Annotated in this window: 104 protein-coding genes and 1 other RNA gene (1 of these 105 cut by a window edge); 49 read left to right on the forward strand and 56 right to left on the reverse strand. The window is 67.6% G+C overall.

Translation table 11 applies throughout. From position 1 onward, the window contains the following. Positions 1-83: 83 nt before the first annotated feature. Complete coding sequence (locus AB1I47_RS07515) at positions 84-1,148, reverse strand: CaiB/BaiF CoA transferase family protein (RefSeq protein ID WP_354683148.1); 1,065 nt, start codon at positions 1,146-1,148, stop codon at positions 84-86. Between the two features lie 401 nt (positions 1,149-1,549). Between AB1I47_RS07515 and AB1I47_RS07520 the strand changes: the two genes are divergently transcribed. Then, positions 1,550-1,987 (forward strand): universal stress protein, encoded by a 438-nt coding sequence (locus tag AB1I47_RS07520; RefSeq protein WP_354683149.1) that lies wholly within the window; start codon positions 1,550-1,552, stop codon positions 1,985-1,987. A gap of 145 nt (positions 1,988-2,132) precedes the next feature. Here AB1I47_RS07520 and AB1I47_RS07525 read toward each other — a convergent pair whose 3' ends face one another. Both AB1I47_RS07525 and AB1I47_RS07530 read right to left on the reverse strand, forming a co-directional pair. Further along, positions 2,133-3,179: a serine/threonine protein kinase gene (locus tag AB1I47_RS07525; RefSeq protein ID WP_354683150.1), complete on the reverse strand. Its 1,047-nt coding sequence runs from the start codon at positions 3,177-3,179 to the stop codon at positions 2,133-2,135. A gap of 17 nt (positions 3,180-3,196) precedes the next feature. After that, the gene (locus AB1I47_RS07530; RefSeq protein ID WP_354683151.1) at positions 3,197-4,807 is read right to left on the reverse strand and encodes a DEAD/DEAH box helicase; all 1,611 of its coding nucleotides are present in this window, start codon (positions 4,805-4,807) and stop codon (positions 3,197-3,199) included. A gap of 297 nt (positions 4,808-5,104) precedes the next feature. Here AB1I47_RS07530 and AB1I47_RS07535 point away from each other — a divergent pair, with 297 nt between their 5' ends. From AB1I47_RS07535 to AB1I47_RS07605, 15 genes are all read left to right on the forward strand, one after another. Then, complete coding sequence (locus tag AB1I47_RS07535; protein ID WP_354683152.1) at positions 5,105-6,790, forward strand: ClcB-like voltage-gated chloride channel protein; 1,686 nt, start codon at positions 5,105-5,107, stop codon at positions 6,788-6,790. Positions 6,791-6,917: 127 nt separating this feature from the next. After that, positions 6,918-7,325, forward strand: a complete 408-nt coding sequence (locus AB1I47_RS07540; RefSeq protein ID WP_354683153.1) for a hypothetical protein — start codon at positions 6,918-6,920, stop codon at positions 7,323-7,325. 85 nt (positions 7,326-7,410) lie between these two features. Next, on the forward strand, positions 7,411-8,763 hold the full coding sequence (miaB, locus tag AB1I47_RS07545) for a tRNA (N6-isopentenyl adenosine(37)-C2)-methylthiotransferase MiaB (protein WP_354683154.1): 1,353 nt from the start codon (positions 7,411-7,413) through the stop codon (positions 8,761-8,763). Between the two features lie 43 nt (positions 8,764-8,806). After that, entirely contained in the window at positions 8,807-9,808 is a 1,002-nt protein-coding gene (locus AB1I47_RS07550) for a PhoH family protein (RefSeq protein WP_354683155.1), read from the forward strand. Continuing rightward, positions 9,809-10,561 (forward strand): rRNA maturation RNase YbeY, encoded by a 753-nt coding sequence (gene ybeY, locus AB1I47_RS07555; protein WP_354683156.1) that lies wholly within the window; start codon positions 9,809-9,811, stop codon positions 10,559-10,561. It abuts the gene before it with no gap. A 134-nt stretch (positions 10,562-10,695) separates the two neighbouring features. Next, positions 10,696-11,583, forward strand: coding sequence for an HlyC/CorC family transporter (locus AB1I47_RS07560; RefSeq protein WP_354683157.1), 888 nt, complete (start codon positions 10,696-10,698; stop codon positions 11,581-11,583). After that, positions 11,580-13,190, forward strand: a complete 1,611-nt coding sequence (gene lnt / locus AB1I47_RS07565) for an apolipoprotein N-acyltransferase (RefSeq protein WP_354683158.1) — start codon at positions 11,580-11,582, stop codon at positions 13,188-13,190. The genes AB1I47_RS07560 and lnt overlap by 4 nt, the downstream gene beginning before the upstream one ends. A 500-nt stretch (positions 13,191-13,690) precedes the next feature. Continuing rightward, the gene (glyQ, locus tag AB1I47_RS07570; RefSeq protein ID WP_354683159.1) at positions 13,691-14,641 is read left to right on the forward strand and encodes a glycine--tRNA ligase subunit alpha; all 951 of its coding nucleotides are present in this window, start codon (positions 13,691-13,693) and stop codon (positions 14,639-14,641) included. Then, a complete protein-coding gene (locus AB1I47_RS07575; RefSeq protein WP_354683160.1) occupies positions 14,638-15,267 on the forward strand; it encodes a hypothetical protein in 630 nt (209 codons plus the stop codon). The genes glyQ and AB1I47_RS07575 overlap by 4 nt, the downstream gene beginning before the upstream one ends. Positions 15,268-15,304: 37 nt before the next feature. Next, positions 15,305-17,428: a glycine--tRNA ligase subunit beta gene (gene glyS, locus AB1I47_RS07580; RefSeq protein WP_354683161.1), complete on the forward strand. Its 2,124-nt coding sequence runs from the start codon at positions 15,305-15,307 to the stop codon at positions 17,426-17,428. Between the two features lie 34 nt (positions 17,429-17,462). Continuing rightward, entirely contained in the window at positions 17,463-18,050 is a 588-nt protein-coding gene (gmhB, locus tag AB1I47_RS07585; protein ID WP_354683162.1) for a D-glycero-beta-D-manno-heptose 1,7-bisphosphate 7-phosphatase, read from the forward strand. Positions 18,051-18,084: 34 nt separating this feature from the next. Continuing rightward, positions 18,085-18,849: a lysophospholipid acyltransferase family protein gene (locus AB1I47_RS07590; protein WP_354683163.1), complete on the forward strand. Its 765-nt coding sequence runs from the start codon at positions 18,085-18,087 to the stop codon at positions 18,847-18,849. Then, the gene (locus tag AB1I47_RS07595) at positions 18,846-19,706 is read left to right on the forward strand and encodes a M48 family metallopeptidase (RefSeq protein WP_354683164.1); all 861 of its coding nucleotides are present in this window, start codon (positions 18,846-18,848) and stop codon (positions 19,704-19,706) included. Before AB1I47_RS07590 ends, AB1I47_RS07595 begins: the two co-directional genes overlap by 4 nt. 81 nt (positions 19,707-19,787) lie before the next feature. After that, positions 19,788-20,195: a lactoylglutathione lyase gene (gloA, locus tag AB1I47_RS07600; protein WP_354683165.1), complete on the forward strand. Its 408-nt coding sequence runs from the start codon at positions 19,788-19,790 to the stop codon at positions 20,193-20,195. Between the two features lie 51 nt (positions 20,196-20,246). Next, the gene (locus AB1I47_RS07605; RefSeq protein WP_354683243.1) at positions 20,247-21,113 is read left to right on the forward strand and encodes a DMT family transporter; all 867 of its coding nucleotides are present in this window, start codon (positions 20,247-20,249) and stop codon (positions 21,111-21,113) included. 166 nt (positions 21,114-21,279) lie between these two features. Here the strand turns inward: AB1I47_RS07605 and trpS are convergent, their stop codons facing one another. The 5 genes from trpS to AB1I47_RS07630 form a co-directional block, all read right to left on the reverse strand. Beyond that, a complete protein-coding gene (gene trpS, locus AB1I47_RS07610; protein ID WP_354683166.1) occupies positions 21,280-22,314 on the reverse strand; it encodes a tryptophan--tRNA ligase in 1,035 nt (344 codons plus the stop codon). Positions 22,315-22,378: 64 nt separating this feature from the next. Beyond that, entirely contained in the window at positions 22,379-23,212 is an 834-nt protein-coding gene (gene rsmA / locus AB1I47_RS07615) for a 16S rRNA (adenine(1518)-N(6)/adenine(1519)-N(6))-dimethyltransferase RsmA (protein WP_354683167.1), read from the reverse strand. An 18-nt stretch (positions 23,213-23,230) separates the two neighbouring features. Beyond that, complete coding sequence (gene pdxA, locus AB1I47_RS07620) at positions 23,231-24,379, reverse strand: 4-hydroxythreonine-4-phosphate dehydrogenase PdxA (RefSeq protein WP_354683168.1); 1,149 nt, start codon at positions 24,377-24,379, stop codon at positions 23,231-23,233. Positions 24,380-24,400: 21 nt separating this feature from the next. Further along, entirely contained in the window at positions 24,401-25,888 is a 1,488-nt protein-coding gene (locus tag AB1I47_RS07625) for a peptidylprolyl isomerase (protein WP_354683169.1), read from the reverse strand. A gap of 9 nt (positions 25,889-25,897) precedes the next feature. After that, on the reverse strand, positions 25,898-28,339 hold the full coding sequence (locus AB1I47_RS07630; protein WP_354683170.1) for an LPS-assembly protein LptD: 2,442 nt from the start codon (positions 28,337-28,339) through the stop codon (positions 25,898-25,900). Between the two features lie 214 nt (positions 28,340-28,553). On the opposite strand from AB1I47_RS07630, the gene AB1I47_RS07635 reads away from it, so the two are divergent. The 17 genes from AB1I47_RS07635 (at position 28,554) to AB1I47_RS07715 (ending at position 44,034) form a co-directional block, all read left to right on the forward strand. Beyond that, a complete protein-coding gene (locus AB1I47_RS07635) occupies positions 28,554-29,588 on the forward strand; it encodes an aminoglycoside phosphotransferase family protein (RefSeq protein ID WP_354683171.1) in 1,035 nt (344 codons plus the stop codon). Between the two features lie 104 nt (positions 29,589-29,692). Beyond that, on the forward strand, positions 29,693-30,397 hold the full coding sequence (locus AB1I47_RS07640; RefSeq protein WP_354683244.1) for an AzlC family ABC transporter permease: 705 nt from the start codon (positions 29,693-29,695) through the stop codon (positions 30,395-30,397). Further along, positions 30,394-30,717: an AzlD domain-containing protein gene (locus AB1I47_RS07645; protein ID WP_354683172.1), complete on the forward strand. Its 324-nt coding sequence runs from the start codon at positions 30,394-30,396 to the stop codon at positions 30,715-30,717. Before AB1I47_RS07640 ends, AB1I47_RS07645 begins: the two co-directional genes overlap by 4 nt. A gap of 2 nt (positions 30,718-30,719) precedes the next feature. Next, positions 30,720-31,469: an N-acetylmuramate alpha-1-phosphate uridylyltransferase MurU gene (gene murU, locus AB1I47_RS07650; protein ID WP_354683245.1), complete on the forward strand. Its 750-nt coding sequence runs from the start codon at positions 30,720-30,722 to the stop codon at positions 31,467-31,469. 95 nt (positions 31,470-31,564) lie between these two features. Next, a complete protein-coding gene (locus AB1I47_RS07655; protein ID WP_354683173.1) occupies positions 31,565-32,968 on the forward strand; it encodes an aminopeptidase P N-terminal domain-containing protein in 1,404 nt (467 codons plus the stop codon). Next, complete coding sequence (locus AB1I47_RS07660) at positions 32,965-33,450, forward strand: hypothetical protein (RefSeq protein WP_354683174.1); 486 nt, start codon at positions 32,965-32,967, stop codon at positions 33,448-33,450. The genes AB1I47_RS07655 and AB1I47_RS07660 overlap by 4 nt, the downstream gene beginning before the upstream one ends. Next, positions 33,431-34,672: a UbiH/UbiF/VisC/COQ6 family ubiquinone biosynthesis hydroxylase gene (locus AB1I47_RS07665; RefSeq protein WP_354683175.1), complete on the forward strand. Its 1,242-nt coding sequence runs from the start codon at positions 33,431-33,433 to the stop codon at positions 34,670-34,672. Before AB1I47_RS07660 ends, AB1I47_RS07665 begins: the two co-directional genes overlap by 20 nt. A 358-nt stretch (positions 34,673-35,030) precedes the next feature. Continuing rightward, positions 35,031-36,101, forward strand: coding sequence for a tRNA dihydrouridine synthase DusB (gene dusB, locus AB1I47_RS07670; RefSeq protein WP_354683176.1), 1,071 nt, complete (start codon positions 35,031-35,033; stop codon positions 36,099-36,101). Next, a complete protein-coding gene (locus AB1I47_RS07675; RefSeq protein ID WP_022533577.1) occupies positions 36,098-36,331 on the forward strand; it encodes a Fis family transcriptional regulator in 234 nt (77 codons plus the stop codon). Before dusB ends, AB1I47_RS07675 begins: the two co-directional genes overlap by 4 nt. A 22-nt stretch (positions 36,332-36,353) precedes the next feature. Then, positions 36,354-37,928, forward strand: a complete 1,575-nt coding sequence (gene purH / locus AB1I47_RS07680) for a bifunctional phosphoribosylaminoimidazolecarboxamide formyltransferase/IMP cyclohydrolase (RefSeq protein WP_354683177.1) — start codon at positions 36,354-36,356, stop codon at positions 37,926-37,928. A gap of 188 nt (positions 37,929-38,116) precedes the next feature. Beyond that, positions 38,117-38,662: a crossover junction endodeoxyribonuclease RuvC gene (gene ruvC / locus AB1I47_RS07685; protein WP_354683178.1), complete on the forward strand. Its 546-nt coding sequence runs from the start codon at positions 38,117-38,119 to the stop codon at positions 38,660-38,662. Positions 38,663-38,745: 83 nt separating this feature from the next. Beyond that, positions 38,746-39,975: a glycerophosphodiester phosphodiesterase gene (locus AB1I47_RS07690; RefSeq protein WP_354683179.1), complete on the forward strand. Its 1,230-nt coding sequence runs from the start codon at positions 38,746-38,748 to the stop codon at positions 39,973-39,975. Between the two features lie 73 nt (positions 39,976-40,048). After that, complete coding sequence (gene ruvA / locus AB1I47_RS07695) at positions 40,049-40,630, forward strand: Holliday junction branch migration protein RuvA (protein WP_354683180.1); 582 nt, start codon at positions 40,049-40,051, stop codon at positions 40,628-40,630. A gap of 34 nt (positions 40,631-40,664) precedes the next feature. Beyond that, positions 40,665-41,723 carry a Holliday junction branch migration DNA helicase RuvB gene (ruvB, locus tag AB1I47_RS07700; protein WP_354683181.1) on the forward strand — a complete coding sequence of 353 codons (1,059 nt, stop codon included), beginning with the start codon at positions 40,665-40,667 and terminating at the stop codon, positions 41,721-41,723. 180 nt (positions 41,724-41,903) lie between these two features. Then, on the forward strand, positions 41,904-42,506 hold the full coding sequence (locus AB1I47_RS07705; protein WP_354683182.1) for a hypothetical protein: 603 nt from the start codon (positions 41,904-41,906) through the stop codon (positions 42,504-42,506). Positions 42,507-42,548: 42 nt separating this feature from the next. Next, the gene (locus tag AB1I47_RS07710) at positions 42,549-43,133 is read left to right on the forward strand and encodes a BPSL1445 family SYLF domain-containing lipoprotein (protein WP_354683183.1); all 585 of its coding nucleotides are present in this window, start codon (positions 42,549-42,551) and stop codon (positions 43,131-43,133) included. A 175-nt stretch (positions 43,134-43,308) separates the two neighbouring features. Beyond that, the gene (locus AB1I47_RS07715; RefSeq protein ID WP_354683184.1) at positions 43,309-44,034 is read left to right on the forward strand and encodes a queuosine precursor transporter; all 726 of its coding nucleotides are present in this window, start codon (positions 43,309-43,311) and stop codon (positions 44,032-44,034) included. Between the two features lie 253 nt (positions 44,035-44,287). Here the strand turns inward: AB1I47_RS07715 and AB1I47_RS07720 are convergent, their stop codons facing one another. The 4 genes from AB1I47_RS07720 to tyrS form a co-directional block, all read right to left on the reverse strand. Further along, the gene (locus AB1I47_RS07720; RefSeq protein WP_354683185.1) at positions 44,288-44,962 is read right to left on the reverse strand and encodes a histidine phosphatase family protein; all 675 of its coding nucleotides are present in this window, start codon (positions 44,960-44,962) and stop codon (positions 44,288-44,290) included. A 56-nt stretch (positions 44,963-45,018) separates the two neighbouring features. Continuing rightward, positions 45,019-45,666: a YbhB/YbcL family Raf kinase inhibitor-like protein gene (locus tag AB1I47_RS07725; protein WP_354683186.1), complete on the reverse strand. Its 648-nt coding sequence runs from the start codon at positions 45,664-45,666 to the stop codon at positions 45,019-45,021. Positions 45,667-45,733: 67 nt separating this feature from the next. After that, positions 45,734-46,195, reverse strand: a complete 462-nt coding sequence (dtd, locus tag AB1I47_RS07730) for a D-aminoacyl-tRNA deacylase (RefSeq protein WP_354683187.1) — start codon at positions 46,193-46,195, stop codon at positions 45,734-45,736. Next, the gene (gene tyrS / locus AB1I47_RS07735; protein ID WP_354683188.1) at positions 46,192-47,433 is read right to left on the reverse strand and encodes a tyrosine--tRNA ligase; all 1,242 of its coding nucleotides are present in this window, start codon (positions 47,431-47,433) and stop codon (positions 46,192-46,194) included. Before tyrS ends, dtd begins: the two co-directional genes overlap by 4 nt. Positions 47,434-47,702: 269 nt before the next feature. On the opposite strand from tyrS, the gene AB1I47_RS07740 reads away from it, so the two are divergent. Further along, a complete protein-coding gene (locus AB1I47_RS07740; RefSeq protein WP_354683189.1) occupies positions 47,703-49,094 on the forward strand; it encodes a M23 family metallopeptidase in 1,392 nt (463 codons plus the stop codon). An 11-nt stretch (positions 49,095-49,105) separates the two neighbouring features. Continuing rightward, the gene (locus tag AB1I47_RS07745; RefSeq protein ID WP_354683190.1) at positions 49,106-50,236 is read left to right on the forward strand and encodes an anhydro-N-acetylmuramic acid kinase; all 1,131 of its coding nucleotides are present in this window, start codon (positions 49,106-49,108) and stop codon (positions 50,234-50,236) included. 4 nt (positions 50,237-50,240) lie between these two features. On the opposite strand, the gene AB1I47_RS07750 is transcribed toward AB1I47_RS07745, so the two are convergent. Next, complete coding sequence (locus AB1I47_RS07750) at positions 50,241-51,146, reverse strand: LysR family transcriptional regulator (RefSeq protein WP_354683191.1); 906 nt, start codon at positions 51,144-51,146, stop codon at positions 50,241-50,243. 90 nt (positions 51,147-51,236) lie between these two features. On the opposite strand from AB1I47_RS07750, the gene AB1I47_RS07755 reads away from it, so the two are divergent. Continuing rightward, positions 51,237-52,034 (forward strand): phytanoyl-CoA dioxygenase family protein, encoded by a 798-nt coding sequence (locus AB1I47_RS07755; RefSeq protein ID WP_354683192.1) that lies wholly within the window; start codon positions 51,237-51,239, stop codon positions 52,032-52,034. A 60-nt stretch (positions 52,035-52,094) separates the two neighbouring features. On the opposite strand, the gene erpA is transcribed toward AB1I47_RS07755, so the two are convergent. The 4 genes from erpA to rplM all read right to left on the reverse strand — a co-directional run bounded on the left by erpA (position 52,095) and on the right by rplM (position 54,153). After that, complete coding sequence (erpA, locus tag AB1I47_RS07760; RefSeq protein ID WP_010813904.1) at positions 52,095-52,463, reverse strand: iron-sulfur cluster insertion protein ErpA; 369 nt, start codon at positions 52,461-52,463, stop codon at positions 52,095-52,097. Positions 52,464-52,565: 102 nt separating this feature from the next. Further along, on the reverse strand, positions 52,566-53,063 hold the full coding sequence (locus tag AB1I47_RS07765) for a bactofilin family protein (protein WP_354683193.1): 498 nt from the start codon (positions 53,061-53,063) through the stop codon (positions 52,566-52,568). A 256-nt stretch (positions 53,064-53,319) separates the two neighbouring features. Then, complete coding sequence (gene rpsI / locus AB1I47_RS07770) at positions 53,320-53,712, reverse strand: 30S ribosomal protein S9 (protein WP_019447061.1); 393 nt, start codon at positions 53,710-53,712, stop codon at positions 53,320-53,322. A gap of 12 nt (positions 53,713-53,724) precedes the next feature. After that, positions 53,725-54,153, reverse strand: coding sequence for a 50S ribosomal protein L13 (gene rplM / locus AB1I47_RS07775; protein WP_010813907.1), 429 nt, complete (start codon positions 54,151-54,153; stop codon positions 53,725-53,727). A 717-nt stretch (positions 54,154-54,870) separates the two neighbouring features. On the opposite strand from rplM, the gene AB1I47_RS07780 reads away from it, so the two are divergent. Further along, positions 54,871-55,293, forward strand: coding sequence for an OsmC family protein (locus AB1I47_RS07780; protein WP_354683194.1), 423 nt, complete (start codon positions 54,871-54,873; stop codon positions 55,291-55,293). Between the two features lie 54 nt (positions 55,294-55,347). Here AB1I47_RS07780 and rnpB read toward each other — a convergent pair. The 4 genes from rnpB to AB1I47_RS07800 all read right to left on the reverse strand — a co-directional run bounded on the left by rnpB (position 55,348) and on the right by AB1I47_RS07800 (position 58,959). Beyond that, an RNA gene (gene rnpB, locus AB1I47_RS07785) (RNase P RNA component class A) lies at positions 55,348-55,688 on the reverse strand. 44 nt (positions 55,689-55,732) lie between these two features. Further along, positions 55,733-56,569, reverse strand: coding sequence for a DUF3025 domain-containing protein (locus tag AB1I47_RS07790; RefSeq protein WP_354683195.1), 837 nt, complete (start codon positions 56,567-56,569; stop codon positions 55,733-55,735). A gap of 4 nt (positions 56,570-56,573) precedes the next feature. Then, positions 56,574-57,608 carry a dihydroorotase gene (gene pyrC / locus AB1I47_RS07795; protein ID WP_354683196.1) on the reverse strand — a complete coding sequence of 345 codons (1,035 nt, stop codon included), beginning with the start codon at positions 57,606-57,608 and terminating at the stop codon, positions 56,574-56,576. Between the two features lie 46 nt (positions 57,609-57,654). Continuing rightward, entirely contained in the window at positions 57,655-58,959 is a 1,305-nt protein-coding gene (locus AB1I47_RS07800; protein ID WP_354683197.1) for a glycerate kinase type-2 family protein, read from the reverse strand. A 223-nt stretch (positions 58,960-59,182) separates the two neighbouring features. Here AB1I47_RS07800 and AB1I47_RS07805 point away from each other — a divergent pair, with 223 nt between their 5' ends. Beyond that, entirely contained in the window at positions 59,183-60,013 is an 831-nt protein-coding gene (locus tag AB1I47_RS07805; RefSeq protein WP_354683198.1) for a class II glutamine amidotransferase, read from the forward strand. Positions 60,014-60,287: 274 nt separating this feature from the next. On the opposite strand, the gene AB1I47_RS07810 is transcribed toward AB1I47_RS07805, so the two are convergent. The 7 genes from AB1I47_RS07810 to AB1I47_RS07840 form a co-directional block, all read right to left on the reverse strand. Then, positions 60,288-61,022 carry an amino acid ABC transporter ATP-binding protein gene (locus tag AB1I47_RS07810; protein ID WP_354683199.1) on the reverse strand — a complete coding sequence of 245 codons (735 nt, stop codon included), beginning with the start codon at positions 61,020-61,022 and terminating at the stop codon, positions 60,288-60,290. Next, a complete protein-coding gene (gene gltK, locus AB1I47_RS07815) occupies positions 61,019-61,702 on the reverse strand; it encodes a glutamate/aspartate ABC transporter permease GltK (protein ID WP_354683200.1) in 684 nt (227 codons plus the stop codon). Before gltK ends, AB1I47_RS07810 begins: the two co-directional genes overlap by 4 nt. Before the next feature lie 9 nt (positions 61,703-61,711). Further along, positions 61,712-62,440: an amino acid ABC transporter permease gene (locus AB1I47_RS07820; RefSeq protein ID WP_354683201.1), complete on the reverse strand. Its 729-nt coding sequence runs from the start codon at positions 62,438-62,440 to the stop codon at positions 61,712-61,714. A gap of 63 nt (positions 62,441-62,503) precedes the next feature. Next, positions 62,504-63,403 carry a glutamate/aspartate ABC transporter substrate-binding protein gene (locus AB1I47_RS07825; RefSeq protein ID WP_354683202.1) on the reverse strand — a complete coding sequence of 300 codons (900 nt, stop codon included), beginning with the start codon at positions 63,401-63,403 and terminating at the stop codon, positions 62,504-62,506. A 285-nt stretch (positions 63,404-63,688) separates the two neighbouring features. After that, positions 63,689-64,996, reverse strand: coding sequence for a Glu/Leu/Phe/Val family dehydrogenase (locus AB1I47_RS07830; protein ID WP_354683203.1), 1,308 nt, complete (start codon positions 64,994-64,996; stop codon positions 63,689-63,691). A 199-nt stretch (positions 64,997-65,195) separates the two neighbouring features. Continuing rightward, the gene (locus AB1I47_RS07835) at positions 65,196-66,143 is read right to left on the reverse strand and encodes a LysR family transcriptional regulator (RefSeq protein WP_354683204.1); all 948 of its coding nucleotides are present in this window, start codon (positions 66,141-66,143) and stop codon (positions 65,196-65,198) included. A gap of 74 nt (positions 66,144-66,217) precedes the next feature. Beyond that, positions 66,218-68,116, reverse strand: a complete 1,899-nt coding sequence (locus tag AB1I47_RS07840) for an ABCB family ABC transporter ATP-binding protein/permease (RefSeq protein ID WP_354683205.1) — start codon at positions 68,114-68,116, stop codon at positions 66,218-66,220. Between the two features lie 115 nt (positions 68,117-68,231). Here AB1I47_RS07840 and AB1I47_RS07845 point away from each other — a divergent pair, with 115 nt between their 5' ends. Beyond that, entirely contained in the window at positions 68,232-68,636 is a 405-nt protein-coding gene (locus AB1I47_RS07845; RefSeq protein ID WP_354683206.1) for an acyl-CoA thioesterase, read from the forward strand. Between the two features lie 100 nt (positions 68,637-68,736). Here the strand turns inward: AB1I47_RS07845 and AB1I47_RS07850 are convergent, their stop codons facing one another. The 7 genes from AB1I47_RS07850 to clsB all read right to left on the reverse strand — a co-directional run bounded on the left by AB1I47_RS07850 (position 68,737) and on the right by clsB (position 78,643). Continuing rightward, complete coding sequence (locus AB1I47_RS07850) at positions 68,737-69,513, reverse strand: enoyl-CoA hydratase (protein ID WP_354683207.1); 777 nt, start codon at positions 69,511-69,513, stop codon at positions 68,737-68,739. 33 nt (positions 69,514-69,546) lie between these two features. Further along, positions 69,547-70,503, reverse strand: coding sequence for a DegV family protein (locus AB1I47_RS07855; protein ID WP_354683208.1), 957 nt, complete (start codon positions 70,501-70,503; stop codon positions 69,547-69,549). A gap of 116 nt (positions 70,504-70,619) precedes the next feature. Continuing rightward, positions 70,620-71,819, reverse strand: a complete 1,200-nt coding sequence (locus AB1I47_RS07860; protein ID WP_354683246.1) for an acetyl-CoA C-acyltransferase — start codon at positions 71,817-71,819, stop codon at positions 70,620-70,622. A 20-nt stretch (positions 71,820-71,839) separates the two neighbouring features. Then, positions 71,840-74,263, reverse strand: a complete 2,424-nt coding sequence (locus AB1I47_RS07865; RefSeq protein ID WP_354683209.1) for a 3-hydroxyacyl-CoA dehydrogenase/enoyl-CoA hydratase family protein — start codon at positions 74,261-74,263, stop codon at positions 71,840-71,842. A 221-nt stretch (positions 74,264-74,484) separates the two neighbouring features. Then, positions 74,485-76,272, reverse strand: coding sequence for an acyl-CoA dehydrogenase C-terminal domain-containing protein (locus AB1I47_RS07870; RefSeq protein ID WP_354683210.1), 1,788 nt, complete (start codon positions 76,270-76,272; stop codon positions 74,485-74,487). Positions 76,273-76,346: 74 nt separating this feature from the next. After that, positions 76,347-76,937, reverse strand: a complete 591-nt coding sequence (locus tag AB1I47_RS07875) for a TetR/AcrR family transcriptional regulator (protein WP_354683247.1) — start codon at positions 76,935-76,937, stop codon at positions 76,347-76,349. Positions 76,938-77,293: 356 nt separating this feature from the next. Next, positions 77,294-78,643, reverse strand: a complete 1,350-nt coding sequence (gene clsB, locus AB1I47_RS07880) for a cardiolipin synthase ClsB (RefSeq protein ID WP_354683248.1) — start codon at positions 78,641-78,643, stop codon at positions 77,294-77,296. A gap of 65 nt (positions 78,644-78,708) precedes the next feature. On the opposite strand from clsB, the gene mobB reads away from it, so the two are divergent. Then, on the forward strand, positions 78,709-79,224 hold the full coding sequence (mobB, locus tag AB1I47_RS07885) for a molybdopterin-guanine dinucleotide biosynthesis protein B (protein ID WP_354683211.1): 516 nt from the start codon (positions 78,709-78,711) through the stop codon (positions 79,222-79,224). 50 nt (positions 79,225-79,274) lie between these two features. Here mobB and AB1I47_RS07890 read toward each other — a convergent pair whose 3' ends face one another. From AB1I47_RS07890 to AB1I47_RS07970, 17 genes are all read right to left on the reverse strand, one after another. After that, positions 79,275-80,048: an endonuclease/exonuclease/phosphatase family protein gene (locus tag AB1I47_RS07890; protein ID WP_354683212.1), complete on the reverse strand. Its 774-nt coding sequence runs from the start codon at positions 80,046-80,048 to the stop codon at positions 79,275-79,277. Continuing rightward, on the reverse strand, positions 80,045-80,527 hold the full coding sequence (gene nudB / locus AB1I47_RS07895) for a dihydroneopterin triphosphate diphosphatase (RefSeq protein WP_354683213.1): 483 nt from the start codon (positions 80,525-80,527) through the stop codon (positions 80,045-80,047). The genes AB1I47_RS07890 and nudB overlap by 4 nt, the downstream gene beginning before the upstream one ends. An 88-nt stretch (positions 80,528-80,615) precedes the next feature. Beyond that, a complete protein-coding gene (locus AB1I47_RS07900) occupies positions 80,616-81,557 on the reverse strand; it encodes a hypothetical protein (RefSeq protein WP_354683214.1) in 942 nt (313 codons plus the stop codon). Between the two features lie 216 nt (positions 81,558-81,773). Beyond that, positions 81,774-83,582 (reverse strand): aspartate--tRNA ligase, encoded by a 1,809-nt coding sequence (aspS, locus tag AB1I47_RS07905; RefSeq protein WP_354683215.1) that lies wholly within the window; start codon positions 83,580-83,582, stop codon positions 81,774-81,776. Positions 83,583-83,656: 74 nt separating this feature from the next. Next, positions 83,657-84,376, reverse strand: a complete 720-nt coding sequence (locus tag AB1I47_RS07910) for a DUF502 domain-containing protein (protein ID WP_354683216.1) — start codon at positions 84,374-84,376, stop codon at positions 83,657-83,659. Positions 84,377-84,384: 8 nt separating this feature from the next. Further along, on the reverse strand, positions 84,385-84,726 hold the full coding sequence (locus AB1I47_RS07915) for an FmdB family zinc ribbon protein (RefSeq protein WP_354683217.1): 342 nt from the start codon (positions 84,724-84,726) through the stop codon (positions 84,385-84,387). A gap of 219 nt (positions 84,727-84,945) precedes the next feature. Beyond that, positions 84,946-86,382 carry a high affinity choline transporter 1 gene (locus AB1I47_RS07920; RefSeq protein WP_354683218.1) on the reverse strand — a complete coding sequence of 479 codons (1,437 nt, stop codon included), beginning with the start codon at positions 86,380-86,382 and terminating at the stop codon, positions 84,946-84,948. A 285-nt stretch (positions 86,383-86,667) separates the two neighbouring features. Then, positions 86,668-87,288, reverse strand: coding sequence for a methyltransferase domain-containing protein (locus AB1I47_RS07925; protein WP_354683219.1), 621 nt, complete (start codon positions 87,286-87,288; stop codon positions 86,668-86,670). A gap of 45 nt (positions 87,289-87,333) precedes the next feature. Next, positions 87,334-88,911, reverse strand: a complete 1,578-nt coding sequence (ubiB, locus tag AB1I47_RS07930) for a ubiquinone biosynthesis regulatory protein kinase UbiB (RefSeq protein ID WP_354683220.1) — start codon at positions 88,909-88,911, stop codon at positions 87,334-87,336. Positions 88,912-88,995: 84 nt separating this feature from the next. Continuing rightward, on the reverse strand, positions 88,996-89,697 hold the full coding sequence (locus tag AB1I47_RS07935) for a ubiquinone biosynthesis accessory factor UbiJ (RefSeq protein WP_354683221.1): 702 nt from the start codon (positions 89,695-89,697) through the stop codon (positions 88,996-88,998). Between the two features lie 130 nt (positions 89,698-89,827). After that, positions 89,828-90,817, reverse strand: coding sequence for a Tim44 domain-containing protein (locus tag AB1I47_RS07940; RefSeq protein WP_354683222.1), 990 nt, complete (start codon positions 90,815-90,817; stop codon positions 89,828-89,830). Between the two features lie 63 nt (positions 90,818-90,880). Beyond that, positions 90,881-91,612, reverse strand: a complete 732-nt coding sequence (gene ubiE, locus AB1I47_RS07945; RefSeq protein WP_354683223.1) for a bifunctional demethylmenaquinone methyltransferase/2-methoxy-6-polyprenyl-1,4-benzoquinol methylase UbiE — start codon at positions 91,610-91,612, stop codon at positions 90,881-90,883. 31 nt (positions 91,613-91,643) lie between these two features. Then, positions 91,644-92,063 carry a gamma-butyrobetaine hydroxylase family protein gene (locus tag AB1I47_RS07950; protein WP_354683224.1) on the reverse strand — a complete coding sequence of 140 codons (420 nt, stop codon included), beginning with the start codon at positions 92,061-92,063 and terminating at the stop codon, positions 91,644-91,646. 109 nt (positions 92,064-92,172) lie between these two features. Further along, positions 92,173-94,038 carry an ABC transporter ATP-binding protein/permease gene (locus AB1I47_RS07955; protein WP_354683225.1) on the reverse strand — a complete coding sequence of 622 codons (1,866 nt, stop codon included), beginning with the start codon at positions 94,036-94,038 and terminating at the stop codon, positions 92,173-92,175. A gap of 124 nt (positions 94,039-94,162) precedes the next feature. Continuing rightward, positions 94,163-94,600 (reverse strand): HIT family protein, encoded by a 438-nt coding sequence (locus AB1I47_RS07960; RefSeq protein ID WP_354683226.1) that lies wholly within the window; start codon positions 94,598-94,600, stop codon positions 94,163-94,165. A gap of 9 nt (positions 94,601-94,609) precedes the next feature. After that, positions 94,610-98,584, reverse strand: coding sequence for an FAD/FMN-binding oxidoreductase (locus tag AB1I47_RS07965; RefSeq protein WP_354683227.1), 3,975 nt, complete (start codon positions 98,582-98,584; stop codon positions 94,610-94,612). A 179-nt stretch (positions 98,585-98,763) separates the two neighbouring features. Continuing rightward, positions 98,764-99,342, reverse strand: coding sequence for a YqaA family protein (locus AB1I47_RS07970; RefSeq protein ID WP_354683228.1), 579 nt, complete (start codon positions 99,340-99,342; stop codon positions 98,764-98,766). 318 nt (positions 99,343-99,660) lie between these two features. Between AB1I47_RS07970 and AB1I47_RS07975 the strand changes: the two genes are divergently transcribed. From AB1I47_RS07975 to AB1I47_RS08010, 8 genes are all read left to right on the forward strand, one after another. Further along, positions 99,661-100,149 (forward strand): (2Fe-2S)-binding protein, encoded by a 489-nt coding sequence (locus AB1I47_RS07975; protein ID WP_354683229.1) that lies wholly within the window; start codon positions 99,661-99,663, stop codon positions 100,147-100,149. A gap of 12 nt (positions 100,150-100,161) precedes the next feature. Beyond that, a complete protein-coding gene (locus AB1I47_RS07980; RefSeq protein ID WP_354683230.1) occupies positions 100,162-102,537 on the forward strand; it encodes a xanthine dehydrogenase family protein molybdopterin-binding subunit in 2,376 nt (791 codons plus the stop codon). 35 nt (positions 102,538-102,572) lie between these two features. Beyond that, positions 102,573-103,373, forward strand: coding sequence for an FAD binding domain-containing protein (locus AB1I47_RS07985; protein WP_354683231.1), 801 nt, complete (start codon positions 102,573-102,575; stop codon positions 103,371-103,373). A gap of 97 nt (positions 103,374-103,470) precedes the next feature. Beyond that, complete coding sequence (locus tag AB1I47_RS07990) at positions 103,471-104,367, forward strand: AAA family ATPase (RefSeq protein ID WP_354683232.1); 897 nt, start codon at positions 103,471-103,473, stop codon at positions 104,365-104,367. Between the two features lie 3 nt (positions 104,368-104,370). After that, on the forward strand, positions 104,371-105,603 hold the full coding sequence (locus AB1I47_RS07995) for a vWA domain-containing protein (RefSeq protein ID WP_354683233.1): 1,233 nt from the start codon (positions 104,371-104,373) through the stop codon (positions 105,601-105,603). Further along, positions 105,594-106,151 (forward strand): SRPBCC family protein, encoded by a 558-nt coding sequence (locus AB1I47_RS08000; protein ID WP_354683234.1) that lies wholly within the window; start codon positions 105,594-105,596, stop codon positions 106,149-106,151. Before AB1I47_RS07995 ends, AB1I47_RS08000 begins: the two co-directional genes overlap by 10 nt. Next, positions 106,124-107,164, forward strand: a complete 1,041-nt coding sequence (locus AB1I47_RS08005) for an XdhC family protein (RefSeq protein WP_354683235.1) — start codon at positions 106,124-106,126, stop codon at positions 107,162-107,164. The genes AB1I47_RS08000 and AB1I47_RS08005 overlap by 28 nt, the downstream gene beginning before the upstream one ends. A 13-nt stretch (positions 107,165-107,177) precedes the next feature. Next, a complete protein-coding gene (locus AB1I47_RS08010) occupies positions 107,178-107,783 on the forward strand; it encodes a nucleotidyltransferase family protein (protein WP_354683236.1) in 606 nt (201 codons plus the stop codon). Positions 107,784-107,922: 139 nt separating this feature from the next. On the opposite strand, the gene AB1I47_RS08015 is transcribed toward AB1I47_RS08010, so the two are convergent. The 4 genes from AB1I47_RS08015 to otsB form a co-directional block, all read right to left on the reverse strand. Beyond that, the gene (locus tag AB1I47_RS08015; protein WP_354683237.1) at positions 107,923-108,279 is read right to left on the reverse strand and encodes a 4a-hydroxytetrahydrobiopterin dehydratase; all 357 of its coding nucleotides are present in this window, start codon (positions 108,277-108,279) and stop codon (positions 107,923-107,925) included. 23 nt (positions 108,280-108,302) lie between these two features. Continuing rightward, positions 108,303-109,694, reverse strand: coding sequence for an alpha,alpha-trehalose-phosphate synthase (UDP-forming) (gene otsA / locus AB1I47_RS08020; RefSeq protein ID WP_354683238.1), 1,392 nt, complete (start codon positions 109,692-109,694; stop codon positions 108,303-108,305). A gap of 64 nt (positions 109,695-109,758) precedes the next feature. Beyond that, complete coding sequence (locus AB1I47_RS08025) at positions 109,759-111,624, reverse strand: glycoside hydrolase family 15 protein (RefSeq protein WP_354683249.1); 1,866 nt, start codon at positions 111,622-111,624, stop codon at positions 109,759-109,761. 25 nt (positions 111,625-111,649) lie between these two features. Then, the gene (gene otsB, locus AB1I47_RS08030) at positions 111,650-112,480 is read right to left on the reverse strand and encodes a trehalose-phosphatase (protein WP_354683239.1); all 831 of its coding nucleotides are present in this window, start codon (positions 112,478-112,480) and stop codon (positions 111,650-111,652) included. Positions 112,481-112,810: 330 nt separating this feature from the next. On the opposite strand from otsB, the gene ilvA reads away from it, so the two are divergent. Continuing rightward, positions 112,811-113,383 carry the 5' portion of a threonine ammonia-lyase, biosynthetic gene (ilvA, locus tag AB1I47_RS08035; protein ID WP_354683240.1) on the forward strand. It continues 975 nt past the right edge of the window, so only the first 573 of its 1,548 coding nucleotides appear in the window; the start codon lies at positions 112,811-112,813; its stop codon lies beyond the right edge, outside the window.

Here is a 113,383-nt window from a genome sequence, read left to right on the forward strand (position 1 = left end):
GGGTGGGTTCGGCCATGGCTTGCGTCTCCGGTGTGTTGGGATGACCCATGGTAGCCGAACCCGGCGCTGGCGCTGGCGCGCGCTTATTCCGTGCCGGCGGGCAGGAAGCGCGGCGCTGGCGCCGAGCGCGGCACCTCACGCTCGCCCTGCGGGTGCAGCCGGTAGGTGCCGCGCGCCTGGTTGTGCGGGTGGCGGGCCGCTTCGTCCAGTGTCAGCACGCGCGCGAAGCAGACGTCGGTTCCGCCCAGCACCTTCTCCCAGTGCGTGCTCGGCTGCGCCGCGATGCAGGCGGCAATGCGCGCCTTCACCGCCGGCCACTGCGCACGGTCGTACTGCGCGGCGGGATCGATATCGGTCAGGCCCAGCCGCCCGAGCAGCTCGCGGTAGAACTGCGGCTCGAGCGCGCCGAGCGTAATGGCGCGGCCGTCGGCGCAACGGAACACGTCGTAGAACGGCGAATCGTGGAACGGGCTGGGCTGGGGCCCCCCCAGCGTGCCCGAAGCGCGCGACACCTGCACCAGCGAGCCCAGCATGGCGACGATATCGGTGATGGCGGCATCCACCACGCAGCCCTCGCCGCTGGCACGCGCGCTCAGGATCGCGCTGGTGATGCCGAACGCCAGGCCGAGCGCGCCGGTGGCATCGCCCATCACCGTCGGCGGTACCATCGGCAGCGCATCGTCGCGGGCAGCCATCGACAGCAAGCCGGTCAGCGCGATGTAGTTCAGGTCATGGCCGGCGCTCTGCGCGAGCGGCCCGGTCTGGCCCCAGCCGGTCATGCGGCCGTAGACCAGGCGCGGATTGCGCGCATGGCAGGCCTTGGGGCCCAGGCCCAGCCGCTCCATCGTGCCGGGGCGCAGGCCTTCGATCAGCGCATCGGCGCCGGCCACCAGGTCCAGCGCCGCGGCCACGCCCTCGGGCGATTTCAGGTCAAGTTGCACCAAGCGCTTGCCGTGCTCGAGCTCCATCTCCGGCGGCACCGGCACGCCGCGCAGGATGCGGCGCGCGTCTGGCGCCACCGGGCGGCTCACCAGCGTGACCTCGGCGCCCAGGCCGGCCAGCATCGCACCGCACAAGGGGCCCGGCCCGATGCCTTCGAACTCCACCACCTTGATGCCGCGCAGGGGCAGCAGGCCTCGCTCACTCATGATCGTTGTCTCCGGAATCGCCTTCCGCCAGGGGCGCCGTGGGCGTGGGGCGGCGGCTGTATGTTGGATGGCCGTGTGCGCCGCGACCAATAAAACAAGCGGGCACGCGGCGTGCTGTAAGCATGCTACGCGCCGCCCCGCCGGGGCGGCAATGGCCAAAAGTGTCACGCGGCTTGACGTATCTGGCGAGTCCCGATGGGTGTCCGGCTATCGCACAGCGGCATCACCGATTTCCGAACCGACTTGATCTAAGTCGGGCCCGGGCAGCAAACTACCTGCCATGATGGTTCCAGATGGCGGCGGCGCCGCCCCGCCGCGCCGCCCGATTTCACCGATCCCCGCCAGCCGGCGGTGTTCCTCAACCTGGCTCGTCCACAGCCCCCATCCAGGAGATTCCCGTCATGACCAATATCGTGCTCGCCACCGACGGCTCGGCCTTCAGCGACGCCGCGGCGCGCTTTATCGCCGAAGGCAAGCTGCTGCAGAACGGTTTTACCGTGCATGTGGTGCATGTGGCGCCGGAAGTCAGCGGCCAGGTGCGCGCCTTCGTCAGCAAGGAAACCATCGATGACTGGCACAAGGAAGCCAGCGAGAAGGCAATGGTCGGGGTGTGCGACATCCTGTCCGCGGCCAATGTGCCGTTTGAGCGGCACGCGCTGCACGGCTTCGCACCGGAGCGCATCGTTGCCTATGCGCGCTCGGTCAACGCCGAGCTCATCGTGATGGGCACGCACGGCCGGGGGTCGTTCTTTGACGCGGTGCTGGGGTCGGTGGCCGGGCGGGTGCTGGCGCAGGCGCCTTGTCCGGTGCTGCTGGTGAAGGCGCCAGAGAAGAAATAGGCCAGGAAGGAGCGACATCCAGCGAAGCCAACGTCTTTGGGTGCTCCAAAGCCATGGGCGGTGTTCATTCCATCTCTCCCGCAAGCGGGAGAGGGGAGCCCTGCTGCAGGGGGCAAGCAGCTACTCAATCGTTACCGCCACTGCCTCACCCACCCCACAACGGCATTTCCTCCATCAACGCCACCTGTTCCCGCAATTCCAGGATCCGATCCTGCCAGTACCGCGCCGTACCAAACCACGGGAACGCCGCGGGAAACGCCGGATCCGCCCAGCGGCTGGCCAGCCAGGCGCTGTAGTGCAGCAGCCGCAGCGTGCGCAGCGCTTCCACCAGCCACAGCTCGCGCGTCCGGAACTCGGCAAAGTCTTCATAGCCGGCCACGATATCGGCGAGCTGGTCCTGCATCGCGGCGCGGTCGCCTTCGAGCAGCATCCAGATGTCCTGGATCGCCGGCGCCATGCGGCTGTCGTCGAAATCCACGAAATGCGGGCCGGGCGCGCCATGGGTGCCGCCCCGGGCGTCGTCCTCGTCGATCCACAGCACATTGCCGCGGTGGCAGTCGCCATGCGTGCGGATCATGCGCACGTCGCCGGCGCGTTCATAGCAGCGGCGCACGCCGTCCAGCGCCAGGTCCGCCACTGATTGCCACGCGGGCAGCAGGTCGGCGGGGATGCAGCCGCTCGCCAGCAGCCAGTCGCGCGGCGCCACGCCGAACGTATCGATATCGAGCGCCGGGCGCGCCTGGTAGGGCTGCGTTGCACCCAGCGCATGGCTGCGGCCGATAAAGCGGCCGAGCCAGGTCAGCGTGTCGGAGCGGTCGAGCGCGGGTTCGCGGCCGCCGCAGCGGGGGAATACGGCGAAGCGGAAGCCGCCGTGGTGCAGCAGCGTGCCGGTCTCGCCCGGCGCCAGCGCCAGGGCCGGCACTGCCGGGATCTCGGCATCGGCGAGCTGCCGCACGAAGGCGTGCTCTTCGAGGATGGCCGCGTCGGTCCAGCGGCCGGGGCGGTAGAACTTGGCGACCACCGGCGCGGCATCCTCGATGCCGATCTGCCAGACGCGGTTCTCATAGCTGTTGAGCGCCAGCAGGCGCCCGTCGGGACGCAGGCCGGCGCCTTCGAGCGCGTCCAGCATCAGCTCCGGCGTCAGGCCGGCGTACGGGACGCCGGGGTCGGAAGGAGCGTTGGACGCGTGCATGGCTCAGCCTGGCCGGCTCAGCGCGCCGGCTTGCGGTTGCCGCCGAGCAGCGCGGCTTGCGGCGCGGGGCGGCGGTTGCGCGCGGGGGCCGGTGCGGCGTCGTGCGGCTGGCCGGTTGCCTGGCGCGGCGTTTGGGCGGCGCGCTGCTGGCGTACCGGTTCCTGTCCGTCGCGGCGCGGTGCCGGGTTGCGCGCGCCGGCGGGCTGGCCGCCGCGGTTGCCGTTGACCGGACCGTTGCCGCGTTGGCTGCCTTCGGCGGCACGCGTACGTTGCTGGCCTTGCGGCTGGCCGCCCTGCCCCTGCCGTGGCGCGCCTTGCGGTTCGCGCGCGGCACGCTGCTGGCGCGGGGCGCCTTCGCCTTCGTTGCCGGCGGGACGTGCCTGGGCGCGTCCGCGGCCCTGGCTTTGGCCCTGGCCGCCGCCGCCACGCTGCTGGCGGCCCTTCTGGATCGGCTCGGGCGCGATGCTCGGGTCGACCTCGAAGCCCGGCAGCACCGTCTGTTCGATCTTGCGCTTGATCAGGCGCTCGATATCGCGCAGCAGCGCATGCTCATCGACGCAGACCAGCGAGATCGCCTCGCCCTCGGCGCCGGCGCGGCCGGTGCGGCCGATGCGGTGCACGTAGTCTTCCGGCACATTGGGCAGGTCGAAGTTGACCACATGCGGAAGCTGGTCGATATCGATGCCGCGCGCGGCGATATCCGTTGCCACCAGCAGGCGCAGCGTGCCGGCCTTGAACTCGGACAGCGCGCGCGTGCGCGCCGACTGGCTCTTGTTGCCGTGGATCGCCAGCGCCGACAGGCCGTCCCTGGCGAGCTGTTCGGCCAGCCGGTTGGCGCCATGCTTGGTTCGCGTAAACACCAGCACCTGGTGCCAGTCGTGCTGGCGCACCAGATGGGCCAGCAGCTCGCGCTTGCGCTCGCGGTCCACCGGGTAGACACGCTGGTCCACGGTTTCGGCGGTGGTGTTGCGGCGCGCCACCTCGATCGAGGCCGGGTTGTTCAGCAAGCGGTCGGCCAGCGCGCGGATGTCGTCCGAGAACGTCGCCGAGAACAGCAGGTTCTGGCGCTTGGGCGGCAGCACGTTGAGGATCTTGCGGATGTCGTGGATGAAGCCCATGTCGAGCATGCGGTCGGCTTCATCGAGCACCAGCAGTTCCACCTGCGACAGGTCGATGGTGCGCTGGGACACGTGGTCCAGCAGGCGGCCAGGCGTGGCCACCACGATCTCGACGCCGCGCTTCAGTTGCTCGATCTGCGGGTTGATGCCGACGCCGCCGAACATCACCATGGAGCGCAGGCGCAGGTACTTGCCGTAGTTGCGCACGCTCTCCTCGACCTGGGCGGCCAGTTCGCGCGTCGGCGTCAGCACCAGCGCGCGCACCGGCAGCCGGGCCTGACGCGGCGCGCCATTGGCGGCGCGGGCCGCGGCGGACTCGGACAGCAGCTGCAGCATCGGCAGCGTAAAGCCGGCGGTCTTGCCGGTGCCGGTCTGGGCGCCGGCGAGCAGGTCGCCTCCCTTGAGGATGGCGGGGATCGCCTGCGCCTGGATGGGGGTCGGTGTGGTGTAGCCCTGTTCGGCCACCGCACGCACAATCTTTTCGGACAAGCCGAGTTCGGAGAAAGACATGAATTGCTGCTTCGGCCATCGCTGCGCACGCGGTGCGCCAGACGCCGGATGGCTCGTGTAATCGATAGCGGTATCGAATTCAGAAAAAAGCGGCCGGGGGGCCGGGCCTGGCGAGGCCATTGGCCCGGCCACGCAAGAAAGGTCGCTAGTGTACCAGTCCGGGGCGAGCCGGTTCTGCACTTGCGCGGCGCCCGTATGCGCGCCAGCGCACAGCGGTTTTGCCCGGGTGGCGCTGCGCTATCATGACAGCCTCCGCCCTGCCCGCCCTCCGGGCCCGGCCCGCCCCGGAAAGCCGCCATGCGCTTGCGATTCCTCGAAGACCAGGAAGTCACCCTGTTCGCGGCCATCCCGGTCGGGATCCTGGCGGCCATTGCTACCACGCTGTTCAAGGAAGCGCTGGAAGGCGCCGGCGTGGTGGTGTTTTCCAGCCATGCCGACGTGGTCGTGGTCTTTGCCACGCTGGCGCTGGCGTGGCGCGTGGTGGTGCCCGCCATTGGTGGCGCGCTGGCGGGCGCGCTGCTGGTGCTGTCCAACCGCCTGGCCGGCAGCCACGGCGGCGCCACCGACTACATGGAGGCGGTCGCCAACGGCAGCGGCCGGCTGCCGGTGCGCGTCACGCTGCTGCGCGCGCTGTCGTCGTTCTTCTCCATCGTCAGCGGCAGCTCGGTCGGCAAGGAAGGCGCGATGATCCAGCTCGCGGCGCTGTGCGGCTCGCTGTTCCCGTCAACGCGGCTCGAGCGCGGCGGCGGGTCCAATATGCGGCGCATGCTGACCGCCTGTGGCGCCGCGGCCGGGCTCGCCACCGTCTACCACACCCCTTTGTCCGCCGCCGTCTTTGTCGCCGAAGTGGTGTTCGGGGCGCTGGCGGTGCAGCGGCTGATGCCGCTGTTCCTGGCCTCCGTGGCCGGCGCGATGGTCAGCCAGTGGCACGGCGGGCTGCAGCCGCTGTACCCCGGCCTCGATATCGCGCCCGACCTGCGGCCGCAGATCCTGCTCGCCGCCGCCGGCCTGGGCATCGCCGCCGGTATCGCCGGCGCGCTGTTCCTGCGCGCGGCGGGCTTTGCGCGCAGCCGCTTTGCCGGCATGCCGGGCGGGCCGGTGGCGCGGCTGGCGCTGGGCGGCGCGCTGGTCGGGGTGCTGGCGATGGCGGTGCCGGAGGTGGTCGGCAACGGCTATTCCACCATCCAGACCATCCTGCAGGAGCAGCCGCTGAGTGTGCCGGTGGCCGGCGTGCTGCTGGCCAAGCTGGCCGCCACGGTGATCAGCATGGGCTCTGGCGCGGTTGGCGGAGTGTTCACGCCGTCCCTGTTTATCGGCGCGGCGCTGGGGCAACTGCTGGCGCTGTCCATGCATGGCGTGGCAGATGGCGGCTCGCCGCTGCTGCCGCTGGTGGGCATGAGCGCGTTCCTGGCCGCCACCAGCCAGGCGCCGCTGATGTCGGTGCTGATGGTGTTCGAGATGACGCTGGCGCCGGCCCTGCTGCTGCCGTCGATGATCGGCGCGGTGGCGGCGTACTACACCGCGTCGCGCTGCCAGACGCTGTCGCTGTACGGCGTGATCGCCGAGCGTGCGCAGGCGTCGGCCGCCGCCGAACATGCGCGCACGCTGACGCTGGCCGGCCTGTGCGACCCGACCGACACCGTGCTCGACCCCAATGCCACGCTGGCCGCAGCGGCGGACAAGTTTGCCGAAACCGGCACGCGCTACCTTTATCTGGTGCAGTTCGACGGGCGCCTGCTGGGCGCCTTGTCGATCCACGCGGTGCAGCGCGCCCAGCGCGAAGGATCGCAGCAAGGCGTGCTGGAACTGGCCGAGCGCGACTTCCCGGCGCTGACGCCGGATTCGCGGCTGCGCGATGCGCTGGCGGTGTTTGCCGAACACGGCATCAACCGGATCCCGCTGGTGCGCGACACCGCGGACCGTGAACTGATCGGCACGGTGTCCAAGCAGCGTGTGCTGCAAGAGGCATCTTGCCTGTTCTGACCCATGTTCTGCGCATTAACCCGAGGGTCGCACCGCCAACCCCCTGAGCGGGTAAAATGGCGGGTTGCGCCGAATACCGGCGCTCAGCATTCAAGAATGGCTTCGTCCTAATTGTCGGAGTTCCCCCATGCCAGCAGGTCGTGATGCGCGCCGCCGGGCGCCGGAGCCGGTCAAACCCTCGCGCCCGCTGTGGCGCCCGCTGTGGCGTTCGCTGGCCTGCGCCGGCGCGCTGCTGCTCGGTGCGGCCAGCGCGGTGGGCCAGCCGGTACGGGTGATCCCGGACGATGCCCAGTCCGCAAAACTTGTCATCGCCGCGCCTGCCGCCGGCGCGCCGCAGACCGCGACGCTCGACGGCAAGACCGTCGGCGTGGCGCCCGGCCTGCGCCTGTTTGGCACCGACAACCAGTTGCTGCCCACTTCCGCGGTGGCCGGCCAGAAGCTGCCGGTGCGGTACAAGCTGGACCTGTATGGCCAGTTGCTGACCGCCTGGGTGCTGAGCGAGACGGAACAGAAGGCGCTGAAAGCAAAATCGTAGTCCCCGGAAGAGCGCGGCATGCCCCACATGCCTGCGCGTTGTTGCAACACCCTGATGCCCCCAGGTCAACCACTGAGATCGGCATATGAAGAAAGTTTTCGTCAAGACGTACGGCTGCCAGATGAACGAGTACGACTCGGACAAGATGGTCGACGTCCTCAACGCCAGCCAGGGGCTGGAACCCACCGACAACGTCGAAGACGCCGACGTGATCCTGTTCAACACCTGCTCGGTGCGCGAAAAAGCGCAGGAGAAGGTGTTCTCGGAACTGGGCCGGATGAAGGCGCTCAAGGCGGTCAAGCCTGACCTGGTGATCGGCGTGGGCGGCTGCGTGGCCAGCCAGGAAGGCGCCAGCATCGTCTCGCGCGCGCCGTATGTCGACGTGGTGTTCGGCCCGCAGACGCTGCACCGCCTGCCCGACCTGATTGCGCGGCGCCAGCGCACCGGCCAGTCGCAGGTAGATATCTCCTTCCCCGAGATCGAGAAGTTCGACCACCTGCCGCCGGCACGCGTCGAAGGCCCGAGCGCCTTTGTCTCGATCATGGAAGGCTGCTCCAAGTACTGCAGCTACTGCGTGGTGCCCTACACCCGCGGCGAGGAAGTGTCGCGCCCGTTCGAGGACGTGCTGGCCGAAGTCGCCGGCCTGGCCGAACAGGGCGTGCGTGAAGTCACGCTGCTGGGCCAGAACGTCAACGCCTATCGCGGCAAGATGGGCGACACCACCGAGATCGCCGACTTTGCGCTGCTGATCGAGTATGTGGCCGAGATCCCCGGCATCGAGCGCATCCGCTACACCACCAGCCATCCGAAGGAATTCACTTCGCGCCTGGTCGAGCTGTACGGCCGCTGCGACAAGCTGGTCAACCATTTGCACCTGCCGGTGCAGCATGCGTCCGACCGCATCCTGATGGCGATGAAGCGCGGCTACAGCGTGCTGGAGTACAAGAGCATCATCCGCAAGCTGCGCGTGCTGCGCCCGGACATGTCGATGTCGTCGGACTTTATCGTCGGCTTCCCCGGCGAGACCGATGCCGACTTCGAGAAGCTGATGGCGATGATCGAGGAGATCGGCTACGACACCTCGTTCTCGTTTATCTTCAGCCCGCGCCCGGGCACGCCCGCGGCCAACCTGCACGACGACACCCCGCACGAGGTCAAGCTGCGCCGCCTGCAGCGGCTGCAGGCCACCATCGAGGAAAACGTGCAGCGCATCAGCCAGAACATGGTGGGCACGGTGCAGCGCATCCTGGTGGAAGGCCCCGCGCGCAAGGACCCGACCGAGCTGCACGGCCGCACAGAAAACAACCGCGTGGTCAACTTCGCGCTGCCGGGCGTGCCCCAGGACAGCCGCGACCGGCTCATCGGCCAGATGGTCGATGTCAGCATCACGCAGGCGTTCCCCCACTCGCTGCGCGGCGAGATCGTGGTGCGCCAGTAATCTTGAGCATCCAGCCAGCATCCAGCGAGGCCAACGCCAACCGATGAAGATCCCTTCCGCAGAATTCGTCGCACCCAAGGACGACAACACCCGGCTGCAGAACCTGTGCGGGCCGCTCGACGAGAACCTGCGCCAGATCGAGCAGGCGCTGGATGTGACCATCCAGCGTCGCGGCCACCGCATGACGATTCGCGGCAACAACGCGCAGGACGCCGCGCTGGCGCTGGAGCGCTTCTACAACAACGCGCGCACGCCGCTGTCGATCGACGACGTGCAGCTCGGCCTGGTCGAGACGCGGCAGCTGAGCGCCCACGGCAGCTATCTGCCGGGCAACGGCGAGGCTGACGAGGCTGAGCGCGAGGAAGGCGACGAATCGCCGGTGCTGCAAACGCGCCGCATCGGGCTGCAGGGCCGCACCGTGGCGCAGCGCGACTACCTGCGCAATATTCTGTCGCACGACCTGACGCTGGGTGTCGGCCCGGCGGGCACCGGCAAGACCTACCTGGCGGTGGCGTGCGCGGTCGATGCACTGGAGCGCGACTCGGTCAAGCGCATTGTGCTGACGCGCCCGGCGGTGGAAGCCGGCGAGCGCCTGGGCTTCCTGCCCGGTGACCTGGCGCAGAAGGTCGATCCCTACCTGCGCCCGCTGTATGACGCGCTGTACGACCTGCTCGGCTTCGACCGCACGCAGAAGATGTTCGAGCGCCAGATGATCGAGATCGCGCCGCTCGCGTACATGCGCGGGCGCACGCTGAACCATGCCTTCATCATCCTGGACGAGGCGCAGAACACCACGCCCGAGCAGATGAAGATGTTCCTCACGCGCATCGGCTTCGGCTCCAAGGCGGTGATCACCGGCGACACTACCCAGATCGACCTGCCCAAGGGGCAGAAGAGCGGGCTGGTGGAAGCCCAGCATGTGCTGCGCGACGTGCGCGGCATCGCCTGCACCCGCTTTACCAGCATCGACGTGGTGCGCCATCCGCTGGTGGCGCGCATCGTCGATGCCTATGACGAATACCACGCCCAGCACAAGGACGCGTAATTGAAATCCCAGAAAGCCAAGACTCCCGGCGTCAGCCTGACCCTGTTCGATAACGAAGGCCGCGCGCGCAAGAGCGCCGCGCATGCGCTGCGCGTGCAGCTGCCCGACGGCCGCAGCCTGACGCTGGACCTGTCGCAGGCGGCCGACGGCGTGGTGACGCTGCTCGCCGAGCATACCGACACCAGGCAGCAGGCCGGCCTGCTGGTGCGCCCGGACAACCACAACGCGCTGTCGGTGGCGGTGACCGCCACGCCGGTGGTCACCACCACCGGCACCCCGGCCACGCCGCCGGAGCTCGAGCTGGACGTGCAGCACGGCGACGGCATCGGCAAGCGCGACGGCCTGCCCGCGCGCCGCAAGATCGAAACCTGGGTGAGGTCAGCGCTGTATGCCGATGCCGCGCTGACGATCCGCTTCGTCGACGAAGCAGAAGGCCGCACGCTGAACCGCACCTATCGCGGCAAGGACTACGCCACCAATGTGCTGACCTTTGCCTATGCCGAGAACGAGGCAGACCCGGTCAGCGGCGATATCGTGCTGTGCTGCCCGGTGGTCGAAGCCGAGGCGCGCGATCAGGGCAAGCCGCTTGAAGCGCACTATGCGCACCTGATCGTGCATGGCGTGCTGCATGCGCAGGGCTATGAGCACGAGGAAGACGGGGAGGCCGAGGAAATGGAGGCGATCGAGACCGAGACGCTGCAGGCGCTGGGGTATGCCGATCCTTACCTTGCGGAGCGCGCCGGCACCGCGTGATGCCATGCGCACGGGCGGCGCATTGCGAAGCGCCGCTCGCTTCACATCGCCACCCAGCCAACCGCCCCCCGTCGCGGACCGGTCAGGCTTTTAGTGTATCCTTCAGACGATCTCCACCACGCGCTTGCCGCGAAATGAACGACCCCTATCCCAGTTCGAAGCCCGCTTACCTGAAGCAGGCCGATCGCCCCAGATCGCTTCTCGAACGCCTGTCAGACCTGATTTCTCCTGAGCCGGACTCCCGCGCGGAGCTGCTCGAAGTGTTGCAGGAAGCGCATGAGCGCAACCTGATCGACGCCGATTCGCTCTCGATGATCGAGGGCGTGTTCCAGGTCTCCGAACTGACCGCACGCGACATCATGGTGCCGCGGGCGCAGATGGATATGGTCAATATCGCCGACGCGCCGGAGACCTTCATCCCGTTCATGCAGCAGACCGCGCACTCGCGCTTCCCGGTCTACGAAGGCAGCCGCGACAACATCATCGGCATCCTGCTGGCCAAGGACCTGCTGCGCTACTACACCGACCCCGCGTTCGACCTGCGCGAGACGCTGCGCCCGGCGGTGTTCATCCCCGAATCCAAGCGCCTGAACATCCTGCTGCGCGACTTCCGCATCAACCGCAACCATATCGCCATCGTCGTCGACGAATACGGCGGCGTGGCCGGCCTGGTGACGATCGAGGACGTGCTCGAGCAGATCGTCGGCGACATCGAGGATGAGTTCGACCTGGACGAAGACCAGGACAATATCCTGCCGATGCCCGACGGCAGCTGGCGCGTGCATGGCCTGACCGAGATCGCCCAGTTCAACGAGGCTTTCGGCACGGCCTTCTCCGACCACGATGTCGATACCGTGGGCGGGCTGCTGTCCAACCATGTGGGCCATGTGCCCCACCGCGGCGAGATCATCACGCTGCCGCCGATCCGCTTTGAAGTGCTGCGCGCCGATGCCCGGCAGGTGCACCTGCTGCAGGTGCGGCGCGAGTCCGAATCCGACAGCCTGAGCGTGGCCGGCGCATGAAGCGTCCCGCCCCGACCCTCAACGGCGCCGCCGCTGCCGACGCCGGCACTGCCGGCGTGCCCGGCACGCAGGCGCGCTCGCGCACCGCGGCCATGGCGCGCCTGATGGTGGCGGGCGTGCTCGGCATCGCCCATACGCAAGCCTTTGCCCCGCACGACTGGTGGTGGCTGCAGATCCTGTCGCTGGCCGGCCTGGCCGCGCTGATGGCCGACGCGCCGCGCGCGCGCGTGGCCGCGGCCACCGGCTTTGCCTTCGGGCTGGGCTGGTTCCTGTCCGGGATCTGGTGGCTCTATATCAGCATGCACGTCTACGGCGAGATGCCGGCGTGGATGGCCGCGCTGGCGGTGCTGCTGTTCTCCGGCTACCTGTCGCTGTGGCCTGCACTGGCCGGCGCGCTGTGGCACCGGCTGACGGCGCGGCTGCCCCAGGCGGGATTGTTGGCCGCACTGGCCTTCGGCGCCGCATGGGGCCTGACCGAATGGCTGCGCGGCGTCGTCTTTACCGGATTCCCGTGGCTGTCGGGCGGCTATGCCCATACCGACGGCCCGCTGGCGGGCTTTGCGCCGCTGGCCGGCGTCTACGGCATCGGCGCGCTGGCGGCCGCGGTGGCGGCGCTGCTGGCCGCCGCCGTGCGCAGCCTGGGCCAGGGCGCGCGCGGCCGCGCCGCGACGGCGCTGGGCATCGCAGTGGTCCTGCCTGCCGCCGGCGCGGCGCTGGCGCCGCTGGGGTGGACCACGCCGGCCGGCAAGCCGCTGACGGTGCGGCTGCTGCAGGGCAACGTCCCACAGGACATCAAGTTCGAGCCCGCCGGCATCCAGCGCTCGATCGAGCTGTACCGCGACATGATCACCGCGGCGCCGGCCGACCTGGTGGTGACGCCCGAGACCGCCTTCCCGGTGATCCTGCAGGACCTGCCGGTCGAAGTGGCGGTGGCGGTGCGCGACTACGCGCTCGGCAGCGGCACCACGGTGCTGTTCGGCGCGGCCGGTGCCGATTCGCCGGTGGACTTCACCAACAGCGTATTCGGCCTGGGCCCGCAGACCGAGCGGCTGTACCGCTACAACAAGCACCACCTGGTGCCGTTCGGCGAGTTCATCCCGCTGGGGTTCCGCTGGTTCGTCGACATGATGAAAATGCCGCTGGGCGACTTCCGCCGCGGCGGGCTCGACCAGGCTTCGCTGCCGGTACGCGGCGTGCGCGTGGCGCCCAATATCTGCTACGAGGATTTGTTCGGCGAGGAGATTGCCAAGACGCTGCGCCAGCAGCCGGCGCCGGCCAATATCCTGGCCAACCTGACCAACCTGGCCTGGTTCGGCGACACCATCGCGCTGGACCAGCACCTGCAGATCTCGCGCATGCGCGCGCTGGAGACGCGCCGGCCGATGTTGCGCTCGACCAATACCGGCATGACCGCGGTGGTGCGTCCGGACGGCGCGGTGCAGGCGCGCCTGGCGACCTTCACGGTCGGCACGCTGACTGCCGAGGTGCAGGGCATGCAAGGCCTGACGCCCTATATCCGCTGGGGTAACGCGCCGGTACTGGCGCTGTTTGCGCTGGTGCTGGGGATGGCGGGCTGGCAGGTGCGGCGCATCCGCCGCGCACGCTGAGACAGCCCGGAGGCGGCGGCATCGCCGCCTCCGGGCCTGACATCACGCTATTCGCGCGGGCCGCTTCAGCCCATCAGGCCAGTCGCCACGGACACGGCGGCCGCGGCGATCATGACCGCGATTGCGACCAGGTAAGGTTTGCGAGAAAGAAGTGCCATGATCTCAAGTCCCCATCAAAAACCAGCCACCGACAGACTGTTTTTCGCAACGCTCTGAAACGGGTTGCTTACTCATACTGTATCCAAAAACATTATTGGCAAGCGCCCGAACAACTTGAAAATCGGATCGGTATTTTCCCGAGGCGTTGCGTAAGACCGACATCGGCCGCACTGCGCCAGATCGGCGCGCCCCCTGCCCGGCCCCGCCAAACGGGGCGCCCGGCCAAAAAGCCGATAGAATTCAGGGTTTGGCAAAATCCGCATGCGGCAGCCCCGGCACGCGCTGCGCGCCTCCATGCCGGCCGGGCACAAACCCGCCGAGCGGCTCTACCTAGTCTTCATATGCTGACCTTCCAACAAATGATTCTGACCCTGCAGGCCTACTGGGACCGGCAGGGCTGCGCGCTGTTGCAACCCATCGATCTGGAGGTCGGCGCCGGAACTTCGCACGTGCACACCTTCCTGCGCGCGATCGGCCCCGAGCCGTGGCGCGCCGCGTACGTGCAGCCGTCGCGCCGCCCCAAGGACGGCCGCTACGGGGAGAACCCCAACCGGCTGCAGCACTACTACCAGTACCAGGTGGTGCTCAAGCCCGCGCCGGAGAACATCCTGGAGCTGTACCTGGGCTCGCTCGAGGCGCTGGGACTGGACCTGAAGCAGAACGACATCCGCTTCGTCGAGGACGACTGGGAGAACCCCACGCTGGGCGCCTGGGGTCTGGGCTGGGAGGTCTGGCTCAACGGCATGGAGGTGACCCAGTTCACCTACTTCCAGCAGGTCGGCGGCATCGACTGCAAGCCCATCACCGGCGAGATCACCTATGGCATCGAACGCCTGGCGATGTACCTGCAGAAGGTCGAGAACGTCTTCGACCTGGTCTGGACCGAATGGGTCGAGAACGGCGAGACCCGCCGCCTGACCTACGGCGACGTGTACCACCAGAACGAGGTCGAGCAGTCGACCTACAACTTCGAGCACAGCAATACCGACATCCTGTTCCGCCATTTCGCCGAGCATGAGGGCGAAGCCAAGCGGCTGATGGGCAATGGCGAAGGCGCGGAAGACGGCCAGGCCGGCACGCGCCTGGCGCTGCCCGCCTATGAGCAGGTGCTGAAGGCCGCGCACACCTTCAACCTGCTGGATGCGCGCGGCGCGATCTCGGTGACCGAGCGCGCGGCGTATATCGGCCGCATCCGCAACCTGTCGCGCCAGGTGGCGCAGGCCTACTACGACTCGCGCGAGGCCCTGGGCTTCCCGATGTGTGGCGGCAACAGCGCCGGAGCCCGGACATGACGCGACTGGCGCGCAGCGCGCTGGGCTGGGCCCTGGCAATCGCGGCGCTCGCCGCCGGGGGCAATGCCGCCGGCGCGCGCGCGGTGGCCGCGCCGGCGCCCGAGGCGCTGCTGCTGCCGGCCGAGCTGAGCAATGTCTGCGAGGCCGACCCGCAGGCGCTGCAGCTCGCCCTGGCGCGCCACTGGCGTCCGTCGCTGAACTCGCTCGACCAGTGGGCGCAACTGGTGCGCTCGTTCTCGTGCGACCTGTCCGGCCAGCGCGACCTGGGCTGGCACCGCGTGCCGCTGCGCGCCTATGAGAGCGCGATCCGCTACCCGCTGACCTGGGTCGAGGTGGAAACGCGCAACGGCCGCACCCGGCGCAAGGTCAAGACCTACTACTCGGCCGCGCAGCTGCCGCCCAAGATCGATTTCTGGGTGGGCGGGCGCATCGACGAGATCCGCTACGACAAGCGCCAGCGCCGCATCGACGCGCGCTTCCCGGCCGCGGGCAGCCGCGGCGGCAGCAACGGCGCGGCCAGCGCCGCGGCGGCCGCGCAATGCGCCTACACCACGCTGCAATTCCGGCAACAGAACGGCCTGTGGCTGCTGTCCGGAGTGGAACCTAATCTTTCGCCGCGCTGCTGATCGGGCGGCGCGCGCTACAACCTGTTGGATACGATTCATGTCGCAACCCATGACCGACTCGCTGCTGATCGAACTGTTCACCGAAGAGCTGCCCCCCAAGGCGCTGGCGCGCCTGGGCGACGCCTTCGCGCAGGGCCTGTTCGCGGGTCTCGGCGAGCGCGACCTGCTTGAGCCGGGCGCCACCGTGACGCCGTTCGCCACGCCGCGCCGGCTGGCCGCGCTGGTGTCGGGCGTGCGCCGCAGCGCGCCGGACCGCGAGCAGCGCGAGAAGGTCCTGCCGCTGTCAGTGGCGCTGGGCGCCAACGGCGAGCCCACCGCGCCGCTGGCCAAGAAGCTGGCCGCGCTGGCCAAGTCCGTCGGCGTGGCCGAGATCGACTGGCAGTCGCTGGAGCGCGCCTCCGACGGCAAGGCCGAGGTCTTCTTCTACCGCTACACCGCGCGCGGCGCCGAGCTGGCAGCGGGCCTGCAGGCGGCGCTGGAAGACACCATTGCCAGACTGCCGATCCCCAAGGTGATGAGCTACCAGCGCCCGGACGGCAACACCGTGAATTTCGTGCGTCCGGCGCACAGCCTGATCGCGCTGTTCGGCAGCGAGATCCTGCCGGTGACGGTGCTGGGCCTGCAGGCGAGCAACCTGACCCAGGGCCACCGCTTCCTGTCGCATGGCGCGATCGAGATCACGCACGCCAATGATTATGCGAAGCAGCTGGAATCGGCTGGCCGCGTCGTCGCCAGCTATGCCGAGCGCCGCGAACGCATGCGCACCGCGCTGCTGGCCGAGGCCGGCGCCGACCAGGTGATCATGCCCGATTCGCTGCTGGACGAAGTCAATTCGCTGGTGGAATGGCCGGTGGTCTACGCCTGCCATTTCGAGGAAGCCTTCCTGGCGGTGCCGCAGGAATGCCTGATCCTGACCATGCAGACCAACCAGAAGTACTTTGCGCTGACCGACGCCGACGGGCACCTGCGCAACCGCTTCCTGATCGTCTCGAACCTCGCCACCGAGACGCCGCAGTCGATCATCACCGGCAACGAGCGCGTGGTGCGCCCGCGCCTGGCTGACGCCAAGTTCTTCTTCGACCAGGACCGCAAGAAGACGCTGGCCTCGCGCGTGCCGCAACTGGCGAGCGTGGTCTACCACAACAAGATCGGCACGCAGCTTGACCGCGTGCAGCGCCTGCAGCAGATCGCCGGCCATATCGCGGATGCGCTCAACGACAGCGGCGTGCCGACCGACAAGGCCGCCGCGATGCGCGGCGCCGAGCTGGCCAAGGCCGACCTGCTGACCGACATGGTCGGCGAGTTTCCCGAGCTGCAGGGCACCATGGGCACCTATTACGCCCGCCACGACGACGAAGCCGGGGACGTGGCGCTGGCCTGCTCGGAACACTACCGCCCGCGCTTTGCCGGCGATGCGCTGCCCGCGGGCGCGGTCAGCACCGCGGTGGCGCTGGCCGACAAGCTTGAGACGCTGGTCGGGATCTGGGGCATCGGCCTGCAGCCCACCGGCGAGAAGGACCCGTTCGCGCTGCGCCGCCACGCGCTGGGCATCCTGCGCATGCTGATCGAGAAGCCGCTGGCGCTGTCGATCGCCTCGCTGCTGGCGCTGACGCAGCAGTCCTTTGCCGGCGTCGCCGCGGTCAGGCCGGCGCCCGAGGACATCACCGACTTCCTGTATGACCGCGTGCGCGGCTACCTGAAGGACAAGGGCTACACCACCAACGAGGTCGAGGCCGTGGTCAGCCTGCGCCCGGACACGCTGCACGACGTCCTCGGCCGCATGGAAGCGGTGCGCACCTTTGCCGCACTGCCCGAAGCCGAGGCACTGGCCGCCGCCAACAAGCGCATCACCAATATCCTGCGCAAGAACACCGAGCCGGTCGGCACGGTGAACCCGGCGCTGTTCCAGGAAGAAGCCGAAGGCGCGCTGCACGCCGCCATCGAGCGCGTGCGCCCGGCCGTGGAAGCGGCCTTCGCCAGCGGCGACTTCACCGCCGCGCTGCGCGACCTCGCACAACTGCGTGATGCCGTCGACCGCTTCTTCAACGACGTGATGGTGATGGCCGAGGACGCGCAGCTGCGCGCCAACCGCCTGGCGCTGCTGGCCTCGCTGCATGCGCTGGCCAACCGCGTGGCCGACATCTCCAAGCTGGCCGCCTGAGCGCCGCCAGCCCAAGCAACACCGGAGCCAGCACATGCCGCAGACCCCGCCCAAATTCATCATCCTGGACCGCGACGGGGTGGTGAACCTCGATAGCGACCAGTTCGTCAAGTCGCCCGATGAATGGGTGCCCATCGACGGCAGCCTGGAAGCGATTGCCGCGCTGAACCAGGCCGGCTATCGCGTGGTGATCGCCAGCAACCAGTCCGGCATCGGCCGCGGGCTGTTCGAGATGAGCGCGCTCAATGCCATGCACGAGAAGATGCACACCGCGCTGGCGCGCCTGGGCGGGCGTGTCGATGCGGTGTTCTTCTGCCCGCATACCGCCGCCGAGGGCTGCGACTGCCGCAAGCCCAAGCCCGGCATGCTCGAGCAGATCAGCGAACGCTTCGGCATCGAACTGAAGGGCGTGCCGATCGTGGGCGATTCGCTGCGCGACCTGGAGGCCGGTGTCGCGGTCGGCTGCGCGCCGCACCTGGTGCTGAGCGGCAAGGGCCGCAAGACCCTGGACAAGGGCGGCCTGCCGCCCGGCACGCGGGTGCACGACGACCTGCGCGCGTTCGCACGCTGGCTGACCGGCAGCGATGGTGCCCAGCGCCCGCCCGCACAGAGCGCCGGCTGAACGCCCGCACCGATTCCATCTTCGCGCCCCCCGCATGACGTTTCTTCGTTCCCTGTTATTCGCGCTGTACCTGCTGGTACTGACGCCGCCCTACGCCTGCGCCTGTTTCCTGGTGTTCCCCTTCATGAATGCGGACCAGCGCTTCCGCTTCGTGCGCGGCTGGCCGCGGCTGGTGATCCGGGCCGCGCGCGGCATCTGCGGCATCGACTACCGCATCGAAGGGCATGAGCATCTGGACCGCATGCTCGACAAGCCGGTGGTGCTGCTGTCCAAGCACCAGTCAGCCTGGGAGACCGTGGCCTACGTGGCGCTGATGCCCAAGCCGCTGTGCTTCGTATTCAAGCGCGAGCTGCTGATGGTGCCGTTCTTCGGCTGGGCGCTGGGCATGCTGAAGATGGTCCATATCAACCGCAAGGAAGGCACCCGCGCCTTTGCCTCGGCCGTGCGGCAGGGCCGCGACCGGCTCGCCGAGGGCGCCTGGATCATCATGTTCCCGGAAGGCACGCGCACGCGTTCGGGCCTGGACAATCCGCGCTACAAGAGCGGCGGTGCGCGCCTGGCGGTGGAGACCGGCGCCTGGGTGCTGCCGATGGCGGTCAACTCGGGCCGGGTGTGGCCGCGCAACTCGTTCCTGAAGTACCCCGGCACGGTGACGATCTCGGTCGGCCCGCCGATCGCCTCCGCCAACAAGACCGCCGACCAGCTCAACCAGGAAGTGGCCGACTGGATCGAGCGCGACATGCGCCGCATCGACGCTCCCAGCTACCAGAGCGAATACCGGGGCGAGCCGGCCGCATGAAGCTGCTGCGCCCCGCCACCGACGCCGACGGCGCGCAGCTCGAGCTGCCGCTGGCCGAAGCCGCCCCCGCGCCGCAGCCCGCGGCCCCGCTGGCGCACGACCATTTGGAACCGGTCGTCTGGCCGGTTCCTCAGCCCAATGCGCGGCTGCTGCATATCGGCGAGCGGCCGGTGCACTACACGCTCAAGCGCTCGGCGCGCCGCACCATCGGCTTCACTATCGACGACCGGGGCCTGTCGATCACCGCGCCGCGCTGGGTCACGCTGGCCGATATCGAATCGGCCATCCTGGAAAAGCAGCGCTGGATCTTCAACAAGCTCGGCGAATGGCGCCACCGCGAAGCACGCCGCATCCTGCCCACGGTGCAGTGGCGCGACGGCGCCAGCCTGCCCTTTCTGGGTAAGCCGCTGACGCTGGCACTGGAATCGCCGATCGGCGCGCTGCTGTTCGATGCCGATCTCCGCATGCTGCACCTGGCGCTGCCCGCGCATGCCGACGAGCAGCAGATCAAGGACCGCGTGCAGGGCTGGCTGCAGCAGCAGGCGCGCCGGCTGCTGGCCGAGCGGCTGGACATTTATGCCGCCAGGCTGGGCGTGCGCCACACCGGCTTTGCGCTGACCTCGGCCGCTACGCGCTGGGGTAGCTGCACCGCCGACGGCAAGATCCGGCTGAACTGGCGGCTGATGCATTTCCCGCTGTCGATGATCGACTATGTCGCCGCGCACGAATTGGCGCATCTGAAGGAGATGAACCACGGGCCGCGTTTCTGGGAGACCGTGGAATCGATCTTCCCGGAGTTCCGTGATGCGCGGGCGCAGTTGCGTGCGCATCCGCCTGAGTTGTTGCCGACGTTCTGATACCGCCCGCTCGCGGGTGCGTTTCCCGCAAACGCACTAAAATGGCGCCTTCCGATACCTAAAACAGTTGAAGGCCCTCAAATGCGACTCCTCCACACCATGCTGCGCGTCGGCGACCTGCAGCGCTCGATCGATTTCTACACCCGCATTCTCGGCATGCAGCTGCTGCGCGAGAGCGACAACCCCGAATACAAGTACCGCCTCGCCTTCGTCGGTTACGGCCCCGAGAGCGAGACCGCGGTGCTAGAGCTGACCTACAACTACGGCGTCGACAAATACGACCTGGGCACCGCCTACGGCCATATCGCGCTGGAAACTGACGACGCCGCCGCAGCCTGCGAGCGCATCCGCGCCGCCGGCGGCAAGGTCACGCGCGAGGCCGGCCCGGTCAAGGGCGGCACCACCGTGATCGCCTTTGTCGAAGACCCGGACGGCTACAAGATCGAGCTGATCGAGCGCCACTCCACCCGCGACGCCAGCCGTCCGTAAGCGGCGTTCCCGGTGACCACGCAAACCCTGACCCGCCGCCCGCTCGACGGCATGGCGGTGGGCCTGATGGTGGTGCTGTGCGCCGGCTGGGGCCTGCAGCAGGTGGTGATCAAGGTCACCGCGCCGCTGATGGGCGCGGTACTGCAGGCCGGCGTGCGTTCGGCAGTCGCGGCGCTGCTGGTGTTCGGCTTTGCCGCGTGGCGCGGCACGCCGATGTGGCGGCGCGACGGCACGCTCCACGCGGGCCTGCTGGCCGGGCTGCTGTTCGGCGCCGAGTTCTTCTGCATCTTCGTCGGGCTGGGGCATACCACGGCCTCGCGCATGGCGGTGTTCCTGTACACCGCGCCGATCTTTACCGCACTGGGGCTGCATGTCGTGGTGCCGGGCGAGCAGCTGCAGACCGGGCAGTGGCTGGGCGTGGCGCTGGCGTTCGTGGGGATGGCGCTGGCCTTTGCCGATGGCATCGCCGCACCGTCGGCGCAGGGCAGTACGCTGCTGGGCGATGCGCTGGGCATCCTTGCTGGCGCGCTGTGGGCGGCCACCACCGTGGTGGTACGAGCGAGCCCGCTTGCCAGCGCTCCCGCAAGCAAAACGCTGCTGTACCAGCTGGCGGTTTCGGCGGTGATGCTGCTGGCGATGGCGGTGGCTGCTGGCCAGGCCACGACGGTGCAGATCGACGGCGTGGTGCTGGCGAGCCTGTTCTACCAGTCGGTGCTGATTGCGTTTGCCAGCTACCTGACCTGGTTCTGGCTATTGCGGCGCTACCTGGCGTCGCGGCTGTCGGTGTTTTCCTTTCTGACGCCGCTGTTCGGCGTGGCCTTCGGCGTGGTGCTGATGCATGACGCCGTGGGGGCGCGGTTTGCGGTGGCGGCGGTGTTGGTGATGGCGGGGATTGTGCTGGTGAATCGGCGGGGGTGAGATCGGCGTTCGCCAATCGTACAGCGCTGGATCAAACCGACACCCCTGGCGAACGCTCCCCTCTCCCCCTGAGGGCCCTGAGGGGAGAGGGAGAACACCTTGCTTAGGCTAGCTCGAGCGGCTTGGGAGCACCCAAAACCGCTCTCCTCTTCCGCGCAGCGGGGATTTACCGCCGCGCCTCAAACGAAAACATCCCCAACGCATCCCGCACCTCATCCAGCGTCTGCTGCGTCAGCGCGCGCGCCTTCTCGGTGCCCTTGCGCAGGATGTCGAACACATAGTCCGGATCCTTGGCCAACTCCTCGCGCCGCGCGCGGATCGGGGCCAGCATGTCCTGCAGGATGCCTTCGACGCGGCGCTTGAGTACCATGTCGCCCAGGCCGCCGCGCTGGTAGTGCTCCTTCAGCGCCTTGACTTCCTCGGTGCTGGGATCGAATGCATCCAGGTAGGTGAACACCACGTTGCCCTCGACCTGGCCCGGGTCCGACACGCGCAGGTGGTTGGGGTCGGTGTACATGCTGTGCACCGCGGCCTTGATCTGCTCGGGCGAGGCGCCCAGCGCGATCGCGTTGCCCATCGACTTGCTCATCTTGGCCTTGCCGTCGACGCCGGGCAGCCGGCCGAACTCGGGGATCAGCGCCTTGCACTCGGGCAGCACGTCGCGGCCGACCTGGTGGTTGATGCGGCGCACGATCTCGTTGGTCTGCTCGATCAGCGGCGCCTGGTCTTCGCCCACCGGCACCACCTGGGCCTTGAAGGCGGTGATGTCCGCCGCCTGCGAGGCCGGGTAGCACAGGAAGCCGGCCGGGATATCGCGGCCGAAGCCGCGCGCCTGGATTTCTTCCTTGATGGTCGGGTTGCGCTCCAGCCGCGCCACCGTGACGAAGTTCAGGTACATCAGCGTCAGCTCGGCCAGCGCGGGCAGGTGCGACTGCACGGTGATGGTGGTCTTTTCCGGGTCGATGCCGACGGCCAGGTAGTCCAGCGCCACTTCCAGCACATTGCGGCGCACCTTGTCGGGATCGTGCGCGTTGTCGGTCATGGCCTGGGTGTCGGCCAGCAGCAGGTACTGCTCATGCGAGTCCTGCAGCGCCACGCGGCTCTTCAGCGAGCCGACGTAGTGGCCGAGGTGCAGCGGGCCGGTGGGTCGGTCGCCGGTCAGGATCACGGGACGCCGGTTGGTTTGGGTCTGGGCTGTCATGGGACGGTCTTGCACGGAATAGTCGCGGAGAAATTCAGGGTTCGGGAGACTTCGGCGGGATGCGTCAGGCGGCTTTGCCTGCCTGGCCGCCGCTCACGCGCCGCGCCAGCTCGACATACTCGCCGACTGGCACTTCCTCGGCACGGCGGCCGAGGTCGAAGCCCATCGCGTCGAAGTCCACCTGGTCACGCAGGAACGACAGCGTATTGCGCAGCACCTTGCGCCGCTGCGAGAACGCCGCGGTCACCACGTCGCCCAGCACGGTGATGTCGCAATCGGCATGCGGCGAGCGCAGCCGGCCATCGTTGTGGCGCGGCCACGGGATCATGCGGACCACGGCGGAATCGACCTTGGGCGGCGGGTTGAACGAGCCCGGCGGCACATCCAGCACATGCTCCATGTAGTAGCGGACCTGCAGCATGATCGACAGCCGCCCGAAGGCCTTGCTGCCCGGCTCGGCCACCATGCGCTCGACCACTTCCTTCTGCAACATGAAGTGCTGGTCGCGCACCTTGTCGGCGAACTGCATCAGGTGGAACAAAAGCGGGCTGGAAATGTTGTACGGCAGGTTGCCGACGATGCGCAGCGGCCGCCCCGGCACTTCCAGCTTGCCGAAGTCGAAGTCCAGTGCGTCGCCGGCGTGGACCTGCAGGCGCTCGCCGTAGCGGCGGCGCAGGCGCTCGACCAGGTCGCGGTCGAGCTCCACCACCTGCATCTGCGGGATCCGTTCGAGCAGCGGGTTGGTCAGCGCGCCCAGGCCGGGCCCGATCTCGACCAGCACGTCGTCGGCCTGCGGGCTGATGGCATTGACGATGCCGTGGATGATGGTGTCGTCGACCAGGAAGTTCTGCCCGAATCGTTTGCGGGCCACATGGCCCTGGTGCACGTTTGAACGCATGGGTTTATTCGTCCGGCTTCAGCATGGCGGCTGCGTGCCGGAAATGGTATGGCCAGGATGGCCCGGGGCGCCATGGTTGCCATTGGCGCCGGCAAGCCGGCCATTGGCGTGGCCGGCCATGGTGACCGCGCTGCGGATGGCCTCGATCATGCTGCCGTGCTCGGCCTGGCCGGTGCCAGCCAGGTCCAGCGCGGTGCCGTGGTCCACCGAGGTGCGGATAAAGGGCAGTCCCAGCGTGATGTTCACGCCGTGGCCGAAGGTGCCGTATTTCAGCGGCGCCAGCCCCTGGTCATGGTACATCGCCAGCACGCAGTCGGCATCGCGCAGGTGGCGCGGCTGGAACAGCGTGTCGGCGGGGTAGGGCCCGCGCGCGTCGATGCCGGCGTCGCACGCCTGCGCCAGCGCGGGCTCGATGATATCGATCTCTTCGCGGCCCATATGGCCGCTTTCGCCGGCGTGGGGGTTCAGGCCCGTCACCAGGATGCGCGGCCGCGCGATGCCGAAGTAGCGGCGCAGGTCGGCATCGATGATCTGCAGCGTGTGCACCAGCAGCGGGATCGACAGCGCATCGGGCACCGCGCGCAATGGCAGGTGGGTGGTGGCCAGCGCCACGCGCAGCATGGCGCCGCCGTGGGCGGGCTGCGGGCCGGCCAGCATCATCACGACGCGCGGCACGCGGGCGCTGTCGGCCAGGTATTCGGTATGGCCGGTGAAGGGAATGCCGGCGTCGTTGATGGTGCTCTTCTGCACCGGCGCCGTGACCATCGCGGCATACCGGGGCGCGGTCCTGCCATGCGCGCGGCAGCCGGCGATGGCGGCATCCAGCAGCGCCAGCACATAGCGGCCGTTGCGCGCGTCGAGCCGGCCGGCCTCGCACGGCACCGCCAGCGGGATATCCTCGATCACCACGTCGCCGTCGGCGATGCGCCGCTCCCAGGCATGCGTGACGCTCAGCGCCGCGGCGCGTTCGGCCAGCAGGCGGGCATCGCCCAGCACATGGAAGCGGTAGTGAGCGCCGCCGTTGCCCCCATGGCCGCCATGGCCGCCATGGCCGCCATGCCCGCCGTTGTTCGCACCAGCGAGCTGCAGCAACGCCCCGATGGTGATATCGGGGCCGATGCCGGCAGGTTCGCCGGTGGAGATGGCCAGGGCTAGAGGGTCGGGCATGTCAGGCAGGTGGGGCAGGCGTCAGCGCTGCCGGTTGATGCGGTACTCCACGTACGCCTGCGAGCGGAGCTGGCGCACCCAGTCATCATAGGCCGCGCGCAGCTTCTGTTCGCGGACTTCGGCACGGGCGAAATCGCGCTGCTTCTCGGGCGACAGCTCGCTCTCGCGGCGGTTCAGCACCTGAATCAGGTGCACGCCGAACTGCGTGACCACCGGCTCGGAGATCTCGCCCGGGCGCAGCCGGCTCATGGCCTGCTCGAACTCGGGCACCAGCTCGCCCGGCGATATCCAGCCGAGCTCGCCGCCCTTCTGCGCCGAGCCGTCCTGCGAGAAGCGCTTGGCCGCATCCGCAAAATCGCCGCCGTGGGTAATGCGGTCGCGCAGCGTACTGAGCTGGCGGCGCGCCTCTGCCTCGGGCATGTTGGGGCCGGTGCGGATCAGGATGTGGCGCACCTGGGTCTGGGTGATCTTGCCGGCCGCGACCGGGCTGGATGCCGGCGCCGCGCGCTTGGCCACCAGCTTGACCACATGGAAGCCCGCGGCGCTCTCCACCACCTGCGGCGCCAGGCCGCCAACCTGCAGGTCGACCACGGCATTGGCGAACAGCGCCGGCAGGCGGCCGATCTCGCGGAAGCCCATCGCCCCGCCCTGCGCGGCCTCGGGGCCTTCGGAGTTCGATTGCGCGAGCTGGGCGAAGTCGGCGCCGCCCTGGGCCTGCTTGAGCAGCCCCTCGGCCTTGGCGCGCAGCGCCTGCTTCTGCGCGTCCGATGCGTTCTCGGGCACGCGCACGAGAATCTGCGCCACGTTGTACTCGGTCGGGCCGGTAGCCGCGCCCTGGCCGCCGCGGGCCGCCAGGTAGTTGTCGATCTCGCCGTCGTAGACCTGCACCTTGGAATCGACCTCGCGCTCGCGCAGGCGGATCACCTGCACCTGCTTGCGCAGTTCGTCGCGGTACTTGGTCCAGGTCATGCCGCTGCCTTCCACGCGGCGGCGCAGCTCGGTGGCGTTCATGCGGTTCTGCTGCGCCACCGATTCGATGGCGCGGTCGATTTCCTGGTCGGTCACGCGGATGCCGGCGTCCTGCGCGGCCTGGGTCTGCACACGCTCCATCACCAGGCGCTCCAGCACCTCGCCCAGCAGGTCGGCCCGCGCCGGCACCGGACGGCCGGCGGCGCGCAGTTGGCCTTCGATCTCGTCGGCGCGGTCGAGCAGCTCGCGCCGCGTGATCACGCCGTTGTTGACCACCGCAACCACTTCGTCGACCAGCTGCGAACGCTTCTGTCCGGTGCCGGCCGGCGGCGGCACGCCCAGCTTGGGCTGACTCGACGGCGCCGTGACGTCAGACGGCTGCGGCACGAAGATGCCGCTGGGGCGCGACCCGCCGGGCGCCTTGAGCTGCGCGGCAGCGGGCGCGGCCAGCGTGGCCATGCCGACCATCGCGGCCGGCAGCAGCAGGCGGTGCCACGACGTCAGGAGAATGGAAAGCACAGCGAATTCTTGACGTTTCATCGTAATCCGTCATTCATAGTGATCGAACTGGGTCGTCGACACCGGCTTGGCGGTCACGGGCTCGTAGCCCGGCACGTTCAGGCGGAGGATATCCAGCGGGTTGGAACCGATCTTGGAAAGGCCACGGAACTCCACCTGCAGGAAGACCCGCCCGGTGTAGCCCTGCGTGGTGTTGCGGAAGCGCTGGTAGACCACGCGGCCGACCCAGCAGTCCGCCGCGTATTCGATGCCGGCCAGCGTGTCGACCATCTGGCTGGCGCTCAGGTCGAAGGCGAAGCGCGCGATGCCGTAGGCGCGGCGCGTGATCGGCCATTGGCCCGACAGCTCGAACTGGTCGATCGCGGTGTTGTCGGTCACCGAGGTCGGGCGGCGGTAGCGGTAGCCGGCGTTGAACAGCTTGCGCGGCTCGGGGCGGTACGAGAACGCGACGTTGCCGTAGTTGATGCGGTCGGTGTCCAGGTTGTACTGGATGCCGGTGTCCAGGTAATAGCCGCGGAAGAGCTGGATGGTGGTGGCCGCCAGCAGGTCCGAGGCGCCCGGCTTGGGATCGGCCACGGTGCCGTTGAGCTGCACGCGCTGGCCGGTGAAGTCATAGCGCTGCGCGATGGTGCCGCGGAAGCGCTCGATGCCGGTACTGGACTCGATCAGGCGCGTGGTCAGGCCGCCGGTCAGCTTGTTGTTGTCGGCGATGCGGTCATAGCCGGTGAACGGGTTCTCGCTGAAGATCTGCCCGTAGCCGAAGTCCGACTGCACCGTATCGAACAGCGGGAACAGGCTCTGGTCGCGGAACGGCGTGTAGACATAGAACAGGCGCGGCTCCAGCGTCTGCACGTAGTTCACCCCGAACAGGCGGCTGAGCGACGGCGCATCACGCTCGAAGGTCATGCCCGAATCCAGGCTGACGGTGGGCAGCACGCGCGAGAAATTGGTCTGCGCGGTCGGCGTGTTGCTCTGCGACTCCATCTGGTACTGCGTCGCGTTGAAGGTGACCTTCGGCGTCACGTACCATCCGGCCCGGACGATCGGGTAGCTGATGCTCGGCTGGATGAACATGCGCTCGCCCTGCGGCTGCTGGAAGCCGGTGGACGTCAGCGGGATGCGGAAGCGCGTGTAGTCGGCTTCCACCTGCACGTCGAAGCCGCCCAGGTCATAGCGCGTGTATTTGCCGTTCAACTGCGGCACGCGCTCGTACGACGGCTCGCTCGGGCGCAGCGTCTGGAACTTCTGCACCCGCGCCATCAGCGCGAAATCCTGCCAGTTGTAGGTGACGCCGCCTTCCTGCACGTACTGGCGCAGCGTCGATTGCGACACGCTGCGGTTGAAGTCGTCCGGGTAGCGGTCGTCCGAGACCCGGTTCACGTTCAGGTAGGCATTGAGCCCCGGCGCCAGGTTCTGGTTGTGCTGGATCGAGTAGGCCCAGCGGTTCGAGTTGGTCTTCCTGTCGTCGGGCAGGAATTCGGCGCGCAGACGCCCCGAATAGCCCTGGCCCAGGTAGCGGTACTCGCCGCCGAGCTGCAGGCCGCGCTCGGTCATCAGCCGCGGGAAGATCGTGAGGTCGCGGTTCGGCGCGATGTTGAAGTAGTACGGCATCGTCAGGTCGAAGCCTGAGCGCGAGCCGTAACCCATCAGCGGCGGCAGGAAGCCGCTGCGGCGCTCGTCGTTGAGCGGGAAGCTGAACGCCGGCGCCGCCGCGATCGGCACGCCGAAGAAGTTCAGCACGCCGCCGTAGGCCACGCCCACCTGGCGGTCGCTGTCCAGGTCGATCTGGTTCGCGCTGAAGTACCAGTCGGCGTTGTCCGGCGAGCAGGTGGTGTACGACGCGCGCTTGATGGTGCTGCGGTCCTTGTCCAGGAAATCGATGCGCTCGGCCTTGCCCGAGCCGCCGGTCTGCTGGAAGTAATAGTCCGGCGACAGCATGTAGCCTTCGTTGGCCTCGACCTTCATGCGGGCCTCGGGGCCGACCGCCAGCGTGCCGCTGCGCGACAGGCGCACGTTGCCCTGGGCGAAGGCCTCGTCGGTGTCCTGGTCGTAGCTCAGCTTGTCGCCCTTGACCACGCTGCCGTCGCGGCGCAGCTCGGCATGGCCCTCCAGCTCGACTCCGCGCTCGCTGTAGCCGGTCATGCGGTCGGCCTCGATAAAGGTCGGGGCGTCGGAGTCGGGCTCGCTCTGTTTGGCGGGTTCCGCAAGGCGCGGCACCATTTCGCCTGACACAGTGGGCGACTCGGGCACTTTCGGGGCGGCCTCGAACACCGGCTCGACCTGGTCCAGGTCCGGAATCGCCGAGCCCGACATCTGCGCCTGGGCGCCGGCCGACAGGCCGGCCATGGCCAGCACCAGCGGCCGCAGCGTGGCCGCGTTCAGGCCGCCGGCGCGCCTGGCGCGGGGGGCGGCGCCAATGGGGGCAGGCGAAGACAGGGCCCTGTTGTTCGGTGTTCGTCGTTGTTCGGTCATTCGCACGGGTGGTCAGTCTCGGCGTCGGCTGCGGCCGCCTGCAAGCCGCCAGCCCCCGCCGGGAGCAGGCTGCGGGGCGACGAAGGGCCCCTCCCGGAGGCCACCCGGCGCCCGGGTCTGGTCGGGTATTATACGGGGCAACCAAAGCTCCCCTTCCGGCTTACTTTCGGTTTCATTTCCGATTTCATTTCGCGCCCCTCCTCGCCCCTCCTATATGGCAGCACTTCCCCACGACCCGCGCCTGGACCAGCTCAAGACCTGGGTGTCCGGACTCGGACCGGCATGGTCCGCCGACCCCGACTCCTGCGCCCCCGCCTCGGCCGACGCCAGCTTCCGGCGCTATTTCCGCGTCAGCACCGGCAATCCGGCGCATCCGAGCGCCATCGTGATGGACGCACCGCCGGCGCACGAGGACTGCCGCCCGTTCATCCATGTGTGCAAGCTGTTCGGCGACGCCGGCGTGACCGTGCCGACCGTGCTGGCGCAGGACCTGGAGCAGGGCTTCCTGCTGCTGGCCGACCTGGGCAGCCAGACTTACCTGTCGCGGCTGGACGATTCCACCGCCCACGGCATGTATGCCGACGCCGCAGCCGCGCTGGTGCGCATCCAGGCCGCCACGCGCCCGGGCGAGCTGCCGGCCTACGACCGCGCGCTGCTGCAGCGCGAGCTCGACCTGTTCCCGCAGTGGTATGTCGGAAAACACCTGGGCGCCACGCTGAGCGATTCCCAGCAGGCCGACCTGCGCGAAGTGATGGAAGCGTTGCTTTCCAACAACCTGGGCCAGCCGCAGGTCTACGTGCACCGCGATTTCCACTCGCGCAACCTGATGGTGCTGGATGGCGGCGACAATCCGGGCGTGCTGGACTTCCAGGACGCGGTGATCGGCCCGATCACCTATGACGCGGTCTCGCTGTGGCGCGACGCCTATATCGAATGGGACGAGGAGCAGCAGCTCGACTGGCTGATCCGCTACTGGGAGCGCGCGCGCAAGGCCGGCCTGCCGGTCAGCGCCGATTTCGGCGAGTTCTACCGCGATTTCGAGTGGATGGGCCTGCAGCGCCATCTGAAAGTGCTGGGCATCTTCGCGCGGCTGTACCATCGCGACGGCAAGGACGGCTACCTGGCCAACCTGCCGCTGGTGATGAAGTACACCCGCCACGTGGCCGGCCGCTACACCGAATTGCGCAAGCTGGTCCGCCTGCTGGACGCGCTTGAAGGCGTGGCCAGCCCGGCCGGCTACACCTTCTGACGCCCGTGCCAGACGTGCCTGAAGCCCGCGACCCCGGCGCCAGCGACGCCCCCGCCATCACCGCCGTCGGCGAATGGCTGGCCGGCGCGCGCGCCCTCGCGCCCATGCTGCTTGGCGTAGTGCCGTTCGGGCTGATCTACGGCGTGCTGGCGGTCGGCGCCGGGATGCCCGCGTGGCTGGCCTGCGCGATGAGCGTGATCGTGTTCGGCGGCGCCTCGCAGATGATCCTGACCCAGCTCTGGACGGCCGGCACGCCGGCGGTCGTGATCACGCTGACGGTGGCGATGGTCAACCTGCGCCACGCGCTGTATTCGGCCACCATCGCGCCGTCGCTGGCGCACCTGCCGCGGCGCTGGAAGGCGCTGATCGCCTACCTGCTGACCGACGAGGCCTTTGCCGCGATGACGCACCGGCTGGGCGATACCGGCCCGCGCGCGCAATATCGCCACTGGTATTACTTTGGCGGCGGTTTCGCGCTGTGGGCAAGCTGGCAGCTGTCGACGCTGGCCGGGGTGCTGGTCGGCGCCCAGGTGCCGCGCGACTGGCCGCTCGATTTCTTCTTGCCGCTGACCTTCATCGGCATCATCGTGCCGGGGCTGAAGCACCGCTCGCATGTGGCCGCGGCACTGGCCGCCAGCGTGCTGGCGGTGGCCTGCTTCGGGCTGCCGCACAAGCTGGGCCTGATGGTGGCCGCGCTCGGCGGCATTGCGGCCGGCATGCTGGTGCTGGGCCGCGGCAACCGCCCCGGGCCGCGCGCTGCCGCCAAGGCCCCCGGCGCCGCCGGTTCGGCAGGCGAGGAGGCCGCATGAATTCGTTGACCCTGCTGTGGGTATTTCTCGCCGCGGGCCTGGCCACCTTCCTGATCCGGCTGTCGTTTATCGCCGTGGAAGGCCGCGTGCGGCTGCCGCCGTGGTTCCGCACCGCGCTGCAGTTCGTGCCGGCCGCGATGCTGTCGGCGCTGATCGCGCCCGACCTGCTGATGCAGCACGGCGAGCTCGCCCTGACCCCGACCAACGCCCGCCTGGTGGCTGGCGTGGTCGCCATCCTGATTGCCGCGCGTACCCGCAGCGTAGGCTGGACCATTGCCGGCGGCATGGCCACGCTGCTCGCGCTGGAGGCTTTGTCTTGACAATAAAAACCATGATCTTCGCCGCCGGTCGCGGCGACCGCATGCGCCCGCTGACCGACAGCCGCCCCAAGCCTTTGCTGGAAGTGGGCGGCAAGCCGCTGATCGTCTGGAAGATCGAGGCGCTGGCGCGCGCCGGCCTGCGCGACATCGTCATCAACCATGCGTGGCTGGGCGAGCAGATCGAGGCCGCGCTGGGCGACGGCAGCCGCTTCGGCGTGCGCATTGCGTATTCGGCCGAAGGCCAGGCGCTGGAAACCGCGGGCGGCATCGCCAAGGCCCTGCCGCTGTTGTCGCATGCCCCGGAGCGGGGCGAGATCTTCCTGGCCGTGTCCGGCGATATCTTCTGCGACTACGACTTCCGCGCGCTGCTGCCGCGCGCCGCGGCGCTGGCGGGCGCGGCCGAACCGCGCATGCACCTGGTGATGGTGCCCAACCCGTCGTTCCATCCGCGGGGGGATTTCGCGATGGATGCGCAGGGGCGGCTGTCGCTGGACGAGCATCCGGCGGGTGGCGAACGGCTCACCTTCGGCAATATCGGGCTGTACGACACGCGCTTCTTCACCGGTATCGCGCCCGGCACCCGGGTGCCGATGACGCCGACCTATCACGCTGCCATCGCCGCCGGCACCGCCAGCGCCGAGCGCTTTGACGGGCGCTGGGAGAATGTGGGGACGCCGGGGCAACTGGCGGAGCTGGATGCCGCGGTGAGTGCGGCGCTGGCGCCGACGCGTGCGGCCGCGCACGGACGCTAGCGCGCTCGCGTCGCCACGCGACTTTCGGTCCACCGGCGCAGCGGGGCGCCCAGCGGCGTTAGAATCGGCCTGATCCTCCCCATCCAGGCCCTGACATGTCCGCACCCGACAATGCCCTCCTCGCCGCTTGCCGCGACCGCCGCGCCCGTGTGCTGCAGCACCTGCGCGCCGGCGGCGGTGGCGTGGCGATCCTGCCCACGGCGCCGGAAGCCATGCGCAACCGCGACAGCGACTACCCGTACCGGCACGACAGCTACTTCTATTACCTGACCGGCTTTCCCGAGCCCGAAGCCGTACTGGTGCTGGTGGCGGGCGCGCCCGGCGATCCGGCCGAGGCCGACCGCAGCATCCTGTTCTGCCGCCCCAAGCACGAAGAGCGCGAGATCTGGGACGGCTTCCGCTTCGGTCCCGAAGGCGCGCGCGCCGCGTTCGGCTTCGATGAAGCGCACTCGGTCGAGGAGATCGATGCCACGCTGCCGTCGCTGCTGGCCAACCGCGCGCAGCTTGCCTACCCGCTCGCCGACTCGACCCGCACCGACATGCAGCTGCGCCGCTGGCTGGACGCCGTGCGCATGCAGGGCCGCGCCGGCGTCACCGCGCCCTCGGTCGCGCTCGATATCCGCACACTGCTCGACGAGATGCGCCTGTTCAAGGACGCGGGCGAGCTGGCCACCATGCGCCGCGCCGCCGAGATCTCGGCGCGTGCTCATGTGCGCGCGATGCAGGCCACCCGCGCCGGTCTGCGCGAATATCACCTGGAAGCCGAGCTGCTCTATGCATTCCGCCGCCACGGCGCGCAGAGCGTGGCCTACAACTCGATCGTCGCCGCCGGCCCCAACGCCTGTGTGCTGCACTATCGCGCCGGCCCGGCCGAGCTGAAGGACGGCGACCTGTGCCTGATCGACGCAGGCTGCGAGCTGGACGGCTACGCCTCGGACATCACCCGCACCTTCCCGGTCTCGGGGCGCTTCTCGCCGGCGCAGCGCGAGCTGTACGACCTGGTGGTGGCCGCGCAGGAAGCCGCCATCGCCGAAACCCGCGCGGGCGTGCCCTACAACGTGCCGCACGACGCCGCCGTGCGTGTGCTGGCGCAGGGCATGCTCGATACCGGCCTGCTCGACCGCAACAAGGAAGGTACGCTCGACGACGTGCTCGCCAACGGCAGCTACCGCCGGTTCTACATGCACCGCACCGGCCACTGGCTCGGCATGGATGTGCATGACGTGGGCGAATACCGGGTCTCAAGCCACAACGGCGAAGGCGAGCGCCCGTGGCGCCCGCTGCAGCCCGGCATGGTGCTGACCATCGAGCCGGGCATCTACGTGCGCCCGGCCGAGGACGTACCCGAGCGCTACTGGCATATCGGCATCCGCATCGAGGACGACGCCATCGTCACCGACGGCGACTGCGAGCTGATCACGCGCGGCGTGCCGGTGCGCGCCGACGAGATCGAGGCGCTGATGCGCGACCAACAACCTGCTACCGGAGAGCTGCGATGATCGGCTGGCTGCGCAGGATCCTTCCCGGCCAGGACCGCAGCGGCAACAATGCGGGAGCCACGCGCCGGCTGGATCCGTCCGATCCCTTCATCATCAACCTGTATGACGACCGCGTGGTGGTTCACCGCCCCGACGGCCAGCGCGAGGAAGTCGCCTGGGACGTGCTCGAGCGCGTGGTGGTGCGCGTGTCGGACCGCGCGCCGTGGGCCGGCACCGCCTGGCTGATCCTGATCGGCGCGGAGGACAGCGGCCAGGGCTGCGTGGTGCCGTTCGATGCCGCCAACCATGCCGCATTGCTCGAGCGGCTGCGCGCGCTGCCGGGCTTCAATCACCAGAAGCTCGACAATGCGATGCGCGACGCCGCGGCCGGCAAGTCGCGCTCGGATGCGATCTGCTGGAAGCGGGGCGCCGATGCCGGCAGTGAAGGCGCACACCAGGGAGGCAATGCAGGAGGCAGCGACGATGCCCGCCGCGCAAGCTGATTCCCGCGATATCGCCATCGTCGGCGGCGGCCCGGTCGGGCTGGCGCTGGCGTGCCAGCTGCTGCGCACCGCCGACTGGCGCATCACGCTGATCGACGCCGCCACGCCGGCGCGCGCCGCGCGCGACCCGCGCGCGATCGCGCTGTCGCACGGCAGCCGCCAGTTGCTGGAGCAGATTGGCGCGTGGCCAGTGCCCGGCAGCCCGATCGAACATATCCATGTGTCGCAGCGCGGCCGCTTCGGCCATGTGCGGCTGCACCATGACGACTACGGCGTGCCGGCCCTCGGCTACGTGGTGCGCTACGGCGAGCTGTGCGACGTGCTGGAACGCGCCCTCGCCCGCGCCGCGCAGGGCGCCGGCGAAGACCGGCTGCAGCGCGTATTCGAGACCCGTATCGACCAGATCGAGCAGGACCCGGTGCCGCGCGGGCTGGAGGAGGTCGCGGACGTTGTCGATACCGGCCACGTGCACCTGACCGGCACCGCCCACGACGGCCAGGTCGCGCGCTTTACCGCGCGCCTGGCGGTGCAGGCCGAGGGCGGGCTGTTCCACGAGCAGGCCGCGCACCGCGGCCATGGCGCGCGCACGCGCGACTATCGCCAGACCGCGGTGATCGCCCATGTCACCTGCTCGCGCCCGCAGCCGGGCTGGGCCTGGGAGCGCTTTACCGAGGAAGGGCCGCTGGCGCTGCTGCCGTACGACGAGCATGGTGTGCAGGGCTACGCGCTGGTGTGGTGCTGCCCGCCGGAGCAGGCCGCGCGCCGGCTGGCGCTGCCCGAAGCCGCGTTCGCCGCGGAGCTGGGCCAGGTCTTTGGCGACCGCATGGGCGCTTTCACGCTGGCGGGCAAGCGCCACGCCTTTCCGCTGGGACTGAACGCGGCACCGGTGACGGTCAACGGCCGCGTCGCGGCGGTCGGCAATGCCGCGCAGACGCTGCACCCGGTGGCCGGCCAGGGGCTCAACCTGGGCCTGCGCGATGCCTTTGCGCTGGCCGACTCGCTGCGCAGCGCCTGCACGCCGCAGGCGCTGCAGTCCTTTGCCAGCCGCCACCGGCTGGACCGCGCGGTCACGATCGGCGTCACCGACCTGCTGCCGCGGCTCTTCGGCGTGCCCTATCCGCTGGCGGCGCACGCCCGCGGCGCGTCGCTGGCGGCGCTGGCCTGCATGCCGCCGCTGCGGCATGCGCTGGCGCGCCATATGATGTTCGGCATGCGGCGCTGATCCTCCTGCGTGGCGCGGGCGCCACGCGCGGCAGCGGCCAGGTGGATTGGCCCGCCGCGCGCAACGGTCCGCTTGCCGGCTCCTCCATCATTGCCGGGCTGCCACCGACCGGCGGCATTTGCGCCACGTGCTGTCGCGCCGATGCGCCGCAGATGCTCAAATCTTGGGCAGCGGCGACCGTTTGGCGGTAGAATCCTGCCCTCGCACATGTCCCGATCCACCGCCGGCCGCAGTTTCGGCAGGGGGCATGTTTTACCGTCTCGTCTGTTTTGTCCTCCGTTTCAGGGCCGGCCGTCCTGGTGCCCACCGCGCCCCAGCCACGGCCCGCCCAGCAGAACCGCCACACCACCGCCCAATCGTGCAGATCGGACCGCATCCACTCCGCAACAACCTGTTCGTCGCCCCGATGGCGGGCGTCACGGACCGGCCGTTCCGCCAGCTCTGCAAGCAGCTCGGCGCGGGCTATGCGGTGTCGGAGATGGTGGCGTCCAACGCACAGTTGTGGAAGAGCGAGAAAACCATGCGCCGCGCCAACCATGCCGGCGAGGTCGAGCCCATCGCCGTGCAGATCGCCGGCGCCGAACCGTCGATGATGGCCGAGGCCGCACGCTACAACGTGGACCGCGGCGCGCAGATCATCGACATCAACATGGGCTGCCCGGCCAAGAAGGTGTGCAACGTGGCCGCCGGCTCGGCGCTGCTGCAGAACGAGCCGCTGGTGGTGCGCATCGTCGAGGCGGTGGTCGCCGCCGTCGGCGACCGCGTGCCGGTCACGCTGAAGATCCGCACCGGCTGGAACCGCGAAAACCGCAACGCGCTGCGCATCGCGCGCATGGTGCAGGACGCGGGCATCAGCATGCTCACCATCCATGGCCGCACCCGCGCCGACCTGTACCACGGCGAGGCCGAGTACGAGACCATTGCCGCGGTCAAGGCAGCGCTCTCGATCCCGGTCGTCGCCAATGGCGACATCACTACGCCGCACAAGGCCAGGGAAGTGCTGGCGCTGACCGGCGCGGACGCGATCATGATCGGCCGCGCGGCGCAGGGCCGGCCGTGGCTCTTCCGTGAGATCGAACACTTCCTGAAGACCGGCGCGCTGCTGCCGTCGCCGGAGGTGGCCGAGATCCGCGCCATCATGAACGCGCACCTGGAAGACCACTACGCCTTCTACGGCGAGTTCACCGGCGTGCGCACCGCGCGCAAGCATATCGCCTGGTACACGCGCGGCCTGCGCGGCGCCAACCTGTTCCGCCACCGGATGAACACGCTGGAGAGCACCACCGAGCAACTGGCGGCGGTCAACGCGTTCTTCGACGAGCAGGCGCAGTTCTCGGACCGGCTGGTGTACGTCGACGACGCCGCAGCGAACACCAACGAAGCAGACGAAGCGAACAACAACAAAAACGGGGAGTTGCTTGCCGCATGAGCCGCAACGCTATCGACCAGTGCATCCGGGAAAGCCTGGATACGTACTTTCGCGACCTGGACGGGGAAGAACCGTCCAATATGTACAACATGGTGCTCGAGGCCGTCGAACGGCCCCTGCTCGAGGCCGTGATGCTGCGCGCCGAGCGCAACCAGTCACTGGCCGCTGCCTACCTGGGCATCAATCGCAATACGCTGCGCAAGAAACTGCAGCAGCACGGTTTACTCTGAATTTGAAGCGTCTCCCACAGCCATGATCAAGCAAGCCCTACTCTCTGTTTCCGACAAGACCGGCATCGTCGACTTCGCGCGCGAACTGAACGCGCTCGGCGTCACGCTGCTTTCCACCGGCGGCACCGCCAAGCTGCTGGCCGACAGCGGCCTGCCCGTGACGGAGGTGGCCGACTACACCGGCTTCCCGGAAATGCTCGACGGCCGCGTGAAGACGCTGCACCCCAAGGTCCACGGCGGCATCCTGGCGCGCCGCGACCTGCCGGAGCACATGGCCGCGCTGGCCGAACACAACATCCCGACGATCGACCTGCTGGTGGTGAACCTGTACCCGTTCCAGCAGACCGTGGCCAAGGATGACTGCACGCTGCCGGACGCGATCGAGAATATCGATATCGGCGGCCCGACCATGCTGCGCTCGGCGGCCAAGAACCACCGCGACGTGACGGTGATCGTCGATCCGGCCGACTACGCCGTGGTGCTCGACGAAATGCGTGCCAACGGCAACAGCGTCGGCTATGACACCAACTTCCGGCTGGCGACCAAGGTATTCGCGCACACCGCGCAGTACGACGGCGCCATCACCAACTACCTGACCAGCCTCGGTGCCGACAAGTCGCACCAGGCCCGCAGCGCCTACCCGCAGACGCTGAACCTGGCCTTCGACAAGGTGCAGGAGATGCGCTACGGCGAGAACCCGCACCAGTCGGCCGCGTTCTACCGCGACCTGAAGGCCGTGGACGGCGCGCTGGCCAACTACGTGCAGCTGCAGGGCAAGGAACTGTCGTACAACAACATTGCCGACGCCGACGCCGCCTGGGAATGCGTCAAGTCGTTCGACGCCGCCGCCGGCGCCGCCTGCGTCATCATCAAGCACGCCAACCCGTGCGGCGTGGCGCTGGGCGCCAATGCGCTGGAAGCGTATGACAAGGCCTTCAAGACCGACTCGACCTCGGCCTTCGGCGGCATCATCGCCTTCAACGTCGAGCTGGATGAGACCGCCGCGCAAGCCGTCGCCAAGCAGTTCGTTGAAGTACTGATCGCCCCGGCGTTCAGCGCCGGCGCGCGTGCCGTGTTCGCGGCCAAGCAGAACGTGCGCCTGCTGGAAATCCCGCTGGGCAAGGGCGTCAACCAGTATGACTTCAAGCGCGTCGGCGGCGGCCTGCTGGTGCAGAGCCCGGACGCTAGGAACGTGCAGCCGTCCGAGCTGCGCGTGGTGACGCGCCGCCACCCCACACCGAAGGAAATGGACGACCTGATGTTCGCCTGGCGCGTGGCCAAGTTCGTCAAGTCCAACGCCATCGTGTTCTGCGGCGGCGGCATGACGCTGGGCGTCGGCGCCGGCCAGATGAGCCGCGTGGACTCGGCCCGCATCGCCAGCATCAAGGCGCAGAACGCCGGCCTGACGCTGGCCGGGTCGGCGGTGGCGTCGGATGCGTTCTTCCCGTTCCGTGACGGGCTGGATGTGGTGGTCGATGCGGGTGCTACCTGCGTGATCCAGCCGGGTGGTTCGGTGCGTGACGATGAGGTGATTGCCGCGGCCGACGAGCGCGGTATTGCCATGGTGCTGACGGGTACGCGGCATTTCCGGCATTAAGCACACCGGGTTCCCGCCGGTTTGCTCCCCTCTCCCGCCTGCGGTAAAGGCAAGCGCCTGCGGGAGAGGGAGCACCCAAATGGTTGCTCAAACATCTTCTGGCTTTTGCCACTCTCTCAGGGCCATGCCAGCGCGAACGCCCGCGCAAAACGCAATACACTAGCACCGGCATTCACCCGACCCACCCCATGCGAATCCTAGGCATCGACCCCGGCCTGCGCACCACCGGCTTTGGCGTGATCGAGAAGCACGGCAACAAGCTTGCCTACGTGGCCTCGGGCACGATCAAGAGCGACGGCAATTCGGCGCTGCCAGAGCGGCTGAAGACGCTGTACGACGGCATCAGCGAAGTGTCCCGCACCTATGCGCCCGACTGCGCGGCGATCGAGAAGGTGTTCGTCAACGTCAACCCGCAATCGACGCTGCTGCTCGGCCAGGCCCGCGGCGCGGCGATCTGCGGGCTGGTGGGCTACGGGTTGCCGGTGTTCGAATACACCGCGCTGCAGCTCAAGGTGGCGGTGGTCGGCTATGGCCGCGCCAACAAGGCCCAGGTGCAGGAGATGGTGACGCGGCTGCTGATGCTGCCCGGTCAGCCCGGCAGCGATGCGGCCGATGCGCTGGGCGTGGCGATCTGCCATGCCAACGGCGGCGATACACTGGGCACGCTGGCGGGGCTGGCGCCCGAGCTGGTGCGCAAGGGCATGCGGGTGCGGCGCGGCCGGCTGGTAGGCTGAGTTGGTCGGTGGAGCGCCGGCCGCGGGCACGCGCGGTCCCCGTCTCTTACAATCGGGCATTCGTCTTCCCACAGGAACGCCGCATGCCAAGCCAGTCCCGACTGAGCGCGCCGCGCTCGCGCGCCGCCGGCCTCTTCTTCCCTGCTTGCCGACGATGGCTGTTGCCGGCCGCTGCCGTGGCCGCCTGCGCCGTGCTGCTCGCCGGCTGCGCCACCGCGCCGCGCCACAAGCGCGTGGCGCCGGCCCCGGCGCCCGCGCCAGGCGCGCCACCATCACCCGCGGCGGAGAAACCCAGGGCGCTGGTGATCGCGCACCGCGGCGCCAGCGCGCTGCGCCCCGAACACACGCTCGCCGCCTACGCCAAGGCGATCGAGGACGGCGCCGACGCGATCGAGCCGGACCTTGTCATGACGCGCGACGGCGTGCTGGTGGCGCGCCACGAGAACGACATCACCGGCACCACCAATGTCGCCGAGCTGCCGCAGTTTGCCGAGCGCAAGCGCACCAAGGTCATCGATGGCGAGCGCCTGACCGGCTGGTTCACCGAAGACTTCACGCTGGCCGAGCTCAAGACGCTGCGCGCACGCGAGCGCATCCCGCGCCTGCGTCCGGCCAATGCGCGGCTCAACGACCAGTTCGAAGTGCCGACCTTCGACGAGATCGTGCGCCTGGCCGAGCAGGCCTCGGTGCGCACCGGCAAACCCATCGGCATCTATGCCGAACTGAAGCACCCGAGCTACTTCCGCGGCATCGGCCTGCCGCTTGAAGAAAAGCTGGCCGCTGCCGTGCGCGCGCAGGCCTACCTGCGCCAGGCGCCGGTGTTTATCCAGTGCTTCGAGAGCGGCAGCCTGCGCGCGCTGCGCCGCGTGCTCGGCCGCGGCCAGTCCAACGTCAGGCTGGTGCAGCTCGTCGGCAGCCCGCACAAGGGTCCGGCCGACTGGAAGCTGGCGGGCGACACCCGCACCTATGGCGACATGCTGAGCACGACCGGCCTGCGCGAAGTGGCCGGCTATGCCGACGGCATCGGCCCCGAAAAGAGCAACGTGGTGCCACGCGACGCGCAGGGCGCGCTGGCCGCGCCAACCGCGGTGGTGCACAACGCGCATGCGGCCGGCCTGTTCGTCCACCCCTACACCTTCCGCCCGGAAAACAGCTTCCTGCCGAAGGCGCTGCAGAGCGGCGGTGACGACGCCACGCGCAGCCCGGCGGGCATGGTGCGCGAGGTGCAGGCGTTTATCGCCGCCGGCGTCGACGGCTTCTTCACCGACGACCCGGCACTGGGCCGGCGCGCGGTCGATACGCCGGCGCGCTGAGGCCGGCTGGGTCTGCAGAGCGGCCGCGCGGTACACTTGCGGCCGCTTCATCCCCTACCTGACACACCACACCATGATCGGACGCATCGCCGGCACCCTTGTCGAGAAGAATCCCCCACACCTGCTGGTCGACTGCCACGGCGTCGGCTATGAGGTCGACGTGCCGATGAGCACCTTCTATAACCTGCCCGCGGTGGGCCAGCCGGTGACGCTGCTGACGCAGCTGATCGTGCGCGAGGACGCGCACCTGCTGTACGGCTTCGGCACCGCCGCCGAGCGCAACACCTTCCGCGAGCTGATCAAGATCACCGGCATTGGCGCGCGCATGGCGCTGGCGGTGCTGTCGGGCATGTCCGTGTCGGAACTGGCGCAGGCGATCACGCTGCAGGAAGCCGGGCGGCTCACGCGCGTGCCCGGCATCGGCAAGAAGACCGCCGAGCGGCTGCTGCTCGAGCTCAAAGGCAAGCTGGGGGCGGAACTGGGCTATGCGCCGGGCACGCCGGCGGTGCCTGACAGCGCCGTCGACGTGCTCAATGCGCTGCTGGCGCTGGGCTACTCGGATAAGGAAGCCGCGCTGGCGATCAAGCAGGTGCCGGCGGGCACCGGCGTGTCCGAGGGCATCAAGCTGGCGCTGAAGGCGCTGTCCAAGGGCTGAGGCGTAGAATGACAGGGTATTTCCGCTGACCGCCATGATCGAAACCGACAAGCTAGCCGCCCCCGCCCGCGTGATCTCCGCCAGCCCCGCCTCGTCGCAGGAGGAGGCGTACGAGCGCGCGCTGCGGCCCAAGCTGCTGGACGAGTATGTCGGCCAGGAGAAAGTGCGCGGCCAGCTCGATATCTTCATGCATGCGGCGCGCAACCGGCGCGAGGCGCTCGACCACGTGCTGCTGTTCGGCCCGCCGGGGCTGGGCAAGACCACGCTGGCGCATATCATCGCGCGCGAGATGGGCGTCAGCCTGCGCCAGACCTCCGGCCCGGTGCTGGAGCGCCCCGGTGACCTGGCGGCGCTGCTGACCAACCTGGAAGCCAACGACGTGCTGTTTATCGACGAGATCCACCGGCTCTCGCCGATCGTCGAGGAAATCCTGTACCCGGCGCTCGAGGACTACCAGATCGACATTATGATCGGCGAAGGCCCGGCGGCCCGCTCGGTCAAGCTCGACCTGCAGCCGTTCACGCTGGTGGGCGCCACCACCCGCGCCGGCATGCTGACCAACCCGCTGCGCGACCGCTTCGGCATCGTGGCGCGGCTGGAGTTCTATACCGCGGAGGAGCTGGCGCGCATCGTCACGCGCTCGGCGCAGCTGCTGCATGCCCGCATCGACCCGCACGGCGCGCTGGAAATCGCCCGGCGCGCGCGCGGCACGCCCCGGATCGCCAACCGGCTGCTGCGCCGGGTGCGCGACTATGCCGAGGTCAAGGGCGACGGCACCATCACCCGCGAGATGGCCGATGCCGCGCTGGCCATGCTGGACGTGGACCGGGTCGGCTTCGACCTGATGGACCGCAAGCTGCTGGAAGCCGTGCTGCACAAGTTCGGCGGGGGCCCGGTGGGCGTGGACAACCTGGCCGCGGCCATTGGCGAGGAGCGCGACACCATCGAGGATGTGCTCGAGCCCTACCTGATCCAGCAAGGCTACCTGCAGCGCACTCCGCGCGGGCGCGTCGCCACGGCGGCGGCCTACCGGCACTTCGGGCTGGCCTCGCCGCAAGCCGGCGGCGCCGGCGAGCTGTTCGACGGCCAGTAGGCACGGCGCGCCGCCAGTTAAATGTTTTAATTTCTCCTCTGAAATTTTTTCGAAGTGGATTGCTGGCCCGTGGCCGATTGTCCACAATGGTTTTATCGGCACCGGATGGTGCCCCTCGATGACCGCGCTGGGCCGGTAAGCAGTGCGGTTGTGACCTGGTTCCCAAACCCGAGGAAAGCCATGAGCCGCATCCGCCGTCCATCCGCGTTCCTTGCCGCCGCTGTGCTTGGCACCGCCGTGACGGGCCTTGCCAATGACGTCTGCGCCCAGCCTGCGTCCGCGCCGGTCGTCATGGTGGAAGAAAGCGTGATCAGCGGCAAGATCATCGACATCGATCCCAATACCAACGCCGTGCTGGTGCAGGGCCCGCGCGGCAACGTGGTGGAGCTGATCGGCGGTGACGAAGTCCGCAATTTCGGCCAGATCCGCAAGGGCGACATCCTGACCGTGGCGCGCGGCGCCGCCGTGGTCGCGGCGCTGGAGCCGCTCGACAGCAAGGCCGTCGCGCTGGCCGAGTCGTCCGAGCGCACCTCGCGCGCGGCCGAAGGCGGCAAGCCCGGCATCCTGCGCGAGGTCACCACCACGGTGACCGCCGAAATCACCCAGGTCGATCCGGCCAGCAAGCTCATCACCTTCCGCGGCCCGCGCGAGACGTTGCGCACCGTCAAGGTCGAGAACCCGGCGATCGACCTCAATAAGATCAAGCGCGGCCAGATGGCCAGGGTCGTCTACCGCGAAGTCGTGGCCATCACGGTCAGTTCGCCAGCGGCGGCCCCCAACTGAGCCGCCGCGCCGGCGCGGTAGTTTTCCACCAGGAGGTTACCCATGAATCGTCGCCATTTTGTTACCCGTGTTGCCGGATCGGGCCTGCTCGTCGCCACCGTGATGGCCGCGGGCTGCACCACCACCGGCACCCGCGCCTCGAGCGACCCGGCCGCCAAGAAGAAGGAGATCGACGCGGGGGTCGACGGCGCGCTGAACCGGCTCTACGCCTCGGTCAACGGCTCGCGCGACCTGGCCCAGCGGGCGCAGGGCGTGCTGGTATTCCCGCGCGTGATCGCGGCGGGGCTGGTGGTCGGCGGCGAGTACGGCGAGGGCGCGCTGCGCTCGCGCGGCTCGACCGTGGGCTACTACAGCACCGCCCAGGCTTCGGTGGGCCTGACCGCCGGCGGCCAGTCCAAGTCCGTGGTGATCATGTTCATGACGCCGGAGGCGTACAACAAATTCCTGCAAAGCAGCGGCTGGACCGCGGGTGTCGATGCCAACGTGGCGGTGGCCAAGGTTGGCGCCAACGCCGAGCTTGACACGCTGACCACGCAGCAACCGGTGGTGGGTTTCGTGCAGACCAACGCGGGCCTGATGTTCGACGTGTCGCTCAACGGCTCCAAGATCAGCAAGCTGAATATCTGACGATTGCGAGGGGCGCCCGGCGGGCGCCTGGCCTCACCTGACTTCTCCAGGGACGACTTACCCGGCTGCGGCCGGGATTTTTTTTGGTCAGGGCCTGGCGGGCAGCAAGCGGCCCTCGCTGGCATAATCGCGCGCAAAACACCCTGCGCACCAGCGCACCCGACCGGGAGCCCCCATGTCCGCCATACCCGCCAGCACGGCCAGCGCCGGGCGCGTCTACCGCTACTATGACCTTGTCATGGTGGCGTTCGTCACCGTGCTGCTGTGCTCGAACCTGATCGGCGCGGCCAAGGCGGCGCAGGTGACGCTGCCGGTGATCGGCACGGTGACCTTCGGCGCCGGGGTGCTGTTCTTCCCGATCTCGTACATCTTTGGCGACGTGCTGACCGAGGTCTACGGCTACGGCCGCGACCGGCGCGTGGTCTGGGCCGGCTTTGCCGCGCTGGCGTTCGCCACCTTCATGAGCCTGGTGGTGCTGAACATGCCGGTGGCACCGTTCATGGCGGACTACCAGAAGAGCCTGCAGGACGTATTCGGCAACACCTGGCGCATCGCCTCTGGCTCCCTGATCGCGTTCTGCTGCGGCAGCTTCGCCAACAGCTACGTGCTGGCCAAGATGAAGCTGTGGACCGGCGGGCGCTGGCTGTGGACCCGCACCATCGGCTCCACGCTGGCGGGGGAGCTGGTGGATTCGTCGCTGTTTTATGTGATTGCCTTCTATGGGATCTGGCCGCTGGAGAAGGTGGTCCAGGTGGCGGTGGCGCAGTATGTGCTGAAGACCGGCTGGGAGGTGGTGATGACGCCGGTGACGTACAAGGTGGTGGGGTTTTTGAAGCGGGCGGAGAACGAAGATTATTTCGATCGCAATACCGACTTCACGCCGTTCAGGGTGAGGGTGTAAAGCTATAGCCTCGAGGAGGAGAGCGGTTTTGGGTGCGCCAACGCCGCCCGAACTGGCCTAAGCAAGGTGTTTTCCCTCTCCCCTCAGGGGGAGAGGGCTGGGGAGAGGGGTGGGCTAGCTAGGAGCCACATCAAGCGCGGCCAACGGTTTTAACCCACTGACCTCAGCCTTTGACACGCTCGCCCTCTCCCCCGGCCCCTCTCCCGCGCGCGGGAGAGGGGAGCAAACCCGCGGTGCTCGGGACACAGCCGCCCTACGGCACCCGCCGATCCACCTCATCCAGCGCCAGATTCTCCAGGTGGCTGACATCCCCCCACTGCGCCAGCGTGAGGTGCGAACTGTCGCTGCGCAACCGGTTCACGCTCGCATTGAGCAACTCATGCTGTCGCGGCGCCTCCAGCGTCATGCCGGTCGCCTCGCGATACAGGCAATCCAGCACCCCGCCATGCGCCACCAGCGCGATGCGCTCGCCCGGATGCCGGCGCGACAGTGCCAGCACCACATCGACCGCGCGTTCGTGAAAGCCCAGCAGCGACTCGCCCTCGGGCGGCGCGTAGTCCGGCACCCTCGCCTGCCAGCGCGCGAAATCCTCCGGCAAATGCTCGGCCACCTCGGCATAGGTCTTGCCTTGCAGCGTGCCATAGCTGCGCTCGCGCAGCCGTGCATCGGGGCGGACCTGCAGCCCCAGCGCCTTGGCCAGCGGCGCCGCGGTCTGCATCGCGCGCGACAGGTCGCTCGAATACACCGCGTCGATCGGCTCGCCCGCCAGCGCACTGGCCAGCGCGCGCGCCTGGGCGCGGCCGGTGTCGTTCAGCGGAATGTCCAGCTGGCCCTGCAGCCGGCGCTCGCGGTTCCAGGCCGTTTCGCCATGGCGGATCACGATCAGATGGGTATAGGCCAGCGAATGCAGCCCGGGGCTTTGCGACATGCCGTTTCCTTCGATTCCTTGGTGGCGCCGCGGGTTGGCGCGGCGCCGGCCCGGCTTTATTTCGCCAGCTTCGGGTTCAGCGTATAGGTGCCGGTGAGGCTGGCCTGCGCCAGCACATGGCCCTGGATCGCGTCACGCACCTGCACCCCGGTGAAGGTGCCTTCCAGCGGCAGGCGGTCGAGGTCCAGCGCATACAGCGTGAACACGTAGTGATGCAGCAGCGTGTCGTTCCACGGGGGGCATGGGCCATCGTAGCCGTAGTAATCGCCCTTCATGTCGGCGTCGCTGGCGAACCAGCCGGTGTAGTCGTTGATGCCGTGGCGCAGGCCGCCCGCGGCGGCGGTGCCGCCGGTGGCCTCGGGGCCGGGCTTGCCGCGCGCGATCACGCCGTCGCTGTGCGAGCCGGCGGCGATCGAGGTCAGGCCGGGCGGGATATCGACCAGCACCCAGTGGAAGAAGTCCACGCGCGGCAGGGAGGCCGGCACTTCGCGGCCTTCCTGGTTGACGTCGTCGCCCTTGCTCGGCACGTCGGGGTCATGGCAGATCAGCACGAACGAGCGCGTCTCGATCGGCGCATCTTCCCAGTGCAGGTCGGGATTGCGGTTGGTCGACAGGGCCACGTGGCTCGCCGCATCCGGCACGCAGAAAGCAAACTCGCCGGGGATCGGCGCGTTGTCGTTGAAGGACTTGCTCCAGAGTTTCATTTGTCTCTCCTGTCTTGATGCCGCGCGGTGGCGCGGGCTTCGAATTTCTATCAGGCCCTGGCCCCGCTCACGCCGGCGGCACGCGCAGCCAGAACGTGACCGGGCCGTCGTTGACCAGGCTGACCTGCATCATCGCGCCGAACTCGCCGGTCTGCACCTCGGGGTGCGCGGTGCGCGCCTGCGCGACGAAATGCTCGTACAGCCGCCGGCCGTCCTCCGGGGAGGCCGCCGGCGTGAAGCTCGGGCGCGTGCCGCTGTTGGTATCGGCCGCCAGCGTGAACTGCGACACCACCAGCAGCCCGCCGTGCGTGCCGTTGCCGTCGATGTTCTGCACCGGCAGGTTCATCTTGCCGGCCGCGTCGGAAAACACCCGATACGACAGCATCTTGGCCAGCAGCCGCTCGGCCTGCGCCTCGGTGTCGCCGCGCTCGGCGCACACCAGCGCCAGCAGGCCGGCGCCGATCTCGCCGGTGGTGCGGCCCTCGACTGTCACGCGGGCCTGCGCCACGCGCTGGATCAGAGCGATCATGCCAGCGTCACGCGCGCGAAGCGGCGCTTGCCGACCTGCACGACGTAGGTGCCGGCCGCCACCCTGGTTGCCTTGTCGCTGACGATGGCGCCGTCGATCTTCACCCCGCCCTGCTCGATATTGCGGTTGGCTTCCGAGGTCGATGGCACCAGGTTGGCCTGCTTGAGCAGCTGCGCGATGCCCAGCGGCGCGCCGGTCAGGCTGACCGCCGGGATATCGTCCGGCACGCCGCCGCGCGCGCGGTGGTTGAAGTCTTCCAGCGCCTTCTCGGCATCGGCCTGGGTGTGGAAGCGCGCCACGATCTCCTGCGCCAGCAGCACCTTGCAGTCGCGCGGGTTGCGGCCCGCGGCGATTTCCTGCTTCATCAGGTCGATCTCGCTCATCGGCCGGAACGACAGCAGCGTGTAGTACTGCCACATCAGGTCGTCCGAGATGCTCATCAGCTTGCCGAACATCTCGTTGGGCGCCTCCGTGACGCCCACATAGTTGCCCTTGGACTTGGACATCTTCTCGACGCCGTCCAGGCCCACCAGCAGCGGCATGGTCAGGATGCACTGCGGCTCCTGGCCGTACTCCTTCTGCAGCTCGCGCCCCACCAGCAGGTTGAACTTCTGGTCGGTGCCGCCCAGCTCCAGGTCCGACTTCAGCGCGACCGAGTCGTAGCCCTGCATCAGCGGGTAGAGGAACTCATGCACCGAGATCGGGATCCCGGAGCGGAACCGCTTGGTGAAGTCGTCGCGCTCCATCATCCGCGCCACGGTGTACTTGGCGGCGAGCTGGATCATGCCGCGCGCGCCCAGCGGATCGCACCATTCGCTGTTGTAGCGGATCTCGGTCCTGGCTGGGTCGAGCACCAGGCTGGCCTGGCGGTAGTAGGTCTGCGCGTTCGCCTCGATCTGCTCGCGCGTCAGCGGCGGACGCGTGCTGTTGCGCCCCGACGGGTCGCCGATGGTCGAGGTGAAATCGCCGATCAGGAAGATGACCTGGTGGCCGAGGTCCTGCAGCTGGCGCAGCTTGTTCAGCACCACGGTATGGCCGATATGGATGTCGGGCGCGGTCGGGTCCAGCCCGAGCTTGATCCGCAGCGGCACGCCGGTGGCCTCGCTGCGGGCAAGCTTCTGCGCCCACTCGGATTCGATCAGCAGTTCGTCGCAGCCACGTTTGGAGACCTCCAGGGCGTGCATCACCGACGGCGTCAGGGGGTATTTGGCCGCGGGGCCCGTGGAACTTTCAGTCATGACGTAAGTCTTTGAAATACATGAAATTTTAGGAAAGATTCCGACAGCCGCCAGCGCCGGACTTTGGTATAATCCGCGTTCTCCGGCGCCCGCGGAAGCCTTTCCTGTGCGCCACACGCCACTTGGAGCAGCGTAGCAAAGCAATAATTCTACGCACCAATGGAGGCGTTCGATAAAAGTGAACAGCACGCGCCGCACCTCGGGGGAGGAAGGCAGACGAGACACATCGTTCCGGCAGCGGTGCTCAGACCAAGGTTGAATTTTACGTGATGTGGTCCAGACTCCGCGAAGTTTTCGCGCGCGAGCTGGTGGTTCTCGTCGATCCGACCAACCCCCAGCATGCGCGGCGGCGCAAGCAACTGACGGCCTCCGTCGGTGCGATCTTCACGCTCGGCATGGCCGCGGCGATGGGCGTCGCACCGCGCAGCGCCTTTGACGATCCGCTCGCGCCGCGCACGCAACAGGCGCTGCGCATGCCCGACGTGCGCGAGCAGCTCGAACAGCTTACCGATTCCGAGGCCGTGTACGTGCGCGAAGAGCGCATGCAGCGCGGCGACACCATTGCCGGCCTGCTCAAGCGCCTGGGCGTGGACGATCCCGACGCGCAGGCGTTTATCGTCAAGAACCCCACCGCGCGCGGGCTGTTCAGCCTGACCCCCGGCCAGGCGGTGCAGGCCGAGATCGACGAAAGCAATATGCTGGTGTCGCTGCAGGCCAACCTCGGCGGCGACGCCGCGGCCTCGCGCGAGCTGGTGATCGAGCGCGTGCGCCCGGCCGGTGACAACAGCGCCGCCATCTACAAGGCCAAGGTCCAGCGCGTCGACAACGACGTGCACTACGAGATGGCCTCGGGCGCGATTTCCGCCGGCGGCTTCTTCAAGGCCATGGACGCGGCCAACGTGCCCGACGAGGTCGTGCAGCAGATGCTGTCGATCTTCTCCGGCGTCATCGATTTCCACCACGATATCGCCAGCGGCGACCGCTTCCGCATCGTCTACGAAGCCGGCTTTCGCGACGGCACCTTCGTGCGCAACGGCCGCGTGGTCGCGATCGAGCTGATCAACCGGAACCAATTGCACCAGGCGCTTTGGTTCGCGCCCGAAGGCAGCAAGGAAGGGGGTGCCTATTACACCTTCGACGGACGCAGCATGAAGCGGCCGTTCCTGCGGTCGCCGGTGGAATTCTCGCGCGTCTCGTCCGGCTTCGGCGGCCGTGCGCATCCGCTGCACCATGACTGGGCCCAGCACAAGGGCGTGGACTTCGCCGCCCCGACCGGCACCAAGGTGCTCGCCACCGGCGACGGCGTGGTCGAGTTTGTCGGCCAGCAGAACGGCTACGGCAATATCGTCATCCTGAACCACGCCAACGGCTACTCGACCTACTACGCGCACCTGTCCGGCTTTGCCGGCATGCGCCAGGGCCAGGCGGTGCGCCAGGGCCAACTGATCGGCTATGTCGGCTCGACCGGCTGGGCCACCGGGCCGCACCTGCACTACGAGTTCCGCTACAACGACGTGCCGCAGAACCCGCTGACCATCACGCTGATGGAATCGCCGGCGCTGACCGGCAAGTCGCGCCAGGAATTCCTGACCTACACCAGCGGGCTGCTCAGCCGTATCAACGCGCTGCGCACCTACAACGTGCTGACCGCCTCCAACTGACCCATCTGATCGTGACCCCGGCCGCGACTGGCAGCGAACGTTTTATCGGCATCATGTCCGGCACCAGCATGGACGGTGCCGATGCGGTACTGGTGGATTTCAGCGGGGGGCGCCCGGCGGTGCTGGCCGCCGCCAGCCAGCCCTTTCCGGAAAGCCTGCGCGCGGCGTTTGCCGAACTGCAGCAACCGGGCGCCGACGAGATCCATCGCGAAGCGCTGGCCGCCAATGTGCTGGCGCAGGTCTACGCGGCGTGCGTGGCCACGCTGCTGCGCGAGGCGCATGTCAGCGCGGATGCCGTCGCCGCCATCGGCGCGCACGGGCAGACCATCCGCCACCGGCCGGGCCTGTACGACGGCATCGGCTATACGCGCCAGAGCCAGCATCCGGCGCGGCTGGCGGAGTTGACGGGCATCGATGTGGTCGCGGATTTCCGCAGCCGCGATATCGCCGCCGGCGGGCAGGGCGCGCCGCTGGTACCGGCACTGCACCATGCGCTGTTCGGCAGCGATGCCGAAACCCGCGTGGCCTGCAATATCGGCGGCATCTCCAATATCAGCATTCTTCCCGCCGCGGGCGGCGCGGTCAGCGGCTTCGATTGCGGGCCGGGCAACGCGCTGCTCGACTACTGGATCCACCGCCACCAGGGGCTGGCGTTCGACAGCAATGGCGACTGGGCGGCCAGCGGGCGCGTCGATGCGGCGCTGCTGGCGCAATGCCTGGCGGACCCGTATTTCAGCGCGCCGCCGCCCAAGAGCACCGGGCGCGACCTGTTCCATCCGGGCTGGCTCGATACCCGCCTGGCCTCGTTCCGACACCTGGCTCCGGCTGACGTGCAGTCCACGCTTGCCGCGCTGACCGCCGAGGCGATCGCGCGCGACGTGCGCGGCCACGCGCCCGCTGCGCGCCGGCTGATCGTCTGCGGCGGTGGGGCGCGCAACGGCTTCGTCATGGCGCGGCTGGCGCAGGCGCTGCCCGGCGTGGCCATCGAGACTTCCGAAGACTACGGCGTGCCGGTGTCGCAGGTCGAGGCCATCGCTTTTGCCTGGCTGGCGCGCCAGTGCGTGCTGCGCTTGCCGGGCAACGTGCCCACCGTGACCGGCGCCGCCGGGGCGCGCGTGCTGGGCGCAATCTATCCGCGCTGAGCGGTTACCCCTGCGGCACTGCGCCGCCCTCCTCCACCCAATCCATGAACGCCTGCGCCAGCGGCGACGCCCGCATTGCCGGCGAGCGCGCCAGCACCACGCGCTGCGGTGTCACCGGTTCGCGCAGCGGCAGGCAGGCGATCGGCATGCCGTCGTAGCTGTGGTCGCCGGCCGGGCGGGTGCACGACAGCGCCACCCCGTAGCCGTGCGCCACCAGCCCGCGCTGCATCTCGAAGGTCTGCGTGTACTGGTGCAGTGTCGGATGCAGATCGTGCGCCCAGAACAGCGACAGGAAGTACTCGCGCGTCTGCGGGATGTCTTCGAGGATCAGTCGTTCTGTTGCCAGGTCTGCCAGGCTCACATCGCCCCCGCGTGCCAGCGGATGGCTCGCAGGCAGCAGCGCATAGGGTGCCAGCTGTGCCAGCGTACGGCGCTCGGTGCGGGCATCGAAGCCCAGGTCATAAGTCATCGCCAGTTCAGCCTTGCCTGCCTGCAGCGCGCGGTGCACGGTGGCGAGGTCGGCTTCGAACAGCGTTACCGACACGCCCGGATACCGTGCGCGGAAACCTGCCAGCAGCCGCGGCACGAAATATGGCCCGAGATCCTGGAAGCAGGTCAGCGATAGCTGGCCGCTCAGGCCGCGCTCGCCGGCATCATCGACGGTGATGCCCGCCGCCAGCGCCAGAATGTCGCGCGCGCGGCCCAGCAGTCTCTGGCCCGCCGGCGTCAGCGTCAGTCCGCGGCTGACCTCGCGCCGGAACAACCGCTCGCCGAGCGTCTCTTCCAGTTGTGCGATCGCAGTCGATACCGAAGGCTGCGAAACGTGGCGTGCGCGAGCGGCCGCGCTGATGCTGCCGTGCTCGGCGGCGGCGACAAAGTATTCGAGCTGGCGGAAGGAGAAGGCAATCATGATTTCCTATATCGCAACATAGGAAATATATGCTTTTCCTATCCCTGGCGGTTGCCGATACTGGCTCCAATTCCATCACCGAGCCCCGCCATGGACATCACCACAGAACAGATCGACACCTACCAGCGCGACGGCGTGCTGGTGCTGCGCGGCGTGTTCGCCGACTGGGTCGAGCGGCTGCGCGAAGGCTTTGCGCAAAATCTGGCCGAGCCCGGCCCGTTCGCCATCGAGAACGTGCGGCCCGGCGAGAGCGGGCGCTTCTTCGAGGACTACTGCAACTGGCAGCGAATCGCGCCGTTCGAAGCATTTATCCGCCAGTCCCCGGCGGCGGCGATTGCCGGCCGGATCATGCAGTCACAGGCAGTGCAGGTGTTCCACGAACATATCCTGGTCAAGGAACCCGGCACCGCCAAGCCCACGCCCTGGCACCAGGACCTGCCCTATTACTGCGTCGACGGCACCAGGACGGCGAGCTACTGGATTCCGCTCGACGCCGTGACACAGGCCAATACGCTGCGCGTGGTGGCCGGCTCGCACCGCTGGCCACGGCTGGTGCGGCCCAAGCGCTGGGCCAGCAACGAGAACTTCTACGGCGGTGACGATACGTTCATGGAAATGCCCGACGTCGAGGATGGCAGCCATACGCTGCTCGCCCCGGAACTGGAGCCGGGCGACGCGGTGGTGTTCGACTTCCGCACCGTGCATGGCGCCGCCGGCAATACCGGCAGCGGCCGCCGCCGCGCCTTCTCGGCCCGCTTCCTTGGCGACGATGTGCGCTTCATGCAGCGGCCCGGGCGTACCTCGCCGCCGTTTCCCGGTATCGGGCAGCGGACCGGCGAGCGCATGCGCGAGGACTGGTTCCCGGTGGTCTGGCGCGCGGCGCCGTGATCGGGCCGCGCAAAAAGAAAAACGCAGCCGAAGCTGCGTTTTTCGCGGGTGCCGTGGCGGTCAGACCGAGAACGACGAGCCGCAACCGCAGGTGGTCGAGGCATTCGGGTTCTTGATCACGAACTGCGCGCCGTTGATGTCTTCCTTGTAGTCGATCTCGGCGCCGACCAGGTACTGGTAGCTCATCGAGTCGATCAGCAGCGTGACGCCGTTCTTGACCATCGTGGTGTCGTCTTCGTTGACTTCCTCGTCAAAGGTGAAGCCATACTGGAAGCCGGAGCAGCCGCCGCCCTGCACGAACACGCGCAGTTTCAGCTCGGCATTGCCCTCTTCCTCGATCAACTGCTTGACCTTGTCGGCGGCGCTGTCGGTAAAGACGAACGGTGCCGGCACGTCCTCGGTAACGGGTGCCTCTGCGACTGCGTTCATGGGGTGTTCTCCTGTTTAGATACGCCTGTATTCTAAGCGCTACTGGAAAATCGTGCCGAAACCCTGAGTTTTCAAGGGATTCCGCCGTTGCATACCGGCCGCTCAGGCGGCCTTTTCGTTGGGACTGGCGTCAGCCGCGAGAGTTTCGCCTTTGGCTTCGCCCGCCGGGTCCTTCGTATCCGCCGCATCCGTCACTTCGGTCACTGTCTCGGCCTCGACCAGGTTGGGGAGCGCGCGGATTTCGCCCTGCGCCAACGGCATCAGCCTTCCTTCCACCAGTGCGCCCTGGTGCATTTCCAGCGCCGCGTAGCGCACATCGCCAAGCACGCGTGCGTGCGGTTGCAGCTCTAGCAGGTCGGTGGCCTGCACCGGCCCCTTCACCGTGCCGTTCAGCACCAGGTGGCCGACGCTGATATCGCCCTCCACCATGCCCTTCTCGCTGACCACCAGCATGCTGGCCTTGCCCGGCGCTGCGGTGATATTGCCGCGCACGCGCCCGTCCAGACGCAGGCCGCCGGCAAACACCACGTCGCCGTCGATGGCGGTGTCTTCGCCGATCAGCGTATCGATGGAAAGGCCTTTCTTCTTCGAAAACAGCATCGCTCTCACTCCTCTCTCGTTCGTGCCAGGCCGCTGGGGCCCGGGCGCAAATCGCCAGGGCAGACGGCTTGCCGATGGCGACAGGGCGTGATTGTATCCGCGTGCAGCCAATACCCCACAAAAGTATGGCGGCCCATCCGATATTTCGGCAGCGGGGCGCGTTTTTGCAGGGTCGGGGGCGAAAAAAAACCGCACGGCCAGCGTGCGGTTTTTTTGGCTTCGCGTGATCCGGCAGGGCCGGACCAGCGAAAACGCATCAGCGCTTCGAGAATTGCTTGCGACGACGCGCCTTGTGCAGACCGACCTTCTTACGCTCGACTTCACGTGCATCGCGCGTGACGTAGCCAGCCTTCGACAGGGCCGACTTCAGGGTCGCATCGTAGTCGATCAGGGCACGGGTGATGCCGTGGCGCACTGCGCCGGCCTGGCCGGTTTCGCCACCGCCGGTCACGTTGACCTTGATGTCGAACGTTTCGCCGTGGGCGGTCAGTTCCAGGGGCTGGCGCACGATCATCAGCGAGGTTTCGCGAGCGAAATACTCTTTGATGGGCTTGCCGTTGACGACGATGTCGCCCTTGCCCGACTTGATGAAGACACGAGCCACAGCGCTCTTGCGGCGGCCAGTACCGTAATTCCAGTTACCGATCATGGATTGGCCTCCTTAGATTTCCAGCGCCTTGGGCTGCTGCGCTTCGTGCGGATGCTCGGCTTCGGCGTAAACCTTCAGCTTCTTGATCATCGCGTAGCCCAGCGGACCCTTCGGCAGCATGCCCTTGACAGCCTTTTCCAGGGCACGGCCCGGGAAACGCTGCTGCATCTTGCCGAACGTCGTTTCGTAGATACCGCCCGGGTAACCCGAATGGCGATAGTACTTCTTGTCCGTTTCCTTGGTACCCGTGACACGCAGCTTGGCTGCATTGACGATGATGATGTAATCACCCGTGTCGACGTGCGGAGTGAATTCCGGCTTGTGCTTGCCGCGCAGACGGCGTGCCACTTCGCTGGCGACACGGCCGAGGACTTTGTCCGTCGCGTCAATCACGTACCAGTCGCGCTTTACCTCATGAGGCTTGGCGGAAAAGGTCTTCATGATTTTTCCTGACTATTAGTTCGTGCCCGAAATCCGACTCGCGAAGGCTTGTGCTCGCCCCTGCAAGTCTTTAGGCCGTCCCGGGGGCTGGCCTGATTCTGCTTCTTTTCCCGCGGGCATGACGGAAAGCCCACGATTATACTGGCGCCTGCCGGACCGGCACAAGCAAAGACTGATGTTTCCGTCAAGATCGTTGCGGACCGATGGCGCGCCCGGGGCAGCCTTGCGCACTTCCCCGCGCGCACCGGCCGTAGAGACGAAAAAAAACCCAAGCTGTTGAGCTTGGGTTTGAATCCACCAAAGGAGGAGGGTGGAGGAGACACTGGTAGATCGACGGGGGACCGGCGGGCGGTGCGCAGGGCTGGACCGGAAGGTCTTCGCTTTCGCACTCTGACGCGCTGTCAGCGCCGTCGTTCAATGATTGGAATTATACATGGGGTTTTCCCGGATGCAAGGGGAATTTGCAGTGCGAAATGTCTTTCCGTAATGCGGAAAGCACAACAGCCTTATCCGTCGAGACGAACTCTTTAAAAATCATATAGTTACCGAAACGACCCGGGGTCATCAGACTGTAAGATTAGAGGAAACCCTCAGATTTCCTAAGGATATCGGCATCGCGAGGCCCAACTTGATGATGCCATATACTGAGAATTGCAAGATTCGAGATCATGCGCTTGTGATCGGAAACACACAAAACAAACGACAGGAACGCAAAAAATGGAATGCAAAGTGACATGGATGGGCGCGGATGGCATGAGCTTCGTCGCCCAGACCGGCAGCGGCCATATCGTTGCCATGGACGGCGCCCCCGAAGGCGGCGGCCATAACCTGGCGCCGCGGCCGATGGAGATGGTACTGCTGGGCACCGGCGGCTGCACGGCCTACGACGTGGTGCTGATCCTCAAGCGCGGCCGCCAAGAAGTGAGCGGTTGCAGCGTCCAGCTCCAGGCCGAGCGCGCCGGCGAGGACCCCAAGGTCTTCACCCGCATCAACTTCCATTTTGTGGTGACCGGCAAGAATCTCAACCCCGCCACGGTCGAGCGGGCGATCAAGCTGTCGCACGAGAAGTACTGCTCGGCGTCGATCATGCTGGCCAAGACGGCCGAGATCACGCACACGCTTGAAATCGTGGAAGGCTGAAGGAAGTCGGCTGGCCCGGTACGCCGCGTTGGCACCGGGTCATGCCAGAGATGGAAGCAAAGTAGGCCGATAAGCCGGATTCTGTGCGCACCGCCCGCCTTGCGGCCAACGGCGCGTGACAACCATTCCTCTAGGCCGGCTGTTACCAGCCGGCTCCAGCTCCCTACCCGCAGGCTCAGCGGGCCGCTTCATCGCCTGCCTATTTGGGATTGCTCCAGGTGGAGGTTACCGCGTTTCACCCTTCCCGCCAGGCGTACCCGGCGGCAAGACTCGTCTCTGTGGCCCTGTTCCGCACGTTGCCGTGGATGGCTGTTAGCCAACACCCTGCCCTGTGGAGTCCGGACTTTCCTCCCCCTGCACCTTGCGGTGCAGGCAGCGGTTGCCTGGCCTGCTTTGCGGCCCGCAGTCTACCACCGATTGCGGGCGGAGGTCGGCGCCTTCAGCCGGGGGCCTGGTCGCGGCGCCTGCCGGCACGGAAGACGGTGGTATCGGCGTAGAAATCCGGCTGCGCGTTGTCGTCGCACCAGCCGGGGATGCCCATCACCGGCAGCGGCGCAAAGCTGCGCCCGCCCCGCAACGCGCCGGCGCGAACCGCCGCTTGCAGTGACTCGGCAAGCACAGCATCGAGCGCTTGCTGGCCGGGTGCCAGTGGCAGCGTCCACGCATGTGCCGTCACCGACTTGTACGGCTGCACCAGTTTTTCGAGCAGGGCGTGGCCGAATGGCACTACCGCGCAGCGCGCGCCCCAGGCGGCCCTGGCATCGACAAACAGCCGCTGCCATGCAAACCCCTTGAGCGCATCGGCCAGTTCCTCGTCAGCACTGAGGAACAGCACCGCGTTCTCATCGAACAACGTCGCCGCATCGCGCACGCCGCCGCGCATGGTCCGTACGCCCTCGCGGGCGATGACCTCGGCCTGGACCTGGTTGAGCACGCGCTTGGCCCGCGGGAAATGCAGCCAGATCAGCGCGTTGAAGAAATCATGGAGGTTGTCGCGGGTCGGCACTTCGCCGGTCGCGTGGATATGCGCCTCGTAGGCGCTGCCGTACGGCAAGGCATGCTGGGCAATAAAGCGCAGCGGCAGCCCGCGCGCATTGCGCAAGTCCAGCGCAGCGGCCTGCGCATCGAGCGCTGCGCGCAGGTCGGCACCGCCCTGCACTGCCGCGGCCAGCGCGGCGCCTTGTGCGGCAAAAGGCTGGAACCACGGCCGGGACCAGTCGATCCCGGCCAGTGCGGCGGCGAAGGTTGCGCCTGCCGCAGTTGCCTGCGTGCGCAAGGCTTCAGCGGGCCTTCCAGCGCAGCGTCTCGCCGCCGCGCAGCGGCACCAGCGTGGTGTCGCCGTAGGGCAGCTCGGCCGGCAGTTCCCAATCTTCGCGCTCCAGCGTCAGCGTGCCGGTATTGCGCGGCAGGCTGTAGAAAGCGGGGCCATTGAAGCTGGCGAAGGCTTCCAGCTTGTCCAGTGCGCCGGCGGCGTCGAAGGCCTCGGCATACAGTTCCATCGCATGCAGCGCGGTATAGCAGCCGGCGCAGCCGCAGGCGTGTTCCTTCAGCCCGCGCGCGTGCGGCGCGCTGTCGGTGCCAAGGAAGAAGCGCGGGCTGCCCGAGGTCGCGGCCGCGACCAGTGCCTCGCGGTGAGTTTCGCGCTTGAGCACCGGCAGGCAGTAGTAATGCGGGCGGATGCCGCCGGTAAAGATCGCGTTGCGGTTGTATAGCAGATGGTGGGCGGTGATGGTCGCACCGACCGGGCCGCTGGCTTCGAGCACGTATTGGGCCGCATCCTTGGTGGTGATGTGTTCGAACACCACCTTGAGCTCGGGCATGTCGCGCCGCAGCGGCGCCATCACGCGCTCGATAAAGACGGCTTCGCGGTCGAAGATATCAATGCTCGGGTCGGTTACCTCGCCGTGCACCAGCAGCGGCAGGCCGGCGCGCTGCATCGCTTCCAGCGCGCCGTAGCAGCGGCGGATATCGGTCACGCCGGCATCGCTGTTCGTGGTGGCGCCTGCCGGGTACAGCTTGACGCCGTGTATGAAGCCGCTGGCCTTGGCCGCGACGATCTCTTCGGCGGTGGTGTTGTCGGTCAGGTACAGCGTCATCAGCGGCTCGAACTGCATGCCGGCCGGCAGCGCCGCCAGGATGCGCGCGCGATAGGCCTGCGCCTGCGCCACCGTGGTCACGGGCGGCTTCAGGTTGGGCATGACGATGGCGCGCGCGAACTGGCGGGCCGTGTCGGGCAGCACGGCGGCCAGCGCCGCGCCGTCGCGCAGGTGCAGGTGCCAGTCGTCCGGGCGGGTGATGGTGAGCTTCTGGGTCATGGCTTGCTTGGGCCCGCCGCCGGGCGGCGGCAGGCGTTCATCGAAATCAGAGTATCAGGATGGCGCGGTAGTCGTTCACGTTGGTGCGGGTCGGCCCGGTGACCACCAGGTCGCCGAGGGCGTCGAACAGGCCCCAGGCGTCGTGCGCGTCAAGCTGGCGCTGCCCCGGCAGGCCGGCGGCTTCGGCGCGCGCCAGCGTGGTCGGGTCGGCCAGCGCGCCGGCATTGTCTTCCGAGCCGTCGATGCCGTCGGTGTCAGCGGCGATCGCGTGCACGCCGGGCATGCCGCCCAGCTCGACCGCCAGCGACAGCAGGAATTCCGAGCAGCGCCCGCCGCGGGCCCTGGTGCCGCCGCCCGCGGGCAAAGTGACCGTGCACTCACCCCCGGAAATCAGCACCACCGGCACGGGGAACGGCGCATTGTACGCGCGAATCTCGCGCACCAGCGCGGCGTAGACGCGCGCCACTTCGCGCGCTTCGCCGGTCACGGTATCGCCCAGCACGACCGGCGTGATGCCGCGTTCGCGGAACAGCGCAGCGGCCGCTTCCAGGCTGCCATGGGCGGTGGCGATCATGCGGTTTTCGATCCGCTCGAACAGTGCGTCGCCCGGCTTGGGCGTCTCCGCCACCTCGCCGCGCGCGCCGCGCTCCAGGTGCGACTGCACGCTCTGGGGCACCTGCGCGCCGTAGCGGCGCAGGATCTCCAGCGCATCGGCAAAGGTGCTCGGATCGGCCACGGTCGGGCCCGAGGCGATCGCGCTGGGATCGTCGCCGGCCACGTCCGAGACGATCAGCGTGGTGACCGGCGCCTGGCTTGCCTGCGCCAGATGCCCGCCCTGGATGCGCGAGATGTGCTTGCGCACGATATTCATCTCGGTGATCGGCGCGCCACAACGCAGCAGTTCCCTGGTGGTGGCCTTCAGGTCGGCCATCGGGATGCCCTCGGCCGGCAACGACAGCAGGCTCGAGCCGCCGCCGGAGACCAGCACCAGCAGCCGGTCCTGCGGCGTCAGCGACTGCACGCTGGCGAGAATCTCGGCCGCGGCCTGTTCGCCGGACTCGTCCGGCACCGGGTGGCCGGCCTCGATCACGCGGATATGCTTAGTGGGCATTCCGTGCGCGTAGCGCGTGACCACCAGCCCTTCCAGCGTGGCCTTGCCGTCGTAGGCTTGTTCCACCGCGGCAGCCATCGACGCGGCGGCCTTGCCCGCTCCGACCACCAGCGTGCGCCCGCCCGCGTGCGGCGGCGGCAGGTGTTGCGCCACGATCTGCAGCGGATCGGCGGCCGCCACGGCGGCGTGAAAGCTGTCCAGCAGCAGGGCGCGGGGATCGCCCGCGAACCGGGCGCTCACAGCGCCTCCGCGATAGCGAGGCCCAGGTCGGGCATGACTTCCGTGCCGATTCCGTCTCCGGGAATCATGGCGATCTTGTATTGGCGCATAGTTATTGGGGAGTACGAGCGGGTGGCCGGGCGCCGCGCGCGGCCCGGAGCGCGCTTGGCAGCGGCCCGAACGCGCGGGATAATGCCTGCATTCTATTGCAAAGCGGCAGCCCGCTGCCGACCGGTGCCCCGCCATGTGCCAGTTGCTAGGCATGAACTGCGCCACGCCAACCGACGTGACGTTCTCCTTCACCGGCTTCGCCGCGCGCGGCGGCCTGACCGACCACCATGCCGACGGCTTCGGCGTGGCCTTCTTCGAAGACAAGGCCTGCCGCCTGTTTATCGACAACCAGTCCGCCGGCACCTCGCCGGTGGCCGACCTGATCAAGCGCTACCCGATCAAGTCCAAGAACGTCATCTCGCATATCCGCAAGGCAACGCAGGGCACCGTGCTGCTGGAGAACTGCCACCCTTTCATGCGCGAGCTGTGGGGCCGGCACTGGATCTTTGCCCATAACGGCGACCTGAAGGGCTTCTCGCCGTTCCTGTCAGGCGTCTACCAGCCGGTGGGCGATACCGACAGCGAACTGGCCTTCTGCACGCTGATGCAGGGCCTGCGCAAGCGCTTCCCGGGCTCGCAGCCGCCGCTGAACGAGCTCGGCCATGCGCTGGCCGACATCACCCGCGAGATCACGCTGCACGGCGTCTTCAATTACCTGCTGTGCAACGGTCAGGCGCTGTTCGCGCACTGCTCCACGCACCTGTACTACATCGTGCGCCAATGGCCGTTCTCGACCGCGCACCTGATCGATGCCGACCTCACCATCGATTTCGCGCAGGTGACCACACCCGACGACCGCGTGGCCGTGATCGCCACCCAGCCGCTGACGGACAACGAAACCTGGACGCGGTTTGCGCCGGGCGAGCTGATCATGTTCGAGGACGGGCGCCCGACGATGACGCTGATGGTGCCGATTCCGCCGGAGGTGCAGGCGAAGAACGCGGCGAATACGGCTTGTACGTGAGGCGCTGGTTGGGATCATGCAAAAAGGGACGCCGAGGCGTCCCTTTTTGCTTGCTGAGCACTCTGCGCAAACCCACGGTTTGCTCCCCTCTCCCGCTTGCGGGAGAGGGGCGGGGGAGAGGGCAGGAGTGTCAAAGGCTGAGGCCTGTGGGTTTAAACCGTTGGCCCCGCTTGATGTGGTTCCTTGCTAGCCCACCCCCTCTCCCCCTGAGGACCCCCTGAGGGGAGAGGGAGAACATCTTGCTCAGGCTAGTTCGGGCGGCTTTGGTGCACCATCAGTGATGCAAAATCTTCGACAAGAACTGCCGCGCCCGCTCCGACCGCGCATCGATATTGCCGAAGAACTCTTCCTTGTCGGCGTCCTCGACGATCCTGCCCTGGTCCATGAAGATCACGCGGTTGGCCACCTTGCGCGCGAAACCCATTTCGTGGGTCACGCACATCATGGTCATGCCTTCGTGCGCGAGCTGCACCATCACGTCCAGCACTTCGTTGACCATCTCCGGGTCCAGCGCCGAAGTCGGCTCGTCGAACAGCATGCAGATCGGGTCCATGGACAGCGCGCGGGCAATTGCCACGCGCTGCTGCTGGCCGCCCGACAGCTGGCCCGGATACTTGGCCGCCTGGTCCTTCAGGCCCACGCGCTCCAGGTACTTCAGGCCCTTGGCATTGGCCTCGTCCTTGGAGCGGCCGAGCACCTTCATCTGCGCGATGGTCAGGTTCTCGGTGATCGACAGGTGCGGGAACAGTTCGAAGTTCTGGAACACCATGCCCACGCGCGAGCGCAGCTTGGGCAGGTTGGTCTTGGGATTGCCCACGGAGGTGCCGTCGACCAGGATGTCGCCCTTCTGGAACGGCTCCAGCGCATTGACCGTCTTGATCAGCGTGGACTTGCCCGAGCCGGACGGGCCGCATACCACCACCACTTCGCCCTTGGCAACCTTGGTGGTGCAGTCGGTCAGCACCTGGAAGGAGCCGTACCACTTGGAAACATTGTTGATTTCGATCATACAGCCACCTTTTTCTGGTAACGCTTGACCAGCAGCGAAGCGGAGAAACAAATGATGAAGTACACCAGGCCGGCAAACAGCAGCAGCTCGACGATACGTCCGTCACGCTCGCCGATGCCGTAGGCCTGGCCAAAGAAGTCGGCCAGCGCGCTGACGTAGACCAGCGACGTATCCTGGAACAGGATGATGCCCTGGGTCAGCAGCAGCGGCACCATGTTGCGGAACGCCTGCGGCAGGATCACCAGCCGCATCGACTGGCCATAGGTCATGCCCAGCGCCTGCGCGGCGAACATCTGTCCGCGCGACACGCTCTGGATACCCGCCCGGATGATCTCGGAGTAGTACGCGGCCTCGAACAGCGCAAAGGCCACCAGCGCCGAAGTCATGCGCAGGTCGGTCGCCGGCGACAGGTTGAAGAGCCCCTGCAAGACCTGCGGAATGATCAGGAAGAACCATAGCAGCACCATCACCAGCGGGATGGAGCGGAAGACGGTCACGTACCCCTGCGCGAACCAGTTGAGCAGCCGGAACGACGACAGCCGCATCATCGCCAGGATGGTGCCCCAGATGATGCCGACCACCACCGCGGTGACGGTGATCTTGAGCGAGACCATCATGCCCTCGCCCAGCACCTCGAGCGTGTTGACGTTGATGGAGGTGAAATCGAATGAATAAGCCATGGCGTCCCCTTACTTGCCGCCGATGAAACCGGGCACGCGGGTACGGCCCTCGACCCAGCGCATGATCAGCATCACCGTCACGTTGATCAGCGCGTACATCAGCGTCACCGCGATGAACGACTCATACGGACGCGCGGTGTAGTCCACCAGTTGCCGGCCCTGCGCTGCCAGCTCCAGCAGGCCGATAGTCGACGCCACTGCCGAGTTCTTGAAGATATTCAGGAATTCGGAGGTCAGCGGCGGCACGATCACGCGGAACGCCATCGGCAGCAGCACGTGGCGGTACGTCTGCGGCAGCGTGAAGCCCATCGCCAGGCCGGCGTTCTTCTGCCCGCGCGCCAGCGAGTTGATGCCCGAACGCACCTGTTCGCAGACCCGCGCGGCGGTGAAGGTGCCCAGGCACAGCATCGCCGCCAGGAACTGCTGCGCGAACGGGTTCATCTGCTTGATCTTCTCGCCGCCGGGCAGCAGCTCGGGCATGACGAAATACCAGATAAAGAGCTGTACCAGCAGCGGGATATTGCGGAAGATTTCCACATAGGTGGCGGCGATGCTCGCCAGCACCTTGTTGGGCACGGTGCGCAAAACGCCAAGCACCGACCCGATGACCAGGGCAATCACCCACGATGACAGCCCCAGCGCAAGCGTCACCTTCAGGCCGGAGATCATCCAGTCCAGGTAGGTCTCGTTCTGGGCAGCCTGTTCGAGGAATACTGCCCAATGCCAGTTGTAGTTCATGTTGCGTCCTCAAAAAGAAACGGAAGGACATGCCTTCCGTTTCGCACTGCTGTAACCGGCAGGTCAGTCCAGCGCCTTGTCGTTCGGAGTCTTGAACAGCGCCTTCATGTCTTCGGACAGCGGGAAGTCAAGGTTGAGGCCCTTCGGCGGCACCGGTTGCATGAACCACTTGGTGTAGAGCGTGTTGATCGAGCCGTCCTTCATCATGCCGCTGATGACGTTGTCCGCCAGCTTCTTGAACTGGGGATCGTCCTTGCGCAGCATGCAGCCATACGATTCACGCGATTGCGGCTTGCCCACCACGACCCAGTCGGCCGGGTTCTTGGCCTTGGCGCGCTCGCCGTACAGCAGCGCGTCGTCCATCATGAAGGCGACCGCGCGGCCCGATTCCAGCGTCAGGAACGACTGGCCGTGGTCCTTGGTGCTGATGATATTGACGCCCAGCTTCTGGTCGTCGTTCATCTTGCGCAGCAGGCGCTCCGACGTGGTGCCGGCGGTGGTGACGACGTTCTTGCCCTTCAGGTCGGCCCAGTCCTTGATGCCGCTGTCCTTCTTCACCATGATGCGCGTGCCGATGATGAAGATGGAGTTGGTGAAGGCGACCTGCTTCTGGCGTTCCAGATTATTGGTGGTCGAGCCGCACTCGATATCGATGGTGCCGTTCTGCAGCAGCGTGATGCGGTTCTGCGAGGTGATCGGGATTTCCTTGACCTGCAGGTTCGGCACCTTCAGCTGGTCCTTGATGGCTTCCACGATTTTCGTGTTGATATCGTAGGAATAGCCGACCTGGCGCACGCCGCCCAGGTTGTAGTTAAACGGGATCGACGATTCGCGCACGCCCAGCGTGATGACGCCGGTGTCCTTGATTTTCTTCAGCGTGCCCGTCAGTTGTTCAGCTGCCTGTGCCGTCCCGCACATCACACCCCCGGCAATCATCAGGGCAGCCAACTTGGCGAAATTCATAACATCTCCTTGACCATGAAGAGAAAGCGGGATTCTAGAGATAAAACCCCCACTGGTGAAACAGTATTGCGCAGCATCCGCCGCAAGACAACTGGGTTTTCTCCTAGAACCCCGATTCAGGGCAATAGCTGAGCATGGCGTCCGGATATGACAACGCGGCCTTTGGCAGTTGCCGAAGGCCGCGTCTGGCGGTCATGAACTTGTCATGCCGGGACGATTGCTGCGTCGCACCATACCAGTGCTCCGCGCTTTTTTCTGGTTCGTCCCGGCTCGACCCGTTCCCGATCAGGGGTACAGGCCGCGCATTTCACGCGCCTGCAGGATCCGGGTACAGGCCACGATAAACGCCGCGGTGCGCAGCGTTACCTTGTTGTCCTGTGCCACCTGCCAGATTGCCCGGAAGGCCTCTTGCATGATCCGTACCAGGCGCTGGTTGATTTCTTCCTCGGTCCAGAAGAAGCTCGAGAAATCCTGCACCCATTCGAAGTAGGACACGGTCACGCCGCCGGCGTTGGCGATCACGTCGGGGCAGACCAGGATATTGCGCTCGCGCAGGATATCGTCGGCTTGCGGCGTGGTCGGGCCGTTGGCGCCTTCAATCACCAGCTTTGCCGTGATCTTTGGCGCGTTCTCCACCGTGATCTGGCCTTCCAGCGCGGCCGGGATCAGGATGTCGCAGTCGACTTCCCAGAACTGCTCGGTGCGCAGGACTTCGCCACGGAAGCCCTCGATGGTGCCGCTATGCGCGGCGTATTCCATCATCGCCGGCACGTCCAGCCCGGCCGGGTCGAACAGCGTGGTGCGGTGGTCCTGTACCGCCACCACCTTGGCGCCGGCCTCATGGAACAGCTTGGCGGCCACGGCGCCCACGTTGCCGAAGCCCTGCACGGCCACGCGCGCACCCTTGATTTCCAGGCCCAGGTTGCGGGCCGCTTCCGAGCCGACCACGAACACGCCGCGGCCGGTGGCTTCGTGACGGCCCAGCGAACCGCCCAGCGAGATCGGCTTGCCGGTCACCACGCCGGTGGCCGTGCTGCCCGAGTTCATCGAGTACGTGTCCATCATCCAGGCCATGACCTGGGCGTTGGTGTTCACGTCCGGCGCCGGGATGTCCTTGCTCGGCCCGATGATGATGTTGATTTCGCTGGTGTAGCGGCGCGTCAGACGCTCCAGTTCGGCGTGCGACAGCGTGCGCGGGTCCACGCGGATGCCACCCTTGGCACCGCCGTAGGGCACGTTGACCGCCGCATTCTTCACCGACATCCAGGCCGACAGCGCCATCACCTCGGACAGGGTCACGTCCTGGTGGAAGCGCACACCGCCCTTGCCCGGGCCGCGCGACAGGTTGTGCTGCACCCGGTAGCCCTCGTAGTGGGCGATGGTGCCGTTATCCAGTTCGATGGGTACGTCGACGATCATCGCGCGCTTGGGGCGCTTCAGGGTTTCCACCCAGCGTGCCAGCGAGCCCAGGTAAGGCGTGACACGGTCGACCTGCTGCAGATAGATGCCCCAGGGGCCGAGGTGGTCGGCATTGAGGTAAGACGGGAGTGCGTGCTTTTGGCCAGCAATGTTGGTCGGTGCTGCGGAAGACATCGGTTGGGTTCCGGTGTGGAGAATGCCCGCAAGCTTAGGCTGGGCGCCCTGATCGAATCCAATGCCGTTTGCTCATCCGGTCATGCAAAACGTGCATAACCCTGGATGGGTGATGCGATATCGCTGCAAGTACCGCAAGCCGGTCCCCTCTCCCGCAAGCGACGCAAGCGGGAGAGGGGAGCAAACCCGAGAGGCAGCTTCAGGCCGACGACAGCGTCGACCACACCTGATCAACCAGCTGCCGCTTGCGCCGCGCCCCGCTGCCGCGCCGCTCGCCGCCGTTCTCGCCCGGCCGCTCGCGGTACAGCCGGATCTCCATGTCGATCGACAGCGGCAGCCCGCGCGCCGACTCGGCCCGCACCAGGCGGCCGGCGGCGACGTCCTCTCGGACCGCGCTCTCCGGCAGGAAGGCCATGCCGTGGCCGGACAGCGCCATCACCTTGAGCGCCTCCGCCATATCGGTCTCGTAGCATTTGTCGAGCTTGAGCGCTTCCGAGGTGTCGGCGAGCAGCAGGTCGACCATGCGGCCGAGGAAAGCGTTAGGCGTGTAGCTGAGGAACGGCACCGGCTTCTTGTCCGTGCCCGGCAGCCGGAACAGCGGCTTGCCGGCGCCGTCCGGCACGCTGTACGGCGACAGCCGCTCGGTCCCCAGCACCAGCATGTCATAGCGGGCCGGGTCGAGCTGGATCGCCTGGCGCGCGTGGTGGTAGACCATTACCAGGTCGCAGCCGCCCTCCACCAGCATCAGCACCGCGTCATGGACATTGAGCGCGCGCAGCCGGCACGGCAGCGTGCCGATCTTGCGCTCCAGCGCCTTGAGCCACTCCGGGAAGAAGGTCAGCGACAGCGTATGCGGCACCGCGAATTCCAGCACCTGCGCATTGGCCGAACGCTGGCCGCGCATCAGCGCGCGGGTCTCGCTCACCTGTGCCAGCATCGCCAGCGCCTGCTCGTAGAACACCTTGCCGGCCGCCGTCAGGCTGGTGGGATAGCTCGAGCGGTCGATCAGCTCGGTGCCGACCCACGCCTCCAGCGACTGGATCCGGCGCGAGAACGCCGGCTGCGTGACGTGGCGCAGCTCGGCCGAGCGCGAGAAGCTGTGCGTCTCGGCCAGGCTGACGAAGTCTTCAAGCCATTTGATTTCCATGACGCGGATTATCCACCGGCGCCGGGGAGCGCGTCACCTGCCTGGCGCAGGCTGCCTATCCGCGATGCGCGCAATCACGCGTCCTGCGTGGCGTCGCCCACATCGACCGCCAGCGCATCCGCGGCGACGGCCTCGCCGCCCTGCGCCGCGGCGCGCGCCTGGATGTCCCACATCTCGGCGTAGCGGCCGCGCGCCCGCATCAGCTCCGCATGCGTGCCGCGCTCGACGATGCGGCCATGGTCCATCACCAGGATCTGGTCGGCATGGACGACGGTGGACAGCCGGTGCGCGATCAGCAGCGTGGTGCGGTTCTGCGCCAGCCGCATCAGCTCGGCCTGGATCGCCTGCTCGGTGCGCGAATCGAGCGCCGAGGTAGCTTCGTCGAAGACCAGCACCGGCGGGTTCTTCAGCAGCGTGCGCGCGATCGCCACGCGCTGCTTCTCGCCGCCCGACAGCTTCAGGCCGCGCTCGCCCACCGGGGTGTCGTAGCCTTGCGGCAGCTCGCGGATAAAGCTGTCGATCTGCGCGGCGCTGGCGGCGGCGATGACTTCTTCGCGGCTGGCGTCGGGCCGGCCGTAGGCGATGTTGTAGAAGATGCTGTCGTTGAACAGCACCGTGTCCTGGGGCACGATGCCGATCGCGCGGCGCAGACTGTCCTGCGTGATCGCGCGGATGTCCTGCCCGTCGATCTCGATCGCCCCGGCGTTGACGTCGTAGAAGCGGAACAGCAGCCGCGCCAGCGTCGATTTGCCCGACCCGCTGTGCCCCACTACCGCGGTGGTGGTGCCGGCGGCGATGGTGAAGTCCACGCCGTCCAGAATCTGCCGGTCCGGCTCGTAGCTGAAGCGCACGTCGCGGAAGCGTACCTGTGCGCCGTTGACCCGCAGCGGCTGCGCGCCCGGCGCGTCAGCCACCTCCTGATGGGTGCCGAGCAGCACGAACATCCGGTCCATGTCGGTGGTGGCCTGCTTGATCTCGCGGTAGATCACGCCAAGGAAATTCAGCGGGATATAGAGCTGGATCATCAGCGTGTTGACCAGCACCAGGTCGCCCAGCGTCAGCTTGCCGTCGACCACGCCCACGGTGGCGCGCCACAGGATCAGGATCAGCCCGGCCGCGATAATGGCCTGCTGGCCGAAGTTCAGGAACGACAGCGAGTTCTGCGAGCGGATCGCCGCGGAGCGGTACTTGAGCAGGTTCTCGTCGTAGCGCCGCGCCTCGTATTCTTCATTGCCGAAGTACTTGACCGTCTCGAAGTTCAGCAGCGAATCGATCGCCTTCTGGTTGGCGCGCGAATCCAGCTCGTTCATCTTGCGGCGGAAATGCGTGCGCCATTCGGTGACGACGATGGTGAAGACGATATAGCCCACCAGCGCGCAGCCGGTAATCGCCGCGAACCAGATGTCGTAGTGCAGGATAAAGAAGCCGATCACCAGCCCCATTTCCACCAGCGTGGGCAGGATGCTGTACAACGAATATGAGATCAGCGACTGGATTCCGCGCGTGCCGCGCTCGATATCGCGGCTCATGCCGCCGGTCTGCCGGTCCAGGTGGAAGCGCAGCGACAGCGCATGCAGGTGGCGGAACACCTGCAGCGCGATCTCGCGCACGGCGCTCTGCGTCACCTTGGAAAAGAGCATCTCCCGCAACTCGGTGAACAGCGTCGCCGACAACCGCAGCATTCCGTAGGCGACGATCAGCCCTACCGGCACCACCAGCAAGGCGCGCGGGTCGCCCGCGTGCAGGTTCATGCTGTCGATCAGGCGCTTCATCAGCACCGGCACACCCAGGTTGGCGACTTTGGCCGCTACCAGGCAGGTCAGCGCCAGCATCACGCGCCACTTGTAGTGCCAGACGTAGGGCAGCAGGTTGCGCACCGTCTGCCAGTCGCTGCGGGGCGCGCGCTGACCGGGAAACAGCTTGACGGAAGCGGGGTCGGGGGCCTGCTCGGCGGTCGTGGAATAGCGGCGCATACGTTAGAATCCGGGCCAATGCGCGATTGTCGCAGAGATCGCGCAGCGCGGCAGGCGAAGGGTCTTTCGCCGCGGGCCGCGCTCCCCTCCTTCCGCTGTCCACCCGCATACCGTCATGAATCCTCCCCATACCGTTTCCGCCCTTCCTGCCGGCAAGAATCCCGCGCTGCGCGTGGTGCCGATGCCCGCCGACGCCAATGTGCACGGCGATGTGTTCGGCGGCTGGATCATGGCGCAGGTGGATATTGCCGGGTCGATCCCGGCGGTGGAGCGCGCGCAGGGGCGGGTGGCGACGGTGGCGGTAAATTCGTTCCTGTTCAAGCACCCGGTGTTTGTGGGTGACCTGGTCAGTTTCTATGCGGAGATCGTCAAGACAGGGCGTACCTCGATCACGGTCGAGGTCGAGGTCTATGCGCAGCGGATGCGGCATAGCAATGAGATCGTCAAGGTGACGGAGGCTACGTTGACGTATGTGGCGACGGATGAGTCGCGGCAGCCGCGGGTGTTGCCGTCGGCATGAGGGACTGAAGGCTTTCGATCCCCGATTGTTTGCTCCCTCTCACGCTTGCGCCGCTTGCGGGAGAGGGAGCAAACCCGCAGCGCGGGACGCGCCTGCGTCCTTACTCGAACTTCGTAAAATCCGGCCTCCGCTTCTCAAAGAACGCACTGAACGCCTCCTTCGCCTCCGGCGCCACCAGCATGCGCCGGAACACCGCGCCCTCCTCGGCCATCTGCTTTTCCACCTCGGCCATGGCCCCCGCCTTCATCAGCCGCTTGCTTTCGCGCAGCGAAGACGCCGGCAGCGCCGCCAGCTTGCGCGCCTGCTGCAGTGCAAAGTCATGCAGCTCGGCCACCGCCAGCACGCGCGTCACCAAACCAATCTCCAGCGCTTCCTGCGCGCTGAACGCTTCGCCCAGCAGCAGCTTCTCGGCAGCGCGCTGGTAGCCGACCAGCCGCGGCAGCAGCAGGCTCGATGCGGCCTCGGGACACAGGCCGAGCTGCACGAACGGCAGCGACAGCTTGGCAGTATCCGACGCATAGACCAGATCACAATGCAGCAGCATGGTGGTGCCCACGCCCACCGCCGCACCGCTCACTGCCGCCACGATCGGCTTGCTGGCATGGCTGATCTGGTACAGGAACTGGAATACCGGCGCTTGTTCCGCACCTTGGCCCAAAGCTGGCGGGCGCTGCATGAAGTCTTCCAGGTCATTGCCCGCGGTAAAGACTTCCGGCTTGCCGCGCAGCAGGATGGCGCGCACGTTGCGGTCGGTCTCGGCCGCGCGCAGCGCGTCGGCCATGGCCTGGTACATCGCCGCGGTGATGGCGTTCTTCTTGTCGATGCGGTCGAACTCGATCGTCAGGATGCCCTGCTCGATGCTGGTCAGGATGCTCATGGTTACCTCGTCTGTGAATGCATTGCGGGGGAGTTATTCAAAAGCCGGCGGCGACCCGGAAAGGTAGCTCAGCGCAAACGCGCGCGCGCCGACGTTCAGCGCCACGGTCAGGCTCATCGGCGCCAGCATCAATGCCACGCCTTGGCCGCGCGCGCTGCGTTCGAGCGACTGGTAGGCCGGCATCGCGCGCACAGCCTCGAGCGGACCGGCGTAGCAGACCGAGATTGCCGGCACCAGCAGGTCGCCATCCCGCAGGCACTGCTCGGCATGCTGCAGCACGCGGCGCGCGCCCTCTTCCGAGCCGCGGGCCCTGGCAATTGCCTCGGTATGGCCGCGGTGCATGCGCACCACCGGCCGGATATTGAACGCGCTGCCCATCACGTAGCGGCCCCAGGTAATGCTGCCTTCGCCCTTCTGGCGCGCGCGTGTGTACATGTAGAGCAGCTCGTCGGGCACCAGGAACATATGCGCGGCGTCGCGCAGACGGGTCTCGACGGCTTGCTGCACCGCCTGCGGGCTCGCACCGGCCGCGGTCATGCGCGCGGCTTCGCGCACGATCAAGGCCTGGCCCGGGCCGATCGCGCCGGTATCGATCACGGTCAGGTCGAACAGTCCTGAACGCCCCGCTTCCTTGCGCAGGCGCACGCTGCGCGCGACGGTGCCGATCACCGCGCCGGTGGCATGCGCATACAGCTTGCTGCGCGAGCTGGCGATGGTGAACAGGATGGCGCGGTCGCAACGTGCAACCACGTTGCGCAGCAGGTGTTCTTCCAGTTCGCGCTCGAGCAGCGGAATCGATTCGGCGTAGTGGTCCTGGCGCCCGACCGGGTATTGCTGGTAAAGCGTGGGCAGTGCGTCTTCATCGCGCGTATCGGCGACAAAGTGCTCGCCGGCGCGGATGCGGAACGGAATGGTGTGGACCTTCAGTTCGGCCATGATCTCGCGCGGCAGATCGCACGCGGCATCGGCCAGGATGGCTGTCTCCTGCATATTGTTGTTTCCTCCCTACCTGGTGACCCGCTTGGCGGGCGGCAGCTCCCGGTACTGCTTTCTTCACCTGACAGAAGGGCCGGACGGCCCGCGCGGGCCACCCGGCTATGGCGCGTTTAAACGCGCTCGAAGATGCCTGCGGCGCCCATGCCCGTGCCAACGCACATGGTCACCATGCCGTACTTCAGGTTGTGGCGGCGCAGCGCGTGCACCACTGTGGCCGAACGGATCGCACCCGTGGCACCCAGCGGGTGGCCCAGCGCGATCGCGCCGCCCATGCGGTTGACCTTGGCCGGATCCAGGTCCAGATCTCGCATCACCGCCAGCGATTGCGCGGCAAAGGCTTCGTTCAGCTCGATCCAGTCGATCTGGTCCTGCGTCAGGCCAGCGGCCTTCAGCGCCGCCGGGATCGCTTCCTTGGGACCGATACCCATGATCTCGGGCGGCACGCCACGCACCGCGAACGAGACGAAGCGCGCCAGCGGCACCAGGTTGAACTGCTTGAGGATCTTTTCCGAAACCAGGATCAGCGCTCCGGCTCCGTCGGAGGTCTGCGAGCTGTTTCCGGCGGTGACGCTGCCCTTGTTGGCAAACACCGGGCGCAGTTTGCCCAGGCCTTCGATCGACGTGTCCGGGCGCGGGCCTTCGTCCAGCGCAATGGTGCGCGTCTTGACGCTGACCTGTCCGCTGGCGAGGTCGGGGAATTTCTCCACGATCTCGATCGGCGTGATCTCGTCATTGAACTCGCCGGCCTGCTGCGCGGCGATGGCCTTCTGGTGCGAGGCCAGCGAGAACGCGTCCTGGTCCTCGCGGCTGACCTGCCATTGCTGCGCCACTTTCTCGGCGGTCAGGCCCATGCCGTAGGCAATGCCGACGTTCTCGTCGCGGGTGAAGATGTCCGGCGACATCGAGGGCGTGTTGCCCATCATCGGCACCATGCTCATCGACTCCACGCCGGCGGCGATCATCACGTCGGACTCGCCCACGCGGATACGGTCGGCGGCCATCGCCACCGCGCTGACGCCCGAGGCGCAGAAGCGGTTGACGGTAATGCCGCCCACGGTGTTGGGCAGGCCGGACAGCAGCGCGCCGATACGGGCCACGTTCAGGCCCTGCTGCGCTTCAGGGATGGCGCAGCCGACGATGGCGTCCTCGATCAGCTTCGGGTCCAGGTCAGGCACCTGCGCCACCGCGGCCTTCAGGATGGTGGCCAGCAGGTCGTCCGGGCGCGTGTTCTTGAACACGCCCTTGGGCGCCTTGCCGATCGGCGAGCGGGTGGCCGCAACGATGTATGCGTCTTGCAGTTGTTTCATGATGTCGGTTCCTCGCTTGCCTGTTAGTTCCGCACCGGCTTGCCGGTCTGCAGCATGCCCATGATGCGCTCCCGCGTCTTGCCGGTGCCGAGCAGGTCGACGAAGGCCTTGCGCTCCAGCGCGAGCAGCCATTCCTCGCTGACCAGCGAACCGGCCTCGACGTCGCCGCCGCACACCACTTCGGCGATGCGGGTGGCGATCAGGAAGTCGTGCGCCGAGATAAAGCCGCCGTCGCGCATATTGACCAGCGATGCCTTGATGGTGGCGATGCCCGAGCGGCCGGCCACCGGGATCAGCGTCGGCAGCGGCGCGCGGTAGCCGGCGTTGGCCAGCGCGCGCACTTCGTTCTGCGCCACGTACAGCAGCTCATGCACGTTGAACACGATCTTGTCGGACGGCTGCAGATAGCCCATCTGGCGCGCTTCCAGCGCCGAGGCTGACACCTTGGCCATTGCCGCGCTCTGGAAGCGGCTGGTCAGGAACTGCAGGTAGTTGGTGCTGCCCGCGGCCTGCGCCGCGCGTGCCGCGGCCAGTGCCGCTTCCTTCAGGCCGCCGCCGGCGGGAACCAGGCCCACACCGACCTCCACCAGGCCCACATACGTTTCCAGCGCCGCCACGCGCGCGGCCGAATGCAGCATCAGCTCGCAGCCGCCGCCCAGCGCAATGCCGGACGCCGCCGATACCACCGGCACCGACGCGTACTTCACGCGCATCATGCCGTCCTGGAACTTCTTCACGAACGGCTCGATGCCCTTGGCGCCGCCCATCATGAAGGCGGGCATCGCCGCTTCCAGGTTGGCACCGGCGGAGAACGGGCCGCCCGGCGCGCCGAGCTGCAGCGAAGTGGGCTGCCATACCACCAGGCCCTTGTACTCCGCTTCGGCCAGGTCGATGGCGCGGGTGAGGCCGTCGATCACGTCCGGCCCGATGGTGTTCATCTTGCTCTTGAACGAAACCACCAGCACGTCATCCTGGCCTTCGCTGACCCAGATGCGCACGGCATCGTTCTCTTCGACGGTACGGCCCGCCTTGCGCGGATCGACGTCGGCGCTGCCCTTCAGCGAAGCGCGCAATGCCTGGCGTTGGTACACCGGCAGCGTGCTGCGCGCGACGAACGACTGCGTCGCCGGCGACCAAGAACCGGCGGCCGCATGCACGCCCTGATGTTCTGCCACCGGACCTTCGAACACCCACGCCGGCAACGGCGCGGCGGACAGTGCCTTGCCGGCTTCGACGTCTTCCTTCACCCACTCGGCCACCTGCTTCCAGCCGGCCGCCTGCCAGTCCTCGAACGGACCCGAGTTCCAGCCGAAGCCCCAGCGGATCGCCAGGTCGATATCGGCGGCGGAGCCGGCGATCTGCTCCAGGTACACGGCGATGTAGTGGAACACGTCGCGGAACACCGACCACAGGAACTGCGCCTGCGGGTTGGTCGACTCACGCAGCAGCTTGATGCGCTCGGCCGGTTCCTTCTTCAGCATGCGCACCACGATCTCGTCGGCCTTCTTGCCCGACTCGACATACTGGCCGGTCGTTGCGTCCAGCACCTTGATCGCCTTGCCTTCCTTCTTGTAGAAGCCCGCGCCGGTCTTCTGGCCCAGCGCGCCCGCGTCGACCAGGCCCTTGAGCACGGCCGGAGTCTTGTACACCGGCGCGAACGGGTCGTCGTGCAGGTTGTCCTGCATGGTCTTGATCACGTGCGCCATGGTGTCCAGGCCAACCACGTCCGCGGTGCGGAAGGTGGCGGACTTGGCGCGGCCCAGCTTGGAGCCGGTCAGGTCGTCGACGACGTCGAACGGGATGCCGAACTTCCCGGCTTCGGCAAACACGGCGAGGATCGAGAAGATGCCGACGCGGTTGGCGATAAAGTTGGGCGTGTCCTTGGCGCGCACCACGCCCTTGCCGAGCGAGGTGGTAAGGAAGGCTTCGAGCTTGTCGAGGATTTCCGGCTGCGTCGTCGCGGTTGGGATCAGCTCGACCAGGTGCATGTAGCGCGGCGGGTTGAAGAAGTGCACGCCGCAGAAGCGCGACTTCAGGTTCGCATCAAACCCATCGGACAGCGCGGTGATCGACAGGCCCGAAGTGTTGGTTGCGAAGATCGCATGCGAGGCCAGGTGCGGTGCGACCTTCTTGTACAGGTCGTGCTTCCAGTCCATGCGTTCGGCGATTGCTTCGATCACCACGTCGCATTCCTTCAGCAACGCGATATCGTCTTCGTAGTTGGCGGCCTGGATGGCGCCCGCTTCGTCCTTGATGCCGAGCGGCGCGGGCGAAAGCTTCTTCAGGTTCTCGATGGCGCGCAGTGCGATGCCGTTCTTCGGGCCTTCCTTGGCAGGCAGGTCGAACAGCACCACGGGCACGCGCGCGTTGACGAGATGGGCGGCGATCTGCGCCCCCATGACGCCGGCACCCAGCACGGCGACTTTCTTGACGATGAAATTGGACATGCTCGCTCCTGGATTAGTGAGCGTTGAGGTGAGAGTTTTTTCTGGGCGCTTCCATTGCCTGCTGTTTGCTCCCCTCTCCCATTTATGGGAGAGGGGTTGGGGGAGAGGTGGGCGCTTCGACTAAGTGCGTCGGCATAACAAGCTCCTGCCCTCTCCCCCGGCCCCTGTCCCGCTAGCGGGAGAGGGGAGCAAACCGGCGGGAGCGCAAATGCCCCGGAAATTCAGAACAAATCCGCGTCCAGCGCCATCAGCGAAGCCGAACCAGCGCGCGCCTTGCGGATCTCCGCTGCCGTCTCCGGCAGCAGCTTGGCAAAATAGAAGCGCGCCGTGGCCAGCTTGGCGGTGTAGAACTTGTCGCCGCTCGCTTCCTTCTCCAGCGCGATCTTGGCCATGCGGGCCCAGAAGTACGAGAACACCAGGTGGCCCACCACGCGCAGGTACGGCACCGCGGCGGCGCCCACTTCGTCGGCGTTGCCCATCGCCTTCATGCCGATTTCCATGGTGAGCTTCTGCACCTTGTCGCCAATGTCGGCAAGCGGGTTGATGAACTCCTGCATGGCTTCGTTGGTGCCCTCGGCCTCGACGAACTCCTGCACGATCTTGCCGAAGGCCTTCATCCGCGCGCCCATGTCGCCCAGGATCTTGCGGCCCAGCAGGTCCAGCGCCTGGATGGTGTTGGTGCCTTCGTAGATCATGTTGATGCGGGCATCACGCACGTATTGCTCCATGCCCCATTCGGCGATGTAGCCGTGGCCGCCGAACACCTGCATGCCCTCGTTGGTCGAGGTGAAGGCGTTGTCGGTCAGGAAGGCCTTGATCACCGGCGTCAGCAGCGCGACCAGGTCGCCGGCCTGCTTGCGCACGGCCTCGTCCGGGTGCGACAGCTCGCGGTCGATCTGCAGCGCGGTCCAGTAGCTGAAGGCGCGGCCGCCCTCGGCATAGGCCTTCTGCGTCAGCAGCATGCGGCGCACGTCCGGGTGCACGATGATCGGATCGGCGGCCTTCTCCGGCGCCTTGGGGCCGGTCAGCGAGCGCATCTGCAGGCGGTCCTTGGCGTAGGCGACCGAGTTCTGGTACGCCACTTCGGTCAGCCCCAGGCCCTGTGCGCCCACGCCCAGGCGGGCGGCGTTCATCATCACGAACATCGCGTTCAGGCCCTTGTTGGGCTCGCCCACCAGCCAGCCGCGCGCGCCGTCCAGGTTCATCACACAGGTGGCGTTGCCGTGGATGCCCATCTTGTGCTCGATCGAGCCGCACTTGATGCCATTGCGCTCGCCCGGGTTGCCGCTGGCATCGGGAATGAACTTGGGCACCACGAACAGCGAGATGCCCTTGGTGCCGCCCGGTGCGTCCGGCAGGCGCGCCAGCACCAGGTGGATGATGTTCTCGGCCAGGTCGTGCTCGCCGGCGGAGATGAAGATCTTGGTGCCGGTCAGCAGGTAGGAGCCGTCGGCCTGCGGTTCGGCCCTGGTGCGCAGGATGCCCAGGTCGGTGCCGCAGTGCGGCTCGGTCAGGCACATGGTGCCGGTCCAGACGCCGGACACCAGCTTGGGCAGGTAGGCCTGCTGCAGCTCGGGCGTGCCGTGCGCATGCAGCGCCTCATACGCGCCGTGCGACAGGCCCGGGTACATGGTCCACGCCTGGTTGGCCGAGTTGAGCATCTCGTACACCACGTTGTTGACCACAATCGGCAGGCCCTGGCCGCCGAACGCCGGATCGCACGCCAGCGCCGGCCAGCCGGCCTCGACGTACTGCTGGTAGGCTTCCTTGAAACCGGTGGGGGCCTTGACCACGCCGTCGCCGGCGTAGGTGCAGCCCTCGCGGTCCCCCACCTGATTGAGCGGGAACACGACGTCCGAGCAGAACTTGCCGGCTTCCTCGATGACCTGGTTGATGGTGTCCGCGTCGATGTCCGCGTGCGGCGGCATCGCCTTGAGTTCGGCTTCGGCGCCGAGCAGTTCATGTAGCACGAACTGCATGTCGCGCAACGGTGCGGTGTACTGGCCCATCTGAGACTCCTTGGAGTTGTGCGATGCCGCCATGCCGCCCGTCCCGCTTGCGCGCGACGGCCCGACCGGCGACCTCAGGTACGGTAAGACTGAATCAGTTTATTGAGCGCGACCATGGCAAGCTCGGCGCTGTCAGGCAGGCGCAGGAAACGGGCGTCATGATGCAAGCCTAGTTCAAGGCTGTACATCTCGAACAGCATCAGGCGCGGATCGCAGTCCGCGCGCAGGTGCCCCTCTTCCTTGGCCTGGTTGATGGCGCGTGTGATCGCTGCCCGCCAGATGGTGACGCTCTTGACCAGCTCGTCACGCACCAGGCTGCCGCTGCGGTCGTCGTACTCCACCGCGCCGCTGATGTAGATGCATCCCGTTGTCACTTCCTGGATGCGCTTCTCCATCCAGCGCCGCACCATCGACCACAGCCGGGGCAGTCCGCGCGGCTCCTGCAGCGAGGGGTAGAACACCTCCTGCTCGAACCGGCGGTGATACTCCCGCACCACCTCTACCTGCAGGTCCTCGCGCGAACCGAAGTGCGCGAAGACGCCGCTCTTGCTCATCTGCATGCGTTCCGCGAGCAGCCCGATGGTGAGACCCTCGAGCCCGTCGCGGGACGACAATTCCAGTGCGGCATCCAGAATTGCCACGCGCGTCATTTCACCCTTGCGCATTGGCGCGGGGGAAGCGGCGGCGGATTCGAGACGGGCTGACTGGTGTCGCATGTTTTTTCTCCGTTCAGCGTGGCCCTGCTGCGGCCCCGCGTATGACCCTGACGTTGCATTCTTATGCTTGCGGCCGGACCGGCGAATTTGCCGGTGCATACCGCGAATGCACGCAGTCTAAGCCAAAAAAGAACGGTCGTTCAGATTATTCTGGCGCAGCAGTCGACCATCAAGCTTTTAATTAGACCGGTGTTTCTAAACGGACTGCAATGCAGCATGTCCGTCACCGCGCGCGCTGCAACTGGTTTCGGCAAAGTTGCGGTAGCGGCCTGCCGCATGGCAGCGAACGCACACTGCGGCATCGTTCAGTAGCGGCCGGCCACACCCGCAATGATGACACCCAGACGCAGCAGCATGTACGCCGCCCAGTTGCCGAGCCGATGCAGCGGCGATCTGCGCGCGTGCACTTCCGGCATCACGCGCACGCTGCGGTGCGCAATGGCACGCTCCAGCGCCGCGCGCAGTTCGGCGGCGAAGGCCGCATCATAAACGGCGACGTTGGCCTCGCGCGCGAGCAGCAGGCTGAACGGGTCCATATTGCTCGATCCCACCGTGGCCCAGGCCTCGTCGGCCACGCCGACCTTGGCGTGCAGGAAGCTCTCGGCGTACTCGTAGATCTCGACGCCGGCTTCGAGCAGCGAGGCGTACAGCGCGTGCGTGGCGTAGTGCTGCAGCCGGTATTCGACCATGCCCTGCAACAGCAGCCGCACGCGCACGCCGCGCTCGCGGCAGGCCAGCAGCGCGCGGCGCATCTTGTGGCCGGGCAGGAAGTAGGCGTTGGCGAGGATCACGTCATGGCGCGCGGCGCCGAGCGCGCGCAGGTATTCGCGCTCGATGGTGCGGCGGTTGCGCAGGTTGTCGCGCAGCAGCAGCGCGGCGCGCACGCCGCCGGCCGCTTCCGCTTCGGGGCGCGGCGGCAGGTCGGTGATCAGCGGGTAATCGGCCACCGCCGCCGAGCGGCTCTGGTAGCCGCTGCCATGCGCATCGGGACGCAGCGACAGCCGCCACCAGAGCCGCTCAGCGCTCAGCGCGATGCGGTCCACCAGCGGGCCGCTGACCTGTACCGCGAAGTCATAGCGCGGGCCCAGGTTGGCGCCCTCGAACGGGCCGTGGTTGTGGTCGTCGATGATATTGATGCCGCCGACAAACGCCACGCTGCGGTCGATCACGGCGAGCTTGCGGTGCAGCCGGCGCAGGTGCCGCCTAGCCAGCCGGAAGCCGCGCAGCACGCGGTAGACACGCAGCTCCACGCCCCCGGCGCGCAGCCGCTTCGCCATCTCGACGGGCATGTCGCCGGCGCCGAAGCCGTCGACGGTCACGCGTACGGCGACACCGCGCTCGGCAGCACGGATCAGCGCCTCGCTGACGGCGCGGCCGATATCGTCGTCGGCATAGATATAGGTTTCCAGCATCACCTGGAACACGGCCTGGTCGATCGCTTCGATCAGCGCCGGGAAGAAGTCGTGGCCGCCGTGCAGCAGCCGCACGGTGTTGCCGGTGCTGGGCCGGCCGCGGCGCCAGGTCCAGCGCAGCATGTGGTGGCGCGGGGCATGGTCCGCGGGGACCGCGCCATCGCCGGAACGGGCGGAGGGGGATATCCGTGACATGCCGAGATTATCGGACAGAATTCGGCACGGAAGGCGCCGCGCGCACATGGCCGCGCGCATCTCTGCTATCGTCGATGCCGAGGTATTCCACAGACGCCCCCACGGAAACGATTGTGAAGGTATTCGGTATCACCGGCTCGTCCGGCAGCGGCAAGACCACGCTGCTGGACCAGCTTATTCCCCGCTTCGTCGCTGCCGGCCTGCGCGTGGCCGGCGTCAAGCACACCCACCACGGCTTCGATCCCGATACGCCCGGCAAGGATTCCTGGCGCATGCGCGAGGCCGGCTGCGCCAATGTCGTGCTGGTCGGCGCGCGGCACCTGACGCTGATGCGCCACTACCCTGAGGCGGTGCCATCGCCCGAACTGGATGATGCGCTGGCAGTGCTGCCGGCGGACACCGACCTGGTGCTGGTGGAGGGGTACAAGCGCAGCGATTTTCCCAAGCTGGAGGTGTTTCGTCCGGCGCTGGGGCGCGCGCCGCTGTGGGATGAAGTGCCGGGGGTGGTGGCGGTGGCCAGCGACGAAGCGGCGGCGGTGGCGGGGATGACGAAGCTGCCGGTGCTGGATCTGAATGATGGGGACGCGATTTTTGCGTTTGTCCGGGACTATGCGGCGAGTGGGCGCTAAGCGCGGAGCCAACACCCGTGGCACCCAAAACCCTTGGCTTCGCCCATGGTTCACGCTGCTTTATCCTGCTGCTCCTCTTCCTCACCCAGCGGATGCCCCAGCTCCGCCACCAGCGGCACATGGTCCGAGCGCTGCGCCCAGTCGCGGCCGGTCAGCGCGTGGGCGCGCTCGATCTCGTAGCCGCGCACGTAGATGCGGTCGAGCTGCCACCACGGCATATGACTGGGAAACGTATGCAGGCGCGCGCCGCGCGCATGCGATGCCTCTACCGCGCCCAGCGTGTTGCAGATCTGGGCATCGAGCCGGTGGTTCCAGTCATTGAAGTCGCCGGCGATCACCAGCGGCACGCCTGCCGGCACCACGGTGCGCACGCGGTCCACCAGCGCCTCGGCCTGGCGGATGCGGCTGCGCGCGAACAGGCCGAAATGCACGCAGATCAGGTGGGTTTCGATGCCGTGGACATCCGCCACGGCATGCAATAGCCCGCGCTGCTCGAAGCGGTGGTCCGAAATATCGAGGTTTTCGGACATCAGGATCGGATGGCGCGACAGGATCGCGTTGCCGTGATGGCCGTGCTCGTAGACCGCATTGCGGCCGTAGACCGAATGCGGGTAGGCGTCGGTGGCCAGGTAGTTCAGCTGGGTGTGCTCGGGATCGAACAGCGCCGCCGCCACCAGCCGGTCGTTGCGGTCCTGCACTTCCTGCAGGAAGACGATGTCCGCATCCATCGCATGCAGGCCCGCGCGCACGTTCTGAATGCGAGGGCGCCGCGAGATGCCGGTCACCCCCTTGTGGATGTTGTAGGTGACCACGCGCAGCTTCATGACTGCGCTCCGCTCACCGCCGGCTCCGCTGCCCTGCCTGCCACGCGGCAGGCAAGCTGGCGGATCGCTTCCGCATTGCTGCTCGAGAAACACTGCTGCGCGGCCTGCTCCCACGGCAGCCATTTGTATTGAAGGTGTTCGAGCGGCGCCAGCGTCACCGGCAGCGCCTCATGCACCCTCAGTCCGAACCAGTGCTCGGTATTGCGCGTGATGCCTTCGGCATAGCGGTGGCGCCACTGCGGGTAGATGTCGTACTGGATCGAATGGCCCCAGTCGGTGAGCTGGTGCTCGCCGGCGATGATGCCGGTTTCCTCGGCCACTTCGCGGGCCGCGGTCACGGCCAGCGGCTCATCCAGGCTATCGAGACTGCCGGTGACGGATTGCCAGAAGCCGGGGCGGTCGGCGCGTTCCAGCAGCAAGACTTGAAGGTCTGGCGTGTAAATCACGACCAGCACGGATTCCGGGATCTTGTAGGGCATGGGACTGGGCGAAAGGACAAACCCAAGGATAGCGCAGCCGCGCGCGCTTGCCACGCGAAAGCGCTGCGCTGCCCTGCTCTACATTCGCTTATGCGGCATCGCGCGCGCCGTGCGGTGCGCCGTGTGGTACGCCATGTCCCGCGCTATGCGGCGTGCCATGCGGGGCGATATAGAAAGGATCGGCGTTGCGTTGCCAGGTATCGAACACCTGCGGCGAATCGCCGTGCCCCCACGCCGCGCGCAACTGGTCCATCAGCGGCGCCAGCGCGTGGCGGTAGCGTTGCGATGCGGCATGGGCCTGCTCGGCCAGCGCATCGGCGCGATGCCGCGCTTCGGCCTGCAGCCGGCCGCGCTCCTGCGCGATTTCCTTTTCGCGCTGGCCCAGCGTGTTGTACTTCTGGATCAGGAAGCGCTGGTAATCCCCGCCATCCTGCGCGGCCTGCGCATTGACCTGCTCGAAGCGCAGCACGATGCTGCCGGTTTCGCGCTCGATATGCGCCGCTTCCGCGTCCAGCGCCTGCAGCGCTTCCTGCAGCCGCTGCGCGTCGCGGCGCAGCGCCTGCACCTGCGCGGCCTCGTCCTCGAACACGCGCTGCGCGCCAAGGTAGGCCTGCACCACCGGCTGCGGCGCCACCACCAGCAGCGGGTCGGCGCCGCCGGCGCGCTGGCCGTCCAGCAGGGCATCGTCGGCCAGGCGCAGGTTGCCGAGTTCGTCGAGCCAGCGCCCGCGCGTCATCACCGCCCCGACGGTATCCAGCGCCAGCCGCCGCAGTGCCTCGGCGCGCTGCTGCTCCACCGGCTCGGCCGCCGCCGCGGGCGACACCGATTGCACCGCATGAGCGATATCCGGCACGCAGGCCGCCACGGTCGTGGCCACCGACTCGGACATCGCCTGCGCCGAGCGGCGCACGGCGCGGCGCAGCTCGAAGCGCGCCAGCAGCATCATCAGCAATCCGGCCACCAGCCAGGTGATGATGGTTTGTTCATGGGCCAGCAGGTACTGGCGGATGAGGTCGATATCCAGGTTCACGAAATTTCTCCCGAGTGCCGGAGGCCTTCATCGCAGGGGCCCCTCGGCAAATTGCGTGTCAAAGAGAGCAGACCCCGCGGTGGCGCCCTTCGTTCCGACCCGTAACAACTCGAAACCAATGCGCCGCCGGCACCACAGGCCACACCAGCCAACGTTGTGCATAAAGCAAAAAAGCCGCGCAATCGCGCGGCTTCCTTGCAACAGTCGTCAAACGCCTCAGGCGGTCGGCTTGGGCTCGGCCGCGCGCAGGCGGATATGCAACTCGCGCAACTGCTTCTCGTCAACCGAGCTCGGGGCCTGGGTCAGCAGGTCCTGGGCGCGCTGGGTCTTGGGGAAGGCGATCACGTCGCGGATCGAGTCGGCGCCGGCCATCATCGTCACGATGCGGTCCAGGCCGAAGGCCAGGCCGCCGTGCGGGGGCGCGCCGTACTGCAGCGCGTCCAGCAGGTAGCCGAACTTGGCACGGGCTTCGTCGTCGTTGATGTTGAGCGCGCGGAACACCTTGCTCTGGATGTCCGAACGGAAAATCCGCACCGAGCCGCCGCCCATTTCCCAGCCGTTCAGCACCATGTCGTAGGCCTTGGCCAGGCACTTGCCCGGGTCGGTCTCCAGGTATTCCAGGTGCTCGTCCTTGGGGCTGGTGAACGGGTGGTGCATCGCCACCCAGCGGGCGTCGTCCTCGTCGTACTCGAACATCGGGAAGTCCACCACCCACAGCGGCTTCCAGGCGTCCTCGAACAGGCCGTTGGCCTTGCCGAAATCGGAATGGCCGATCTTCAGGCGCAGCGCGCCGATCGAGTCATTGACCACCTTGGCCTTGTCGGCGCCGAAGAAGACGATGTCGCCGTCCTGGGCGCCGGTGCGCTTCAGGATTTCATCGATGGCGGCGTCGTGCAGGTTCTTGACGATCGGCGATTGCAGGCCGTCACGACCCTTGGCCACTTCGTTGACCTTGATCCAGGCCAGGCCCTTGGCACCGTAGATGCCGACGAACTGGGTGTAGGCGTCGATCTCGCCGCGCGAGATCTGGCCGCCGGCTGGCACGCGCAGGCCGACCACGCGGCCGTTGTCGCTGTTGGCGGGGCCGGAGAACACCTTGAAATCGACGTCCTTCATCACGTCGGTCAGCTCGGTGAATTCCAGCTTGACGCGCAGGTCAGGCTTGTCCGAACCGAAGCGGGCCATGGCCTCGCGGAATTCCATCACCGGGAAGGTGGCGTCCAGGTCGACATCGATGGCGTTCTTGAACACCGTGCGCATCATGTCCTCGAACAGGTCGCGGATCTCCTGCTCGGTCAGGAACGAGGTCTCGCAGTCGATCTGCGTGAACTCGGGCTGGCGGTCGGCGCGCAGGTCTTCGTCGCGGAAGCACTTGGTGATCTGGTAGTAGCGGTCGAAGCCCGACACCATCAGCATCTGCTTGAAGATCTGCGGCGACTGGGGCAGCGCGAAGAAGTGCCCCGGGTTCACCCGCGACGGCACCAGGTAATCGCGCGCGCCTTCGGGCGTGCTCTTGCCCAGCATTGGCGTCTCGATGTCGATAAAGCCTTGCGCGTCCAGGTACTTGCGCACTTCCATCGCCACCTTGTAGCGCAGGCGCAGGTTGTACTGCATCTGCGGGCGGCGCAGGTCCAGCACGCGGTGTGTGAGGCGCGTGGTTTCCGACAGGTTGTCGTCGTCGAGCTGGAACGGGGGCGTGACCGACGGGTTCAGCACGGTCAGCTCGTGGCACAGCACTTCGATCTTGCCGGAGGTCAGGTTGGCGTTCTCGGTGCCGGCCGGGCGCGGACGGACCTTGCCGGTGACGCGGATGCAGAACTCATTGCGGATCTCTTCGGCCACCTTGAACATCTCGGGGCGGTCCGGGTCGCACACCACCTGCACCAGGCCTTCGCGGTCGCGCAGGTCGATGAAGATCACGCCGCCATGGTCGCGGCGGCGCTGGACCCAGCCGGTCAGGGCCACTTCCTGGCCCGAGAATTGTTCGGTCACCAGACCGCAGTAGTGAGTACGCATGGAGGACATAAGGAGATTCCCGGTAAAACGCGGCCGCCCGAAGCGCTTGTGTAGCCCGGACGGCCCGTGATCAGTGTGAGTGCTTAAGGATCGGTCGTCTCGACCGCTTCCTCGCTGCTGGCCCTGCTGGCGGGCGGGCGCTGCGGCGCGGGCTCGCTGCCAGCGCCGGTGCCGTTCTTGCGGGGCAGTTCGGCCGGTGCCACTACGCCCATCGAGACGATGTACTTGAGCGCGGCGTCGACGGTCATGTCGAGTTCGATGGTGTCGGCCTTGGGCATCATCAGGAAGAAGCCCGAAGTCGGATTCGGCGTGGTCGGCACGTAGACGCTGACGTACTCGCCCTGCAGATGGTTCTGCACGTCGCCGCCGGGGCGGCCGGTCAGGAAGGCGATGGTCCACGAGCCCTCGCGCGGGTACTGCACCAGCAGCGCCTTGCGGAACGCATTGCCCGACGACGACAGCAGCGTGTCCGAGACCTGCTTGACGCTGGTGTAGATCGGGCCCACCACCGGGATATGGCCCAGCAGCGCTTCCCACCAGCGCACCAGGCGCTGGCCGATGAAGTTGTGCGCCAGCAGCCCGACCAGCAGGATAAACACCAGCGTCAGGATCGCGCCCAGGCCGGTGACACGCTTGCCGAACAGCAACTGGTCCGGGCGCCAGGCCTCGGGCAGCAGCGCCAGGCTCTGGTCCATCGTGCCGATGATCAGGCTGAGCACCCACAGCGTGATGCCCAGCGGCACCAGTACCAGCAGCCCGGTCAGGAACCAGGTCTTCAGGGCGGAAGTCTTCTTGGCAACCACGGGGCGGCTCAGTGGCAGGCGCAGGCGCTGCCGCAGCCGCCGGCGGCGGCAGGCGCGGCCGCGGCCGCGGCCGAAGCGGTGCTGCCCGACGACTCAGTCGCCGCGGGGGCGCTGGCCGCGGCCGCACCAGCTGCGGCGCCGGCCGTGGCGGGCGCGCCGGCGCCGCCGCCGCGGAAGTCGGTCACATACCAGCCCGAGCCCTTGAGCTGGAAGCCGGCGGCGGTCAGTTGTTTCTTGAACGCGCCAGCGGCGCCGCACGACGGGCAGTCCGTCAGCGGGGCATCGCTCATTTTCTGCAGCACATCGCGCCCGTGGCCGCAGGCGTCGCAACGGTAGGCATAGATCGGCATGGTGTTTATTTCGCGAGAAAACTACGGAATCGGTACAAGGGCGGGCATCGCCGCTAGAGCCATCCGAGCCGCGAGGAGCGCGGCAGTCCGCGCCCGCCGACCCGCATGGCGATGCAAAGCCTTGAATTATAAACCGTTCCGGGGCTGGCTGATGGCGGGAAATGAGGGGGGTTCCCGGCGCCGGTCGGGCGCCGGCCAGCGGCCCCGCCGGCCGCCTGGTCAGGCGATATGCACTTCCTTGACCGGCGCGTGATCCGCAATCCACTGCGGCAGCAGGGATCCGACCACCATGCCGCCGATCGAGAACAGCAGGCCGACCATCTGCGGCGGCACCGCGGCGTCGGCGAAGGCCACCTCGCAGGTCAGCCACGATGACAGGCCGAGCAGGATCGCCGCCAGCCCGCCCTGGCGGGTGGCGTGCTTCCAGAACATGCCGAAGGCCAGCGGCACGAACGACGACACCAGCGTGACCTTGTAGGCATTTTCAACCATATGGAAGATCGACAGGTGCGAGTTCAGCGCGAACAGCGTCACCAGCACGGTGAACATCAGCACCACGACCTGCATCACGCGCAGGAACTGCCTGTCGTCCAGATGGCGGAAATACGGGCGCAGGATGTTCTCGGCAAAGGTCACCGACGGCGCCAGCAGCGTGGCCGAGGCGCAGCTCTTGATCGCCGACAGCAGCGCGCCGAAGAACATCACCTGCGCGAACATCGGCGCGTGCTGCAGGATCAGTTTCGGCAGGATCAGCTGCGAATCGGTGTTGATGTATTTGGCCACCATGCCGGGATCGATCAGCGTGGCCGAATACGCCAGGAACATCGGAATAAAGGCGAAGCAGAAATACAGCACGCCGCCCAGCACCGAGGCGCGCCCGGCGATCTGCTCGGTGCGCGACGAGGTCACGCGCTGGAACACATCCTGCTGCGGGATCGAGCCCAGCATCATCGTAAACAACGCCGCCGCGAAGCCGATGATCTGCACGAAATCCAGTGACGGCAGGAACTCGAACTTGCCGGACGCGGCCGCATGCGACACCACCGCGGTCACGCCGCCAGCCTGGCCGCTGACCTCGTAGCCGATATAAAGCATGCCGATCACGATGATGATCATCTGGATAAAGTCGGTGATCGCCACCGACCACATGCCGCCGAACAGCGTATAGACCAGCACGCTGGCCGCGCCGATCATCATGCCGGCGTCCTGCGACAGCGCGCCGTCCGACACGGTATAGAACACCAGCCCCAGCGCCTTGATCTGCGCCGCCACCCAGCCCAGGTAGGACACCACGATGCACAGCGTGGTCAGCACTTCGGCCAGCCGGCCATAGCGGTTGTGGTAATAGTCGCCGATGGTCAGCAGGTTCATCCGGTACAGCGGCCGGGCGAAGAACAGGCCTACCAGGATCAGGCACAGGGACGAGCCGAAGGGGTCGGAGACTACGCCCGACAGGCCTTCCTTCAGGAAAACGGCGGGGATGCCCAGCACCGTCTCGGAGCCGAACCAGGTGGCGAAGACGGTGGCGGTGACGATGTGGAACGGCAGGCTGCGCCCGGCGACGGCGAAATCGGTGGTGTTGCGCACGCGCAGTGCCGCCCACAGGCCGATGCCGACCGAGATTACCCAGTAGATGATGACGAACCAGATCAGCATGCCGCTGCCCTATGCAGAAAGTGCCCTTGTGGCGAAAAACCGAATGCCGGGCGGCGCATGGGTGCACGGTGGCCCGGAGTCCAATTCATCGGTCGGGGCCGCATAAGGAGCTTCGTGGCGTTCTCGCCCTGAAGCGGAAAACGCGGCCGGGCCTGCGGTCGTAGCCGAATCAAAACGCGGATTATAGCGACGCAGACCGGCACGGGCGAAAAAAATTCCCCGGTGGCGCAAATGCGCCACGCGATGCCTCGGGGTCGGCACAAGGGCTGGCGGGCGCAGGGCGGGTCAGCCGGCGCGGCGCCGCCACACCTGCCAGCGCTCCTGCCCCTGGAACACCGGCAGCGGCGCCGCCGAGGGCCGGTCGTCGATGCGCTCGAAGGCCGGCGCCAGCAGCGCGTCCAGCTCCGCGGCCGGCGTCGCGAACGGGGGCCCGCCGCGGGCCTCGCCCAGGTAGAAGTAGCCTGCCAGCAACCCGCCCGGGGGCAACAGCTCGGCCACGCGTGCGGCATAGTCGCCGCGCATCGCCGGCGGCAGCGCGCACAGGAAGGCGCGCTCGTAGATCAGTTCGCACGGCGGCTGCGGCGTGAAGGCGAAGAAATCGCCCTGCTGCACCACCACGCCCGCGGGCCCGAGCGCGCGTTTTGCCGAAGCCACTGCCTGAGGCGAGAAGTCGATCGCGGTCACCGGCCAGCCGCGCTCGAACAGCCACGCGGCCTCCCAGCCGTTGCCGCAACCGGGCACCAGCGTCGGGCATGGCGCGCGGCCCTCGATGAACTGGCGGAATTCCTCGGGCACGCCGCCCAGGTCCCAGGGCGTAAAGCCCTGTTCGAAGCGCTCGTCCCAGAAGGCCGGATCGGCGGCGTTGCGGGTGACAAACTCGGGGGCCGGCTTGGGGGCGTCGCTCATGGTGTCCTCGTATCGTTCGATGTGGCTGCCCGGCATTCCCTGCGGCTACCAGTATCCGGCCCAGCCCAGCACATGCGTCAGCACGATGCCGGCGACAAAGCCGCCCACCAGCAGCAGTGCCGTGCCGAGCAGCCGGTTGGTGCGGCGCTGCTCGGACACCAGCAGCGCCAGCAGCTTGTCTTGCTCACCGTTGCTGGCCAGCACGCGCTTCTCCAGGAACTGGTGCGCCAGGCGCGGGAAATCCGGCAGCATCCTGGCCCACTGCGGCGCTTCCACCTTGACCCGCTCCCAGGCGCCCTGCCAGCCCACCTGCTCATACATCCAGCGCTCCAGGAAGGGCTTGGCGGTCTTCCACAGGTCCAGGTCCGGATTGAGCTGGCGGCCCAGCCCTTCGATATTGAGCAGCGTCTTCTGCAGCAGCACCAGTTGCGGCTGGATCTCGACGTTGAAGCGGCGCGAAGTCTGGAACAGCCGCATCAGCACCATGCCCAGCGAGATCTCCTTGAGCGGCTTGTCGAAGTACGGCTCGCAGCAGGCGCGCACCGCGCTTTCCAGCTCCTCCACCCGGGTGTCGGGCGGCACCCAGCCCGACTCCACGTGCAGCAGCGCCACGCGGTGGTAGTCGCGCCGGAAGAAGGCGATGAAGTTCTGCGCCAGGTAGTTCTTGTCGAATTCGGACAGCGCGCCGACGATGCCGAAGTCCAGCGCGATATAGCGGCCGAAGGTCTCGGGCTGCACCGACACCAGGATATTGCCCGGGTGCATGTCGGCATGGAAGAAGCCGTCGCGGAACACCTGGGTAAAGAAGATCTCGACGCCCTCCTCCGCCAGCAGCTCCATGTCGACACCGGCCGTCTTCAGCGATTCGGTGCGCGAGATCGGGATGCCGTGCATGCGCTCCATCACGAACACGGTGCTGCTGCACCAGTCCCAGAACACCTCGGGCACCAGCAGCAGGTTGGTGTCGGCAAAGTTGCGGCGCAGCTGGCTGGCGTTGGCCGCCTCGATCATCAGGTCGAGTTCGTCGTGCAGGTACTTGTCGAACTCGGCCACCACCTCGCGCGGCTTCAGGCGCTTGCCGTCGGCCCAGAAGCGTTCCATCCAGGTGGCCATGTCGCGCATCAGCGCCAGGTCGCTGTCGATGACCGGCAGCATACCGGGGCGCAGCACCTTCACCGCGACCTCGCGGCCGTGGTTGGCGCCGCCCTTGAGCGTAGCGAAGTGGACCTGCGCGATCGAGGCGCTGGCCACCGGCTGGTGTTCGAAAGTCTCGAAGAGCTGCTCCAGCGGGCGTCCCAGCGCGCGCTCGATGATCTTCACCGCCACCACCGAATCGAACGGCGGCACCTGGTCCTGCAGCTTGGCCAGCTCGTCGGCAATGTCCGTGGGCATCAGGTCGCGCCGGGTCGACAGCACCTGGCCGAACTTGACGAAGATCGGCCCCAGCCGCGTCAGCGCGAGCCGCAGCCGCACGCCGCGCGGCACGTCGAGCTTGCGGCCGATGGTGATGACGCGCACCAGGAAGCGGATCCGGCGGCTGCGAAAGCCCGAGAGCACCAGCTCGTCCAGGCCGTAGTAGAGGATGACGAAGAGGATCTTGCCAAGGCGCAGGAGGCGGGTCATTCGGGAGTCTTTACGAGGCCGGGCGGGCAGTCAGGTTGTGGGTTGGAGGGAGGCGGGCGCGGATGGCGCCGGATGAGCGGTGCGCTAGCGGTGCGGCGATGGCAGCTTGCCGGCCGGGCTGGCCGGAGCGGCAGGGTTGGCGGAACCCGCCGGCGGGCCGCCGCGCTCCAGCCGCTCCAGCCGTTTTTCCAGCCGGGCGAGGCTGTCGCGCACCCGCCCGACCTCGGTGCCGAATTCTTCCAGCGCGGCATGACGCACCAGCGTCGGGCGCTCGTCCAGCAGGTAGTCGGTGACGTTGTCCACCAGTGCGCGGCCCACGCGCGTGGCCTGCTCGTGCACCTGGCGCGCGCCGTCGACCACGCGCTGCGCCACGCTGTCGCTGAGCGGGCCGCCCAGGATGCCGCGCAGCGCGAGCGACAGATCCTCGGCGGCGTCCCAGCGCAGGTTGCGCGCCAGCGCCGACACGGTGTTGGCCAGCTCGGCATCGCCCTCGATGCGCACATGGCGCAGGGCGGCAGCCTGGCCGCCCTCGGCCACGTCGGCGGCCACCAGCGGCCACTGCTGCACCGGCACGCGCAGCGTCACCGCAGGGGCCTCGGCCTCGGGCGCGAATTCGGTACAGCCATGCTCGGTCACCTTCAGCGACAGCACGAAGGCGGCGGCGTCGAAACGGATCACGCGCCCGGCATATGGCACAAGCTGGTTGCGGGCCCACGGCTCCTGCTCGAGCAGGTGGTTCAGCGCCGAGACGGCAGGCGTGGCCAGGGCGGAAGGCAGAGTATTCATGGCGGCGTGGGTTGGCAGGCAGGGCGCGCAGCGGCGCTGCGCGTCGGGCATCCCAAAGAAAAAGGCCCACGCTTTCACGTGGGCCTCCATTCTAAGCTACTCCCCCCGGCGCATCACCGCGGGTGCGCTATCAGGACTCCTGCTGGATACCAGCCAGCAGCCAGCCGCCGGTGCCGGTGGAAGGCTTGGCCAGGTTCCACACCTCGCCGAAAGGCTGGGCTGCCTCGCCAGCCTTCTCACGAATCATGCCGGAGAAGCGCACGCTGGCGATATGCTGGGTCGGCGTCGACTCGATGCCGAGCAGCTGGGCTTCGAGCGTGACCACATCAGTCTTGTTGACCTCGGCGCCGCGCTCGGCCAGATCCATCTTGATCTCGGCGAACATCTCCGGCGTGGTGAACTCGCGGATGTCTTCCAGGTTGCCGGCATCCCACGCGGCCTGCAGACGCACGAAGTGGACCTTGGCGTTGCGCAGGAAGGCTTCGGTGTCGAAGTCCGTCGGCACGCCCCACGGCTGTTGCGCCACGGCATCGGCCGCCACCGGGGCTGCCGACGCTGCCGGCAGTACCGTGTTGGCCGCCGGGCTGGCCGGGCTGCCCGAAGACACAGGCGTCGGCTCACCGCGGAACATCGGCTCGGCGTCGCGGCCCAGGATCGGTGCGTGGCCGGCGCCGGCGTAGGCCGGCTGCTGGGTGCGCTTGCTGCCGCCGCGGAACTTGCGGATCAGCCAGATCGCGGCGAACGCGACCAGCGCGATCAGGATCAGGTTGGACAGGAAGCTCAGCGCCGCGCCGCCCAGGCCGAAGTGCGACAGCAGCCAGCCGATGCCCAGGCCAGCGGCGATGCCACCGAGGATGCCGCCCCAATTGCGCTTGGGCGCCGCGGCCGCGGCCGCGCCGGCTGCACCGGCCGTTGCCGGAGCCGCCTGCTGTGCCGGCTGCTGCGCCTGCTGGGTCGGCGAAGTGGGCTGCGGCGCCTGCTGGCGCTGCGTAACCGACTCAGATTGCTTCCCGATGCTGCGCGAACCGCCCATGCGCTTGGCATTGGCGTCGAACATCACTCCCAAGGCCATCGCCGTAATCAGCGACCCTACCAGGAACTTCCCACGAAATGACGACATATTCTGTTATCCCCTGTCAGTTTCACCCTATCTTGGGGTGAGGCATGGCGATTTCAAGTGTTCTTAATACTTCCGCCCGACGTGGAGCGCCACCACCCCGGCCGTCAGATTGAAGTATTCGACATTCTCCAGGCCGGCATGTTCCATCAAGCGTACAAGCGAAACCTGGTCTGGATGCATTCTGATCGATTCCGCGAGATAGCGATAGCTAGGGGCGTCCCCCGCCACACGCTCGCCCAGCCACGGCAGCACCTTGAAAGAATAGACGTCGTAGGCCTTCTCCAGGGGTTTCCACACCTTGGAGAACTCCAGCACCATGACCTTGCCGCCCGGCTTGACCACGCGGCGCATCTCGGCCAGCGCGGCATCCTTGTGCGTCATGTTGCGCAGGCCGAAAGCCACCGTGACCACGTCGAAGTAGTTGTCCGGGAACGGGATGCGCTCGGCGTCGCACAGGCACACCGGGGTCACGATGCCCTTGTTCAGCAGCCGGTCGCGGCCCACGCGCAGCATCGACTCATTGATATCGGTCAGCCAGACTTGCCCGGTCGGGCCGGCCTGCTTCGCGAAGGCCTTGGCCAGATCGCCGGTGCCGCCGGCGATGTCCAGCACCTTCTGGCCGGGGCGCACGCCGGCCTGGGCGATGGTGAACATCTTCCACAGCCGGTGCATGCCGCCCGACAACAGGTCGTTCATCACGTCGTACTTGCTGGCCACGGAATGGAACACGCCGGCAACCTTGCCGGCCTTTTCCGTTTCGTCGACCTTTTCGAACCCGAAGTGGGTTTCACTCATCTTTCAAGACTCCAGGATTGTCGGGGGCGGCTCAGTGGTGGTGGCCGCATGCGTGCCCGCCGCCGGCGGCGGGCATCGGGGTGTCGCGGTCCGCGCCGGCGGCTTCCAGGCGCTGCAGGTAGTCCTGCCAGAGCGCGTCCTGGTTGTCGCCCAGGCGGTACAGCAGGTCCCAGGAATAGATGCCGGTGTCGTGGCCGTCGGAAAAGCGGATCTGGATCGCGTAGTTGCCGACCGGCTCGACCGCCTCGACGCCGACCTCGCGCTTGCCGGTCTGCAGCACTTCCTGCCCCGGGCCGTGGCCCTGGACTTCGGCGGACGGCGAATATACCCGCAGCAGCTCGAACGGCAGCCGGAAGCTGCGGCCGTTGTCAAAGCCGATCTCCAGCACGCGGGATTGCGTGTGGACTGTCAGCGCGGTGGGATGGGGAGTGTCTTTATCCAGGCCTGCCATGATGATCGCGGCCCGTGCTAGGGGCGCCCTCGAATAGGTGATTCCAGCGGTGATTCCAGCGGTGTTGCCAGCATGAGGGGCCGGGCGGCGCCAGTGGCGCCGCGCCGCGTCACGCTTCGCTTACGACCCGATAGCTTACCCCAGGCATGCCGGCTTGCGCAGCTTGCTCCGCCTCGCCGTCCTGCGGCACGTAGCGCAGGCGCCGGCTGTGGAACGCGGCCACGGTGCTGCGGTGCGCGATGCTGACGATGGCGGCGCCGGGCAGCGACTCCACCATCAGCTTGTACATGGCGCCTTCGGTTTCCTCGTCGAGTGCGCTGGTGGCCTCGTCCAGGAACAGGTAGTCGGGCTTCTGCAACAGCGCGCGCGCAAACGCCAGCCGCTGCTGCTCGCCCGGCGACAGCCGCAGCGCCCAGTTGTCGAACACGTCGAGCTGGTCCACCAGCGCGGCCAGCCGCGCCTGGCGCAGCGCCGCCTGCAGCGCTTCCTTGTCGTGCGCGGTGCCGGCGTCCGGGTAGGCCAGCGCATCGGCCAGCGTGCCGATCGGCAGGTAGCTGCGCTGCGGCAGGAACAGCATGCGCTTGTCCTCGGGCATGGTCACGGTGCCGCTGCCGTAGGGCCAGATCCCGGCCAGCGCGCGGAACAGCACGCTCTTGCCGCAGCCCGACGGGCCGCTGACCAGCCAGCGCTCGCCCGGCGCCACCGACAGCGAGAACGGCGCCACCAGCGGCCGCTGGCCCACCGCCGCGCCGCGCGCGGCGCGCACCGGCAGCGCCAGCGACAGGCCGTCGATGATGATGCCTTCCTGCGGGCGGCCGGTTTGCTCCACCTCGATATCGCGCGTGCCGCCCGGCGCCAGTTCCTGGCGCTCGGCCACGCGGATCGCTTCCTGGAAATCGATCAGGCGGTTGGCCGCGGCCTTCCAGCCCACCAGCGTGGCGTAGCTGTCGACGAACCACGACAGCGCGCCCTGCACCTGGCCGAAGGCGGAGCTGATCTGCATCAGCCCGCCCAGCGTCATCTTGCCGGCGAAGTAGCGCGGCGCGGCCACCAGAATCGGGAAGATGATGGCGAACTGGGCGTAGCCGGAGCTGACGAAGTTCAGCCGGCGCGTGTACAGCATCAGCTGGTTCCAGTTGGCGCGGATGCGGTCGAAGCGCGCGCGCAGGCCGCCCTTCTCGGTCGGTTCGCCACGGTACAGCGCCACGGGTTCGCTGTTCTCGCGCAGCCGCACCAGCGTGAAACGGAAATCCGCCTCGTACTGTTCCTGCTGGAAATTCAGGCCGATCAGCGGGCGCCCGACGAAGTGCGCCACCAGCGATCCCACCACGGCATAGCCGGCCGCAAACCAGACCATATAGCCCGGAATCACCAGCTCGCTGCCGCCGATGGCAAAGCTGATCGGACCGGACAAGGTCCACAGGATGCCGACAAAAGAGACCAGTGTCACCACGGAGTTCAGCAGCCCCAGCGACAGCGACAGGCCGCCGTCGGTGAACAGCCGCAGGTCGTCAGCGATCCGCTGGTCGGGGTTGTCGGTGGTATGGGTCTGCTCGATGCGGTAATACGCCTGGTGCCCCAGCCACCGGTCCATGAACTGGCCGGTCATCCAGGTACGCCAGCGCATCTGCAGCATCATCGTGTAGTACTGCCGGGACAGAAAGGCAACGATATAGAAGCCCGCGATCCACGAGAAGCGCAGCAGCAGCACCTTGAACGAGGCATAGTCGCGCTGCTCCAGCGCGTTGTAGAACACGCGGTTCCACTCGTTGAGCAGCACGTTGATATAGACGATGCCCAGGTTCAGCACGATCACCAGCGTGAGCAGGCCAAGGCCCGCCACGCGGTCTTCGGATTTCCAGTAAGGCTTGATCAGCGCCCAGGTCGCGGCCATGCGCAACCGGCTCTGGATCTTGAGAGCCTGGGCCGGAACGGCCGGGCCCGGTACGGTGACTGAGGTCGGGGTCGAGGACATAGCGGCAGCTGTTGGCCCGCCAGCGGATGCGGGCCGGGCTTGTTGTTCTGGATGCCGCGGCGGCGGGCCGCGGCAGCAACAGCATTCAGACGGTCAGCGGCAGGCGCGGGTTCCGCGCCTGACTTCAGGCATCCTCTGATTCGAGCAGCGCAAGTGCCGTGCGCAGCGCGGGCAGCCGGCTGGCCAGCTCCTGCACCCGCACGGCGTCGGCAGCGCGCTGCGGCGCGGCCCAGATTGCCTCGGGGAAATGCGTGTCCCAGCGGTAGCGCGGGATGATGTGCCAGTGCAGGTGCGGCACCATGTTGCCGAACGCGGCCAGGTTGACCTTGTCCGGCGTCATCACCTCGCGCACCACCCGCTCGGCGCGTGCGACCAGCCGCATCAGCCAGGCCTGGTCGCCATCGTCGAGGTCGCTCAGTTCGGCCACGTGGTCATTCCAGACGATGCGGCAGAAGCCGGGGAAGCGGTCATGCTCGACCAGGATCAGACGGGCGCGGTCGCCCATCCAGACCAGTTCGCCGCCGTCGGTTTCGCACAAGGGGCAGTTGGGTACGCGCGCCATCGTCGAGACTTAAACCAGCACCCGCTCGATACCGCCGGCGTTCGCCTTCGCCACGTACTCCGGCATCCAGTTTTCCCCGAGCAGATGCTTCGCCATCTCGATCACGATGTAGTCCGCCTGCACCGTGGCATCTTCCTTGTAGCGCGACAAACCCTGCAGGCACGACGGGCAGCTCGTCAGGATCTTGACGTCGCCGGTGAAGCCGTCGGCGCGCAGCTTGTCGGCGCCCTTGGTCATTTCCTCTTCCTTGCGGAAGCGGACCTGCGTCGAGATATCCGGGCGGGTCACCGCCAGCGTGCCCGACTCGCCGCAGCAGCGCTCGTTCTTCTCGATCTTGCCCAGGCCGGTGTTGCCGCCCATCAGGTCGTTGACCAGCTTGGTCGGGTCCATGGTCTTGATCGGGGTGTGGCAGGGATCGTGGTACATGTAGCGCGTACCGGTCACGCCCTCGAGCTTGACGCCCTTCTCCAGCAGGTATTCGTGGATGTCGATGATGCGGCAGCCCGGGAAGATCTTGTCGAATTCATACCCGGCGAGCTGGTCGTAGCAGGTGCCGCAGCTCACCACCACGGTCTTGATGTCGAGGTAGTTCAGCGTGTTGGCCACGCGGTGGAACAGCACGCGGTTGTCGGTGACGATCTTCTCGGCCTTGTCGTACTGGCCGTTGCCGCGCTGCGGATAGCCGCAGCACAGGTAGCCCGGCGGCAGCACGGTCTGCACGCCGACGTGCCACAGCATCGCCTGCGTGGCCAGGCCCACCTGCGAGAACAGCCGCTCCGAGCCGCAGCCCGGGAAGTAGAACACCGCTTCCGTTTCCGGCGTGGTCGCCTTCGGGTCGCGGATGATCGGCACGATCTCGTTGTCTTCGATGTCGAGCAGCGCGCGCGCGGTCTTCTTGGGCAGGTTGCCCGGCATCTTCTTGTTGATGAAGTGGATCACCTGCTCGCGCACCGGCGGCTTGCCCACGGTCGCGGGCGGATGCGCGGTCTGCTTCTTCGCGATCTTCTTCAACACGTCGTTGCCGAGGCGCTGCGCCTTGTAGCCCCAGTCGATCATGACCTTGCGGGTCAGGTTGATGGTCTCGGGGTTGGTGGCGTTCAGGAAGAACATCGACGCCGCGGTGCCGGGGTTGAACTTCTTCTGCCCCATCTTGCGCAGCAGGTTGCGCATGTTCATCGACACGTCGCCGAAGTCGATCTTGACCGGGCACGGCGTCACGCACTTGTGGCAGACCGTGCAGTGGTCGGCCACGTCGGAGAACTCGTCCCAGTGCTTGACCGAGATGCCGCGGCGGGTCTGCTCTTCGTACAGGAAGGCCTCGACCAGCAGCGAGGTCGCCAGGATCTTGTTGCGCGGGCTGTACAGCAGGTTGGCGCGCGGCACATGTGTGGCGCACACCGGCTTGCACTTGCCGCAGCGCAGGCAGTCCTTGACGCTTTCGGCAATGGCGCCGATATCGCTCTGCTGCATGATGATCGACTCATGCCCCATCAGGCCGAACGACGGCGTGTAGGCATTGCGCAGGTCGGCGCCGGGCAGCAGCTTGCCCTTGTTGAAGCGACCTTGCGGATCGACCTTCAGCTTGTAGGCGCGGAAGTCGCCGATCTCTTCCTCGGTCAGGAATTCCAGCTTGGTGATGCCGATGCCGTGCTCGCCCGAGATCACACCGTCCAGCGAACGCGCCAGGTCCATGATGCGGGCCACCGCGCGGTGCGCGTCCTGCAGCATGTCGTAGTCGTCGGAGTTCACCGGGATATTGGTGTGCACGTTGCCGTCGCCGGCGTGCATGTGCAGCGCCACGAAGACGCGGCCGCGCAGCACCTGCTTGTGGATCTTCTGGGCTTCGTCCAGGATCGGCTTGAACTCGCCGCCGTTGAAGATCTTGCGCAGCTCGGCGCGGATCTCCGACTTCCACGACACGCGGATGGTGCGGTCCTGCAGCAGGTGGAACACGTTGGCGTCCGGCTGCTGCTGCAGCCGCGCCTCGAACTCCTGCCCCAGCAGCCCCAGCCCATGCCCGATCAGCGAGGCCTTGGCCTGCACCAGCGGCAGGTCCAGGTGGTCCTGCAGGTAGCGCCAGCGCGCGCGGACCTCGCGCAGCAGCGTCAGCGCGTGCTGCACACGGTCTTCCAGCAGTTCGGCGCTGGGGATCTCGTTGGCGTCGTCGCTGCGGCCCAGCGGCAGGTTGCCGCGCGCGAAGAATGCTTCGAGCGTGTCGACCAGCTTGAGCTTGCTCTTGATCGACAGCTCGATATTGATGCGCTCGATGCCGTCGGTGTACTCGCCCATCCGGTTCAGCGGGATCACCACGTCTTCGTTGATCTTGAAGGCGTTGGTGTGCTTGGCGATGGCGGCGGTACGCGAACGGTCCAGCCAGAACTTCTTGCGCGCCTCGGGGCTGACGGCGATAAAGCCTTCGCCGCTCTTGCCGTTGGCCATGCGGATCACTTCCGAGGTGGCGCGCGCCACGGCGTCCTCATCGTCGCCGACGATATCGCCGATCAGCACCATCTTCGGGAAGGCGTTGCGCTTGCTCTTGGTGGCGTAGCCGACCGCGCGCAGGTAGCGCTCGTCCAGGTGCTCCAGGCCGGCCAGGATGGCGCCGCCCGGCTTCTTGGTCTCGGCGTCGAGGAAGTCCTTGATCTCGACGATGCTGGGGATGGCGTCGCGCGCCTGGCCGAAGAACTCCAGGCACACCGTGCGGATGTGCTTCGGCATGCGGTGCAGGATCCAGCGCGCGCTGGTGATGATGCCGTCGCAGCCTTCCTTCTGCACGCCCGGCAGGCCCGCCAGGAACTTGTCGGTAACGTCCTTGCCCAGGCCTTCCTTGCGGAACTTGCGGCCTTCGATGGCCAGCGTCTCGGTGCGCAGCACCTTCTCGCCCGCGGCGCGGTTGCCATCCGACCACTTCAGTTCGAAGGTGGCTACCGGCACGTCGTGGATCTTGCCCAGGTTGTGGTCCAGCCGGGTGATTTCCAGCCAGTTGCCCTCCGGGTCCACCATGCGCCACCAGGCCAGGTTGTCCAGCGCGGTGCCCCACAGCACGGCCTTCTTGCCGCCCGCGTTCATGGCCACGTTGCCGCCGATGCACGAGGCATCGATCGAGGTCGGGTCGACCGCGAACACCAGGCCCGCCTTGTCGGCGGCATCGGCCACGCGGCGCGTCACCACGCCGGCGCCGGAGAAGATGGTTGCGACCTTGTGCGACACGCCGGGCAGGTCGGTCTGCTCGACCGGGCCGAGCTGCTCCAGCTTCTCGGTATTGATCACCGCGCTCATCGGCGTCAGCGGCACGGCGCCGCCGGTGTAGCCGGTGCCGCCCCCGCGCGGGATGATGGTCAGGCCGAGCTCGAAGCAGCCCTTGACCAGCCCGGCGATCTCTTCCTCGGTGTCGGGCGTCAGCACGACGAACGGGTATTCCACGCGCCAGTCGGTGGCGTCGGTCACGTGCGACACGCGCGACAGGCCGTCGAACTTGATGTTGTCCTTCTGCGTGACCTTGCCCAGCACGCGCTGCGCGCGCTTGCGCAGGTCGTAGGCGGCGGCGAATTCGTTCTTGAAGTCCTCGATCGCCTGCTTGGCGAAGGCGACCAGCTGCTCCACGCGGTGCGACCGGTCCTCGGCGGCGGGCTCGGCGTGCTCGGCACGGTCGGCGGCGCGGCGCTTCTCGATCTCGTTCAGGCGGTGGTGCAGCGCGCTGACCAGCATCTGGCGGCGCTTGGGATTTTCCAGCAGGTCGTCCTGCAGGTAGGGATTGCGGCGGACCACCCAGATATCGCCCAGCACCTCGTACAGCATGCGGGCCGAACGGCCGGTGCGGCGCTCGCTGCGCAGCTCGTCCAGGATGCGCCAGGCTTCCTCGCCCAGCAGGCGGATGACAATCTCGCGGTCCGAGAAGGACGTGTAGTTATAAGGGATTTCACGCAGGCGCGGCGGGGCGTCCTGCGCGGCGAGCTTGGCGTCGAGCACGAGTGGGGCGTTCATTGGGGGACCGCTTCCTGCTGCGCACGGGGACAGTGCGCGAATCGTTCAGTAAAGGGCGATTGTACTGCAAGGCCCGGTTTCGCCGCACCGCAGCATCAGGGAATCCGTGTCGGAACAAGGGATTAGGCGACTTTAAAGGGCGCAACGGCGCCCCGTGGTGGTGCCGGCGGCGCACCGGCTCAGAACAAGGACTTGAAAGTCAGCGCAATGTTTTGCCAAAAACTGTCCGGGACCCACAGCAGCGCGGCGGTCATGAACAGGTAGCGGATGAATTTGCCCACCGCCATCCAGGCCAGGCTGGGCCAGAAAGACAACCGCAGCCATCCCGCCAGAGTGCACAGAGGATCACCAATCGCGGGCAACCACGAAAACAGCAGCGTGGGCGGCCCGAGCCGGCGCATCCAGCGGAAATAGCGCGCGTCCAGCTTGGGCTTGGGCGGCTTGCGCGCGTGTTCGCGGTGCTGCAGGTGCTCGAGCTCATGCTCGCGCGCCCGGCGCCGCTTGTGGTAACGCACCAGCGCCAGCTTGGCGGCGTAGCCCAGCCACCAGTCGATGGCGCCGCCCACGGTGTTGCCGAGCGTGGCCACCACGATCGCCGGCCAGAACATCTGCGGGTTGAGCTTGACGTAGCCGAACACCGCCGGCTCCGATCCCAGCGGCAGCAGCGTGGCCGAGACCAGGCTGACGACGAAGATCGCGGGCAGGCCCACCTTGGGCAGGGCAACGGTTTCAAACAGCCAGTCGAAGAAGGCTTCCATGTCAGGGGTGTGCTGGGGGCCGGGCCATTCTAGCAGCGCCCCTGCCGGGCCCGCGCCCCATATGGGGCGCGGGCAAACCACATGGCAGCGCCCCACGATTTGTGATTAACTGTTAGAGCCTGTTGCGGCCAATCGTTCGCCGGCCGTGCGCAACGAGCGCTGGCGCACCATCAGCAGTTGCAGCGGCAGCACCAATATCACGAATTAGCCGTCCTATAGCCGTCTTAAGCGGCAGTACCGCGTCGTGGCCAGTCCCGCGCAGTTCTTTCGGGATTTCGGGCAATTGGTCATGCGCGTCCACCCCACATGGAGACAAGCATGGCGATTCCGATCCGCCTGACGGTCAACGGCAAGCCCGTTGACGCGCAGGTAGAACCCAACACCCTCCTGGTCCAGTTCCTGCGCGAACAGCTGCGCCTGACCGGCACCCACGTCGGCTGCGACACCGCGCAGTGCGGGGCCTGCACGGTCCACCTGGACGGCCGTGCGGTCAAGTCATGCAACCTGCTGGCGGTGCAGGCCGACGGCGCCACGGTCACCACCATCGAAGGCCTGGCCAAGCCCGGCACGCTGCATCCGATGCAGGAAGCGTTCCGCGAATGCCACGGCCTGCAATGCGGCTTCTGCACGCCTGGCATGGTAATGAGCGCGGCCGCGCTGGTGCGGGAGCACCCCGGCGCCGACGCCGCCACCATCCGCGCCCACCTGGACGGCAATATGTGCCGGTGCACGGGCTACCACAATATCGTGCGCGCGGTGCAGCAAGGCCAGGCGGCCATGCAGGGCACCACCGCCAGCGCGGAATAAGGGGGACGGGCCATGAACGCACCTGAGAACCAGCGCCTGGTAGGCGCGCCGGTCAAGCGCAAGGAAGATTTCCGCTACCTGACCGGCAGCGGCCAGTACACCGACGACATCGTGCTGCCGCAGCAAAGCTATGCGTACTTCCTGCGCTCGCCGCACGCGCACGCACGCATCCGCTCGATCGACAAAACCGAGGCGCTCGCCTCGCCCGGCGTGATCGCCGTGCTGACCGGCGAAGAGCTGGCGGCCGACAAGGTGGGCGGCCTGCCCTGCGGCTGGCTGATCCACAGCATCGACGGCTCGCCGATGAAAGAGCCGCCGCACCCGGTGATCGCGCACGACAAGGTGCGCCACGTGGGCGACCAGGTGGCGCTGGTCATCGCCGAGACGCTGCAGCAGGCGCGCGACGCCGCCGAGAAGATCGACGTCGACTATGAAGAGCTGCCCGCCGTGGTCAACGCCGCCGACGCCGCTTCCGCGAGCGCGCTGGTGCACGACGATGTGCCGGCCAACACCTGCTACACCTGGGGCCATGGCGACAAGGCCGCCACCGACGACGCCTTCGCCAAGGCCGCGCACGTGACCACGCTGGAGATCGTCAACAACCGGCTGATCCCCAACGCGATCGAGCCGCGCGCGGTCAATGCCAGCTACACGCGCCACGACGACAGCTTCACCGTCTACGTGGCCAGCCAGAACCCGCATGTCGAGCGGCTGCTGATGGGCGCGTTCGTGCTGGGGCTGCCCGAATCGCGGCTGCGCATCATCGCCCCCGACGTGGGCGGCGGCTTCGGCTCCAAGATCTTCCTGTACCCCGAAGATGTGGCGCTGACCTGGGCGTCGAAGAAGGTGGGCCGGCCGGTCAAATGGACCGCCGACCGTTCCGAAGCCTTCCTGACCGACGCGCACGGGCGCGACCATGTGACCAAGGCCGAGCTGGCGCTCGACGCCGACGGCAAGTTCCTGGCGCTGCGCGTGCATACGGTGGCCAACATGGGCGCCTACCTGTCGACCTTCGCCAGCTGCGTGCCGACCATCCTCTATGCCACGCTGCTGGCGGGCCAGTACGCGACGCCCGCGATCTATGCCGAGGTGCAGGCGGTGTTCACCAATACCGCACCGGTGGATGCCTATCGCGGCGCCGGCCGGCCCGAGGCCACCTATGTGGTGGAGCGCCTGGTCGAGACCGCCGCGCATGAACTGAACATCGACCCCGCGGAGCTGCGCCGCAAGAACTTTATCCGCCAGTTCCCGCATGCCACGCCGGTGGGCCTGACCTACGACACCGGCGACTACGAGCCGTGCCTGGCGCGCGCGCAGGAGCTGGCCGACGTCAAGGGCTTTCCGGCCCGGCGCGACGAAGCGAAGCAGCGCGGCAAGCTGCGCGGGCTCGGCTACTCCTGCTATATCGAGGCCTGCGGGCTGGCGCCGTCCAATATCGCCGGCGCGCTCGGCGCGCGCGCGGGGCTGTTCGAGGCGGGCGAGATCCGCGTGCACCCGACCGGCACCGTCACCGTGTTCACCGGCTCGCACAGCCATGGCCAGGGGCACGAGACCACCTTCGCGCAGGTGGTGGCCGACCGGCTCGGGCTGCAGATGGACCAGGTCGAGATCGTGCACGGCGATACCGGGCGCGTGCCGTTCGGCATGGGCACCTACGGCTCGCGCTCGCTGGCGGTGGGTGGCTCGGCCATCGTGAAGGCGCTCGACAAGATCGAGGCCAAGGCCAAGAAGATCGCCGCGCATCTGCTGGAAGCGTCGGACACGGACATCGAGTTCAGCAACGGCGTGTTCCGCGTGGCCGGCACCGACCGCACCAAGACCTTCGGCGAGGTCGCGCTGACCGCCTACGTGCCGCACAACTACCCGCTCGACAAGCTGGAGCCGGGCCTGAACGAGAACGCGTTCTACGACCCGACCAACTTCACCTACCCCTCCGGCGCCTATGTGTGCGAGGTGGAGGTGGATCCGGATACCGGCGAGTCGCATGTGGTCAAGTTCACCGCGGTCGATGACTTCGGCAACATCGTCAACCCGATGATTGTCGAGGGCCAGGTGCATGGCGGCATCGGCCAGGGGTTGGGCCAGGCCATGCTGGAGCAGTGCGTCTACGACCCCGACAGCGGGCAGTTGCTGACCGGCTCGTACATGGATTACGCCATGCCGCGCGCCGCCGACCTGCCCGACTTCACCGTCGAGACCGCCACCGGCACGCCCTGCACGCACAATCCGCTGGGGGTGAAGGGCTGCGGCGAGGCCGGCGCGATCGGCTCGCCGCCGGCGTTTATCAACGCGCTGGTCGATGCGCTGTCGCCGCTGGGCGTCAAGGACGTGCAGATGCCCGCGACCCCGCACCGCGTGTGGCAGGCCATCCAGGCCGCGCGCCCCTGAGCGCCACGGACCGACGAACCGGAAAGGAAACCGACATGTACGCATTCCAGTTTGAACGTGCCGCGGATGCCCAGGCGGCGGTGGCCCGGCTCAAGGCCGACCCCGACGCCAAGTTCCTCGGCGGCGGCCAGAGCCTGCTGGCCGCGATGAAGCTGCGGCTGGCCTCGCCCTCCGTGCTGGTGGACGTGGCGCGCATTCCCGGCATGGCCGAGATCCGCATCGACAACGACGAGATCGTGATCGGCGCGGCGGCACGCCATGCCGATGTGGAAACCAATGCCGAAGTGCGCAAGCGCATTCCCGCGCTGGCAAAGCTGGCCGGCGGCATCGGCGATCGCCAGGTGCGCGCGATGGGCACGCTGGGCGGTTCCATCGCCAACAACGATCCGGCGGCCTGTTATCCGGCGGCCGTGCTGGGCCTGGGCGCCAGGGTCGTCACCGACCGCCGCACCATCGCGGCCGACGATTTCTTCAAGGGCCTCTATGAAACCGCGCTGGAACCGGATGAACTGATCACCGCGGTGCACTTCCCGATCCCGGAGCAGGCGGCCTACGTCAAGTTCCGCAATCCGGCTTCGCGCTTTGCGCTGGTCGGGGTGATGGTGGCGCGCACGGGGAATACCGTGCGCGTGGCCGTCACTGGCGCGGCCGACAGCGTGTTCCGGTGCCAGCCGCTGGAGCAGGCGCTGGCCGGGGATTTCAGTGCGCAGGCGGCGCGTGGGGTGAAGGTCGATGCTTCGCGGCTGAATACCGACCTGCATGCGTCGGCGGAGTACCGGGCGCATTTGATTCCGGTGCTGGCGGCAAGGGCGGTGGAGGAGGCGGTGAAGGGATAGTGCTTCGCCGCTGTCGCTTGTTGTCTCCCCTCTCCCGCGCGCGGGAGAGGGGAGCAAACCGCTGGCGTGCGAGGCGCGTCGGCACACAAGATTGCTCATGCTCCCCACCTCCATCGACGACACCCTCGCCCAACTCGAACACCAGCAGTACTTCGCCGACCGCGAAACCGCCACGGTGCTCTACCTCGCCATGCGCATGCAGCGCCCGCTGTTTCTCGAAGGCGAGCCCGGCGTCGGCAAGACCGCGCTGGCGCAGGCGATGGCGGGCGTGCTCGGCACGCGGCTGCTGCGGCTGCAGTGCTATGAGGGCCTTGATGCCGCCAGTGCGCTGTACGAGTGGGACTACCCGCGCCAGATCATGGCGCTGCGGCTGGCCGAAGCGCGCGGTGAACGGCCCGAGGCGCAGTCGCTGTATCACGACGACTATCTGCTCAAGCGCCCGCTGCTGGAATCGCTGCTGCCCGACCCTGCCGCACCCGACGTGCCGCGCGTGCTGCTGATCGACGAGATCGACCGCGCCGACGAGCCGTTCGAAGCCTTCCTGCTCGAAGTGCTGTCCGAATTCCAGGTCTCGATCCCGGAGATCGGCGTGATCCGCGCCGAGCGCCCGCCGCTGATCGTGATCACCTCCAACCGCACGCGCGAAGTGCATGACGCGCTCAAGCGCCGCTGCCTGTACCAGTGGATGGGCTACCCGGAGCGCGACCGCGAGCTGCAGATCGTCGCCGCGCGCGCGCCCGAAGCTGCCGCCGCGCTGCAGGCGCAGGCGATCGACTTCGTGCACCGGCTGCGCGGCATCGACCTGTTCAAGGCACCGGGCATCGCCGAGGCCATCGACTGGTGCCGCGCGCTGGCGGCACTGGGCGTGACTGAGCTCGACCCGCAATCGGTGCGCGACACGCTGGGCGTGCTGCTCAAGTACCAGGACGACCTGGCGCGTGCCGACGGTCCCACCGTGGCGGGGTTGCTGGCCGGCGCCGCGCCGGAAGGCTGAGCCGTGGCCACGCTGCACCCCGCACGTAGCGCAGGCCCGCAGACCGGCCTGCCGGTGCTGGCGCGCAACGTCACCCACTTTATGCGGCTCTTGCGCGACGGCGGCTTCGCGCTGTCGCCGGCGCATGCGGTCGATGCGCTGGGCGCGCTGCGCCATGTCGATATCGGCCGCCGCGATGAAGTGCGCGCCGCGCTGGCGGCGCTGGTGCTGTCCGGCCCCGACCAGCGTCCGCTGTTTGACGCCGCCTTCGACCTGTTCTGGCGCGATCCCGACTGGGAAGGCAAGCTGCGCGCGCTGCTGCTGCCGCGCGTCGATGCCGGCGCGCCGCCGCCGCAGCGCAGCAACCGGCTGGCCGATGCACTCGCCGCGCGCCGGCCCGATGCGCCGCCGCGCCCCGCGCAGACCGAAGCCGAGCGCATCCATGTGCCGCTGACCTTCTCCGGCCAGGAGCGTCTCGCGCAGCGCGACTTCGAGACCCTGACCGCGCAGGAATGGCGCGCGCTGCAGCACCTGGTGCGCACGCGCCGCACCCATCTCGCGCTGCAGCGCACGCGCCGGCTGCGCGCCGCCACCTGCGGCACCCATGCCGACCTGCGCGCCAGTGCCCGCCTGGCGGTGCGCCAGCATGGCGAGTGGCTGCGCTGGAAATTCCGCAAGCACGCCGAGCGCAAGCCGCCGGTGGTGCTGCTGCTCGACATCTCCGGCTCGATGAGCCAGTACTCGCGCGCGGTGCTGTACTTCTGCCATGCGCTGATGCAGTCGCGCGAGCGGCTGTCGGTGTTCCTGTTCGGCACGCGGCTGACCAATATCACCCGCTCGCTGCGCGAACGCGACCCGGACGAAGCCGTGGCCGTCATCACCGCACAGGTGCGCGACTGGGCCGGCGGCACCCGCATCGGCGCCGCGCTGGCGAGCTTTAACCGCCACTGGGCGCGCCGCACGCTGTCCGGACGCGCCACCGTGCTGCTGGTCACCGACGGCCTCGACCACGAGCGGATCGACCTGCTGGGCGACGAGATGGCGCGGCTGCGCCGCTTTGCCCACCGCATCGTCTGGCTCAACCCGCTGCTGCGCTACCCCGGCTTCACTCCGCAGGCGCGCGGCGTGCAGGCGATCCTGCCGCATGTCGACGCGCTGCGCCCCGCGCATAACCTGGACAGCCTGCTCGCGCTGGAAACGCTGCTGTCCGACCCTCCTCCCGCCAAGCAAAACAAGGAACCACCGCCATGGAAATGAACCAGAGCCAGCGCCTGCCGGTGCCGCAGCAGGTGGCATGGGAAGCGCTTAACGACACCGAGCTGCTCAAGCACTGCATCCCGGGATGTGAGAGTATCGAGCCCGACGGCGACAACGCCTACCTGCTGGCGATGACGGCGGCGGTAGGGCCGGTCAAGGCGCGCTTCAAGGGCCGCATGGCGCTGGAAGATATCCAGGCCCCCGACAGCTACACCCTCCGCTTCGACGGACAAGGTGGGCCGGCGGGTTTCGGCAAGGGCACCGCGCGCGTCAGGCTGGAGCCCGATGGCGACGAGACCGTGCTGAGCTACACCGTCGACGCCCACGTCGGCGGCAAGCTCGCGCAGATCGGCTCGCGGCTGGTGGATGCCGCGGCGCGCAAGATGGCCGATACCTTCTTTGCGCGCTTTACCGAAGCGGTGACACCGGACAGTACACAAGACACGCCAGCGGCCGAGGGCGCCCCCGCCGCAGCCGCCGGCGACAATGAACAGACAAAGGAACCGAAGCGGAAACGATCATGGACAGCGTGGATCTCGAAGTCCTGAAGAACAGCGTGCAGTGGCAGCAGCAAGGGCATCGCGTGCTGCTGGTAACGGTGGTGCGCACTTGGGGTTCGTCGCCCCGCCCCGAAGGCGCGATGCTGGCCGTGCGCGACGACGGCCTGGTGGTGGGTTCGGTCTCCGGGGGCTGCATCGAGGACGACATCATCGACCGCGTGCGCCGCCAGGGCATCACGTCGGACCGCCCCGAAGCGGTCAAGTACGGCATCAGCGCCGAGGAGGCCCACCGCTTCGGCCTGCCCTGCGGCGGCACCATCGAGCTGGTGGCCGAGCCGCTGACACCGGCCAGCGGCATTGCCGAACTGCTCGACGCGGTGGAGAACGGCCGGCTGGTCGCGCGCACGCTGGACATGGCCACCGGAGCCGCCACCCTGGGCCCGGCCACCGCCACCGACGGGCTGGAGTTCGACGGCAAGACGCTGCTGACCATCCACGGTCCGCGCTACCGCATGCTGGTGATCGGGGCCGGGCAGCTTTCCAAGTACCTGTGCCAGATCGCCGTGGGACTGGGCTTCCAGGTCACCGTGTGCGACCCGCGCGAGGAATACACCGAGACCTGGGATATCCCCGGCGTGACCATGGTGCGGACCATGCCGGACGACACCGTCACGGACATGAAGCTGGACGAGCGCTGCGCGGTGATCGCGCTGACGCACGATCCCAAGCTGGACGACCTGGCGCTGATGGAAGCGCTGCGCACCAGGGCGTTCTACGTCGGCGCGCTCGGCTCGCGCCGCAACAACCAGGCACGGCGCGAACGGCTCAAGGAGTTCGACCTGACCGAGCTGCAGCTCGCGCGGCTGCATGGGCCGGTCGGCATCTATATCGGCAGCCGCACGCCGCCGGAGATCGCGATCTCGATCCTCGCAGAAGTGATCGCGGCCAAGAACCATGTGTCGCTGCCCGACATCCTGCAGGTCGAGGGCGCCAAGGCTGCGCGCGAGATGGCTGCCAGCACGGGCAGCAGCTGCGAAGTCCCGGCCGGCCCCGCCACCTAGACAAAGTCACGCCATGACCGCCGCCCCCAACGCTCCCCTGCTGCGCACCGACCTGCCTACCGGCATCCTGCTGGCGGCGGGCTTCGGCCGCCGCTTCGACGCGGCCGGCAAGCGCAACAAGCTCCTGGAAGTGATGCCCGGCGGGCGCACCGTGGCCTGGCGCAGCGCACGCAATCTGGCCGCGGCGCTGCCGGAATCGATCGCCGTCATTCGTCCAGGCAATCCGGCGCTGGCCGAGGAACTGCGCCGCGGCGGCTGCCGGGTGCTGGAGTCGGCCGAAGCCGAGGCCGGCATGGGCGCAGCGCTGCGCGCCGCGGTCGCGGCCACGCCGGATGCGCGCGGCTGGGTCGTGGCGCTGGCCGATATGCCCTGGCTGCCAATGGAACTGATTCGCGCGGTGGCGCTGACGATCACTACGCCGGAGACCATCGCCGCGCCATGGCGCAACGGGCAGCGAGGGCATCCGGTGGGTTTCGGCGCGGCGTGGCGCGAGGAACTGCTGAAGCTAGATGGGGATGAGGGGGCGCGGGCGTTGTTGAAGGACAAGCCGGTGACGCGGATCCTGACTGACGATGATGGGGCGTTTCGGGATATCGATACGCCGGGGGATTTGCGGTGAGGCGTGGCGCAAGGCTACGTGAACCGCTCGGCTTGCTCCCCTCTCCCGCAAGCGGGAGGGGCCGGCCTGCGGTAGTTGTAGCAACATCGCCTCGCCTTAAGCAGGGAGACCGGCCCGCGGTAATTAAAGCGACATCGCCTCAGCCGGCGCTCTGTCCCTTGTCCCCCGCCAACTCGCTCGTCTTCACCGCCATGATGAAATCATTCCGGTGCAAGCCCTTGATCTTCTTCGTCCGCCACGACACCGTGGCATGTCCCCAGCCGAAGCTGATCTCGGGATGATGCCCCTGCGCCTCGGCCAGTTGGCCGACGCCGTTGACGAACGCCAGTGCGTCAGCGAAATTGCCGAAGGTGAAGCGCCGCTCCAGCCGGGTGGCCCCATCCACCAGGTCCCAGCCCTGCGCCTGCGGCAACAAAGCCTCCGCTTCGTCCGGCGTCAGCGGCGGCACCCCGCCGCGGCAAGGCGTGCACGATTGCGATGCCAGGTCTTCACTCATGCTCATGCTCCCCGACCGGAAGCTCAGCCGCCTTCGGTCTCAGTCAGTGCGCGCAGGAACTCGCTGCTCCACCAGTGCACATCCTGCGCGCGGATGCGCTCCAGCAGTTTCTGGTGGCGCTGCTGGCGTTCGGCCAGGGGCATGTGCAGCGCCTGCTGGATCGCCTGCGCCGTGGCGCGCGTGTCGTAGGGGTTGACCAGCAGCGCCTCGCGCAGCTGCTCGGCCGCGCCGGCGAAGCGCGACAGCACCAGCACGCCCGGATCCTCGGGGTCCTGCGCGGCGATGAATTCCTTGGCCACCAGGTTCATGCCGTCGCGCAGCGGCGTCACCAGCGCCACGCGGCTGGCGCGGCACAGCCCGGGCAGGCGCTTGCGGGCGGTGGTGCGATGGATATAGCGCACCGGCATCCAGTCGAGTTCGCCGAACTCGCCGTTGATGGCACCGCTCAGCCGCTCCATTTCGCTGCGCAGGTCGACATAGGCATCGACCGATTCGCGCGACGGCGCGGCGATCTGCACCAGCGTCGCGCTCATGCGGTTCTCGGGGTATTCGGCCAGCAGCCGGTAGAACGCCTTGAGCCGGTGCGGCAGGCCCTTGGAATAGTCGAGCCGGTCGATGCCCAGCAGCAGCCGGCGGCGCGCGTACTGCGCGCACATCATCTCGTAGGTTTCCTGCGCCTCGTCGCCGCGGCCCAGCTCCATGAACTCGTCGACATCGATGCCGATCGGGAAGGCCTGCGCGCGCACGGTGCGGTGGAAGGCGCGGTAACGGTGCTCGCCCATCGGCTCGGCCTGGGCCTCGGCCTGCACATAGCGCGAGAAGTGCTCGACATCGGCATGGCTCTGGAAGCCCAGCAGGTCATAGGCGAACAGCGCGCGCATCAGCCATTCATGCTGCGGGATCGCGGCCAGGATCAGCGGCGGCGGCAGCGGCACGTGCAGGAAGAAGCCGATCTTCTGGCCGCAGCCGATCGCGCGCAGCTCGGACGCCAGCGGGATCAGGTGGTAGTCGTGGATCCAGATGATGTCGTCGGGCTCGAGCAGCGGCGCCAGCTTGCGCGCGAACAGCGCGTTCACGCGCCGGTAGCCGTTCAGGAAGTTCGAGTCGAAATCCGCCAGGTCGAGCCGGTAGTGGAACACCGGCCACAGCACGCCGTTGCTGTAGCCCAGGTAGTAGGCGTCGTGGTCTTCGCGGCTCAGGTCGACGGTGGCGAGGGTGACGTTGCCGGCCTGCTGCAGGTGCAGGTCGCCTTCGCCGGGCGTGCCGCCCTGGGCGGTTTCCAGCGCCTTGCCGCTCCAGCCGAACCACAGGCCGCCGGTCTGGCGCAAGGCCTCGGAAAGTGCGACGGCAAGACCGCCCGCGGCCACGTTGCGGGGATCGGCGACCCGGTTGGATACCGCTACAAGTCTTGGCATATGTTGTTTTCTGGAGTCCTCTGTTCTTGTTGCCGTGCCGGGCGGCGGGATTGCGGGTGTATGGTCAGATCACCGTATCCCACGGCGCCGACAGCCGCATCGCGCCATTGATCAGCCCGACCATCGAATACGTCTGCGGGAAGTTGCCCCACATCTCGCCCGTGACGGGATGCGTGTCCTCGGACAGCAAGCCGAGCGGATTGCGCGCGGCCAGCATCGCCTCGAAGATCTCGCGCGCTTCCTCGCGCCGGCCAATACGTGCGAGCGCGTCGATGCGCCAGAAGGTGCAGATATTGAACGCGGTCTCGGGCTTGCCGAAGTCGTCCGGCGCCTCGTAGCGGCGCATATAGGGGCCGTCGCACAGCGACGTCTCCAGCGCCTTGACGGTGGCGATAAAGCGCGCGTCGCGCGGATCGATGAAGTTGACCTCGGCCATCAGCAGCACGCTGGCATCGAGCTCGCGCCCGCCGAAGCTCTCGGCAAAGGCCTGGCGCGACTCGCTCCACGATTCGGCCAGGATGCGCTCCTTCATGCGGCGGGCATGGTCGTGCCAGTAGGCGGCGCGCTGGGGCAGTTTCAGCTTCTCGCCGATCTTGGCGAGGCGATCGCACGCGGCCCAGCTCATCAGCGCCGACGAGGTATGTACGCGCGCCCGGGTGCGCAGCTCCCACATGCCGGCGTCGGGCGTGCCGAACACCCTGACCGCCTGCTCGCCCACCTCTTCCAGCCGGTGGAACTCGGCCGGGCCGCCGCGATGCAGCAGCCGGTGGTCATGGAAGGCCTGGGCGGCGCCCAGCACCACATTGCCGTAGACGTCGTGCTGGAAGTGCTCCTGCGCCTGGTTGCCGACGCGCACCGGGCCCATGCCGCGGTAGCCGGCCAGGTGGTCAAGCATGCTTTCAGGGAGCTCGCGTTCCAGCCCGATGCCGTACAGCGGCTGGATATGTCCGTCCTGCGACTGCATCACCACGTTGGACAGCCAGCGCAGGTAGTCCTCCATCGTGCCGACTTCAGACAGGCTGTTCAGCGCGCGCACCACGAAGAAGGCGTCGCGCAGCCAGCAGAAACGGTAGTCCCAGTTGCGGCCGCTGCCCGGCGCCTCCGGGATGCTGGTGGTCATCGCCGCGACGATGGCGCCGGTTTCCTCGTACAGCGACATCTTCAGCGTGATGGCGGCGCGGATCACCGCGTCCTGCCATTCGCGCGGCACCGCCAGCCGGCGGCTCCACAGGCGCCAGTAGGCGGTGGTTTCCTGTTCGAAGTCGCGCGCGGTTTCTTCGACGCCGTGCGTCAGCGTCTCATCCGGGCCGAGGATGAAGTTGTGGCCGCGCGTCACCAGGAACGGCGTCTGCGACAGCACGTAGGCCAGCGGCGCGTCGGTGGTCATGCGCAGCGTCATGGTGTCGCCGATGTAGCGCACATGGCTGCTGCCGCGCGTGACCTCGGGCGCCTTGCGGCCCCATTCGAAGCGCGGCGCCACCACCACGCGCACGCGCGGCGCGCCGCGCACCGGGCGGATGCGCCGGATCAGCGTGGTCGGGCGGAAATAGCGCCCCAGCCGGAAAAAGCGCGGCGCGAAATCGGTGATCTCCAGGCAGTTGCCATGCGTGTCGCTCAGGCGCGTGCGCAGGATCGCGGTATTGGGCTCGTACCACTGGCTGGAGGCGTGGAAGTCCTCGATCTCGATCGAGAAATGCCCGGCGTTCTCGCTGGGGTCCAGCAATGCGTTGAAAACGGGATCGCCGTCGAAGCGCGGCAGGCATGACCAGACGATGCGCCCGCGGCAGTCGACCAGCGCGGAAATGGCGCAATTGCCGATCATGCCGAGCGACAGCGACGGGTTGGCAAAGCGGCCGCCACCGTCGACGGTCTTGTGCACGCCCTCGGTCGGCGGCTTGCCCAGTTCCCCGGGGCTGCTGGGATTGTTCACAGCGTTGGTCACAGCGATTTCTTCCTCAGGATGTCGTTCTGTTGGGCGTTGTGTGGGGCGCTGCGTGCGGCCCGGTGTGGTGGGTTTCGTGCGGCACCGCGGCCGGGCGGCCGGCCGCGCGACCGGCGTTGTCCAGCGCGCGGGCCGAGCGGTGCAGCCAGCAGCGCAGTGCGGCGGGACCGGTCACGCTGGTGGCGGCCAGGGTCTGGCGCTGGCCCACCAGCACGCCCAGCCCGCCCAGCTTGCGCACGGCGGCAAAGCCCGGTTCGTCGGTCATGTCGTCGCCGGCAAACAGCGGCACGCGCTCGGCAAAGGGCGCCGCTTTCATGAACGCGGCGATGGCGTCGCCCTTGTCGATGCCGGCGGGCTTGATCTCGACCACCATCTTGCCCGGCAGCGCCTCCAGCCCGACCGCGTGCCGCATCACGTCGGTGACCGCGGCGTCGACGATGCCAGCCAGCTCGGGCGCCTGGCGGTAGTGGATAGCGACGGCAACGGACTTGCGCTCCAGCATCAGCGCGGGATAGGCGCGCACCAACGCTTCCAGGTGGGGGATCAGCGGTTCCAGCCCGGGTGCGGGCGTCTTGGTCACCATGGCGCCGTCGGTGCGGAATTCGGCGCCGTGCACGCCGGCCGCCGGCAGTTGCAACGGCTGCAGGAAGTGGTCGAGTTCAACGATCGGCCGTCCGGAGATGACGGCCAGCGCGCCGTCCAGCCGCTGGTACAGCGTGCGTAGCGTGCCGACCAGTTCGGGTTCGACCTGCACCAGTTCCGGGCGCGGCGCCAGGTCGGCCAGGGTGCCGTCGAAGTCGAGGAACAGGGCGGTATTGGGTTCGATAAGCGGTAGCTCAGGCATCGCGTTAAACCGTAACACGTCGTTTTGACCTGCGTCCACCGGGCGCCGTCCTACATGGCGCCGGCATAACCTGGCGGCGTTGCAAGTCCGGGCCAGCCCCTTGCCCCAGCCGCCGCGCCCCGCTTCCGAGTGCGCCGCCCTCCACACAAAGGGCGCCGTCCATCCGGACGGGGCGGCATGCCGCACGCGGCGGGAGCGTCGCCCGGGCCGGGTGGATGGCGTCGCCATCCTTTATCATTGACGGTTTCCGCGAGAATTTCCGCCTTTTTTTGCGCCGCTATTTTTTTCGCCGCTTTCCTTTCGCCGTCCCACGGCCCCTGCCCTGACACCATGACCCGCAAGTCCGCTGCCTCCGCCGCCAAACCCGACTACCTGAAGAAAATCCTGACCGCCAAGGTCTATGACGTGGCGCAGGAGACCGAACTGACCTATGCGCACCAGCTGTCGGCGCGCACCGGCAATTCGGTCTGGTTCAAGCGCGAGGACACCCAGCCGGTCTTCTCCTTCAAGCTGCGCGGCGCGTACAACAAGATGGCGTCGCTGTCGCATGAGGAACTCAAGCGTGGCGTGATCGCCGCCTCGGCCGGCAACCATGCGCAGGGCGTGGCGCTGGCCGCGGCGCGCCTGCAATGCAAGGCGATCATCGCCATGCCGGTGACCACGCCGCAGGTGAAGATCGACGCCGTGCGCGAGCGTGGCGGCCAGTGGGTGGAGGTGGTGCTGCATGGCGAGTCGTACAGCGATGCCTATACCCACGCCGCGGTGCTGGAGAAGAAGCACAAGCTGACCTTCATCCACCCGTTCGACGATCCCGAGGTGATCGCCGGCCAGGGCACCATCGCCATGGAGATCCTGCGCCAGCATCCCGGCCCGATCCACGCGGTCTTCGTCGCCATCGGCGGC

The organism is Cupriavidus necator (genome assembly GCF_040578825.1).
Classification (GTDB): Bacteria; Pseudomonadota; Gammaproteobacteria; order Burkholderiales; family Burkholderiaceae; genus Cupriavidus; species Cupriavidus necator_E.

Bases quoted from the DNA above. Each gene is read 5' to 3' on its own strand.
- AB1I47_RS07515 (WP_354683148.1), bottom strand. From the start codon at position 1,148: ATGAGTGAGCGAGGCCTGCTGCCCCTGCGCGGCATCAAGGTGGTGGAG.
- AB1I47_RS07520 (WP_354683149.1), top strand. From the start codon at position 1,550: ATGACCAATATCGTGCTCGCCACCGACGGCTCGGCCTTCAGCGACGCC.
- AB1I47_RS07525 (WP_354683150.1), bottom strand. From the start codon at position 3,179: ATGCACGCGTCCAACGCTCCTTCCGACCCCGGCGTCCCGTACGCCGGC.
- AB1I47_RS07530 (WP_354683151.1), bottom strand. From the start codon at position 4,807: ATGTCTTTCTCCGAACTCGGCTTGTCCGAAAAGATTGTGCGTGCGGTG.
- AB1I47_RS07535 (WP_354683152.1), top strand. From the start codon at position 5,105: ATGCGCTTGCGATTCCTCGAAGACCAGGAAGTCACCCTGTTCGCGGCC.
- AB1I47_RS07540 (WP_354683153.1), top strand. From the start codon at position 6,918: ATGCCAGCAGGTCGTGATGCGCGCCGCCGGGCGCCGGAGCCGGTCAAA.
- miaB (WP_354683154.1), top strand. From the start codon at position 7,411: ATGAAGAAAGTTTTCGTCAAGACGTACGGCTGCCAGATGAACGAGTAC.
- AB1I47_RS07550 (WP_354683155.1), top strand. From the start codon at position 8,807: ATGAAGATCCCTTCCGCAGAATTCGTCGCACCCAAGGACGACAACACC.
- AB1I47_RS07560 (WP_354683157.1), top strand. From the start codon at position 10,696: ATGAACGACCCCTATCCCAGTTCGAAGCCCGCTTACCTGAAGCAGGCC.
- lnt (WP_354683158.1), top strand. From the start codon at position 11,580: ATGAAGCGTCCCGCCCCGACCCTCAACGGCGCCGCCGCTGCCGACGCC.
- glyQ (WP_354683159.1), top strand. From the start codon at position 13,691: ATGCTGACCTTCCAACAAATGATTCTGACCCTGCAGGCCTACTGGGAC.
- AB1I47_RS07575 (WP_354683160.1), top strand. From the start codon at position 14,638: ATGACGCGACTGGCGCGCAGCGCGCTGGGCTGGGCCCTGGCAATCGCG.
- glyS (WP_354683161.1), top strand. From the start codon at position 15,305: ATGTCGCAACCCATGACCGACTCGCTGCTGATCGAACTGTTCACCGAA.
- gmhB (WP_354683162.1), top strand. From the start codon at position 17,463: ATGCCGCAGACCCCGCCCAAATTCATCATCCTGGACCGCGACGGGGTG.
- AB1I47_RS07590 (WP_354683163.1), top strand. From the start codon at position 18,085: ATGACGTTTCTTCGTTCCCTGTTATTCGCGCTGTACCTGCTGGTACTG.
- AB1I47_RS07595 (WP_354683164.1), top strand. From the start codon at position 18,846: ATGAAGCTGCTGCGCCCCGCCACCGACGCCGACGGCGCGCAGCTCGAG.
- gloA (WP_354683165.1), top strand. From the start codon at position 19,788: ATGCGACTCCTCCACACCATGCTGCGCGTCGGCGACCTGCAGCGCTCG.
- AB1I47_RS07605 (WP_354683243.1), top strand. From the start codon at position 20,247: ATGGCGGTGGGCCTGATGGTGGTGCTGTGCGCCGGCTGGGGCCTGCAG.
- trpS (WP_354683166.1), bottom strand. From the start codon at position 22,314: ATGACAGCCCAGACCCAAACCAACCGGCGTCCCGTGATCCTGACCGGC.
- rsmA (WP_354683167.1), bottom strand. From the start codon at position 23,212: ATGCGTTCAAACGTGCACCAGGGCCATGTGGCCCGCAAACGATTCGGG.
- pdxA (WP_354683168.1), bottom strand. From the start codon at position 24,379: ATGCCCGACCCTCTAGCCCTGGCCATCTCCACCGGCGAACCTGCCGGC.
- AB1I47_RS07625 (WP_354683169.1), bottom strand. From the start codon at position 25,888: ATGAAACGTCAAGAATTCGCTGTGCTTTCCATTCTCCTGACGTCGTGG.
- AB1I47_RS07630 (WP_354683170.1), bottom strand. From the start codon at position 28,339: ATGACCGAACAACGACGAACACCGAACAACAGGGCCCTGTCTTCGCCT.
- AB1I47_RS07635 (WP_354683171.1), top strand. From the start codon at position 28,554: ATGGCAGCACTTCCCCACGACCCGCGCCTGGACCAGCTCAAGACCTGG.
- AB1I47_RS07640 (WP_354683244.1), top strand. From the start codon at position 29,693: ATGCTGCTTGGCGTAGTGCCGTTCGGGCTGATCTACGGCGTGCTGGCG.
- AB1I47_RS07645 (WP_354683172.1), top strand. From the start codon at position 30,394: ATGAATTCGTTGACCCTGCTGTGGGTATTTCTCGCCGCGGGCCTGGCC.
- AB1I47_RS07655 (WP_354683173.1), top strand. From the start codon at position 31,565: ATGTCCGCACCCGACAATGCCCTCCTCGCCGCTTGCCGCGACCGCCGC.
- AB1I47_RS07660 (WP_354683174.1), top strand. From the start codon at position 32,965: ATGATCGGCTGGCTGCGCAGGATCCTTCCCGGCCAGGACCGCAGCGGC.
- AB1I47_RS07665 (WP_354683175.1), top strand. From the start codon at position 33,431: ATGCCCGCCGCGCAAGCTGATTCCCGCGATATCGCCATCGTCGGCGGC.
- AB1I47_RS07675 (WP_022533577.1), top strand. From the start codon at position 36,098: ATGAGCCGCAACGCTATCGACCAGTGCATCCGGGAAAGCCTGGATACG.
- purH (WP_354683177.1), top strand. From the start codon at position 36,354: ATGATCAAGCAAGCCCTACTCTCTGTTTCCGACAAGACCGGCATCGTC.
- ruvC (WP_354683178.1), top strand. From the start codon at position 38,117: ATGCGAATCCTAGGCATCGACCCCGGCCTGCGCACCACCGGCTTTGGC.
- AB1I47_RS07690 (WP_354683179.1), top strand. From the start codon at position 38,746: ATGCCAAGCCAGTCCCGACTGAGCGCGCCGCGCTCGCGCGCCGCCGGC.
- ruvA (WP_354683180.1), top strand. From the start codon at position 40,049: ATGATCGGACGCATCGCCGGCACCCTTGTCGAGAAGAATCCCCCACAC.
- ruvB (WP_354683181.1), top strand. From the start codon at position 40,665: ATGATCGAAACCGACAAGCTAGCCGCCCCCGCCCGCGTGATCTCCGCC.
- AB1I47_RS07705 (WP_354683182.1), top strand. From the start codon at position 41,904: ATGAGCCGCATCCGCCGTCCATCCGCGTTCCTTGCCGCCGCTGTGCTT.
- AB1I47_RS07710 (WP_354683183.1), top strand. From the start codon at position 42,549: ATGAATCGTCGCCATTTTGTTACCCGTGTTGCCGGATCGGGCCTGCTC.
- AB1I47_RS07715 (WP_354683184.1), top strand. From the start codon at position 43,309: ATGTCCGCCATACCCGCCAGCACGGCCAGCGCCGGGCGCGTCTACCGC.
- AB1I47_RS07720 (WP_354683185.1), bottom strand. From the start codon at position 44,962: ATGTCGCAAAGCCCCGGGCTGCATTCGCTGGCCTATACCCATCTGATC.
- AB1I47_RS07725 (WP_354683186.1), bottom strand. From the start codon at position 45,666: ATGAAACTCTGGAGCAAGTCCTTCAACGACAACGCGCCGATCCCCGGC.
- dtd (WP_354683187.1), bottom strand. From the start codon at position 46,195: ATGATCGCTCTGATCCAGCGCGTGGCGCAGGCCCGCGTGACAGTCGAG.
- tyrS (WP_354683188.1), bottom strand. From the start codon at position 47,433: ATGACTGAAAGTTCCACGGGCCCCGCGGCCAAATACCCCCTGACGCCG.
- AB1I47_RS07740 (WP_354683189.1), top strand. From the start codon at position 47,703: ATGTGGTCCAGACTCCGCGAAGTTTTCGCGCGCGAGCTGGTGGTTCTC.
- AB1I47_RS07750 (WP_354683191.1), bottom strand. From the start codon at position 51,146: ATGATTGCCTTCTCCTTCCGCCAGCTCGAATACTTTGTCGCCGCCGCC.
- AB1I47_RS07755 (WP_354683192.1), top strand. From the start codon at position 51,237: ATGGACATCACCACAGAACAGATCGACACCTACCAGCGCGACGGCGTG.
- erpA (WP_010813904.1), bottom strand. From the start codon at position 52,463: ATGAACGCAGTCGCAGAGGCACCCGTTACCGAGGACGTGCCGGCACCG.
- AB1I47_RS07765 (WP_354683193.1), bottom strand. From the start codon at position 53,063: ATGCTGTTTTCGAAGAAGAAAGGCCTTTCCATCGATACGCTGATCGGC.
- rpsI (WP_019447061.1), bottom strand. From the start codon at position 53,712: ATGATCGGTAACTGGAATTACGGTACTGGCCGCCGCAAGAGCGCTGTG.
- rplM (WP_010813907.1), bottom strand. From the start codon at position 54,153: ATGAAGACCTTTTCCGCCAAGCCTCATGAGGTAAAGCGCGACTGGTAC.
- AB1I47_RS07780 (WP_354683194.1), top strand. From the start codon at position 54,871: ATGGAATGCAAAGTGACATGGATGGGCGCGGATGGCATGAGCTTCGTC.
- pyrC (WP_354683196.1), bottom strand. From the start codon at position 57,608: ATGACCCAGAAGCTCACCATCACCCGCCCGGACGACTGGCACCTGCAC.
- AB1I47_RS07805 (WP_354683198.1), top strand. From the start codon at position 59,183: ATGTGCCAGTTGCTAGGCATGAACTGCGCCACGCCAACCGACGTGACG.
- AB1I47_RS07810 (WP_354683199.1), bottom strand. From the start codon at position 61,022: ATGATCGAAATCAACAATGTTTCCAAGTGGTACGGCTCCTTCCAGGTG.
- gltK (WP_354683200.1), bottom strand. From the start codon at position 61,702: ATGGCTTATTCATTCGATTTCACCTCCATCAACGTCAACACGCTCGAG.
- AB1I47_RS07820 (WP_354683201.1), bottom strand. From the start codon at position 62,440: ATGAACTACAACTGGCATTGGGCAGTATTCCTCGAACAGGCTGCCCAG.
- AB1I47_RS07825 (WP_354683202.1), bottom strand. From the start codon at position 63,403: ATGAATTTCGCCAAGTTGGCTGCCCTGATGATTGCCGGGGGTGTGATG.
- AB1I47_RS07830 (WP_354683203.1), bottom strand. From the start codon at position 64,996: ATGTCTTCCGCAGCACCGACCAACATTGCTGGCCAAAAGCACGCACTC.
- AB1I47_RS07835 (WP_354683204.1), bottom strand. From the start codon at position 66,143: ATGGAAATCAAATGGCTTGAAGACTTCGTCAGCCTGGCCGAGACGCAC.
- AB1I47_RS07840 (WP_354683205.1), bottom strand. From the start codon at position 68,116: ATGCGCCGCTATTCCACGACCGCCGAGCAGGCCCCCGACCCCGCTTCC.
- AB1I47_RS07845 (WP_354683206.1), top strand. From the start codon at position 68,232: ATGAATCCTCCCCATACCGTTTCCGCCCTTCCTGCCGGCAAGAATCCC.
- AB1I47_RS07850 (WP_354683207.1), bottom strand. From the start codon at position 69,513: ATGAGCATCCTGACCAGCATCGAGCAGGGCATCCTGACGATCGAGTTC.
- AB1I47_RS07855 (WP_354683208.1), bottom strand. From the start codon at position 70,503: ATGCAGGAGACAGCCATCCTGGCCGATGCCGCGTGCGATCTGCCGCGC.
- AB1I47_RS07865 (WP_354683209.1), bottom strand. From the start codon at position 74,263: ATGTCCAATTTCATCGTCAAGAAAGTCGCCGTGCTGGGTGCCGGCGTC.
- AB1I47_RS07870 (WP_354683210.1), bottom strand. From the start codon at position 76,272: ATGGGCCAGTACACCGCACCGTTGCGCGACATGCAGTTCGTGCTACAT.
- AB1I47_RS07875 (WP_354683247.1), bottom strand. From the start codon at position 76,937: ATGCGCAAGGGTGAAATGACGCGCGTGGCAATTCTGGATGCCGCACTG.
- clsB (WP_354683248.1), bottom strand. From the start codon at position 78,643: ATGTGCGCGCGGCGCCTTCCGTGCCGAATTCTGTCCGATAATCTCGGC.
- AB1I47_RS07890 (WP_354683212.1), bottom strand. From the start codon at position 80,048: ATGAAGCTGCGCGTGGTCACCTACAACATCCACAAGGGGGTGACCGGC.
- nudB (WP_354683213.1), bottom strand. From the start codon at position 80,527: ATGCCCTACAAGATCCCGGAATCCGTGCTGGTCGTGATTTACACGCCA.
- aspS (WP_354683215.1), bottom strand. From the start codon at position 83,582: ATGTCCTCCATGCGTACTCACTACTGCGGTCTGGTGACCGAACAATTC.
- AB1I47_RS07915 (WP_354683217.1), bottom strand. From the start codon at position 84,726: ATGCCGATCTATGCCTACCGTTGCGACGCCTGCGGCCACGGGCGCGAT.
- AB1I47_RS07920 (WP_354683218.1), bottom strand. From the start codon at position 86,382: ATGCTGATCTGGTTCGTCATCATCTACTGGGTAATCTCGGTCGGCATC.
- AB1I47_RS07925 (WP_354683219.1), bottom strand. From the start codon at position 87,288: ATGAGCGACGCCCCCAAGCCGGCCCCCGAGTTTGTCACCCGCAACGCC.
- ubiB (WP_354683220.1), bottom strand. From the start codon at position 88,911: ATGACCCGCCTCCTGCGCCTTGGCAAGATCCTCTTCGTCATCCTCTAC.
- AB1I47_RS07935 (WP_354683221.1), bottom strand. From the start codon at position 89,697: ATGAATACTCTGCCTTCCGCCCTGGCCACGCCTGCCGTCTCGGCGCTG.
- AB1I47_RS07940 (WP_354683222.1), bottom strand. From the start codon at position 90,817: ATGTCGTCATTTCGTGGGAAGTTCCTGGTAGGGTCGCTGATTACGGCG.
- ubiE (WP_354683223.1), bottom strand. From the start codon at position 91,612: ATGAGTGAAACCCACTTCGGGTTCGAAAAGGTCGACGAAACGGAAAAG.
- AB1I47_RS07950 (WP_354683224.1), bottom strand. From the start codon at position 92,063: ATGGCAGGCCTGGATAAAGACACTCCCCATCCCACCGCGCTGACAGTC.
- AB1I47_RS07955 (WP_354683225.1), bottom strand. From the start codon at position 94,038: ATGTCCTCGACCCCGACCTCAGTCACCGTACCGGGCCCGGCCGTTCCG.
- AB1I47_RS07960 (WP_354683226.1), bottom strand. From the start codon at position 94,600: ATGGCGCGCGTACCCAACTGCCCCTTGTGCGAAACCGACGGCGGCGAA.
- AB1I47_RS07965 (WP_354683227.1), bottom strand. From the start codon at position 98,584: ATGAACGCCCCACTCGTGCTCGACGCCAAGCTCGCCGCGCAGGACGCC.
- AB1I47_RS07970 (WP_354683228.1), bottom strand. From the start codon at position 99,342: ATGGAAGCCTTCTTCGACTGGCTGTTTGAAACCGTTGCCCTGCCCAAG.
- AB1I47_RS07975 (WP_354683229.1), top strand. From the start codon at position 99,661: ATGGCGATTCCGATCCGCCTGACGGTCAACGGCAAGCCCGTTGACGCG.
- AB1I47_RS07980 (WP_354683230.1), top strand. From the start codon at position 100,162: ATGAACGCACCTGAGAACCAGCGCCTGGTAGGCGCGCCGGTCAAGCGC.
- AB1I47_RS07985 (WP_354683231.1), top strand. From the start codon at position 102,573: ATGTACGCATTCCAGTTTGAACGTGCCGCGGATGCCCAGGCGGCGGTG.
- AB1I47_RS07990 (WP_354683232.1), top strand. From the start codon at position 103,471: ATGCTCCCCACCTCCATCGACGACACCCTCGCCCAACTCGAACACCAG.
- AB1I47_RS08000 (WP_354683234.1), top strand. From the start codon at position 105,594: ATGGAAATGAACCAGAGCCAGCGCCTGCCGGTGCCGCAGCAGGTGGCA.
- AB1I47_RS08005 (WP_354683235.1), top strand. From the start codon at position 106,124: ATGGACAGCGTGGATCTCGAAGTCCTGAAGAACAGCGTGCAGTGGCAG.
- AB1I47_RS08010 (WP_354683236.1), top strand. From the start codon at position 107,178: ATGACCGCCGCCCCCAACGCTCCCCTGCTGCGCACCGACCTGCCTACC.
- AB1I47_RS08015 (WP_354683237.1), bottom strand. From the start codon at position 108,279: ATGAGTGAAGACCTGGCATCGCAATCGTGCACGCCTTGCCGCGGCGGG.
- otsA (WP_354683238.1), bottom strand. From the start codon at position 109,694: ATGCCAAGACTTGTAGCGGTATCCAACCGGGTCGCCGATCCCCGCAAC.
- otsB (WP_354683239.1), bottom strand. From the start codon at position 112,480: ATGCCTGAGCTACCGCTTATCGAACCCAATACCGCCCTGTTCCTCGAC.